The sequence below is a fragment of the Parabacteroides chinchillae genome (genome assembly GCF_900108035.1).
GTDB classification, from domain to species: Bacteria; Bacteroidota; Bacteroidia; order Bacteroidales; family Tannerellaceae; genus Parabacteroides; species Parabacteroides chinchillae.
Genome location: NZ_FNVS01000004.1, coordinates 115,344 through 199,327, shown reverse-complemented (window position 1 = coordinate 199,327; position 83,984 = coordinate 115,344). Strand labels below are relative to the sequence as shown.

68 protein-coding genes, 4 tRNA genes and 1 riboswitch (1 of these 73 only partly in view) are annotated in these 83,984 nt (G+C 39.6%); of the genes, 48 read left to right on the top strand and 24 right to left on the bottom strand.

From position 1 onward, the window contains the following. Positions 1-167 precede the first annotated feature (167 nt). The gene (locus tag C4S38_RS04905; protein ID WP_103982780.1) at positions 168-1,163 is read left to right on the top strand and encodes a winged helix-turn-helix domain-containing protein; all 996 of its coding nucleotides are present in this window, start codon (positions 168-170) and stop codon (positions 1,161-1,163) included. Between the two features lie 874 nt (positions 1,164-2,037). Beyond that, on the top strand, positions 2,038-2,745 hold the full coding sequence (locus tag C4S38_RS04900) for a winged helix-turn-helix domain-containing protein (RefSeq protein WP_160034638.1): 708 nt from the start codon (positions 2,038-2,040) through the stop codon (positions 2,743-2,745). 31 nt (positions 2,746-2,776) lie between these two features. Here C4S38_RS04900 and C4S38_RS04895 read toward each other — a convergent pair whose 3' ends face one another. Both C4S38_RS04895 and C4S38_RS04890 read right to left on the bottom strand, forming a co-directional pair. Then, entirely contained in the window at positions 2,777-3,484 is a 708-nt protein-coding gene (locus C4S38_RS04895) for a DUF4858 domain-containing protein (RefSeq protein ID WP_103982778.1), read from the bottom strand. Positions 3,485-3,627: 143 nt separating this feature from the next. Beyond that, the gene (locus tag C4S38_RS04890; RefSeq protein ID WP_103982777.1) at positions 3,628-6,285 is read right to left on the bottom strand and encodes an ATP-binding protein; all 2,658 of its coding nucleotides are present in this window, start codon (positions 6,283-6,285) and stop codon (positions 3,628-3,630) included. Positions 6,286-6,449: 164 nt separating this feature from the next. Between C4S38_RS04890 and mnmD the strand changes: the two genes are divergently transcribed. Next, on the top strand, positions 6,450-7,112 hold the full coding sequence (gene mnmD / locus C4S38_RS04885; protein ID WP_103982787.1) for a tRNA (5-methylaminomethyl-2-thiouridine)(34)-methyltransferase MnmD: 663 nt from the start codon (positions 6,450-6,452) through the stop codon (positions 7,110-7,112). Between the two features lie 65 nt (positions 7,113-7,177). Here the strand turns inward: mnmD and trxA are convergent, their stop codons facing one another. Next, on the bottom strand, positions 7,178-7,492 hold the full coding sequence (gene trxA / locus C4S38_RS04880; protein ID WP_099464490.1) for a thioredoxin: 315 nt from the start codon (positions 7,490-7,492) through the stop codon (positions 7,178-7,180). Between the two features lie 91 nt (positions 7,493-7,583). Continuing rightward, a complete protein-coding gene (gene dnaE / locus C4S38_RS04875; protein ID WP_103982776.1) occupies positions 7,584-11,384 on the bottom strand; it encodes a DNA polymerase III subunit alpha in 3,801 nt (1,266 codons plus the stop codon). 153 nt (positions 11,385-11,537) lie between these two features. Between dnaE and C4S38_RS04870 the strand changes: the two genes are divergently transcribed. Beyond that, positions 11,538-12,161, top strand: a complete 624-nt coding sequence (locus C4S38_RS04870; protein WP_394340715.1) for a porin family protein — start codon at positions 11,538-11,540, stop codon at positions 12,159-12,161. 3 nt (positions 12,162-12,164) lie between these two features. Here the strand turns inward: C4S38_RS04870 and C4S38_RS04865 are convergent, their stop codons facing one another. Beyond that, positions 12,165-13,025: an alpha/beta hydrolase gene (locus C4S38_RS04865; RefSeq protein ID WP_103982774.1), complete on the bottom strand. Its 861-nt coding sequence runs from the start codon at positions 13,023-13,025 to the stop codon at positions 12,165-12,167. 849 nt (positions 13,026-13,874) lie between these two features. Beyond that, the gene (locus C4S38_RS04855; RefSeq protein ID WP_103982772.1) at positions 13,875-15,053 is read right to left on the bottom strand and encodes a 6-bladed beta-propeller; all 1,179 of its coding nucleotides are present in this window, start codon (positions 15,051-15,053) and stop codon (positions 13,875-13,877) included. 448 nt (positions 15,054-15,501) lie between these two features. Here C4S38_RS04855 and rplM point away from each other — a divergent pair, with 448 nt between their 5' ends. From rplM to tsf, 4 genes are all read left to right on the top strand, one after another. Then, positions 15,502-15,957, top strand: coding sequence for a 50S ribosomal protein L13 (gene rplM, locus C4S38_RS04850; RefSeq protein ID WP_099464485.1), 456 nt, complete (start codon positions 15,502-15,504; stop codon positions 15,955-15,957). A gap of 5 nt (positions 15,958-15,962) precedes the next feature. Beyond that, the gene (rpsI, locus tag C4S38_RS04845; RefSeq protein WP_103982771.1) at positions 15,963-16,349 is read left to right on the top strand and encodes a 30S ribosomal protein S9; all 387 of its coding nucleotides are present in this window, start codon (positions 15,963-15,965) and stop codon (positions 16,347-16,349) included. Positions 16,350-16,486: 137 nt separating this feature from the next. After that, on the top strand, positions 16,487-17,326 hold the full coding sequence (gene rpsB, locus C4S38_RS04840; RefSeq protein ID WP_099464483.1) for a 30S ribosomal protein S2: 840 nt from the start codon (positions 16,487-16,489) through the stop codon (positions 17,324-17,326). Positions 17,327-17,437: 111 nt separating this feature from the next. Continuing rightward, positions 17,438-18,427, top strand: coding sequence for a translation elongation factor Ts (gene tsf, locus C4S38_RS04835; RefSeq protein ID WP_099464482.1), 990 nt, complete (start codon positions 17,438-17,440; stop codon positions 18,425-18,427). A gap of 84 nt (positions 18,428-18,511) precedes the next feature. Here the strand turns inward: tsf and C4S38_RS04830 are convergent, their stop codons facing one another. From C4S38_RS04830 to C4S38_RS04815, 4 genes are all read right to left on the bottom strand, one after another. Then, positions 18,512-19,705, bottom strand: a complete 1,194-nt coding sequence (locus C4S38_RS04830; RefSeq protein ID WP_103982770.1) for a pyridoxal phosphate-dependent aminotransferase — start codon at positions 19,703-19,705, stop codon at positions 18,512-18,514. A gap of 80 nt (positions 19,706-19,785) precedes the next feature. Then, positions 19,786-21,003 carry a bifunctional 3,4-dihydroxy-2-butanone-4-phosphate synthase/GTP cyclohydrolase II gene (locus tag C4S38_RS04825; RefSeq protein ID WP_099464480.1) on the bottom strand — a complete coding sequence of 406 codons (1,218 nt, stop codon included), beginning with the start codon at positions 21,001-21,003 and terminating at the stop codon, positions 19,786-19,788. A gap of 11 nt (positions 21,004-21,014) precedes the next feature. Continuing rightward, positions 21,015-22,907, bottom strand: coding sequence for an LptF/LptG family permease (locus C4S38_RS04820; RefSeq protein WP_103982769.1), 1,893 nt, complete (start codon positions 22,905-22,907; stop codon positions 21,015-21,017). A gap of 103 nt (positions 22,908-23,010) precedes the next feature. Then, positions 23,011-23,394 (bottom strand): START-like domain-containing protein, encoded by a 384-nt coding sequence (locus C4S38_RS04815; RefSeq protein WP_099464479.1) that lies wholly within the window; start codon positions 23,392-23,394, stop codon positions 23,011-23,013. A 189-nt stretch (positions 23,395-23,583) separates the two neighbouring features. Here C4S38_RS04815 and C4S38_RS04810 point away from each other — a divergent pair. Then, positions 23,584-23,657, top strand: a tRNA-Met gene (locus C4S38_RS04810). Between the two features lie 1,070 nt (positions 23,658-24,727). On the opposite strand, the gene C4S38_RS04805 is transcribed toward C4S38_RS04810, so the two are convergent. Beyond that, positions 24,728-25,660, bottom strand: coding sequence for a FimB/Mfa2 family fimbrial subunit (locus C4S38_RS04805; RefSeq protein ID WP_103982786.1), 933 nt, complete (start codon positions 25,658-25,660; stop codon positions 24,728-24,730). Positions 25,661-26,288: 628 nt separating this feature from the next. Between C4S38_RS04805 and C4S38_RS04800 the strand changes: the two genes are divergently transcribed. The 11 genes from C4S38_RS04800 (at position 26,289) to C4S38_RS04750 (ending at position 41,167) form a co-directional block, all read left to right on the top strand. Next, entirely contained in the window at positions 26,289-28,031 is a 1,743-nt protein-coding gene (locus tag C4S38_RS04800; RefSeq protein WP_394340840.1) for a hybrid sensor histidine kinase/response regulator transcription factor, read from the top strand. Between the two features lie 351 nt (positions 28,032-28,382). Next, positions 28,383-29,564 (top strand): fimbrial protein, encoded by a 1,182-nt coding sequence (locus C4S38_RS04795; protein WP_103982767.1) that lies wholly within the window; start codon positions 28,383-28,385, stop codon positions 29,562-29,564. A gap of 121 nt (positions 29,565-29,685) precedes the next feature. Then, the gene (locus tag C4S38_RS04790) at positions 29,686-31,149 is read left to right on the top strand and encodes a fimbrial protein (protein ID WP_103982766.1); all 1,464 of its coding nucleotides are present in this window, start codon (positions 29,686-29,688) and stop codon (positions 31,147-31,149) included. A 33-nt stretch (positions 31,150-31,182) separates the two neighbouring features. After that, positions 31,183-32,145: a FimB/Mfa2 family fimbrial subunit gene (locus C4S38_RS04785; RefSeq protein ID WP_103982765.1), complete on the top strand. Its 963-nt coding sequence runs from the start codon at positions 31,183-31,185 to the stop codon at positions 32,143-32,145. Between the two features lie 32 nt (positions 32,146-32,177). Next, positions 32,178-33,281, top strand: a complete 1,104-nt coding sequence (locus C4S38_RS04780; RefSeq protein ID WP_103982764.1) for a fimbrial protein — start codon at positions 32,178-32,180, stop codon at positions 33,279-33,281. A 47-nt stretch (positions 33,282-33,328) separates the two neighbouring features. Continuing rightward, a complete protein-coding gene (locus C4S38_RS04775) occupies positions 33,329-34,591 on the top strand; it encodes a fimbrial protein (RefSeq protein WP_103982763.1) in 1,263 nt (420 codons plus the stop codon). A 260-nt stretch (positions 34,592-34,851) separates the two neighbouring features. Further along, positions 34,852-35,862 carry a hypothetical protein gene (locus C4S38_RS04770; protein ID WP_103982762.1) on the top strand — a complete coding sequence of 337 codons (1,011 nt, stop codon included), beginning with the start codon at positions 34,852-34,854 and terminating at the stop codon, positions 35,860-35,862. 18 nt (positions 35,863-35,880) lie between these two features. Continuing rightward, on the top strand, positions 35,881-38,631 hold the full coding sequence (locus C4S38_RS04765) for a fimbrial protein (RefSeq protein WP_103982761.1): 2,751 nt from the start codon (positions 35,881-35,883) through the stop codon (positions 38,629-38,631). A 69-nt stretch (positions 38,632-38,700) separates the two neighbouring features. Beyond that, on the top strand, positions 38,701-39,258 hold the full coding sequence (locus C4S38_RS04760; protein WP_103982760.1) for a DUF3575 domain-containing protein: 558 nt from the start codon (positions 38,701-38,703) through the stop codon (positions 39,256-39,258). Between the two features lie 7 nt (positions 39,259-39,265). Further along, positions 39,266-40,738, top strand: coding sequence for a DUF3868 domain-containing protein (locus C4S38_RS04755; protein ID WP_103982759.1), 1,473 nt, complete (start codon positions 39,266-39,268; stop codon positions 40,736-40,738). 84 nt (positions 40,739-40,822) lie between these two features. Beyond that, positions 40,823-41,167: a hypothetical protein gene (locus C4S38_RS04750; protein ID WP_103982758.1), complete on the top strand. Its 345-nt coding sequence runs from the start codon at positions 40,823-40,825 to the stop codon at positions 41,165-41,167. A 95-nt stretch (positions 41,168-41,262) separates the two neighbouring features. On the opposite strand, the gene C4S38_RS04745 is transcribed toward C4S38_RS04750, so the two are convergent. From C4S38_RS04745 to C4S38_RS04735, 3 genes are read right to left on the bottom strand one after another with little or no spacing between them, the layout of a single operon-like run. Further along, a complete protein-coding gene (locus tag C4S38_RS04745; protein ID WP_103982757.1) occupies positions 41,263-41,898 on the bottom strand; it encodes a thiamine diphosphokinase in 636 nt (211 codons plus the stop codon). Next, positions 41,882-42,514 carry a nicotinamide riboside transporter PnuC gene (pnuC, locus tag C4S38_RS04740; RefSeq protein ID WP_103982756.1) on the bottom strand — a complete coding sequence of 211 codons (633 nt, stop codon included), beginning with the start codon at positions 42,512-42,514 and terminating at the stop codon, positions 41,882-41,884. The genes C4S38_RS04745 and pnuC overlap by 17 nt, the downstream gene beginning before the upstream one ends. Positions 42,515-42,522: 8 nt before the next feature. Further along, entirely contained in the window at positions 42,523-44,742 is a 2,220-nt protein-coding gene (locus C4S38_RS04735; RefSeq protein WP_103982755.1) for a TonB-dependent receptor, read from the bottom strand. 46 nt (positions 44,743-44,788) lie between these two features. Beyond that, a riboswitch (TPP riboswitch) is annotated at positions 44,789-44,900 on the bottom strand. Between the two features lie 146 nt (positions 44,901-45,046). On the opposite strand from C4S38_RS04735, the gene rimP reads away from it, so the two are divergent. The 13 genes from rimP to C4S38_RS04670 all read left to right on the top strand — a co-directional run bounded on the left by rimP (position 45,047) and on the right by C4S38_RS04670 (position 60,918). Continuing rightward, positions 45,047-45,514 (top strand): ribosome assembly cofactor RimP, encoded by a 468-nt coding sequence (rimP, locus tag C4S38_RS04730; RefSeq protein WP_103982754.1) that lies wholly within the window; start codon positions 45,047-45,049, stop codon positions 45,512-45,514. A gap of 3 nt (positions 45,515-45,517) precedes the next feature. Beyond that, the gene (gene nusA / locus C4S38_RS04725) at positions 45,518-46,786 is read left to right on the top strand and encodes a transcription termination factor NusA (protein ID WP_099464461.1); all 1,269 of its coding nucleotides are present in this window, start codon (positions 45,518-45,520) and stop codon (positions 46,784-46,786) included. Positions 46,787-46,806: 20 nt separating this feature from the next. Then, entirely contained in the window at positions 46,807-49,746 is a 2,940-nt protein-coding gene (infB, locus tag C4S38_RS04720; RefSeq protein ID WP_103982753.1) for a translation initiation factor IF-2, read from the top strand. A 2-nt stretch (positions 49,747-49,748) separates the two neighbouring features. Further along, the gene (locus C4S38_RS04715; protein WP_103982752.1) at positions 49,749-50,264 is read left to right on the top strand and encodes a CvpA family protein; all 516 of its coding nucleotides are present in this window, start codon (positions 49,749-49,751) and stop codon (positions 50,262-50,264) included. Positions 50,265-50,266: 2 nt separating this feature from the next. After that, a complete protein-coding gene (gene sufB, locus C4S38_RS04710; protein ID WP_103982751.1) occupies positions 50,267-51,712 on the top strand; it encodes a Fe-S cluster assembly protein SufB in 1,446 nt (481 codons plus the stop codon). Positions 51,713-51,727: 15 nt separating this feature from the next. After that, the gene (sufC, locus tag C4S38_RS04705) at positions 51,728-52,483 is read left to right on the top strand and encodes a Fe-S cluster assembly ATPase SufC (protein WP_103982750.1); all 756 of its coding nucleotides are present in this window, start codon (positions 51,728-51,730) and stop codon (positions 52,481-52,483) included. Further along, entirely contained in the window at positions 52,476-53,828 is a 1,353-nt protein-coding gene (gene sufD / locus C4S38_RS04700; protein ID WP_103982749.1) for a Fe-S cluster assembly protein SufD, read from the top strand. The genes sufC and sufD overlap by 8 nt, the downstream gene beginning before the upstream one ends. 92 nt (positions 53,829-53,920) lie before the next feature. Next, positions 53,921-54,304 (top strand): VOC family protein, encoded by a 384-nt coding sequence (locus C4S38_RS04695; RefSeq protein WP_099464455.1) that lies wholly within the window; start codon positions 53,921-53,923, stop codon positions 54,302-54,304. Beyond that, the gene (locus C4S38_RS04690) at positions 54,301-55,722 is read left to right on the top strand and encodes an arylsulfatase (RefSeq protein ID WP_103982748.1); all 1,422 of its coding nucleotides are present in this window, start codon (positions 54,301-54,303) and stop codon (positions 55,720-55,722) included. Before C4S38_RS04695 ends, C4S38_RS04690 begins: the two co-directional genes overlap by 4 nt. Before the next feature lie 36 nt (positions 55,723-55,758). Beyond that, the gene (locus C4S38_RS04685) at positions 55,759-57,360 is read left to right on the top strand and encodes a YfcC family protein (protein WP_103982747.1); all 1,602 of its coding nucleotides are present in this window, start codon (positions 55,759-55,761) and stop codon (positions 57,358-57,360) included. Positions 57,361-57,584: 224 nt separating this feature from the next. Beyond that, positions 57,585-58,799, top strand: coding sequence for a cysteine desulfurase (locus tag C4S38_RS04680; protein ID WP_103982746.1), 1,215 nt, complete (start codon positions 57,585-57,587; stop codon positions 58,797-58,799). Between the two features lie 35 nt (positions 58,800-58,834). Beyond that, the gene (locus tag C4S38_RS04675) at positions 58,835-60,286 is read left to right on the top strand and encodes a PA14 domain-containing protein (RefSeq protein WP_103982745.1); all 1,452 of its coding nucleotides are present in this window, start codon (positions 58,835-58,837) and stop codon (positions 60,284-60,286) included. Positions 60,287-60,318: 32 nt separating this feature from the next. Further along, a complete protein-coding gene (locus C4S38_RS04670) occupies positions 60,319-60,918 on the top strand; it encodes a ribonuclease HII (RefSeq protein WP_103982744.1) in 600 nt (199 codons plus the stop codon). Between the two features lies 1 nt (position 60,919). Here C4S38_RS04670 and C4S38_RS04665 read toward each other — a convergent pair whose 3' ends face one another. The 8 genes from C4S38_RS04665 to C4S38_RS04630 form a co-directional block, all read right to left on the bottom strand. Beyond that, positions 60,920-61,345, bottom strand: coding sequence for a SufE family protein (locus C4S38_RS04665; RefSeq protein WP_099464449.1), 426 nt, complete (start codon positions 61,343-61,345; stop codon positions 60,920-60,922). Positions 61,346-61,358: 13 nt separating this feature from the next. Further along, entirely contained in the window at positions 61,359-62,357 is a 999-nt protein-coding gene (locus C4S38_RS04660; protein ID WP_103982743.1) for a M28 family peptidase, read from the bottom strand. Between the two features lie 30 nt (positions 62,358-62,387). Continuing rightward, positions 62,388-64,160, bottom strand: coding sequence for a gamma-glutamyl-gamma-aminobutyrate hydrolase family protein (locus C4S38_RS04655; protein WP_103982785.1), 1,773 nt, complete (start codon positions 64,158-64,160; stop codon positions 62,388-62,390). Between the two features lie 77 nt (positions 64,161-64,237). Next, a complete protein-coding gene (gyrB, locus tag C4S38_RS04650) occupies positions 64,238-66,193 on the bottom strand; it encodes a DNA topoisomerase (ATP-hydrolyzing) subunit B (RefSeq protein ID WP_099464447.1) in 1,956 nt (651 codons plus the stop codon). A 650-nt stretch (positions 66,194-66,843) separates the two neighbouring features. After that, positions 66,844-66,915 (bottom strand) — tRNA-Glu (locus C4S38_RS04645). A 63-nt stretch (positions 66,916-66,978) separates the two neighbouring features. Continuing rightward, a complete protein-coding gene (rpsT, locus tag C4S38_RS04640) occupies positions 66,979-67,239 on the bottom strand; it encodes a 30S ribosomal protein S20 (protein ID WP_099464445.1) in 261 nt (86 codons plus the stop codon). A gap of 43 nt (positions 67,240-67,282) precedes the next feature. Continuing rightward, positions 67,283-67,354, bottom strand: a tRNA-Glu gene (locus C4S38_RS04635). 132 nt (positions 67,355-67,486) lie between these two features. Beyond that, on the bottom strand, positions 67,487-67,876 hold the full coding sequence (locus tag C4S38_RS04630; RefSeq protein ID WP_099464444.1) for a DUF2721 domain-containing protein: 390 nt from the start codon (positions 67,874-67,876) through the stop codon (positions 67,487-67,489). A gap of 80 nt (positions 67,877-67,956) precedes the next feature. On the opposite strand from C4S38_RS04630, the gene recO reads away from it, so the two are divergent. The 5 genes from recO to C4S38_RS04605 all read left to right on the top strand — a co-directional run bounded on the left by recO (position 67,957) and on the right by C4S38_RS04605 (position 72,372). Beyond that, complete coding sequence (recO, locus tag C4S38_RS04625) at positions 67,957-68,682, top strand: DNA repair protein RecO (RefSeq protein ID WP_103982742.1); 726 nt, start codon at positions 67,957-67,959, stop codon at positions 68,680-68,682. A 68-nt stretch (positions 68,683-68,750) separates the two neighbouring features. Then, positions 68,751-68,822: transfer RNA gene (locus C4S38_RS04620), tRNA-Arg, on the top strand. A 99-nt stretch (positions 68,823-68,921) separates the two neighbouring features. Further along, positions 68,922-69,338: an ATP-binding protein gene (locus C4S38_RS04615; RefSeq protein WP_103982741.1), complete on the top strand. Its 417-nt coding sequence runs from the start codon at positions 68,922-68,924 to the stop codon at positions 69,336-69,338. Between the two features lie 3 nt (positions 69,339-69,341). Beyond that, positions 69,342-69,653 carry an STAS domain-containing protein gene (locus C4S38_RS04610; protein ID WP_103982740.1) on the top strand — a complete coding sequence of 104 codons (312 nt, stop codon included), beginning with the start codon at positions 69,342-69,344 and terminating at the stop codon, positions 69,651-69,653. Positions 69,654-69,924: 271 nt separating this feature from the next. Next, complete coding sequence (locus C4S38_RS04605; protein WP_103982739.1) at positions 69,925-72,372, top strand: ABC transporter permease; 2,448 nt, start codon at positions 69,925-69,927, stop codon at positions 72,370-72,372. A 69-nt stretch (positions 72,373-72,441) separates the two neighbouring features. Here the strand turns inward: C4S38_RS04605 and C4S38_RS04600 are convergent, their stop codons facing one another. Continuing rightward, positions 72,442-73,368, bottom strand: a complete 927-nt coding sequence (locus C4S38_RS04600; RefSeq protein ID WP_103982738.1) for a hypothetical protein — start codon at positions 73,366-73,368, stop codon at positions 72,442-72,444. 150 nt (positions 73,369-73,518) lie between these two features. Between C4S38_RS04600 and C4S38_RS04595 the strand changes: the two genes are divergently transcribed. The 6 genes from C4S38_RS04595 to nagB all read left to right on the top strand — a co-directional run bounded on the left by C4S38_RS04595 (position 73,519) and on the right by nagB (position 79,741). Then, the gene (locus tag C4S38_RS04595; RefSeq protein WP_103982737.1) at positions 73,519-74,673 is read left to right on the top strand and encodes a Gfo/Idh/MocA family protein; all 1,155 of its coding nucleotides are present in this window, start codon (positions 73,519-73,521) and stop codon (positions 74,671-74,673) included. Between the two features lie 32 nt (positions 74,674-74,705). Beyond that, positions 74,706-75,701 (top strand): metallophosphoesterase family protein, encoded by a 996-nt coding sequence (locus C4S38_RS04590; RefSeq protein ID WP_099464438.1) that lies wholly within the window; start codon positions 74,706-74,708, stop codon positions 75,699-75,701. 201 nt (positions 75,702-75,902) lie between these two features. Then, on the top strand, positions 75,903-76,799 hold the full coding sequence (locus tag C4S38_RS04585; RefSeq protein WP_099464437.1) for a diaminopimelate dehydrogenase: 897 nt from the start codon (positions 75,903-75,905) through the stop codon (positions 76,797-76,799). A 2-nt stretch (positions 76,800-76,801) separates the two neighbouring features. Next, a complete protein-coding gene (gene lgt, locus C4S38_RS04580; RefSeq protein WP_103982736.1) occupies positions 76,802-77,626 on the top strand; it encodes a prolipoprotein diacylglyceryl transferase in 825 nt (274 codons plus the stop codon). A gap of 86 nt (positions 77,627-77,712) precedes the next feature. Further along, the gene (locus C4S38_RS04575) at positions 77,713-78,906 is read left to right on the top strand and encodes an FprA family A-type flavoprotein (RefSeq protein WP_099464435.1); all 1,194 of its coding nucleotides are present in this window, start codon (positions 77,713-77,715) and stop codon (positions 78,904-78,906) included. A 22-nt stretch (positions 78,907-78,928) separates the two neighbouring features. Next, complete coding sequence (gene nagB / locus C4S38_RS04570; RefSeq protein ID WP_103982735.1) at positions 78,929-79,741, top strand: glucosamine-6-phosphate deaminase; 813 nt, start codon at positions 78,929-78,931, stop codon at positions 79,739-79,741. Between the two features lie 37 nt (positions 79,742-79,778). Here nagB and C4S38_RS04565 read toward each other — a convergent pair whose 3' ends face one another. Further along, a complete protein-coding gene (locus C4S38_RS04565) occupies positions 79,779-80,834 on the bottom strand; it encodes a winged helix-turn-helix domain-containing protein (protein ID WP_103982734.1) in 1,056 nt (351 codons plus the stop codon). A 182-nt stretch (positions 80,835-81,016) separates the two neighbouring features. Between C4S38_RS04565 and C4S38_RS04560 the strand changes: the two genes are divergently transcribed. The 4 genes from C4S38_RS04560 to C4S38_RS04545 form a co-directional block, all read left to right on the top strand. Continuing rightward, positions 81,017-81,253 carry an NVEALA domain-containing protein gene (locus tag C4S38_RS04560; protein WP_103982733.1) on the top strand — a complete coding sequence of 79 codons (237 nt, stop codon included), beginning with the start codon at positions 81,017-81,019 and terminating at the stop codon, positions 81,251-81,253. A gap of 340 nt (positions 81,254-81,593) precedes the next feature. Next, positions 81,594-81,836 carry an NVEALA domain-containing protein gene (locus C4S38_RS04555; RefSeq protein WP_103982732.1) on the top strand — a complete coding sequence of 81 codons (243 nt, stop codon included), beginning with the start codon at positions 81,594-81,596 and terminating at the stop codon, positions 81,834-81,836. A 168-nt stretch (positions 81,837-82,004) separates the two neighbouring features. Then, entirely contained in the window at positions 82,005-83,009 is a 1,005-nt protein-coding gene (locus tag C4S38_RS04550; protein WP_103982731.1) for a hypothetical protein, read from the top strand. An 84-nt stretch (positions 83,010-83,093) separates the two neighbouring features. Next, on the top strand, positions 83,094-83,984 hold the 5' portion of the coding sequence (locus tag C4S38_RS04545; RefSeq protein WP_234999288.1) for a 6-bladed beta-propeller. 468 nt of this gene lie beyond the right edge of the window; 891 of the gene's 1,359 nt are visible here — the first part of the coding sequence; it begins with the start codon at positions 83,094-83,096; its stop codon lies beyond the right edge, outside the window.

The following is an 83,984-nucleotide window of genomic DNA, read 5'->3' as shown; positions in this document are numbered from 1 at the left end:
CAAATTACTTACATTTGTTTAATGACAGAAAAGTTATATGTATAATATCTTGAATTATAAAAGGTTCTGCTTTTAGGGCTAAAATTGGGCTTACCGACTGGAATTATAGGATATTGATTAATAAATTGTATTTTTGTATTGAAAACGCTAATGAATTATTACATACCATGAAGAAAATAATGAAGACAGTGATACTTGGATTTACTTGTTGTTTTGCTTTGGCAACCGGAATATGGTTATATTCTTACCAAAGAGAATATGTAATTTCAGAAATCAATGATTGTTTTCATAATGCTGTTTCTAATGATCTTACAATACGTTGGAAAAAATTGGATTTGCCTATTTACCATCATGTGTCTGCCAAAAAAACGGATGATTCGATTGTTGTTAGAAATAAAGAAGGAGCTAAAACGATTCCTGCTTTTGAAAAAACAATATCTGAAGATGAAAAGTATAAAAGTATTTTGCAAACTACCCTTAGATATAAAAATCCAGTCAATGCTAATGCGTTGGATAGTATATACCAGGTAGGGTTAAGGGAACAGAATCTACTCGTTAAGACGGCTGTTTGTTATACAGATAAAGTATCGGGAGAGGCCTATAAAAGTAATAATGATACTTTTTTCTATAAAAAAACATACTTATTACCTCCTGTGGTGACAGGAATAGAAAAAGAGATTGTTTTACAGGCTTTTGCGGATGTTACATTTTTTAGTGTTATAAGAAATTCTATCGCCCTTTTTGCCGGATGGGCTATTCTTTGTGTAGTACTCGTTATCTTGGCTGTTTTATTTTTATATAAGAACACTAAACAAGTCGTAACTATAAGTGGGGATGAATTGTTGGAGAAGGAAGATGTTGAAATCCAAATAACGGATGACCTGATATTAAATGCCGAACTGCGTGTTCTGAGATATGGCGAATCGATCATATCATTAACTGACCAATCTATTTCCTTACTTAAATTATTTTTGTCTCATAAAGATTATTTTGTGAGCAATGATGATATTCGCGAACATTTATGGGGGACAATTGATTATTCGGAGTCCTGTCGAAGCCAGGCAATCAAAAGATTACGCGATTCTTTAAAAGGAATCCCTGTCCTGCATATAGAAAATTTACGAGGGGTGGGGTTCTGCTTAAAAATTGACGATGATAAATAGATTCTTTTTGCAAAAGGAGCTACATCTTTTTATTAACTAAAAGACATATTAAAGTCATCCCGATGATTTTTTAATTTCATCGGGATCATTTTATAAAATCATCGGGATGAACCAGAAAGGTAAAATGCTTATTATCCAATCTTATTTTAAATAAGCGCATTCCATGTATGCGGGTTATTGCAGTTTCCTCTGGCCGGAACGAAATCTGTACAAACTGCCATCCCTATAGATGCCAGTAATAAGGAGTTATGCCAGCTTTTTATCTTTGATCTGACTAACAGAGTAATATTGTGGCATATTTTCGATTAAGAAAATAGCTGGTTTTTGTTTAGGCGTGGGGCGTTAAGCTAAAGGAGGCTGGGGTCTCAAATTATTGGAGGGGGAAAAGCTTCCCCCACCAATAAAAATCAACCTTGTATGAGATAGTATTAGATTTGTTTCGAAGTACCGGATTTTATGGTTAAGAGACAAATATTTTGTCTGACAAATGCCTGTCAGCTATGGAATATCTGTGGTTATTAGATGAGATAGGTTTTTTTATTCTTAGAAATGCATTTATATTTGCCCTATGTATAGGCCTATTTATATGAAATCAGTGTTGAGAAAAATAATACTTCTTTCTATTTGCATGGTTGTTTGTCTTCTATGTGCCTGGGTGGTATATAGAAACTTTATTCATTCGGAAAAAGAAATCCGGATGCAGATAGAAAGGTTGTTTAATGAATGTCTTCGCTCTGATAAAGATGCGCGGGAGTTGGAAACTCCTTCTTTTTACTTTTTCACTTTGTTTCCGGACAATGAAAAATCAGGTTTTATTACTATTCAATCCGAAGATTCTACAATTTATATAAAGAAACCGGACGAAATAGAAAAAATGAATTCGGAAGAGAAAAAATATGTGTTGTCTCAGTTATATCTTTTGGATAGAAATCCTATTCGTGTTAGTTCTTTGGATAGTCTTTTATGTAATGAATTATCTCAAAATAATATTCCTGCAAAAATAGCTATTGTTTATGAGGCAAAAGGAGAAAAATATTGTAGTGCTGTTGATACCTCCTTTTATAAATCTGCCTGGAAATTGAAAGAAGTGGTAATTGGATTTCAGCGGGATATAGTTTTGCAGGTATATGCAAAATTGCCTGTATCATATATTATTGCCCAATCTTTGCCCGTTTATACACTTGTTCTTTTGATTTTAGTATTGAGTGTAGTAGGGGGAATTCTGTTTTTGAGAGGAAATAAAAAGATAGCAGTTTTGCTTGCCCCAAAAGTACAGAGGGACGGTATACTATTGAGGAGTGATGTGTTGTATGATAAAGAAAATGGTGTTCTTGTTTATGCAGATCAGGAGATAACGCTAACTAATTATAAGCTGGAGTTATTTAATTTATTGTTGGAAAATAACGGACAATATGTTGCCTCCGATATTTTGCAGAGCGCTGTATGGCCTGATGGACTTTCTACTAAAGACGCCCTTATGCAAACAGTTAAACGGTTAAGAATGGATTTGAAAGAAATTCCATTTTTAAAAGTTGAAAATTTGCGTGGTAATGGTTATCGTTTATTTATCGAACCGGTTTAAAGATAAAATTTTGGTTACAAATCTATCTGTATTATTTTTTTTGGATCGTGTCTGTTGCCAGTGAATCTTTAATCAATGGTCTTATTTTGGTCGGATCAGTTGATTTAACTAATGGTAAGACGGCTTCAGGATGTTCGGTTCGGAACTTCCGTTGCTTGTTGTGTACTTCGATTGTTGGGATATTATTGTAAGATTTCCATGAAGTGGCATGCTTTTTATTATGTTCCAACTGGCGGTAGTTTTTACTGAACAGATTAGATAGTAGTGCATTGAAGTCCATGCCTCTGCCTACACCCGTATTCTTTTCTTTTCCGAGAGGTACTATGTCCGGATCGAGTTCTATAATTCTGGAGTTCACCATCATGCCTTGTTTGGGCAGTGGTTTATCTAATCCGTAGCGCATAAATACAGCAGGGGGTAAATCTTTCAGGGCTATACGTTTATGTTTTATTGTATCATCTATTTCCAGATATTCCGAAAAGTCTTTTATAATAGTCAGGGGAGTGGTAGACATACGCATTTGGTCGGCTGGTTTATCGAAATTGAGGAATGTTCCGTTCTCAATGGCTTTTTGAACCTCGGGATCCAGTTGTAAAGTTTCTTTTCCAGATAAAATATTTTGTAGACGGGCAGAATCTTTTTTAGTCCATTGGGCATGTGTATATTCTATACTGTATATACATAAGATGGCAACTACCAAAAGTGGTTTGTTAATTGTATATGTACGATGTTCATCCACACCAAATCAATCTATTTTATTATTCAAGGTCAAAAATAGATAAGTAAAGAGACGGTAACAATATAAATTCCTTAAATATATAGTATTGATTTGTAATATTAATCCTTTTTGTACAGCGTTAATATAACGCCGGTTTATTCATGTTAATTAATATTGCCAAAGGTTGTGTTTATTATTCTTTTTAGCTCTACGGGTTTAACAGGCTTTGCCAGGTATGCATTAAAGCCGCTCTTTTTTACTCTTTCCTCATCTTCTGCAAATGCGAAAGCGGTAACAGCAATAATGGGTATATGGGAATCTTCTTTTCGGATTTCCGCTGTTGCTTCGTAACCATTCATAACCGGCATTTTTAAATCCATCAGAATCATATCCGGATGATGTTTATGATATAACTCTATGGCTTCCTGCCCATTCCATGCATGCAGGATGTTGTATTCTTTTAGCATGACATTGAACAGTGTAAAATTGCTTTCGTTGTCTTCTGCTATTAGTAAAGTCATTTTTTGAGAAGGTTTGGTAATTGGTGCGGCATTTGTTTTCGATACTGGTATTTCCTGCTTATCTATCTTTAAAGAACTTTCCGGAAGAGTAAACCAGAAAGTAGAACCTTTCCCTAATTGAGATTTTGCACCGATATCTCCTCCCAATTTTTTTATGATCATTTGGCAGATAGAAAGCCCTAAACCTGTTCCCTGAGCAAAACTGTTTAGTTTTACAAAACGGTTGAATACACTGTTTACTTCATTTTCTGCAATACCACATCCTGTATCTGTGACATAGAAATAAATAGTATGGTCTTGTCTGTGGTATCCGAATTGTATACTTCCTTCGGAGGTGAACTTAATTGCATTGTTTATAAAGTTCGTTATAACCTGAGACAGCCGGTTACGGTCTGTAATGATTGTGGCATGAGGGATTTTTTCGACAAAAGAGACTTGAACATCTTCAGATGCTTTCAGGCGTGAAGTTTGTTCTATATCTGAAAATAATAGGTTTACGTCTACTTCAGAATCAACAAATTCTAATGTGCCTGCTTCAATTTTAGCCAAATCCAGGATGTCATTGATTAGTTGTAAAAGCAAATCGTTATTACCGTTGATAATGTTGAGATATTCTTCTTTCTCTTCCGGATTTTCCGCATTCATTAACAAACCGGAGAAACCTACGATTGCGTTTAAAGGAGTCCTGATTTCATGGCTCATATTTGCAAGGAAGGCCGATTTAAGGCGGTCCGACTGCTCTGCTTTTTCCTTGGCCAGACGTAATTCGTTTTCTGCTTCTTTTTGCTTAGTGACGTCCTCTTTTTTGAGTACTACGCCAATGATATTGTTTTCTTCGTCCATTACCGGATTTGCCAGAGTATGGATATATTTACCGGGTTTGCATTCTTTTATAGTCTCAACTGGTACTTTGGTCGTCATTGCTCGAACTACACAACAATCATCGCAAAAAGGGCTTTTCCCATTTTTCCTGAGAAAACAATTATCCGGGCCATATTGTGGCTGACAACTATACTGTACTTGGTTTTCCCATTTAATAGTGTAATCCGGATTAATAAACCGGATGGATACTTGCATATTATTAAGGATGATAATATTGTCTTTTTGTAAGTCAAGCAGTTTGTCTTTAAGGCGTTTAGTGCGTAAAAAGAAATAAAGGATTGTGATAAGAAATATGAATAGTATGCTGATGACGAGCAATAATATTTCATATTTATATTTTACTAATATATTCTCGTCTTCATTGATTAATATGGAGCTTTTAGGTAACAAGCTCCTGTTTATATTAAGAGATTTTAGTTTCAGAACATCAAAAGTATAATAATTGGGGATTACTTCTGCATGGATTCCTTTTTGGTTTATTTCTTTTTTTAATATAGCTACTGCTTGTTTGGCTAAATCTTTCCCTATACCCCGGTATTGAGGAATATAACCCCCTATTGCCCAATGGCCTAAACCTATTGATGTGATTGTGAATGCCGGTAGATTAGGGCTTGCGGACATCATTGTATAAGTTGCATTGCCGACGTAATATCCGTCATTTACATCGACACGCCATGTACCTAATAAAATAACTGTTTTTTCCGGCAGGCATTTTATTTGTTCAATGATGGTGTATAAATTATTTTTTCTGCCATCAAGGGGTATTAAATCTAATTCGGGGAAGCTTTTCATCTCTTTCTTTACAAAAGATTGTAAGGCCAATCCCCCATAACTATTATCTGTAACTAATGCGATATGTTGAGTTTCCGGATATAATTTTTGGATTAGCTTAATATTTTTTTGAACATCATAATTGTAGACGAAACCGGAAACGTTTATTCCCTTATTAATATAATCCTGTATGTCGATACTTTGAGGATCCCATTCTGATAAGTTTACCGATGAATCAGGAAGTAAAATCGCATTACGACTTACCATTCCGCATAATACCGGAATATCTTTGGTGATCAGGCTATCTTGCGAAATATAGGCCGACCATCCTTCTTGGCCTAAAATAATTATAATCTGTGGTTTCTGATCTCCTTGATATTTATTCAGTAATTTGTTCATTCTGTCTTTCCATTGGGGAGATTCGAGAAGACTTTTAAAATTCAGGTTTTCTATAATAACAGGTGAAGTACCTCCAAGTTGTTTGTACTCTTCCATGAATTCGGAAATGTTTTGTGTTGTATTTCTTGTATCCGGATTATAGGAACTGATTATTAAAATGGGGTGCATTTCGGTTGCATAGCTCTGTATCTTGATAAAGAAGCAGCAGAATATAAGCATTGCAATTTGTGTATACCGCCTTAAACCCATGTTTAGTTGAGCCAGATTATTATTATGCCACAAATTTATATATTATTTGGTTGTGTTGTTATAAAAAACAAGGAAAAATCAAAGATTATTCAATTGATAAATTGTGGGTTGCGTTTGTAGGATGCTTATATTTTTAGTTCTTTTGCGAAAAGAAAAGATATATGATGAAAAAAATATTGCAACTTACTGCAGATGGAAGTCACACTTTGTTTATCCCATCTATGGACGAACACTACCATTCGGTAAACGGTGCAATTCAGGAAGCGATGCATGTTTTTATTGAAGCAGGGCTACATTCCATACAAAAAGAGTTTGTTAGAATATTGGAAATCGGTTTTGGTACCGGGCTAAATGCGTTTCTTACTTTGCGGGATGTTGAAGAAAATTCCAGGCTTAAGGTTGAATACCATTCCATAGAATTATATCCGTTAAACATGGAACTGATAAGTTCTTTAAACTATGGCAAGATTATTTGGCCGGACAGAAAAGATTTATTTGAAAAACTGCATTTTGCCAAATGGAATATGCCAGAAAAAATTTCTGATAATTTTACTTTGTGTAAAATTGAAGGAGACAGTAATGTCTGTGACTTACCTGTGGATATCGATTTAATTTATTTTGATGCTTTTGCACCGGATAAACAGCCGGAGATGTGGACACAAGCCATTTTTGACCGTTTATATTCTTACACTGCACCGGGTGGTATAATCGTAACGTATTGTGCTAAAGGAGAGGTGCGCCGTATGATGCAGAAAGCGGGTTATGCTATGAGCCGTCTTCCGGGACCTCCGGGAAAACGTCATATGTTGTACGGAAAGAAGATATAAAGGATCAGGCTACCAAAATTCGTTTTTAGAATTTTTGGCAGCCTGATCCTTTATTCTGTTTTCTTTTAAAGAAGAGATTCTATTTTTGCTATGAATTTGTCTTTTGTAGTTGCACCTACAATTTTATCGACAACATTTCCGTCTTTGAAAAATAATACAGTGGGGATATTCCTGATGCCATATTCACCAACGACTTCGTTATTGTTGTCTACATCCATTTTTCCAATTGTTACACGTCCTTCATATTCTGTTGCCAGCTCATCAATGATAGGAGCTACCATACGGCAAGGACCACACCACTCTGCCCAAAAATCAAGGACCATAGGTTTTCCAGAGTCTATCAACTCTTTGAAATTTTCATCTGTAACTTGTAAAGCCATACTATATTTGTTTTATGTTTCTTTTGTTAACTGATTAATTATTTATCAGATAGCGAGTCAAAAGTACGAATTCTTTCTTCACCAAACAATATCAACCATTAATTTTGAAATCAATATTTTCGTTCTCCTGCAGAAAGTCTACTAACTCGCGTGTTACGTTTAATCGTACATTCTGAGAGAATAGATTTAGGGAAATATTGTGTTCGCCATCCACTACTTTAAAAAATAACAGACTATGACCCGGATTGTTCTTTATCAGAACCGATAATTCATTGATGGTCGGTTCATCCAAATCATGGATAGGGACGGTGATATTTATTTTTTCGATTAATTTGTCTTTTTCATCTTGTAGTAAACGAATAGAGCTGATACGGAAGTCAAGTTCATCTTCTTTCCAGCGCCGCGGCTCTACGCGTGCTGTAATAAGTAGATACATTCCCATTTTTCCGTATTTGCTATACTCTATATAATCGTTGCCGAATAGCGCAATTTCGCCACTTCCGGTAAAATCTTCTATTTTAAGTATACCGTACGGTTTACCCATTTTAGTGGTACCTTCGCGGAATCCAGTAACGATACCTCCTAATAACAGTTCCCGCCCTTTCAGGCTTTCCCGGTCGTTTATTTCGGCCATACCGGTATTGCATACATATGTTAATATGATACGATATTCATCCAGCGGGTGTGCAGATAGGTAAATACCAACTAATTCCTTCTCTTTATTCAATTTTTCGAGGTCGCTCCATCGTTCACATTGAGGAACTTCGGGTTTGGCGATAGCTACAAAGTTATCGTCTCCGAATAATGAATTGGATGCCGTGTTTTTGTCTGTCTGAAATTTGTTACCATAACGTACCAGTGTTTCGAGGAAGGTTTCTCCCTTGATGCTTTCTGCAAAGAATTGTTCGCGTTGAATGCCAAAGTTGTCGAATGCTCCAGCCAATGCCATAGATTCGATATTCTTCTTGTTACATGCCGTTAGATTTACACGTTCCACAAAATCAAAGATATTTTTGAACGGACCATTTTTTTTCCGCTCTTCTATAATATTCTGTACGGCAGCTTCGCCAACCCCTTTCACAGCTCCAAGACCAAAACGGATATTTTTGTTTTTATCGACACTGAATTTCAATATAGATTCGTTTACGTCGGGTCCTAAAACCTGGATACCCATGGCTTTGCATTCGTCCATGAATTTAGTGATATCCACAATGTTGGATAAACTTCGGCTTAGTACGGCAGCCATATATTCCGAAGGATAGTTTGCTTTCAGGTAGGCTGTCTGGTAAGCTACCCACGAATAGCATGTAGCATGACTCTTATTGAATGCATAAGAAGCAAATTTTTCCCAGTCTGCCCATATTTTGTTTAGTGTTTCTTCTTTGTACCCATTCGCTTTGCCGCCACTCAGGAATTTTGATTTCAGATGATTCATCTTTTCAATCAACTTCTTACCCATTGCTTTACGTAAGGCGTCACTTTCTCCACGGGTGAAGTTCGCCAGCAAGCGGGATAGAAGCATGACCTGTTCCTGGTACACGGTAATGCCATAAGTATCTTCCAGATAACGTTCCATGACCGGAATATCGTATTTGATTTCTTCCTTTCCATGTTTACGTGCTATGAAAGAAGGAATGTAATCCATAGGTCCCGGACGGTACAGGGCATTCATGGCAATAAGGTCTTCGAACTTGGATGGTTGAAGCTCTTTTAAATATTTTTGCATACCTGCCGATTCAAACTGGAATGTTCCAGTTGTTTTTCCACAACAATAGAGTTCGAATGTCTTCGGGTCTTCCAGGCTTACGTGGTCTATATCTAAAACATGGCCGGTTGTCAGTTCAATGTTTTCAATGGCTTCTTTTATGATTGAAAGGGTTTTTAAACCCAAGAAGTCCATTTTGATAAGTCCGGTCTCTTCAATAACCGAACCTTCGTATTGGGTAACGAGCATTTCTTCGCCGGTGTCTTTATCTTTGGCAGTACTAACCGGTACGACATCCGAAATATCATAACGCCCTATGATTACACCGCAAGCGTGTACACCGGTGTTACGAACGTTGCCTTCCAACATTTGGGCGTATTTCAAAGTATCCCGGGCCAATGGGTCATTACCTGTTGCTGCATCTTTTAATTCGGCAACGTATTCAATGGCATCTTTCAGGTTGAACTTCTTCATATCCGGTATTTTATCCGGTACGAGTTTGGCCAGACGGTTAGATTCGGATAGCGGAAGTTTCTGTACGCGTGCAACGTCTTTAATTGCAGATTTGGTTGCCATTGTGCCATAAGTGATAATGTGGGCTACCCTGTTAGCTCCATATTTATCGGTAACCCAGCGTAGTACTTCACCACGTCCGTCATCATCGAAATCCGTATCAATATCAGGCAGAGAGATACGGTCGGGATTTAAGAAGCGTTCAAACAGTAAGTCGTATTTGATAGGGTCGATCTTTGTAATTCCAAGGCAGTATGCTACGGCAGAACCTGCTGCGGAACCACGTCCCGGGCCAACCGAAACGCCTAATTCCTCGCGCGCTGCTTTGATGAAGTCTTGCACGATCAGGAAGTAACCGGGGAAGCCCATCGTTTTCATGATATGTAACTCAAAATTCAAACGTTCTTTTACTTCATCTGATAAGTTTTCACCGTAACAGGTACGGGCTCCTTCATACGCCAGCTTCTGTAAGTAGTCTGCCTCCAGTTTGATACGATATAGTTTTTCGTATCCTCCTAATTTTTTTATTTTGGACTTTGCATCTTCTTCACTCAATACAACCTGGCCGTTTTCGTCCTGTGTAAACTCATCAAATAAATCTTTTTCGGTATATTTTTGCTTGTATGATTCTTCTGTTCCGAAATCTTCGGGTATGGCAAAGGTTGGCATGATAGGACCGCTGTCTATAGAATAGAATTCCACTTTGTCTGCAATTTCGAGCGTATTGCTTAAAGCTTCCGGGATATCGGCAAAGATAGCATTCATTTCGGCAGTCGTTTTCATCCATTCCTGCTTTGTGTATCGCATACGGTTAGGATCGTCCAAATCTTTGCCGGTACTTAAACAGATCAGCCGATCGTGAGCCTCAGCATCATCTTCATTTACAAAATGGACGTCGTTGGTGGCAATAAGCTTTATGTTGTGTTTATGGGCTAATTCAACCAGAACTTTATTTACCTCCTGTTGCTTGGGAAAAGTTGTACAGTCTGCATTCGGATTATGTGTCTCGTGTCTTTGCATTTCGAGATAATAATCATCGCCAAACAGATTTTTGAACCATAAAATGGACTCTTCAGCCTTATCTATCCTGTCGTGCATGATGTGTTGGGGAATTTCCCCTCCTAAACAGGCAGAACATATTATTAAATCTTCGTGGTATTTTTCCAGCAACTCTTTGTCTATACGCGGGCGTCCGTAAAAACCGTCAGTCCACGATAGAGAAACCATTTTTATAAGATTCTTGTAACCATTCAGGTTCTTGGCAAGTACAATAAGATGCCAGCCACTGCGGTCTTCTTTCTCGTTTTTAATTTTACGGCCGTTACGTGCGCAATAACACTCGCATCCGATGATAGGTTTGAAAATTGAAGCTTTTGCATCGGCTATTTGTTTCTGCAGCTCCGTTACTTTTTGCTTATCATCTTCGTTAAGTTCTTCTTTCTCCTGGAGTTTCTTTAGTTCTTTTTCGCAATCCTTGATTATCCCTTGCGGTTTACTGTTCTTTTTATTTACTTTATTGAAGAATTCTTTTATACCAAACATCACGCCGTGGTCCGTCACGGCTATTGCCCGCATACCATCATTGTATGCTTTGTTAATTAATGCGTCAATGGATGCTTGTCCGTCAAGTAAAGAATACTGGGTATGTACGTGTAGATGTATGAATGGTTCCATTTTGTTTGTGTAGCTATCAAATTTGGCTAGTAAAGGTACGCGAAAAAAGCAAAAATCTCATCTTCTAATATTAAAATATGATTAAAACATATTGCTCCCTGTGGAAATATGTATATTTGCCTTAGCTAAAGAACTACAATTATGAAGTTATTTATACATAAAATAGGACTGGTATTGCTTATGGCGGTATTAGTTATGCCGGTAGCAGCCAAAGTTACTTATGGTGTACGTTTTGGTGGAGCTTATTCGTCTTTGATCCAGAAAGTGGATGGCGAATTTAATTCGGGAGCCCGTTTTGGCTTTAGTGTGGCGGGATTGGCTGATATACCTTTGTATAAAAGATTTTCGCTTCGTCCGGAGCTGTCTTTTGTTAATCAGGGCGGATCCTATTATTCGGCCCCCCAAATGGAGGGTATGGGATATTTGAATAAATGTTCTTATTACTCCATTGTAGTTCCTGTAAATTTGGCATATACATTCCTTTTTACGGATGTCCGGTTCAGTATTTTTGCCGGTCCTGCATTTGATTATTCCTTATTTGGCAAAATGAAAAATAAGGAAACGGACACGGATATTTTGTTTGGACAAACCAAAGATAAAGATTTGAAATCGTTTGATTTAGGTGTTAACCTCGGTTTGGGGGTAGAGTATAGTAATTTTTTCTTCTCTATTGCCGCTTTTTGCGGGACATTGGATAGACGGGCTGCCAAAAATGAAGGTGAAACATCTGTTTATCAGAATAATGTCACCTTTTCTTTAGGCTACTTTTTTCGTTAGCCCTCAGCTTCTTGTAAAAGATTGGCTTACAAACTTTAATACTTCAGGCAAAGCTGTTCTCCAATAAGTCCAGCTATGTCCTCCGTCACGTACTCTAAACTCATGCCTTATCCCTTTTTCTTGCATTATTTTATGGGCCAGGTAGTTGCCTTCCAATAAATAATCGTCATCGCCACAATCGATATAATAGCGTACCTGAGGTAAATTATCTTTGTTTAGTCCAGATAAAATTTCCAGAACACTGTTCTTGTGCCAATAATCCAACCCGGGACCATATAGACGGGAGAATAGTTCCTTGTGTGAATATTCTTGTCTTTGTTTCATTACATTATCGTCAAAGATGGCTGCACTGAGTGGTGCACAAGCTGAGAAGTATTCCGGATGATGTAACGAATAGAGTAATGAACCGTAGCCTCCCATTGATAATCCTGCAATGGCACGATAATCTTTCTGAGGACGGGCGCGGTAGGTTTTTTCTATAAAAGGAATCAATTCTTCAAAAAACATATCTTCGTATGGAAATTTGCCATCGTATTGATTAATGTAAAAAGTATCCCATGCATTTGGCATAACAATAATCATCTGGGTAGCATTGCCTGTTGCAATGGCTTGGTCTGCAATTGCTTTTACTTCACCCGACTGTAGCCACATTGTTTCATCGTCTGTATATCCGTGTAATAAATAAAGTACGGGGTAATTGCGCTCGGATGTTTTATAATCGGAAGGGAGATAGATAGAGTAGGAAACCTCTTTCCCCAGTTTTTTGCTTTGAAACTTCAACGACTCGAATGTGCTGCTCTGACAATATCCGGTAAAACAGAAACAGAAACAAAAAATGACGGCAAGTATCAGTTTGCTTTTCATATATTATGTAGATTTAAGTAAATATGATTTATTATATGAATGCTGTAAAAGTAGTGATAAAAATCAGATTTGAGCATATTTATCTATACTGTTTTGTTTTTTTATACCGGCGAAACTTTAGTTTCATCCTAATGAAACTTTTTTTTCTTTAGGATAAAACTTTTATATGGCACAGGTTCGGCCTATCCAAAACTATTTCGTAATTGGATGGGGAAGGGTACAACCATTGATAAATACAGTCATTGCATGGAATTTGGGTCCTTAGTCTAAACCAAGATTGTCCATCAGTATACAATTGAATATGTCGAATCGTCGATAGTGCCCAATGACGGTGCATTTACATTTGCGTAAACCTTTCCGTCAGGCATTATCGTCAACTTTTCAAAATCTTCGGTATTTATCGCCTGCCGTATAAAAATTTCATTTTTTCGGCCAAAAAATCAATATGTTTATCCAGTAGCATGGCATTGGTGGTCATTGAATAGTAGATTTTTCGACTGACGATATTCGATTCTTCGATATAAATTGATGATTCTTTGCTATCAGAGGCATATTTAGTAATGGTTCACCTCCATAAAAACTCACAATAAGTGGTGAATTTGTCTCTGCTACATAGTTTTCTTTCCATAAATTAAGGAGATAGTCTATCATCAACCGGACTTTCTCGAATGGTAAGTTCCGGTGTTTTCTTACATCGTATTTTTCGTATAGTCGTTCTGATAATCCGCAGTATTTGCATTTCAGATTACACTTTTCAGTAACCTCGAAAACTATATTTTTGAGGTTAATCAAGTTATGTTTTATTACTTTTTCGTCAATTAAGCCAATTGTTTTCATTATGCCTGTTTTTTATTGCTTGAATTTAAGAATCCTGACTACCGGATTATCATCTTCCAGAAGTTTCTTCGCAACTTTCTCGCCATTACCTTTCAATCGTTTGCCTTTGTAAGCATCTATGACTGATGATGCCTGAATCAGTTCGGCAGCCATATTTTTTGCAATGGCTGGTGTTCCATTTGGAGTCCATTTCCCTTGTCTCCAAGACTTGGTTTCATATTCTGTATCCCAAATCGGTACTCTGTTTATTTCCCCGGTTTTAAAATCAAGCATAAACGAAGGAATCGGGCCTCCTCCTTTCGGATTAAAATCTAAAAGAAATGTACCTATCAGCATAAATTTGTCGGTTGTTAAAAAAGGTGTCCATATATTTCGAGGCTCATGGGCATGGGTCGATGGAGTACGGGTTAATAGAGGGATTAGTCCCTTATTTGGAGATAGTTGATATAATGTGTCGGACGATATATCCGCGATTATGATATCTGAACCATAATGCATGTTTTGGGGATAAATAAATGTAATGGGTCTCCACATATTACCCTCATGTTTGACGATTTTATTTGAATATCTTTTCGAGAACTCTAAGTTCAATATGGAAATCAAACTGCCGTCCTTTTTGGACATAAGTCGGTAAGGGGCTTTTTTAGTCTTGTTCTCATGTCCGGGCTCTATAATTACTTCGTCATAGATAAGTAAAGATGTGTCATCATAGTTTAGAATTTGTATGTTATTTCCAAATCCTTTTATTTTCAACGTTCGCTTATAATTGCCTTTTAGTGAATAAATCTGGATAAATTGGGAGCACACATAGATTTCATCCTTTTTATCATCTAAAATTGTATTGTTAATCCATAGATATTCCTGACCACTTTGTCCTTTGTGGTTAAAATGAGAATATAGTTTTCCTGTATTGCGGTTGAAAACAAAAATATCACCTAATTGAGGTTCATGTATGAGGATGTATTTATCGGTAACAGCAGAAAGAGTTGCCATTCTACCCAATAAAATATCATCGGTAGTTTCCAATGGTACATACTCAATATCTGCCATATCCTGCAGGCGCATCTTTTTTTGAGGGTAATTTTTTGAAAAATCAAATACAGGCAAGTTACTCACCTTTGATTGGGAATTTACTACTTGGCTTCCCAATAAAAAAAAGGATATTAGTAAGCTGAAATGTCTTGTTTTCATAAGTATTTTATTAAGTAATGTATAGAATGAGGCTATTATTTTACCGATAATAAGAATGAAGGTAAATGAAGGTCATGTAATGAAAAAGAAAAATAATTGATCTGACTTGCGAGTCATTCATCCTTGTTACAAACATAGTAAGAATAAATGAATCATTTTAATTTGTTGAAAATAAATATAGAGTATTTTACCAATACCGTTCATTCTGTTTCGGATAGATTTAGCTACAAAATAGGTGTAACCAATAAATATTGTTCCAACTTTCAGTCACATAGATAATAAAAGATGTGGAAAAGTTTTGTATTTAGAAGAAAAGCCGTACCTTTGCAAGCCGATTATTATCAAATTGTACTAAGAGTTTAGTTCTTAGCACATTGTTACTTCATGTGTCCGTAGTGGCAATGTTGCTGAGGCGTTTTTGAGTTATTAATTAAATTATTTTTAAGCAGTGGATACTTTAAGTTTTAAGACCATTTCTGCAAACAAAGCAACTGTAAACAAAGAATGGGTTGTTGTAGATGCAACAGGCCAGACATTGGGTCGCCTTTGTGCAAAAGTAGCAAAACTTTTGCGCGGTAAGTACAAACCAAATTTTACTCCGCACGTTGATTGTGGTGATAACGTAATTATCATCAATGCAGAGAAAATCGTTCTGACAGGAAATAAATGGAACGATCGTGTTTATGTGAGATATACCGGATATCCCGGCGGACAGATCGAGTTTACTCCGGCTGACCTTTTGGATAAAGGCGCAGACCGTCTGTACCGTAAAGTAGTTAAAGGTATGTTGCCTAAGAATCGTCTGGGTGCTAAGTTACTGAAGAATCTGTATGTATATACAGGAACAGAGCACGTACACGAAGCTCAGCAACCTAAGTCAATCGATATAAACTCATATAAATAATAACTATGGAAGTAGTAAATGCAATAGGAAGACGTAAAGCAGCAGTTGCTCGCGTATTCGTAAGCGAAGGTACGGGAAAGATTACTATCAACAAGCGTGATCTGGCTAATTACTTTCCTTCTACAATCCTTCAGTTCATTGTAAAGCAACCGTTGTCAAAATTGAACGTTGCAGAACAATATGATATTAAGATCAATCTTGATGGCGGAGGTTTCAAAGGTCAGTCTGAAGCTGCTCGTTTGGCAATTGCCCGTGCACTGGTAAAGATTAACCCTGAAGACAAACCTGCTTTGAGAGCAGAAGGCTTTGTTACTCGCGACCCGCGTTCTGTTGAACGTAAGAAACCGGGACAACCGAAAGCTCGTAAGAGATTCCAGTTCAGCAAACGTTAATGTTATTTGTGAGTTTCTTACAACGACTAAGCGTTTAGTATCTAAATTATCGGGATTTCTTTTGCATGCAGATGTGCCGGAGGACTACCTGACGATTGAGTTAAACAAAGAATGTAAACGATTTTAAAAAGAAAACAATGTCAAGAGTTAATTTTGATCAGTTATTAGAAGCCGGAGTTCACTTCGGACACTTAAAAAGAAAGTGGAACCCCGCAATGGCTCCTTATATTTTTATGGAGCGCAATGGTATTCATATCATTGATTTATATAAAACAGTTGCTAAAGTAGATGAAGCAGCAGAAGTAATGAAAAACCTGGCTAAACAAGGTAAGAAAGTACTTTTCGTTGCTACTAAAAAACAAGCTAAACAAGTTGTCGCTGATAAGGCTGCTTCTATAGGCATGCCTTACGTTATCGAACGCTGGCCGGGTGGTATGTTGACAAACTTCCCGACTATCCGTAAAGCTATCAAGAAGATGGCTACTATCGATAAGATGACAAAGGATGGTACATTTGATAATCTGTCTAAGAGAGAAAAACTTCAGATTACTCGTCAACGTGCTAAGTTGGAAAAGACATTGGGTTCTATCGTAGACCTTACCCGTCTTCCGTCAGCTTTGTTTGTTGTAGACGTGATGAAAGAACATATTGCAGTTCGTGAAGCTAATCGTTTAGGTATACCTGTATTCGGTATGGTTGATACAAACTCGGATCCGAATAACATTGATTTCGTAATTCCAGCTAATGATGACGCTACAAAATCTGTAGAAGTTATTTTAGGTGCTATCTGCGAAGCAATGAATGAAGGTTTGCAAGAACGTAAGGCTGAAAAGATCGATACTGAAGCTGCTGGTGAAGATTCTAAAAAAGAACGTAAAGCAAAAGCTGCGGTAAAGAAAGAACGTACGAAGAAAGAAGACGACGATGCGTTAAACGCTAAGGTTGCCGATAAGTACGCTAAAGATATAGAAGAATAACTCATTCTTAAATATTACGGTGTGTCTACTTTGCGGTTAACATTTAGTTATGCTGCTGGTTGGCACACCGTTTTTTTATTAACTACTAATTAAAAAAAAGATAAAAAGATTATGGCTGTAACTATGGCTGATATTACCAAGCTGCGCAAAATGAGCGGGGCTGGTATGATGGATTGCAAAAAGGCTTTGACTGAATCTGATGGCGACATCGAAAAGGCAATGGAAATTATCCGTAAAAAAGGACAGGCGATTGCTGCTAAACGTTCTGACCGCGAAGCTGCTGAAGGTTGCGTGTTGGCAAAAAAAGACGGTGGATTTGCTGCTATCATTGCTTTGAAGTGCGAAACAGACTTTGTGGCTAAGAATGAAGATTTCGTAGCGCTGACTCAGGCTATCCTGGATGCTGCTGTGGCTAATAAATGTCAGACTTTGGATGAAGTAAAGGCTTTGCCTATGGGTAAGGGTACTATCCAGGAAGCTATCACTGACCGTAGCGGTATCACTGGCGAGAAAATGGAATTGGATGGTTATAGCGTAGTTGAAGGTGCTTACACTACTGTATACAATCATATGGGCAAGAACCAGCTTTGTACGATCGTTGCTTTTAACAAAGAATCAGAAGAAGCTGCTCACAACGTCGCTATGCAGATCGCTGCCATGAACCCTATTGCTATTGATGAAGCTGGCGTTCCTGAATCAGTAAAAGAAGCTGAAATACAGGTGGCAATTGAAAAGACAAAGGCTGAACAGGTGCAAAAGGCTGTAGAAGCTGCTTTGAAGAAAGCAGGTATTAATCCTTCACACGTAGATAGCGAAGACCACATGGAAAGCAATATGGCTAAGGGGTGGATTACTGCTGAAGACGTTGCTAAGGCAAAGGAAATTATCGCTACAGTTTCTGCTGAAAAGGCTGCTAATTTACCGGAGCAAATGATTCAGAATATCGCTAATGGTCGTCTGAGCAAGTTCTTGAAGGAAGTTTGCTTATTGAACCAGGAAGATATTATGGATGGTAAGAAGACAGTGAAGGAAACTATGAAGGAAATTGATCCTGAATTGCAAATACTATCATTTAAACGCTTCACTTTGCGTGCCGAATAATTTGCGTTAGCAAAGAATGAAATAAAAAGGGAGACTCCGAAATTAATCAGAGTCTCCCTTTTCTTATTAAGAACTTAATTTTTCTTATTTCAAGGCGGCTAAAGCCTTTTTGATACGCTTGATTGCTTCCGTGATATTTTCATCACTGGTTGCATAACTCATGCGAATACAGTCAGGTGCTCCGAAAGATGTACCACCAACACAAGCTACGTGAGCTACTTCCAAAAGATACATAGCTAAATCATCAGAATCATTGATTGTATGAGTGCCATCTGTCTTTCCAAAATAATAGCTGCATTTAGGGAACAGGTAGAAAGCTCCTTCCGGATTGTTTACTTCAAAACCTGGAACTTCTTTGGCCTGCTTAACGATTAGGTCACGACGACGTTCGAATGCTTTACGCATTTCTTCAACGGGTTTTTGTGTACCGGTATAAGCTGCTTCCGCTGCTTTCTGAGATACGGAACAAGGACCGGAAGTGTATTGCCCTTGTAGTTTATTAACTGCTTTAACGATCCATTCCGGACCGGCAATGAAGCCGATACGCCATCCAGTCATTGCGTATGCTTTGGAAACACCATTTACGATCACTGTGCGATCTTTCATTCCTTCTACAGAAGCAATGCTATTGTGTTTACCTATATAATTGATATGTTCGTAAATTTCATCAGCTATTACGATGATATTCGGATATTTCTTTAATACGTTAGCTAAGCCTGACAATTCTTCTGCGCTATATACGGAACCAGTCGGATTAGATGGGGAGCATAGAATTAATGCTTTTGTTTTTGGAGTAATTGCTGCTTCTAGCTGTGCTGGAGTAATTTTGAAATCTTGCTCGATGCCCGCTGTAACGATTACAGGCTTCCCTTCTGCCAATTTTACCATTTCTGGATAACTAACCCAGAAAGGAGCAGGGATGATAACTTCGTCGCCCGGATTAACCAATACCATGATTGTGTTGCAAACGGATTGTTTAGCACCATTCGCACAAGAGATTTGATTGGCTGTATATTCCAGATCGTTCTCTTTTTTCAGCTTGGCAACAATTGCATTTCGTAATGCAGGGTAACCCGGTACAGGAGAATAACGTGAAAAGTTATCGTCAATCGCTTGTTTGGCTGCTTTCTTGATGTAATCGGGAGTATTAAAGTCTGGCTCTCCCACACTTAAGTTAATAACATCGATACCTTGAGCTTTTAGTTCATTGCTCTTTTGAGACATCGCCAATGTTGCGGAAGGCGAAAGACTTGCTAAACGGTCTGAAACTTGTGTCATGACATTGCTTTTGTATAGGTTGTTTTATATTGATGCAACAAAATTAGTCAATAATTGGGATTGTTACAACATTTTGTTAATTATTTGATGTTGTGCAGCACGTGTCCCATACGTTCTTTTTTAGTCTTCATGTAAAATTCATTATATGGGTTTGGCGAAACCTCTATAGGGACATTTTCCACCACTTCCAGACCATATGCTTCCAAGCCTACGCGTTTTACCGGATTATTAGTCATTAAGCGCATTTTATGTACACCTATATGGCGTAGTATTTGAGCTCCAACTCCATAATCACGTTCGTCGGCTTTATGTCCGAGGTGTAAGTTGGCGTCAACAGTGTCCAGTCCGTTTTCTTGTAATTTGTAGGCTTTCATTTTATCCATTAAACCGATTCCGCGCCCTTCTTGGTTTAAGTATACAATGACACCCTTCTCTGCTTTTTCAATCATGCGCATAGCTTTATGCAATTGCTCTCCGCATTCGCACCTCATAGAACCGAAAATATCACCCGTTGCACAAGAAGAATGTACACGAACTAATAATGGTTCGTCTTTTTTAATATCTCCTTTTATTAGAGCGATATGTTCTAATCCGTTACTTTTCTGGCGGAAAGGGATCAGGCGGAAATGTCCGTATTGCGTAGGCATATCTACTTCTACTCCTTTTTCAACAATCGATTCGGTTTGAAGGCGGTAAGCAATCAAATCTTTGATGCAAATAATTTTGATGCCGAATTTTTTGGAAACTTCCATAAGTTCGGGAAGGCGTGCCATAGTACCGTCTTCATTAATTATCTCTATTAGCGCACCGGCCGGATATAGTCCGGCCAAACGAGCCAGATCGACAGCGGCTTCAGTATGTCCTGAACGACGTAATACACCTCTGGAACGGGCACGTAACGGATTAATGTGCCCCGGACGTCCTAAATCGGAAGGTTTTGTGTCTGGGTTTGCCAATGCTAGTATTGTTTCAGCCCGGTCGTACATTGAAACCCCTGTTGTGCAGTTTCCTCCTAATTTGTCCACTGTAACAGTAAATGGTGTCTCCAATAAAGAGGTATTGTTGGCAACTTGCATTTCAAGTTCAAGTTCTTCACATCGTTCTTCCGTAATTGGAGCACATAATACGCCACGACCGTTTGTGAGCATAAAATTCACTTTTTCAGGAGTTATTTTTTCTGCTGCTACAATAAAGTCACCTTCATTTTCACGATCTTCGTCATCTACTACTATTAAGAATTTCCCTTCGCGAAAATCCTCTATTGCTTCTTCAATAGTGTTTAATTTGATTTCACTCATATCGTTTGTTTTTAATCTTTGCAATAATTATTAATCATAGGTAATAAATCAAGGCTTGTCTTTTGTATCACCTGTATATCATGGCACAGTAATTTGCGTTGATATGTTGCTAATAAATATACAGGTAGACCTATTGGTATGAAAAGACCAATGGCCAATCCTACTTTGCCTGTCATTTTATCGTTTAACTTAGCATAACTTCCTATTATGGGATAATCCATTAGTTTGTTTAGAATCAGATTTTGATCGGAATTACTTAGTTCTTCGACTATAGCTTCCATCTCTTCGGCTAATTTCCGGGCTGTATGATCTTTGCCTCCTTGCTTCCAGAATTTGATGTAGTTTAACCATCGTTTATGGGTGGCTATGTAAATTTTGCTGTCTTCCGCCAGTTTTTCTATACGTGGAATAAGATTCTGATAATCCGGGTTGTATATAATAACTTCTTTCTTTTCAACTTTGCGTCCAGAACGTTTTCCTATCAGATTTTTGATTGCGTTTAAGTAAGTGTCTGCATTTAATATTACAGAATCATTTACGGCTTTATAGGTGAGGAAAATACCTAGTGGGGCAAGTATGGCAGAACTTAGCCACATACCTTCTAGTGCAGTCCACACACCGTCACGGGCCATCTTAAAGCCAATGTTATCAATAATATAATAGAAAATGAACAAAATTACGGAAATGATAACAGGCATACCTAATCCTCCTTTACGGATGATAGCTCCTAAGGGAGCTCCAATAAAGAAGAATACCAGGCAGGCAAAAGATAGAGTGAATTTTTTGTGCCATTCTATTATATGACGTCGGAGTTTATAAGCTTCGTCGCCTATTGTCATAGCTTTAAAATAATTTTCGCTTTTTGTGCTTTCAACAGTAGCTTTGGCTCTTGTTAGCAGTCCCGATTTACTACCTGGTGTTTGTGCCAGATAAAGACTGTCAAAGTTCATGACAATAATAGGTTCTTCTTTTTTTTCTATTGTTGTTTCGTTGCTTTCTTTCCTGGTTTTGTTTGATTTTAAGGACTTTTTGTAAGAGTTTTCGACAATAGATTTGGCATTTATTTTCTTTATACTGTCCAATCGCATAGTCATAGAGTCGATGGACGTTTGTAAATCATCCAATTTTTTGCCCATGTATTGGTTCTGCATGAATGATTCATCAGTACGGGTAAAGTTGGCATCAAATTCAATCAGAATATCTTTGGTTTTAAAGCTTTCTCTACGATAAGGAACGGCCGATTTGTTTTGCAAGTTAGTGCCTTGGCTTTTCAAATTTTCAAAAGATTCGCCATTGAATAATGATAATATAAGGTATAGTTTGTTGGTTGATGTTTTCAGACGGCCTGAGTCGGCAACAATAATACGGGCATTATTAAACCCTTCCGAATAGTCGTATATCATCATGTCTTTTAATAATCCTGATGAATTGTCTTTATGGCGTACATATACATTAAATCCGGTGATTTCTTTATAGAATACACCTTCCGGTATATCCAGCTCGGGAGATTTTTGTCTCATGGAATATAATAATGTATAGAGCTTGACCTGTGCGATAGGCATGATGTTATTCTGAAAGTAAAAAGCACCTACGCAGACAAAACTGATTGTTATTATAAGCGGTTTCATGATGCGTATAAGTGATACGCCTGCAGATTTCATAGCTAACAATTCCAACCGCTCTCCTAAATTTCCGAAAGTCATCAGTGAAGCGAGAAGTATGGCAAGTGGAAGTGCCATAGGTACTAAAAACAAAGCTGCATATAGAAACATTTCCGCTAGTACGGGAATTCCTAACCCTTTTCCAACCATGTCATCTATATACCTCCAAAGAAACTGCATCAATACAATGAACAGACAGATGCCGAATGTCATTAAAAACAGCGGCAGGAAAGTCTGTAGCATAAATGTATATAATCGTTTTATTTTCAACATTGCCTTTATTCCATTGGAGTGACAAAAGTAGCGTAAAAAACGATATGAACCTTACTATTTCTCTAAAACTACCCTAAATCCCTAGGGTTCTCTTCAATTCTTCTACTTGCGAGTCCCATAATTCAATAGAATCTGCTTTTTCATGAGGTTCTGCAAAATCAGTAATTTCTAAAGAAGTGGCACCGGTGAGCTCCACTGTATGTATAATGAATTCGAAATAGGCGTTTTCGTCTTCTTCTTCCATCCAGCGATAGCGGATGCTGGCTTCTGCTTTCATAGATAACACTTTTGCTTTTTCCTGATCTTTGTTCCAAATAAAGGTGTATATATTATCATTTACGATTACATTGTCTGCAAACCATGCAGACAATCCGGGTGGGGTAGTGAGGTGATTCCACAAACTTCTTCTGGAGACTTTTTCAAAAACGTATTCGATATGAAATTTTTCTTTTTTCATCGGTAACACTGTTTATTGCGCACTAAGATACACAAAAGATTTGAAAACAGACAATAGTTTGTTTGAAAAAAAACTTCTCACAGTTAATAATTTAGTTTGGAATGCTTGAAAATTGCTGATTTTTTTCGCTTAAATGTTGCATAATATAAAAATAACTTCTACTTTTGCAGCGTCAATCAAAGAAAAGATGGCGAGATAGCTCAGCTGGTTAGAGCGCATGATTCATAATCATGAGGTCCCCGGTTCAATCCCGGGTCTCGCTACAAATAAAAAGGCTTTTGAAATATTCAGAGGCCTTTTTTTTTGGTATAACTTAAGATTCTACCGTAAAAAGTAAACCCCAGATTGTTTAGCAATCTGGGGTTTATAATTATGTAACCTCACGGTTATATTAATTAGGTTTGCTTGTACAAATTAAGGGATTTATACAAACAGAGTATAGGGTAAAATTTCACAAATTGTATTGTGTCTTCTGTTTGCAAAAATAGTTTATCGGATAATTCCCCGGAAGGTGTATTTGTATCATAAGAACGAGGTGTTTGTGTCGAATGCAAAAAAAAAGAGCGCACACGCGGAACAATCCGAATGTGCGCCAATATGCATATAAAAAATTGAGGGTCAATATTTGTTTAGTAAATTAAAGACATCTGGTAAAGTTGTCTGTAATTACTTTGCAAACTTGTTCTACATTAAAACTTCCGTAAAATAAAAATTATATGAATATTCTTATTTTACAGCAGATAATTTCTTTTCTCAAAGCACATTAACTATTGATAAACTCAAATAAGGATTAGGCATATTTTATAACAAAAACAATTTGTGAAAATTTTACCCTTTCCTATTCCTTTATTTATATGCTTAAAATAAACCCTATACTCTGCGAGAAAAATCCATATTGAGTTATAAACCCTTGTTAAAACTCAGAATCTCTCGTAAACATTACAAATATAAATGGAGTTTTTTATATGAAGTATATTGTGATAATTAATAAATGTTAAACATATTATATTGCTATGCAAATGTATTATCAGTGTTTTATTCTGTGTTATTTATATGTGTAAAATAATCACAGGTGATATTTTTGCACTCATTGATAGTATTACCTGTTATAGGGTGGAAATATATATTGGTATGTATTCGTATCAATATGATACATTTGCAATCAGTGTATATGTATGTGTTTTTTTTATTAGCAAATATTTACATATGCGAAAGTATCAAAAACATATGTATTCCTATTGCCAAGATTTGGATATTTGAAAAAAAAGAGTGCGCATTCTGAATAATCCGAATGTGCGCCGATATGCATATGAAAAATTGAATGCTTATTTTTTTAACCTACTGTAACATTTTGAATAATTGTGTTCCAGGGAGTTACTTTAATAGAACAATTATTGAGTGTGATGTTAAAATTTACATTTACCTGTTCTCCTGCGTTTGCTGACGATATTTCGCCATTTTTTGCATTTTTACTCGAAAAAATCATTTCATTGTCTCTATAAAGCTCTATTACGATATTATAGGCAGGCAAAATTGGGGTTGTTTCTGTAACAAGCTCGTTATTGTCGTTAAAATAGGCCGGAATAATATATTCAACTTCATTACCTGTTAATTCTCCGTTGTAATTAAATGAACTTTTGGATTTTTTTACTTTGTAATAATAAGAACCTTCGGTCGTTCCATATTTTTTATTGACTCCTTTTGTATTGATTGCTAAAGAAGATACTTTGCGCTCTATGTTTAATGTTTGAATGTCAGAAGATTTGGTTACAGGACGATTTAATGTAATTTGTCCATAGAATAAATCACCGAGAGCAGCCGTTACAACACCATTGTTCTGTTGTAATTGTATTTTTAAATCGGAAATAATGTTTGCTGAATCCAGGGAGACTACATTTTCACCTTCAGATAAACCACCCCACGCAATGACAGTGATCCGGTCGGAATCCGGACAATCTATAGAAACTGCTTTGCGTTGTAAAAGAATTGATTTGTCAAGGTTGATCTGTTTTACAAATTCATTGTTCTCATTAAACACAAACAAGGTCGCATTTTTAACGGCGCCTTTTGTTGTAATATCTTGACCTTTTGCTAAAGTTTTAATTACTAATGAATATGGATTGGATGTAGGCTCTGATTTTGTATCATTTATACCACTGCTTATAGCATCTTCACTGTCAGAAGAACATGCATTGAATGAAAATATCATAACAAATGATAACGTAATTGCAAAAAAAGTGCTTGCAGAAATGCCGTTTTTTTTCATAACCTTTGAATTTTTTATATGCATTAAATTTTAACTTGTATAAGGAAGAAGAACCCTCATTCTTTTTGTCTTCCTTTGAATTCCGGACCCTCATCCGGTTTTCTTGCCTCGTTATGCTGCAAATGTAGATACTATTTCTATCCTTCCAAATATAAACTGGGGATATTTTAAAAAATACAATATAAAACATGTTAAATGAGTCGTTTAATGGCGTTTTATGTGTTGTGATTGTTTCAAAATAGGTGCTAAACGTGTCTATATGGGTGTATTCATGTCAAAATCATGCGTGTTCGTTTTATTTTGTATCTATAGCATTAGGTGGTGATCCAATTATTTGCAGTTGAATATTTTTGTTATTAAATAAAGATTATTTGATAGCAAAACTTTCTTTTAATTTACTTTCTGATATGAATTTTTATTTAGACCTTTGTATATGTAGTATCTTAAAAATAAGAACGATATTTTGAGATATTGAAAACTGTAATTACAACCAATTTTAACTCTTATGGAAGTTACTCTAATTATTTTGTTGGCTTTATTTTCATTAACCCTGTTTATATATGTATTCAGGCAAAAATCATCTGTCAGTATTTTTATGCAGATGCAGTCTGATTATGAAAAATTGAAAATGAAAGTTGCAGAACAAGAAGGCGATAATGCGAGTTTGAAAACGATCAATAATGAATTACAGGAAAAGCTGAAACAACAGGAAATTTCCATTTCTACTTTGTCGGGTAATAAGCGTGAGTTGGAACAAATGCTTGTTGCCAAGATAAAAGAGAATGATGCCATGTTGCGTGAAGTTACCGAAAAAGAAGAAATAGCAAACCAACTTGTAAAAGATGCCGAAAATATACAAGATACCTTCTTCGTCGAAACGGTTCATGAGATGCGAACTCCGTTATCTTTGGTATTAGGCTCTCTGGCCTTAATTGTCCAAAATAAAAATCCGGGAGAAGAAATGTCTACTCAACTACTTTCTGCTTATCGTAATACGCTGGCTCTGCAAGATTTGGCGGATCAGTTAGTAGGAACGCGTTTTAATAATGATGTAGCTAATTATTTGCGTATTGCCCGATATGATATGGTCGATATGTCTCGTCAGATTTGTGATTTGTTTGTGGATTGGGTTGCTATGAATAATATAGATTTCAGAGTTAATACCCAGACAGATATGCTGTGGCTTTGGCTAGACCGCCGTAAGTTTGAATATGCGTTGCGTACTTTGTTGACAAATGCATTTAAAAATACCTTTAGCTATGGAAAAGTTATTCTGGATATTTCTGTTGTTCGTAAGGATAAGAAAGCTTATTGTGCTTTATCTGTTCAAGATGAAGGTTTGGATGAAAACGAAACTGCTCGTCGTGGTTTGAAACAGATTATTGATATGGTGAATGATATAGGGGGGATTTATAAACGCGAACTTAATAATAATGGAACCTCTTATACATTATATCTACCATTAGGGAAACAACATTTGCTCGAAAGACGGGTGGAATTTGTTGAACCGGAGGCTGATTTGGTTAAATTGAATGAAGATCAAAAAGAAGAGATTGCAAATCTGATCCGGATTATTTCGCAAAAGAAAATTACGATGGGAAAGAAATTGCTGATTATTGATGATAGCGATCAGATACGTTGGTTTCTTAAACACATATTTAATAAAGAATATCAGATACTGGAAGCCCGGAATGGAGAAGAAGGCCTTGAAGTGGCTTTCAGGGAATTACCGGATTTGATTCTTTGTGATGTAATGATGCCTGTAAAAGATGGTATAAAAACTTGCCGCGAACTTAAGAGTGATAGCCGTACTGCTCAGATACCTGTTGTTATGCTGACGGCTAAAGTGGAAAGTGAAGATATTGTTGTTGGTATAGAAGCGGGGGCAGACGATTATATTACAAAGCCTTTTGATATAGAAATACTTCGTACCAAAATAAACGGATTATTGAAACGCCGTGAAGAACTTTGGCAATATTTTGCCGGTTCGGCAGGAGTTAATTCCGGCGAAGAGGATACCGTTGATATATCTTCTTCAAATAGTAAGAATTCCAACCCGTTTATGGATGCAGTAATGAAAAATATAGAACAACACTTGGATGATTCCACCTTTGAGGCAAAGGTGTTGGCAGACTCATTGAATATGAGCCTGCCAACATTATACCGTAAAATAAAACAATATTCGGATTGTAGTATTTTAGAGTTAACCCGGACTGTCCGTCTTAAAAAAGCGGCAGAACTTCTTCTTACCCAACAATATTCTGTGCAAGAGGTGGCAGAGATGGTTGGATTTAATGATACGGCTACTTTCCGTAAGCGTTTTACGGAACAATACGGTGTAACCCCTTCCCAGTATGGTGTGCCTGTATAAATCGGTATCAAATAAAATCATATTTTAAAAACCTCTCCAATTTAAATTGGAGAGGTTTTTTATTTTTAGCCTGCCCTGTAAATAAATCTTGTATTTTCTCTCTTTTTACAGTGTGTTTCTATCAAAGTGCTGATAAAAAACGGGTTGACTTTTTTACCGATATTAATTGATACATTTTTCTATCTGTTGTTTTTTGAGGGGAATATACATTTGCATCGTAAAACTTAAACAACGAACCTGTATAGGGTATACAAAGTTCCGCTAAGGTTCTAAAAGCTGCAGTTATTATTGTACGTAATAATATAGTAAAGGAAAATAAAAATAATATTCACAAAATTAATAATTAAAATTATGAAAATGAGAAATTTGCTTTATGCATCTGTCATTGCATGTATTCTCGCTTCTTGTTCTAAGGAAGATGATGTTATTGGTGTAAATCCGACTCCGGATAAAGGGAATGCTTCTTTGGTAATTGGGATTAGTTCGAGTACTCAAACAAGAGCTATTGCCGAGACCAGTACAGAAGATCAAATCAACTCGTTAGTTGTTGCCGTTTTTAATACAGACGGAAGTCTTGTTGCTGTTAAGGATACAACAGCCAGTAACGGTGCAATCAGACGTACTCCTACTGTTAATAGTTTGATTTCCGGTAATACCTATAAAGTGTTGGCTATTGCAAATAAACGAGCTGCTGATTTCAATGGAAAATCAACAATCGGAGAGTTTCAGACGGTAACTCAGAACCTTGTAGACGGTAGTGATGTTTCTGAAGTTGCAACTAGTGCAGGTTTGACTATGAGTAGCGAAGTTATAACAACCGGCTCTTTAATTACAGGTCCAAACTTGTATGCGGCAAGCTCAATTGGAGGTTATAATAAAGTAGGTTCCGTTGATATTACTTTGTATCGTAATGTAGCGAAGGTGGTAGTAAATACAATTTCATTAAAAATGAAAGATCCTGTTGCATATAAAAATGCTACATTTACATTGGATAGTGTTTATTTGAAAAATGCTCCGAAACAAACTTTATTGATTGGTGCAGGAACGGAGGCTAAAGGTTCTACCTATTATACAACAACCGGATTTTATTCAGGTTCTAAAGGGGATGCAGATCCGTTGGCTTACTATGCTCAACCTTATACTTCAAGCAATGTAATTACGGACATACAGTCTCAAGGCTCTGCTTTTGCTGTGGCAGATTCATTCTATGTATATGCAAATCAGAATACAAATAATAAGACTTGGTTGATTGTTAAAGGTACTGTTAAGTATACAACTGCAAATGGTGTTGAGAAGACTTTAGCTAACAGATGCTATACGATTATTGTGAATGAGACGGGTACATTTTCTTCAGGTTCCGATTCAAGCAAAGGAACTGGTAAAATTGATCGCAATATGCGTTATCAGATCGATTTGACATTATCAGGCACAGGTAGCAACACTCCTGACCCGGATCCGGTAGCAGCTACACTTGATTGCTTCGTAAAAGTAGCTCCTTATGGAATAATCGAACAAACTGCCGAATTTGAATAAGGTAGTATATTAATATAGTGAGAGATCCCCCGGATAGTAAAATTTCCGGGGGATCTTTTTTTGTGGTAAAGCATTGCAAACATTGCATTATGCAGGCAATCCTATCAATCGGAAAAAGTTGATGGATTTACCTATTAATATAGAGAGAGCCACCTATCTGCAACCTCTTGTGGGCATCTTATCTTTGTATCGTAAAAATGAAGTAGATAACATGTATAAAATATATCAAATGAAACTGGATATTTTTCTATTATTCTTATCAATTTGCGGACTGTTTTCCTCTTGTTCGGGCGATGATAAAATACAGGAAGAAGTTAAACATATTCCGGATGCAACACTATCGATAGCCGTAAAGGATGAATCTGCTCAAACAAGAGCTTTCCAAACCCGGGCCGAGATTGATCCGGGATCAAGCTTGGGAGATATTGTTGATGTGAAAAATACAGAGGGATATATAAATTCATTGACAGTTGCAGTGTTTAATGATGGAGCTTATCCGGATATGGTTTCCGGTGAACTGATTGTTTTGAAGCACTCTTTGGATGTGACCTCAGAAAAAGGAGGTGTAACAAGTTTAGGACAGATTCCTGTAAAATCAGGTAAAGTGAAATTGTTGGTATTTGCAAATGTGCCAGTATTAAAATTTGAAGGCCTGAAAACGTTGGATGCTTTTATGGGTGATACTCTCCATTTGGATCGGGAGCTGAATGGAAATATTGTAATGACGAGCGGAGTGATCAGTACTACTCTCCTTGCTGATGTGGAAAATAAAATCGGGGTTGATGGTGATAAAAATGCAGGTATTCCTTTATACCGTGCATTAGCCCGGGTACAATTGTCTAATCTTCGGTTTGAACCTAAAGATGAATATAGCGAAAATGCAACATTAATGCCTTTGTCCCTTTTTCTGGCGAATGTGAAGAATTCGTCTTATATGGAAGCTGAAAATGCGTGTGGAGCTTTGGAAATTAAAACAGAAACAGACAAGAATCAAATCCCTTTGCAGTTTTGGTGTGGTAACCCGGCAGTAAAAGATGAAACCGGAAATATGAAGAAGTTTGCGAATAGTGTGAATGAAAGTCTGCTATGGTATGATTTTATAAATAGCGATCAGACATATAAAGATTTTTTACCGAATGTAGATCTTTGTTTCCGAAATAGATATTTTGCGTTTTTGCCAATCAATGAAGTTCTGGACCCAAGCAAAAAAGATGGCGGTCATATTTCTGTGGGTGGAGGATTTCCGCTTGGACGTATGTTTTATGTTTATGAAAATCAAGATGGAGAAATGCCTACACTTATGGTTGTGAAGGCCAGGCTTTCTTATAAAGATAAAAAGATAGGTATGCAGGTTTCAAATGACTACTACTATACTTTGATTGTGAACAAAACCGGTAAAGTTGAAAACTACTCGGATATAGAACATTCATATATAAAACGAAATAAGTTTTATACAATCAATATGATAATTCGTGGACCAGGCTCGGATAAGCCATTCGATTTGCTGCAAGATGCTTATGCAAGTGTTGCCGTTAAGGTTAGCAATTGGAAAATTGTAGATATGAGTGGTACGGAGGTAGACTAAAGTAATATAAATATAGAAGGAAAATAAATTATTATGAAATATATTTCAGTTATAAACAGGCGGTTGCTTTTTGCATTTTGTATATCGATATTACTGGCCGGTTGTAGTATTTATGATGATCTTGATCCGTGCCCGGGCTATAAATTGACATTGAAGGTTGTCAATGCGGAAGGGGATGACATTACGGAGGCTGTTCCGGGGGACGTGCCTAATGCCTCTCTGTTCATTTTCGATGAAAAAGGCAATTATTTGGAAACGCGCACACTTGACCAGGACTTTATTGCCGGACGCCGGGAGATTGTTCTGAACGGTTATTCTGCCGATGCAAAATTGACGGTTGTTGCTTGGGGAAATATAGATGATGCCGATAAGACAACTGTTACGAAAAGTTTAAAGACTGCCGTTGATCTGAAAGTGACAATAAACCGTACGACAGATCCCGAAGATGCATCTAAAACCGATATGGCAACTTCGGCAGACGACCTTTATTTTGGTTCGCTGGAAGTGATTCGTGCTTCGGTAGGAGATGGTATTACTGTAAATGATACAATTGTGGTCAGACCGCGTACGGGAGAGATTCATATTGAGACAGAAGGTTTGCAATATGCTATTAATGCCCGTACCTTGAAAGCAGATGATCCGATGTGTAATTTCTATTTGAATCGTACCCTGGATTCATATAATTATAAAGGAGAGACTATTGGTGATAGTGTCTATTATAATCCTGCGGGAGATTGGGGTACGAGTACGATTGGTAAAGAATGGTACACGCCTAAAAACCATCGTCTTTGTCCCGGTGAAAAAATGGATGTGACATTGAATCTTAACAAGCAGTTGCTTGGACGTAAAGAGTCTGATCAGATAGATGATCCGATTACTGTCGAACCCGGACAGTTAAAATACGTACTGATTCAGTTTGGTGAAGACGGATTGATTTCCGGTGTTAAAGTTAGTGTACGTCCCTGGGGTGTGGTGAAGGAAGAACATGAGCTCTGATCTTGTTAAATAAATTCGAAAATTATCACGATATGAAATTGAAAAATATAATACTGATATTCTTTGTTTTGCAAGCTTTCGCTTCTTGTTCTAAAAATGACGAAACAGAAATACCGCAAGCAGGAAAAACAGGGCGTATATCGGTCAAAGTAGAAGCGATAGGAGGTTTAGCTACGCGGGCTGCTGATAAGAATGAACTGCCGGGTGAAGCTGCAATTAATAATTTGACTGCTATCATATTTAATGAAAATGGTACTCAAGTGTTAGGCTCTAAGTGGCAGTCTACAGTTGGGGCCGATGGAACTGCTGAAATCACTGATGTTGAGATGCAGACCGGTAATGTACAGATTGCCATTGTTGCAAATGTTCCTCAAGGTTCCTTTGAGGATGTAAATAACTATACTGCATTTGAAAACAAAATAGTAGAATTGTCATCGCAATTGCAAAATAACCTGACAATGAGTAGCCGGCTGATTTCTGTTATACTATCGAATACGGATGATAATTATATTGGGTATGGTACTTCGCAGGCTAATGTCGGCGGCTTGAACGATCCGATCCTGTTGACGCGTGTTGCAGCCCGTATAGATGTGGCGAGTATCCGTACTAATTTCTCCGGTTCGATACTGTCCGGGCGTACGGTTAGGGTGAATAATATTTGGTTGTCAAAAGTAAAAACAGCTTCCCGTTACTTCAGTGCTGCAGATTGGGGAATGGTTGAGATACCTGGTTATTTGTCAGACGAAGTTGCCCGGAATACTCTAAATAGGACAGTAAATGCAGAAACACCTATAACCGATACTTCTTATTATGCTTATGTAATGGAAAACGGAGCAAGTGAAAATGCTACTCAGTTGGTGATAGATGCAACATTGCAGGCCTCAGGCGGTTATCTGTCTGAAAGAAAACAATTTTTCGTTACAATTAATGAGAATGGCAAGGATAGAGGATATAATCATAATTATATAAAGAGAAATTATGTTTACCAGATAGGCATTACATTTGGTAAAAATAGTTTTGACGGCGATCAATATCCTACACCTCCAATACCTTCAACTCCGGTGGATATCACGCTCGACTGTGTCGTATCTATTGCAAATTGGGGGAATATTCGCCAGGAGGCTTCTTATGAATAATTCAATATAAGGGTAAAAAAGAATACAAACATTTTAATCAATAATTTATGAAACTACGATATTTATTTTTCTCGCTTATGGCATTAATTGCTTTTGGCGCTTGCTCTAACGAAGACGATATTATTGATAATAATATACCGAAGGAACCGGTGGATGCATATATATCGTTTGTTGCAAAATCGAATACCCAGACAAGATCCATAACGGATGACAAGGGTGAACAAAATTTGAACAATGAAACGAAAATAACTCGTCTGACAGCCCTTATATTTGACGCTGCTACCAGAAAACGTGTAGCTTATCAAGATGAGACGAACCAGAATGGTATATCCGAGATCAAAGATATACTTATAAAAGTTACCCCGGTAGATGAAAAAGGAGGTGCTACAAATGATAAATTCTATGCTGTATTGGTTGCGAATGCCACAGATAATGTTGCTTCTATCTATAGTATGGACGACTTTAATACGGTTGTTGTTACAAAAAGTTGCGACCAATACCAGATAGGAGACGTTTTGCCTATGGCAAGCGATACAATCCAATTCACAGGCGTGCGTCCTACAGTGAAAAAGACAGAAAATGGAACGACGCAGACTACTAGAAATGAAAACTGGATTAAATCGTCTACATCCGCTTTCGTTTATACGGAAACAACTCAGCAGGCTGCAGGAACAATAGCTTTAAATCGTTTAGTTGCCCGTATTCAGGTAGATAAAATAACCGTAAGTTTTCAAGAAGAAACATATAAGAATGCGGAGTTTAAATTAACAGGACTGTGGTTGGCAAATGCCCGTAGCGTTTCGTCTATAAATTCTATAAACAACCCAAGCTATGTTTATTATAAAGGATATGAATCTGCCATGTTTGACAAACTTAAACCTGGAGACCGGGCTGGTTGGATACAACCCGGCTCTGAAGTGGTTCCTGCTTTGTATAAGAAATATACTACCGGTTATACAAAAGGACTGGTTGGTGATTGGACAGATAATTCTGCTATTGATAAATTTTTCAGATATACGTTTGCTAATCCTGAGAAAGGAGATAATGTAAATGTATGTGAAACAGCATTGGTTATCTCCGGATTTTTTAAAAATGCAGGAATAGAAGAAGAAAGACATTTCCGCGTTCTCCTGAAAGACAATGATGAGCCAATAAAAGTAAAGCCTAATCATGTGTATCGGATAGAAGTTATTATTACGGGTGAAGGTTCCAGAGATGAGGATAATATAGAAATGAATGCTTATGTAAGTGCAGCGGTTGTTGCCTATCTATGGCAAATTGTAGATCAGGCAGAGAATGATGCAAATTGATAATAAAAATTTCTCCCCGATCATTTTATAAAATCATCCCGATGTTTTTGAAAAAACATCGGGATGATTTGTTTTATATATACAGGCCGTACCTAATCTTAAAAACGGTGTTTCTATCGTATCTAAAGGGTGTGCCTATCAATCTGCCGGTATGCTATTTTTACCTATTAATCTTGAAAGTTTCGCCTATAGCCATGCCTATATAATAGCTCTACTTTTGTGACAGAAAAGAAAATGAAATGCATATAAATAATAGGGTTATGAAACTAAAAACAATATTTACTATCTTTTTTATGGCTGTTATCCTGTTTGCTTGTACATCCGAGGATGATGTATTAAACGATATGGATAAAACTGAAACTCCAGGGATAGTAACCGGCGATAAAATGGCTTATGTATCTTTTAATATAGGAGGAGTGCAAGCAAGAGCAGCCCAGGCAGAAATAACAATTAATTCTGTTGTCTACTTTCTATTGGAAGGTAATAATATTATTGGATGGGCAGATAATGATAGTAAGGTTCTTACCAAAGTAAGAAAAAACTTGACTGTACTTGCCATAGCAAATGCTTCTCAGGCAACAACCGCTGCATTGAAAGAACAGTCCACTTTAAGTGGGTTGAGAAGCGTTGAACTAAGCAAGAAAGACTTGGATGCTATGATTAAAGTAAATGGAGAGCCTCAGGCTGTTGAATTTACTGTAGAAGGTGTATCCAGTACTCCGGATAAATATCAAGGTGGTGAATATCCTACAGAGGAGGTAACAATTAAGGTCGACCAGGTTACTTCGTGCGTGGAATTCAGTTCTTTTGAAGCCGTTTATGCGGAAGGCGTTTCTGATGAATTTAAGACACGTGTGAAAAAAGTAGAATTGAAAAGTTGCAGGCTATTGCATGCAAATCAGAGCGGGTATTTGAAAAACATTGCAACTTACAAAGCTTTAGAATATAACCTTTCTATTATTGATAATAAGATTGCTGCAATTGATGGAGGGAATGTCTTGCCAGATAAGGCGTTCCTCACATTTGCAAATAAAGAAACCGGTTTAAATGCAACGGCTTTGGAAATAACTTATAAGATAGATGGTAAAGAGGAAAAAACTTCGACATTCAAAATCAAGCAAGATGGAATAATGGAGCCTTATGGTGTTGTAGCCGGTAAGAAATATGGTTTGCAAGTGAAAGTGACGGTAAGCGATAAAGCAGAGATGAACATAAATTGGAAAGTCAGTAGCTGGCGGCCTTCTGTCAATACAAATATAGAATTTAATTAATAAGAAAAATATTGGTTTATGAAACAATATATATACATAGTACTATTGATTATCGGAGGATATTTTATTGTTTCCTGTAATGAGGATGCTCTGGTGGAAAAGGGCGAGACGTATGAAGAAGGGATTCCTGTTACGTTAAGTTTATCGTTCATGCCGAATACGCCGGAGGTGATAACACGTGCAACGGGGGAAAATCAGGATCAATATGCTGATCGTGTATCTGATATTACGGTATTTGCCTTTAATACTTCAGGCGATCGCATCGGATATCAATCTTTTAGTCTGGATGCTACAGGTGAAGGTGTATTAACAGGATTTAAAACCTTGTCCGGTACAAATTATATTTATGCTGTAGCCAATTTGGAATCTGCAAATTATACCAAATTAGCTGCGAAATTAAAAGACTGTATTACAAAGGAACAGTTTCTGTCGGCTACAGCCGATTTATCACAGCAGGCTATCGACTTGATTGATGGTAAGTTCTTGATGGCCGGTATTTATGATGATTCTGTCGCTTCAGAAGGAAACACCATGGGGAGCGTATCGATTTCTTCGACAGCAAAAACACTCGCCGGTAAGATTTGGTTACATCGTGTAGTAGCCTCTGTTTCTTTTCAAATAGTATCGAAGATTCCTGGTAATGGTTCCTTTACGCCTCAGACATGGCAGGTTGCAGAAATACCGGACAAGTGCTATTTGTTTGAACGTGAAGAGGACTTTAATGGAGATATTTCTTATTTTTCTGCTCAGGAATATCCTTTTGCTGTGGGACAGAAAGGTTTCACGTTTTATATGATGGAAAACCGCAAGACTTTGTCTGAATCTATTTCGTATAAAGAGCGGTATAGTAAAAAGCCGGAGAATGCCACTTATATTATCTTGAAAGGATATTATAAAGGGCCTGCTGATAAATATCAAGATTTTGATCCGGGCAAAAAGCCTTCTACTTCACAAGTTGAGGGAGACGTTACTTATTATATTCCTCTTGGCGAAGCTAGCTATGGCGGTTCTTCTGCTTCAAATTTAGAGGATTACAAAACAATACGTAATACCCGGTATACATATAATGTTAAAGTGAAGGGAATTAATGATATTGTATTGGAAGTTGTTAAGAAGGAACCGACATCGGTAGCGGATGGTAATTTTATTTATACGGAGGCTACTCAGCCGATTCAATTGTGTGATGCTCATTATGAAGCAAGGGTACTGACTTTTACAAAAGCAGATATAATAGGAACTGATGCAAAATGGAAACCTACATACAAAGTTAAGACTCCGGTAAATGATTTTCAGGTGTTAGGGCCGGACGATAATTCTGCAGACTTGGATGATAACTGGATACATTTTGTAGTAAATAATGATAATGATACCCAAAAAGCTAATTATCCGGGAGACGGATCTTCCTCTTTACTTACTATTAAACAATTAGTTGAAAAATTGAAGAATGAAGATTCATATACAAATAATAAACTTGTTGTCACTGCATTTGTTGATGAATATTATTATGATAATTTGAATTGGTGGGAATTTGCGAATAAACCGAATCGTGAGATGTTGATTCTTTGTAAAACAAAGTTTTATTCTGATAGTGTTAATAGTAGTTCGCTTACGGATGCAGCCTATGTTATTTCACAACGTTCTATTCAAACTTATTATTCGACAGATGGTACTTCTGAATATGCAATTGGAATAGAGTGGGTGAATGAGACGGATATGTTTGAAAAATTTGCTGTTAGTAACAATGGTAACGGAAAATATTCTTATGGAAATCCTTATGGTTGGGGGCAAACAACGGATGGGCGTGCTAATATGATAAGGGAATTGACTGTATTATCTCATTCGGAAGTTCGGTGGCCCAACTGGAACAGTGTTCCTTATTTATCAGGAAATTTGAGTAATTATACAAAGGCATATAATGCATGTATGTCTCGTAACAGAAATATGGGAAATATTTCCGATCAGGTTAAGGAAAATGAAATAAAGTGGTTTTTACCATCTTTGTCTCAATACCAGGATTTCGTTATGGGACAAGATGCGTATGACCCGGCGGCTATCCTTTTTCCGGCTAATAGTGAGAATACACTACATTATTATGCAAATAGCAAAGGTGCCGAAGCGGAAAATTTCAGAAATATATTATGGGCGGAAGAAGGCATTTCTACGAGTGACTATGCTGAATATGAGAAACGGCATCGGCATTCTGTCCGTTGTGCACGTTATTTAGGCCGGATTGATAAACCGGACGATAGTAAAATTCAAATTTGGTCTAAGAGTAAAAAGATTTATAATGGAGAAAATTATGATAAGTTGGAATTGAGATATATGGATAAGAAGGCACTTCGCAGTTCTTCTGATGGTGGTAATCAATTGGCTATGCACACTGAACTTTCTGAAAACACAAAGCCATACAAATCCTTTTTGATTTATAATGAAAATAAGACAGGTGGAAAATGGAGTGATGTAAACGGAGTATCACCTAATTATATACCAAAAACAGAAGAACAAGGAGGGTGTCCGAAAGGTTGGCGTATTCCGAATCAGCGGGAACTTACTTTGTTAGTGAGAGCGCTGGATATATCAAAGGGAACAAGCGGGAATTATATGAATTATGTAGCCCGTACAAAATTCTCCGGTAAAAATAATTCAGGTAAAGATTATTTAGGACGTACATGCGAAGGCTTCTTCTTTAGCGAAGGTGGTTTAGGAATTACCCGTACTACCGATACAAGATATGGATTTGTGCGTTGTGTTCGTGATTGTGTTGAATAACGTACGCAATGCTTTAAATAACCTTGTTGTAGTTTTGGTTTTAATCTGGAAAATATAAACAAAAGATATATGAAAAAAGTCCTTTTCCTCTTTCTCCTTCTAGTTGGTATGTCGAGCGCATACGGACAGAAGTTTGCAGTGAAATCGAACTTGCTCTATGACGCTACGGCTACTATAAATTTGGGAGCGGAAATAGGGCTGGGTAAAAAATGGTCTCTTGACATATCCGGCAACTATAATGGCTGGATGATGGGTGACCAGGCCAGGTGGAAGCATTGGATGGTGCAACCTGAAGCACGTTACTGGTTATGTGAGAAATTCAATGGCCATTTCTTTGGTTTACATGCACATTATGCAGATTATAATGTGGGTGGATTTAGCCTTTTGGGTGATCGTCTGAAAAACCGCCGTTATCAGGGATATTTGTATGGTGCAGGTTTGACTTATGGTTATCAATGGGTTTTGAGTAATAGATGGAGCATTGAAGCTGCTTTGGGTCTTGGTTGGGCGCACATGAAAGATAATGAATATCCTTGTGCTACCTGCGGAAATAAGTTGCCTGCTGAAACACGTGATTATTTTGGTGTGACAAAAGCGGCTGTTTCTATTATTTACTTTATTAAATAACGAAGCGATGAAAAAGATAAATATATGTATGCTGGTAATCTTGCTGGCTTTGGGTTCACCGCTGGCTATGGCTCAGACGGTTGGTTCGCCGGTGAAGGTTGTTTGTAACGATTTGGTGGAAAAAGGTGGACGGCTTTATATCGATGCGGTTATTATGATTCCTGCAGATGTGGTAAAGTCTAGGAATTCGCTGACATTAACTCCTGTTCTTGAAAGTTCTACGCAAAAGAATGGTTTACCTTCTGTTTTGATTAATGGCAAAAACCGCCAGAAGGTATATAACCGTGAAATTGCTTTGCATAATTTACAAGATGAACCTCGTTATACGGTGTTGAAGGTTTCTGATGGAATGCAGCAGGTTAATTATAAATTGGATATACCCTTTGAACCTTGGATGAAAAATGCCAAACTGGTTTTGGACCAGGATTTGTGTGGTTGTGGTAAAGAAACACCGGGTACTCCGTTGTTGGTTGCCGATAAAGTTCGTATGCGTCCTGATGAGCGTTATCAGGTGGCTACTACGCTGGTTTATATTTCACCGGTGGCAGAAACTGAAAAACATCGGGCAGAAGTGGGTACAGCTTACTTGGAGTTTGTTGTAAACAAATACCAGATTTTGCCGGACTTTCGTAATAATGCTACAGAATTGTCTAAAATCGATAATTCAATCGGTGTGATTGTGAACGATAAAAATGTAAAATTGAGAGATATTGTCCTTAAAGGATATGCTTCACCGGAAGGTTCTTATAAATCGAATACGGTATTGGCAGAAAATCGTGTAAAAGCTTTGGCCGAATATGTCCGTAAAAAGCATGATTTCCCAAAAGGGATAATCCTGACAGAAAATGGTTCTGAGGATTGGGGCGGTTTCCGTGAAAAGGTACTGGCGGATCAGTCTGTTCCTTCACGGGATAAAGTGCTGGCTATTATCGAAAGCAATATCGATCCTGATAAAAAAGATGCGCAATTGATGGCACTTGATGGTGGCGTTCCTTATCGCTATGTCTTGCAGAATATTTATCCTTCACTTCGTCGCTCGGATTATAAAGTGGATTATACGGTTCGTTTCTTTACTGTGGAAGAAGGACGTGAAGTGATTAAAACGAATCCGAAGCAATTAAGCCTGAGTGAAATGTTTGCAGTGGCTAATAGCTATGAAACCGGTAGTAAAGAGTATAATGAAGTATTTGATATAGCTGTATGTATTTATCCGAATGATCCGGTAGCCAATCTGAATGCTGCAAATATTGCTTTGACAAAAGGAGATTTCGATGTTGCACAAGGCTATTTGAAAAAAGCCGCTAATTCGCCGGAAGCCATTCATTCACGTGGTGTTTTGAACCTGATGCAAGGTAATTTGGATGAGGCCGAAATCCTGTTGAAGCAGGCAAAAGCCGCCGGTGTGAAAGAAGCGGATGCTAATTTGATAGAATTGCAGAAAAAACGGGATGATAATGTACTATTTGATAGTTTTAACTAGAAAATTGATGTAATTACCTACTTTAACTGGCAGACAAAGAAAATATATTTGTAGTACTAATATGCATGTAAAAAATTGTGGGATATGGAAAGCTCGACTACAGTAGAGCGGGTTCTGACATCTGAAATTGATAATTCCGATGGGGTCTATTTGTATCTTGAGGACAATGAATGGTGTGCTTATGAACGTTCTGCTTATTACTTGGCATCATTGGATGTGCCGGTTAAGCTAAAAAGGGAAGTCGTTCGTGACGGATACGATGTCGTATTATTAAAGGCTATGTTGCCGGCGGATAATATGTATTTGCTTTTATCGCCTAATACTGTTTTGAAGCTGGTTGCAGACGACCGGTTGTTGTTTCGGATGAATAAAGTAATCGAAGGATTTTCCGAATGGAAGGAATCTCAGCTGGTAAGATTACCTGCATGAGATAAGGGTTCGTGAGAATCTTATATACTAAGTTGTAAAATTGAGGGTGTATTTGCTCCGGAAGTTGATCTGTTGAAGACGCTTCCGGAGCTTTTTTATTTTCCGGATGCGCAAAAAACAATTATGCGTGCTGTTTCTGTCAAAGTGATGGTGAACGTATCACCTAAAGCTTCGTTTAGTGTTCCTTGCCACCAGGCGGTAAGTTTACGATTATGGATAGGCCAGCGTAATCCTTCCGTACTTATTTCTCCGCAAGGGTACATTGAGAAGATTGATATTTGTTGTCCGGGCCGGCTTGTTAAAGTTGCTGTTTTCGTTAAAGGAATAAATAGGCCGTAATCGGAAAGCATTTCTATCCTGTCGAATAATGGAGCGTGTTCCAGTAATAGAGAAATATTACCGAGTGTATGATCTTCACGTAAACCGGTAGCTCCCAAAATCAGTATATGTTTATATCCGGCTTCATGTGCATAGAAAACAGATTTGGTAAGATCGTTTATTTCCTGGTTTTCTACAATATGGATGCGGTCGGCATATAGTTCTCTCAGAGAAAGAGGAATACTATCCATATCCCCTATAATGGCTGTGGGAGCCAGGCCTCTGTCATAAAGTGCCTGTACAGCACCGTCGCAGGCAATAATGATCGGAGTCTGGTGTAATAATTCCAAAGGACGGGCTGTCGTTGGAAAACTACCGTTTGCTACAATTATGCAATCATAAGGTACTGTCATCTGTTTTTATTCCTTTCTTTTTCCACGTATGCCATCCGGCAATGGCCAGCAAGGCGTAACAAATATAGAGAAACATTGTGGGATATAATCCGCGTATATAAAAAAGATAAACGGAAACGAAATTTACCACGATCCAGAATATCCAATGTTCAATAATGCGTCGTGCCAACATCCAGGTAGCTACGATACCGACTGCAGTGGTGAAGGCATCACCTATCGGGATCGGAGAATCTGTAAAATTATTCAATACATACCAGATCATAATAAAAATGGTTAATAGAGCGATACCGACTCCCACAGCAAGCTTAGGTGTCAGATGACGGTATATTATTCTTTCGGAAGAATTTTTATTTTCTTCCGGAAGAAATTTGTTTTTCTTCCGGGTCCATTGCCAGAAGCCGTAAATACTTATGCCGACATAATACATGTTAAGTCCCATATCAGCATATATTTTTGAGAAGAAAAATACGAACACATAAACCAGCGACGTGAGAAATCCTACCACCCACATGGCCCGGTGTTGTTTTATCTCAAGAATAAGATAAAGCAAACCGGTGATAACGCCGAAATACTCTAAAAAGTTGACAGATGATAGTTGGCAAATGATAGTTGGCATATTATTAATTAGAATTTTAAAGTAAGACGTGCCATGGCATTGATACCGGCTTGTGTGAAATAAGCGGCGGAATCGATGCGTTTGCCATCTACGATAGACGAATATACGTTTCCGTTTGTTTCGTATTCGGTATTAAATAGATTATTGACGGTTACATCCACCCCGATTTCTTTTAAGAACTTGGGCTTTATGATGTAACCAACACGTAAACTGTTGATAAAATAAGGATCGATGGAGCGGGATTTGCTGGATGTATTATCCAAATGCTGACGGCTTACATATTGCGAATTAAAACCGGCAGAAAAGTTTTTCCAGTTAAAATTGAACATACTGTTTGCTATTACATTTGGAGAAAAAGCAATATCTGTAGAACCAAATTGAAATTGAACTTCTTCTTGCCCGGGCACAGGGTCCCAGTTGCTGTCCAGATTACTTACCGTTTCGATGAAGTTTTTTATCTTATTCCGGCTCCAGGTAACGTTCCCGCTCCATAATAACCATTTGGTGATGGTTATGCCGGCCGTCAGTTCAATTCCCATACGGTAGCTTTCTTTTATATTGGATGTGAGAGCTTCTCCTATTTCGCTGATTTTTCCGGTCAGAATAAGCTGGTTGTTGTAATCCATAAAATAGAAATTGGCACCCAGGTGGAATCGTGGATGTGTGAAGCTGTATCCGGCTTCGTAGTCGAACAATCTTTCGGGAACAGGGCGTTCATTAATACCTGCTTCGGTGAAGTTGTCGCGGTTGGGTTCGCGATGGGCAACAGAGAAAGAGGCAAATGCATTATGGAATCCTTTGTTGAAATTGAATCCGACTTTGGGGTTGAAAAAGTTCCAATGACGATTGACATAAAGATTGTCTCCGGCTTTATCGTCGTTCCCTTTAATTGTATAATCTATGCCTCGGTATTGCAGGTCTGCATATCCGTTAAAATAGTCGGTGAAGAGATAATTTACTTTTGCATATGCATTGTAATCTGTTTTATCTCCGGTGTTGCGATAGTATTCGTAATCCGGTTTCGGAAGGCTGTTAACTTGTTTTGCCCATATAACACGGCCAAAATGATTTCCTGCATATTTATTGGCGGCAGCACCCAACGTTATTTGCATGCTTTCGCTGCGATAATTAGCATTGTATACAGCACCGTAGAAATCGTTATCTAACCATTTGCGGCGGACAAGGTCGGTTTTCTTAACCTCTTTACCGGACGGGTCAATATAATTGGGAAGTTTGTATTTTTCATATTTGGCTCCGGCTTTATAATCTTCGTAATAGCCGCTACCATCTGTGTAATGGAGAGTGAGTGCCATATTCCAGAAATCGTTAAGACGTTGGCTTGCCATTAGTTGATAATTGTGCTGCCAATAATTGTCTGTTTGGTTATCGTAGAATTTGGTTACGCCGTCTTCTTCATATGCGCCGCATGAATTATAAGTCCGGTCTGTTTTCAGCTTGTCTGCCGGTACACCGTTCCATGCCTGGTATGTTTTTTCGTTGTTGCCGAAGGTCTGAAATTTGATTAATGTATTGGAAGCATAAAAAGCTGCCGATACATAATAAGAACTCATCCGGGCGAAAGCGCGGTCTATGTAGCCATCGCTACGGATATTTGAATATCGGGCATCAAAAGCAAAATGGTCGTATAATAGCCCGGTTCCGCCTTTTACCGTATTTTTTACAGTACCGAAAGAACCGGCTGAAATAGAATATTCGGCGTATGGTTGTAAGGCCGGCTTTTGCGTCTGCATGGCAACCGTAGCTCCAAAAGAAGCAGCTCCGTTTGTAGATGTACCTGCTCCGCGTTGGATTTGAATACTTTCTACGGAAGAAGCGATGTCTGCCATGTTTGCCCAAAACAAGGTGTGCGATTCGGGGTCATTCATGGGAACCCCGTTTACTGTAATGTTGATACGGTTTGCATCTGTTCCCCGGATACGGAAACCGGAGTAACCAATGCCTGTTCCAGCATCGGAAGTCATAATAACAGACGGAGATTGGGAGATAAGATACGGAATACCTTGTCCGTCGTTTTTACTGTTAAGCTCTTTTCCGGAAATATCCGTGTAAGCAACGGGGGTTCCTTTTACAGCTTTGGTAGCGGTGATCACAACTTCATCCAATGATATGTCTTTGGCGATTTTCAGGGAGTCTACCGTTTCATGGGATTTGCCCTGTACATTAGGAATGACCAGTGAAGCGGCCATTACGATTAAAACACTTTTCATCCTTTTGCCTTTTTATTTAAAACGAAATGGTTGAATAGTGGAGGAGTGAGTATTGATTCAATTTCCCTGCGCCGGCATTACCCGTATCAGGTTCTATGGGTATAATCTCAGCCTGCAACCTTATCAGAACGAATCGGTACAAGCACCCCTTTGTATTCGGTGGCAAAGATAATGAAAAAGAGTATTTGCACAAAAAATACATATTTCTTTGTAAAGTCGTTGACAATTTGTATATTTGCAAGCGATTAAGCGAAGATGAGGAGGGGGCGGGTAGTCCCCTTCTTTTGTTCTCAACTGTTTGTATATGATTGAAAAAAGTGTAGTAAGCCAGTTGGTCGAGGAAAAATTAGCCTCTTCAGACAATTTTTTAGTGGATATAGTTATTAAACCGGGAAATCTTATTATTGTCGAGATTGATAATGATGAGGGTGTTTGTATTGACGACTGTGCAGAATTGAGCCGTTATCTGGAAGAACATCTGGACCGGGATGTGGAAGACTATGAACTGGAAGTTGGATCGGCGGGCATCACATCTGCATTTAAGGTTCTTCGCCAATATGTTAAGAATATTGGCAATGAAGTGGAAATGTTGCTTAAAAACGGAGTCAAGTTGGCAGGTGTGCTGAAATCGGCGGATGAAACCGGTGTGGTTGTTACCGTTGAAAAGCAGATCAAACCGGAAGGTGCAAAGCGAAAAGTAACTGTGCAGGATGATCAGTCGTATACATTTGATGAAATAAAATATACAAAATACTTAATAAGATTCAAGTAAATTATGGCCAGAAAAGAGGAAACAATCAGTATGATTGACACCCTTGCGGAGTTCAAGGAGTTGAAAAATATAGATAAGGAGACAATGATTAGCGTATTGGAAGACTCTTTCCGAAACGTTATAGCTAAGATGTTTGGCACTGATGAAAATTATGATGTAATTATCAACCCCGAAAAAGGTGACTTTGAAATTTGGAGAAACCGTACGGTGGTAGCAGATGATGAATTGGAAGACTCTAACCTGCAACTTACTTTGACCGAGGCCCGTAAGATTGATGCCGACTGTGAAGTGGGTGAAGAAGTAACGGATGAAGTACATTTTGCAGATTTTGGCCGTCGTGCTATCCTGAACCTGCGTCAAACTTTGGCTTCTAAAATACTTGAATTGCAAAAAGATAGTTTATACGCGAAATATAAAGACAGAATCGGATCTATTATTGCGGCTGATGTATATCAGGTATGGAAAAAAGAGATTCTGTTGCTGGATGATGAGGGAAATGAGTTGCTGCTCCCGAAATCGGAACAGATCCCTACCGATTTTTATCGTAAAGGAGAAACCGTTCGTGCTATTGTACAACGAGTGGATAATTATAACAATAATCCGAAAATTATACTTTCGCGTACAGACAAAGTGTTCCTGCAGCGTCTTTTTGAATTGGAAGTGCCGGAAATTAATGATGGTCTGATTACCATTAAGGCTATTGCCCGTATCCCGGGTGAAAGAGCCAAAGTTGCAGTGGAATCATATGATGACCGTATTGACCCGGTGGGCGCTTGTGTTGGAATGAAAGGTTCTCGTATTCACGGAATTGTCCGTGAGTTAAGAAACGAGAATATCGATGTAATTAATTATACATCCAATGTGTCGTTGTTCATACAACGAGCATTAAGCCCGGCAAAGATTTCATCTATACGTGTGAACGAAGAAGAACGTAAGGCAGAGGTTTATCTTCGTCCCGAAGAAGTTTCATTAGCTATCGGTAAAGGCGGTTTGAATATTAAACTCGCTTGTATGTTGACCGAATATACAATTGATGTATTCCGGGATATAGAAGGTGCTGATGAAGAAGATATTTATCTGGATGAATTTGCAGATGAAATAGACAGCTGGGTAATCGATGCGCTTAAGAACATAGGTTGCTATACAGCAAAAGGTGTTCTTGCTATGAATCGCGACGAGATTGTGGAACGTGCTGACCTTGAAGAACAAACAGTCGACGAGGTACTTGCTATTTTATCTGCCGAATTTGAGGATGATGGAGACAACGAATAAGTATTACGACAAAGTTAGATATGCCTATAAAATTAATTCAAGTACAGAGAAAATTAAACGTGGGAATCAACACGGTTGTTGAATTCCTGCACCGAAAAGGGTTCTCGGTTGAGGATAATCCCAATACGAGAATCAGTGATGAACAGTATGCTTTGCTCGTAAAAGAGTTTGGAAAAGATATGCCGGAGAAAGATTATTATAATCGTTTTGCGGCAGAACGCGTCCAAAAAGAGACTCCTTCTGTGAAAGAAGAGAGGCCTTCAGAAATTAAAACGGAAATTCCGGAAGATTTGAAACCTAAGTTTGTGACTAAAGGACGGATAGATCTGGATAACTCCCATAAAAAAACACAGGAAAAGCCTACGGTAAAAGAAGAACCTGTAGTGAAAAAAGAAGAACCGGTTGCTGTAAAAGAGCATACAAAGCCTTTACAGGATGTTCCGGTTGCTAAACCTGTTCCTGTTGTGGAAAAGAAGCCGGTAGAAAAACCAGCTGTTGTACAGGAATTTAAAGCTGAGGAGAAAAAAGAAGAAAAAGTTATAGTTGTGAAAGAAGAAAAAGCCGAAAAGAAGCAGCCCGAGGTTGTAGTTGGTGCTGAAAAAGTAAACTCTGGTAAAGAAGTCGAAATAAAAGACGACACTACTGCCTCTAGTGATGACTCTGACGAGGCTGTTTTCCGACTCAATACTCCGAAGTTTGAATCGAAAATTAAAGTTACCGGAAAGATAGACCTGAATGCTCTGAATCAATCAACCCGTCCTAAAAAGAAGACGAAAGAGGAAAAGAGAAAAGAGCGGGATGAGAAGCAAAAATTTGCCGGAAATAAACCGAATAATCCGAATGGCCCGTTTAAAGGTCCAAAGGATGCAAATGCCGCTCCTAAGCCAGGTACGCCGGTGAAAGCCGGTGAGGAAAATGATGCGAAGAAAAAACGTAAACGCATCAAAAAAGATCGGGTGGATGTAAACAACACTCCGGGGACAAACTTTACCCGTGCTCAGCGTGATGAACGTAAGCCTCGTCTGAAGAAACCTGTAAAGGTCGAAGTTAGCGAAGAGGATGTTCAGAAACAAATTAAAGAAACGTTGGCACGTCTGACGAATAAGGGTAATAAGAACAATAAGGGTGCTAAATATCGCCGTGATAAACGTGATGCTGTTCAAAAACGTGAACACGAATTGCAGGAACAGGAAGAACGTGAAAGCAAAATATTGAAACTTACAGAGTTCGTTACGGCTAATGATTTGGCTAATATGATGGATGTTCCGGTGACACAAGTTATCGGTACTTGTATGAGTATCGGCATGATGGTTTCTATAAACCAGCGTTTGGATGCCGAAACAATCAATATCGTAGCAGAAGAATTTGGTTTCAAAACTGAATATGTGAGTGCTGAAGTAGTAGAAGCCATTAAGGCAGACGCAGATGAAGATAATGAAGATGACTGGGTTTCGCGTCCGCCTATCGTAACAGTGATGGGACACGTAGACCACGGTAAAACATCTTTGCTGGATAATATCCGTAGCGCGAATGTGATTGCCGGTGAAGCCGGAGGTATCACGCAGCATATCGGTGCTTATAATGTGAAGTTGGCAAGTGGCCGACGTATTACATTCCTGGATACTCCGGGTCACGAGGCATTTACTGCCATGCGTGCCCGTGGTGCGAAGGTGACGGATATTGCAATTATTATTGTTGCTGCCGATGATAACGTGATGCCACAGACTATTGAAGCGATTAACCACGCATCGGCTGCAGGTGTTCCTATCGTATTTGCAATTAATAAGATCGATAAGCCACATGCAAATCCTGAGAAAATCAAGGAAGAGCTGGCAAATATGAATTATCTGGTGGAAGACTGGGGTGGTAAATACCAGAGCCAGGAGATCTCAGCCAAAAAAGGTGTTGGTATCGAAGAATTGCTTGAAAAGGTATTGTTGGAAGCCGACTTGTTAGATTTGAAAGCCAATCCGAAGAAGCGTGCTGTCGGTTCAATTATTGAATCATCGCTGGATAAAGGACGTGGTTATGTATCGACAGTGTTGGTAGAAAACGGTACATTAAAGATGGGTGACATTGTATTGGCCGGTACCCATCACGGACGTATCAAAGCGATGTTTAACGAGCGTAACCAGCGCGTTGAAAAAGCAGGTCCGTCAGAACCGGTTATGATTTTAGGTTTGAACGGTGCGCCTCAGGCCGGTGATACATTTAATGTATTGGAAACGGAACAGGAAGCACGTGAGATCGCAACGCGTCGTGAACAGTTGCAGCGTGAATTAGGTATTCGTACTCAGAAGATGCTGACACTGGATGATATAGGCCGCCGTATAGCTGTTGGAAACTTCCAGGAACTGAATGTGATTGTTAAAGGTGACGTGGATGGTTCTGTAGAAGCTTTGTCAGATTCACTGATACGTTTGTCAACCGAAGAAATCCAGGTGAATGTAATTCATAAGGCTGTTGGTCAGATATCCGAATCGGATGTAGTACTTGCTGCTGCGTCAAATGCTATTATTATCGGGTTCCAGGTGCGTCCGTCTGTACAGGCTCGCCGTAATGCGGAAAAAGATGGCGTTGAAATCCGTCTGTACTCAATTATCTACGATGCAATAGAAGAAGTGAAGAGTGCAATGGAAGGTATGCTTTCTCCTGAAATTAAGGAAGAGATTACGGCCAACGTGGAAGTTCAGCAGGTATTCAAGATTACCAAGGTTGGTACGGTTGCTGGATGTATGGTTCGGGAAGGTAAGATCAAGCGCACGAATAAGATTCGTTTGATTCGTGACGGTATCGTAATCTATTCCGGAGAACTGGGATCTTTGAAACGTTTCAAAGATGATGTGAAAGAGGTGGTTTCCGGCTTGGATTGTGGTTTGAATATTACTAATTTCAACGACATTCAGGTGGGTGACATCATCGAGTCATACGAAGAAACAGAAGTAAAAAAGACGTTATAGCTATGAACTGGTTGGACATTACATTACTATGTCTGGCAGGAATAGGATTTGTAAAGGGCCTGTTTGATGGAGTCATCAAACAGGTTGTTTCGCTTATAGCCCTTTTTGTTGCAATCTTTTTTTGTACCCGGGTAGCTTCTTGGCTAAAAGGATATATCATTGCTTTGGATTGGTTTCCGGCGGAAGGTGTAACAATTCTCAGCTATGTGGCAGGATTCTTGTTGATTGTAGGAGTTGTGTTATTGGCCGGGGAAGTAGTAAGCCGTATAGTAGGCGTTACTCCGTTGGGGGTATTGAACCATCTGGCCGGTGGAGTGTTGGGGCTATGTTTTATGATGGGATTTGTAAGTTTAATACTGAACGGTCTGGAAGAGGTAGACAAAGGTTCGGTCCTTATACCGAGACAGGCAAAGGTAGAATCCCGGTTTTATCATACCGTGATAAAGATTATTCCAACCATTTACTTTGATAATTTGTTTTTTAAAGAAGGAGTAAATGGTATAAAATCAAATATATAAATATGCAAGAATCAAATGATATAATTAATGAGGTAACAAGTGGCGACTATAAATACGGTTTTGTTACCGAGATTGATACGGAAACGATTCACCGGGGGCTGGATGAAGAGACGGTACGTATTATTTCTGCTAAAAAGAATGAACCCGAGTGGTTGCTCGAGTTCCGCCTGAAGGCATACCACCACTGGCTTACACTGGAAATGCCTAAATGGCCTCACCTTACGATTCCGGCAATAAATTACCAGGACATTATTTATTATGCAGCTCCAAAAAAGAAAGAAGGCCCGAAGAGCCTGGATGAGGTTGATCCGGAATTGTTGAAAACATTCGATAAATTAGGTATTCCGTTGGAAGAACAGAAGCATTTAAGCGGCATGGCTGTAGATGCCGTCATGGACAGTGTATCTGTTAAAACTACCTTTAAAGAAAACTTGGCGGAGAAGGGGGTTATATTCTGTTCTTTTAGCGAAGCTGTTCAACATCATCCCGACCTGGTACAGGAATATTTGGGAAGTGTGGTTGGTTATCGTGATAATTTCTTTGCAGCTTTGAACTCTGCCGTTTTCTCGGACGGTTCGTTTGTATATATACCGAAAGGTGTCCGTTGTCCGATGGAACTAAGTACTTATTTCCGTATCAATGCAGCCAATACCGGACAGTTTGAACGTACATTGATTGTTGCCGATGATGAGGCTTATGTAAGTTATCTGGAAGGATGTACGGCTCCGATGCGTGACGAGAATCAGTTGCATGCGGCAATTGTAGAAATTGTAGCAAAAGAACATGCAGAGGTGAAATATTCTACGGTACAGAACTGGTATCCAGGCGATAAAGAAGGAAAAGGCGGTATCTATAATTTCGTTACCAAACGTGGTTTATGTAAGGGTGAGGGTAGTAAAATATCCTGGACACAGGTAGAAACCGGATCTGCTATTACCTGGAAATATCCAAGTTGTATTTTAGCAGGAAATAATTCGGTTGGCGAATTTTATTCAGTGGCTGTCACAAATAATTATCAGCAGGCCGATACAGGTACGAAGATGATCCATTTGGGAAAGAATACACGTAGTACGATTGTTTCTAAAGGTATTTCTGCCGGTCATAGTCAGAACAGCTATCGCGGGTTGGTTAAGGTTTCACCCCGTGCGGAGGGTGCACGCAACCATAGCCAGTGTGACAGTTTATTGCTGAGTTCTACTTGTGGTGCCCATACTTTTCCGTATGCCGATATTCAGAATGAGACAGCTGTGGTAGAGCATGAAGCAACTACCAGCAAGATTAGTGAAGAGCAGTTGTTCTATTGTCAGCAACGCGGTATTTCGGTTGAAGAGGCAGTTGGGTTGATTGTAAACGGGTATGCCCGTGAGGTTATGAACAAACTTCCGATGGAATTTGCTGTCGAAGCACAGAAATTGTTGACTATATCGTTGGAAGGTAGTGTAGGATGATAAAAATATAAATGTATGTTAGAGATAAAGAACTTACATGCCAATGTAAATGGCAAAGAGATATTGAAAGGTATAAACTTGTCGGTTAAGGCCGGTGAAATACATGCAATCATGGGACCGAACGGTTCCGGCAAAAGTACGTTAAGCAGTGTATTGGTGGGGAATCCTGCTTTTGAAGTGACCGAAGGGGAAGTCACTTTCAATGGCAAGGATTTGTTGGAGCTTTCGCCCGAAGACCGCAGTAGGGAAGGTATCTTCCTGAGCTTTCAATACCCGGTGGAAATCCCGGGTGTAAGTATGGTGAACTTTATGCGTGCTGCTTTGAACGAACATCGTAAGTATAATGGCCAACCTCCTGTATCGGCTACCGATTTCCTGAAGTTGATGCGTGAAAAGCGTGCAATTGTCGAACTGGATAATAAGCTGGCAAACCGTAGTGTGAATGAAGGTTTCTCTGGTGGTGAAAAGAAACGTAATGAAATATTCCAGATGGCAATGCTCGAACCTAAACTGGCAATTCTGGATGAAACCGATTCCGGTTTGGATATTGATGCCCTGCGTATTGTGGCTAATGGAGTAAACAAGCTGAGAACTCCTGAAAATGCAGCAATTGTAATTACTCACTATCAGCGTTTGCTGGATTATATTAAGCCGGATGTGGTACACGTTCTTTACAAAGGGCGTATTGTGAAGACAGCCGGTCCCGAACTGGCTCTCGAACTTGAAGAAAAGGGTTACGACTGGATCAAGAAAGAGATGGGGGATGAATAATATGAAAGCAGAACAGCAGTATATCGAGCTTTTTGCACAATGTGAAGACCTTGTATGCCGTCATGCCTCGGAGGTGATGAATGCTCCGCGTGCACAGGCATTAGCTGATTTTGAAAGGCTGGGCTTTCCTTCTGTAAAGGGCGAAGATTATAAATATACGGATGTAGCTCTGGCATTTACTCCGGATTACGGGATCAATATCAACCGTTTGGATATTCCTGTAAACCCGTATGATGTATTTCGCTGTGATGTACCGAATATGAGTACCTCCCTTTATTTTGTTGTAAATGATTCTTTTTATGATAAAGAATTGCCCAAAGCAAATTTGCCGGAAGGGGTCTATGTCGGAGGATTGAAAACTTTTACCGAACAACATCCGGAAATAGCAGCCCGTTACTATGGTAAGGCTGCCTCGAGCAGTAAAGATGGCATTATAGCTTTGAACACGATGCTGGCTCAGGACGGTTTTGTTTTGTATATACCAAAGAATGTGGTGGTAGAACGCCCTATCCAGTTGGTTAATATATTTCGCAGCGACGTGGACACGATGGCCAATCGCCGTATTCTGGTGATTATGGAACCTCATTCCGAGGCAAAGTTGCTGGTTTGTGATCATAGTATTGATGATGTCAAATTCCTGTCTACCCAGGTGATTGAGATATTCGCAGGCGAAGGTGCTTATTTTGATTATTACGATCTGGAAGAAAGTAGTGAGTCTACTACTCGCTTCTCTTCACTTCATGTAAAACAGGAGGCCTCCTCAAATGTGCTGGTAAACGGCATTACTTTGAATAACGGCCTTACCCGTAATAATTACTATATCGAATTGAACGGAGAGAATGCCGAGACTAACTTGTGCGGTATGTCTATCTTGGATAAGCAGCAACAAGTGGATACCTATAGCCACATAACGCATGCCGTTTCTCATTGCACCAGCAACGAACTATTCAAGAATGTGTTGAACGATCGTGCCGTAGGTGCTTTCAGCGGACGTATTTTTGTAAAAGAGGGTGCCCAGAAGACGGAAGCTTACCAAACCAACCGGAATCTGTGTGCCACCCGCGAAGCGCGTATGTACAGTAAACCCCAGTTGGAAATCTATGCTGACGATGTAAAGTGCTCGCACGGTATGACGACAGGACAATTGGATGAGAATGCTCTCTTTTATATGCAAAGCCGCGGTATTCCACGTGATGAAGCACGTATGCTGTTGAGCGTTGCTTTCACGGCAGACGTGATAGACCACGTACGCCTGGATGTATTGAAAGACCGTTTGCATAAGTTGGTAGAGAAACGTTTCAGAGGGGAACTTACCAAATGTGCCAGTTGCCGTATTTGCAAATAATAAGATAAACAATACCGAAAACCCGGATAACAGTCGTTATATGTTATCCGGGTTTTTTGTTTACTTTTGTGAATCATTAAAATCTGATTATTATGCAACTCACTCACATTGCTCTCTGGACAAATGATCCGGAACGCCTCCGCGATTTCTATGTACAGTATTTTGACGGGAAAAGCAATGAAAAATATGTGAATCCCAAGAAAGGTTTTTCCTCCTATTTTGTCTCTTTCGAGAGTGGACCCTCCTTGGAGATTATGCAGCGGAATGATATTACGGAATTTTATCTGCCCGAACATATCGGTTTGGCTCACTTGGCTTTCCATGCAGATACGCGCGATCAGGTAGACTGTATGATGGAACGGTTCAGGGAGGATGGTTGTGTTATTGCCGGCGAAACCCGCGTGAGCGGAGACGGATATTATGAAGGTGTGATATTGGATCCGGATGGAAACCGTGTTGAAATTGTAACGAGATGAAAACACAGGCAAAAGCATGTATAATCAGTTCCGCCCTGTTGGCAGGACTGGTCGGTTGTAAAGGAAAACCCGAAGTTCCCCTGAATGTAATCTATATTCTGGCCGATGATTTAGGGTATGGCGATGTGGGCTGTTATGGCCAGCGAATTATTAAAACGCCTAATATTAACCGGATGGCGAAGGAAGGTCTTTTGTTTACCCAACACTATGCTGGTTGTACCGTGAGCGCACCTTCGCGTTGTTCACTAATGACAGGATTGCATACCGGACATTCGCAGGTGCGCGGTAACCGAGAGATTAAACCGGAAGGACAGCAGCCAATGGAGGCCGATACTTATACACTGGGAACGATGATGAAATCGGCTGGGTATGTAACCGGTATTTTCGGTAAATGGGGATTGGGTAATCCCGGCTCTGTTTCTGTGCCGAATAAGATGGGATTCGACGAGTTCTACGGTTATAACTGCCAGCGCCAGTCTCATACTTTTTATCCGGATCATTTGTGGCATAATGAAGATAAGGTGCTTTTGCCGGAGAATAATGACAATGCATGTGTAACCTATTCGCAAGACCTTATTCACCAGCAGGCCCTCCGGTTTATCCGCGACAATAGGGACAGGCCTTTCTTTGCCATGCTTACTTACACTTTGCCACATGCCGAACTCAACTTGCCGCATGATTCCATTTACAGGATGTATGAAAATAAATTCGATGAAACACCTTATATCGGCAAGTTTGATAAAGTGATGGGAGGTTATAATACTTCGGAACAACCCAAAGCCTCTTTTGCCGCTATGGTGTCACGGCTCGATATGTATGTGGGCGAGGTATTGGCTGAACTGAAAGCGCAGGGACTCGATAAAAATACGCTGGTGATCTTTACCAGCGATAACGGCCCTCATCATGAAGGAGGTGCCGACCCGGACTTCTTCCGTAGTTATGGCCCTTTAAGAGGAATTAAGCGTGATATATACGAAGGCGGCATCCGTGTGCCTATGGTGGCCTGGTGTCCCGGAAAGATCAAATCGGGTAAGAAAACAGATCAGGTTTGTGCATTCTGGGATGTGATGCCTACTCTGGCGGAGCTGGTCGGTACAACCCTTCTCCAGCCGGGCGATGGAATCTCTTTTTTGCCCACCTTGTTTGGAAAGGGAGAACAGAAACAGCACGATTACCTATATTGGGAGTTTCATGAACTTAACGGGCGCGAAGCCCTTCGTGCCGGCAACTGGAAACTGATACGCCAGCCGGTTGTAGGTGAAACAATCCTGGAACTTTATGACTTAAGCAAAGATATTCATGAAGACCATAATCTTGCCTCACAGTTTCCGGACAAAGTAGAAGAACTTGCCGCCCTGATGGACGGTGCCCGTACGGAATCTCCTTACTTTAATTTCGGCAGGGAAGGAGACAAGTAAATAAACGCGATACGAACGATAACAGATATAATATACATGCAACTGAATAAAATTCCCCATACCTATACTATTATTTCCGTAGTCATACTAATTTGCGCCGCCTTGTCGTGGGTGATTCCTGCCGGAGAATATGCCCGGGAGACGGTGGAGGTGAACGGTTCCGAACGTACGGTGATCGTTGATCATTCTTTCCATCCTGTCGAAGCCTCCCCACAGAGTTGGCAGGTGTTCGGTGCATTGATGGAGGGATTTGAGAAGCAATCGGGTATTATCGCCTTCCTGTTAATTATAGGTGGGGCATTCCAGATTATGAACAGCAGCCGGGCGATAGATGCCGGTATTCTCTCCTTTCTCCGCAACTCGCGGCGGATTGAACGTTTCGGCCTGTTCCGTCGGCTGGGGGTGAATAATGTGGTGGTAGCTTTCATTATCATTTTGTTCAGCGCTTTCGGGGCGATCTTTGGCATGAGCGAAGAGACGCTGGCTTTTGTCATTATTATTGTGCCACTTGCCATTTCGATGGGATATGATTCCATAACGGGACTCTGTATGGTGTATGTGGCCGCACATGTGGGCTTTTCGGGGGCTGTGCTTAACCCGTTTACTATCGGTATTGCACAGGGTTTGTCGGATTTGCCGTTGTTCTCGGGCTTCGGCTACCGTCTGTTTTGCTGGGTTATATTGACAACTATATTGATTGTGGTTGTTCTTCGGTATGCCCACCGGATATACAAACATCCGGAGCGTTCCCTTATGTATGGAGCCGATGCCTATTGGCGTGAACGGGGGGAAGAGGCATCCGGGGAGACGTTGGAGGTACCCACCACACGTTCTGCCTGGATTGTATATGCCCTTATCATGATTGCCTTGATAGCCTTTTCCGTAAACTACCCGCAGACAACGTTTACTGTGGGAGAGGGAAGCCTCTCTTTTCCGGCGATACCTGTGTTTTCCGCTCTGTTTGCCTTTTCCGGCTTTGTAGCTTTGCGCAAAAGCAACCAGCTTTTTATCTTGAATCTGCTGGGATTTACCATTGTGTTTCTGGTAACCGGCGTGATGGGGTATGGATGGTATCTGGTGGAAATATCCGCCATCTTTCTGGCGATGGGGGTTCTTTCCGGTTTTGCCAATAATGAGAATGCAGATACGTTGATTGGCCAGTTCCTTACGGGAGCCAAAGATATGTTGTCGGCCGCTTTGGTGGTCGGTCTTGCCGGTGGTATTATCCAGATTTTGCAGGAGGGGCGGATTATTGACCCTATTCTGCATGGCCTTGCAGCCTTGATGGGAGAAGCGGGGCGTATTACTTCGCTGGGCGTGATGTACCTGATCCAGACGGCTATCAATATTATCATCCCTTCCGGTTCAGCCAAGGCAGCACTCACGATGCCTATTATGGCACCCTTCTCCGACGTGATTGGCATATCGCGCCAGGCAACCGTACTGGCCTTCCAGTTTGGCGACGGCTTCACGAATATGATTACACCCACCTCTGGCGTGCTGATGGGGGCACTGGGGATGGCACGCATTCCTTATGAAGTGTGGGTGAAGTGGTTCTTCCGCATTCTGTTACTTTTTATTGTCATGGGTATGTTGTTGCTTATCCCTACGGTGTTGGTTCCGCTGGACGGCTTCTGATGTGTTAGTAAAAAAGTATTTGGTTGCTTACCTTTCGGAAAATAGTTGCCTATTCAAATAAGATCGAATGCTGGGATCAACGGAAGGTGGTAATGTGGAATATAAAATGGCCTTTATAGTAGTTAATTTTGATGTGGTTGCCTAGGTATGAATAAATAAATTATCGTTGTTAAAATAAACATCGTATCTTTGGTACGTGTTATACGATTAAATAAAAAATTGTTATGTTAGACATTAATGCAATCCGGTCCGATTTTCCAATCCTGAGGCATCCGGTGTATGATAAACCCCTTATTTACTTCGATAATGCGGCAACTACACAAAAACCGCGTTGTGTTGTAGAGAAGATTGAAAACGGTTACTATAACGTAAATGCCAATATCCACCGTGGAGTTCACTTTCTGAGCCAGGCAGCTACGGAAGCACACGAAGACGCCCGTCGCACGGTACAACATTTCCTGAATGCTCGTTCTTCCAACGAAATAATCTTCACCCGCGGCACAACAGAAGCCATCAATCTGGTTGCTTCAAGCTTTACAGACGAATGTATGTCGGCCAACGATGAGGTGATCGTCTCTGTCATGGAGCATCATTCCAACATTGTGCCCTGGCAGATACAAGCTGCAAAGAAAGGCATCACGTTGAAAGTGATTCCGATGAACGAGAAAGGAGAATTGAAGCTGGATGAGTATCGTAAGCTTTTTTCCGACCGTACCCGCCTCGTGTCGGTAACTCATGTTTCGAATGTGCTGGGTACGATAAATCCGGTAGCCGAAATGATAGAAGAGGCTCATCGCAACGGTGTTCCTGTTTTAGTGGATGGTGCACAGTCCGTTCCGCACATGGCTGTGGATGTACAGGCGTTGGATGCCGAATTTTATGTCTTTTCCGGACATAAGGTGTATGGGCCTACCGGAATAGGCGTCCTGTACGGTAAAGAAGAATGGCTCGAAAAACTACCTCCTTATCAGGGTGGGGGAGAGATGATCGCTACCGTTTCTTTTGAGAAAACAACGTTTAATGAACTTCCGTTTAAGTTTGAAGCCGGAACACCCGACTATATCGGTAGCACAGCCCTGGCCGAAGCTCTGCATTATGTTACCCGCCTGGGGATGGACAATATTGCTGCTTACGAGCATGAACTGCTGACTTATGCAACTGACAAACTGAATGCGATCGAAGGCATGCGCATCTTTGGACAAGCGGTCGATAAAGGGGCTGTTATTTCTTTCCTTGTAGGTAATATCCACCATTACGATATGGGAATGTTGCTGGATCGCCTGGGGATCGCCGTCCGCACCGGCCATCATTGTGCGCAGCCTCTTATGCAGGTGTTAGGTATCGAAGGTACGGTTCGTGCTTCATTTTCCTTTTATAACACAAAGGAAGAAATCGATGCTTTTGTTGCCGGAGTAGAGCGGGTACGGAAAATGTTCTGATGTATTTTTTACTATAATGTATAAAATTAAATGCCATGAAAAAAATCTTATTACTGGCAGTTGTCTGCCTGCTTTGTCTTCCGCTGTCCCTGTCGGCCTATAACGGGCAGTTGTCTTTTAAGAACGGTAAGTTTAAAATCGTTCAGTTTACGGATATACACTGGGACAATAAATCTCCCAATTCTGCAAAAACGGCAGAAACTATCCAGTCCGTGATAAAGGCGGAACAACCGGATGTGGCAATCCTTACGGGTGATGTAGTAACATCGGCTCCGGGTGTTGAAGGTTGGAAAGCTATAATCAATATATTTGACGGAGCTAAAATACCTTATGCCGTTCTTATGGGGAATCATGACGCCGAAGTTGTGGCAAAAGGAGAAATATATGATATGCTGCTCCGGTCGCCCTATTTCGTTGGTGCGAAAGGACCGGAAAATATCCGCGGATGCGGAAATTATATCTTGCCTGTTTATGGCTCGAAGAATAAACAAAAAATAGCTGCACTGCTATATTGTATCGACTCCAACGACTATCCTACACTGAAAGAGTATGGCCATTATGACTGGATTCATTTCGATCAGATTGCCTGGTACCGTGACCAAAGTACAAAATATACGCAGGCTAACGGGGGAAAAACTTACCCTGCCCTGGCTTTCTTCCACATTCCGCTTCCCGAATATTATAAAGTAGGCCGTTCCGATACGAAGCTGGGTGTTATGAACGAAGGCGCCGTTGCTTCGCCGGACATTAACACGGGCATGTTTGCTTCTTTTATCGAAATGGGTGATGTTATGGGTGTCTTTGCCGGACACGACCACGACAACGATTTTATCGGCTTGAACTTTGATATAGCTTTGGCATACGGTCGCGTAACAGGTGCCGATGCCTATGGCGACCTGGTAAGAGGCGGACGTGTTATTGAGTTAAGCGAAGGACAGCGCGGATTCGACACATGGATCACTACCCCTGCCGGCCGCGAATATGTTTACTATTATCCTTCCGGCCTTAATTCAAAAGACGAGGAAACGATGACCTACCTTCCGGCTAAGAATGTAAAACCTAAACAGCATGGCGTTGCTTATACTTATTACGAAGGTAAGTTTAAACAGACCGATCAGATAGCCGCCGGCACTAAGCTGAAAGAGGGAACGATGAAAAATTTCTCTATCAAAGAAGCTCCTGCCAAAGATCATTTTGCTTATGATTTCCGTACGTTGGTCAATATCCCTGAAGATGGCGTTTACCGCTTCTACACCTTCTCCGACGACGGTTCCAAATTGTTTATTGACGGACATATGGTAGTGGATAACGATGGCGGACACAACGACAGGCAGAGGAAGGGAATGGTAGCCCTTAAAGCCGGTTTCCACGAATTGCGTGTTCTGTATTTTGAAGATTATATGGGAGAGATGCTGGAAGTAGGCGTTTCCAGCCGTAAGATAAAAGAATCTGTGTTGCCGGATGATATGTTGTATCTTCCCGAATAAATAACGGACAAAAAGAAAAGAGACAGGTTAGTATGTTATTACCCTATATGGAAGCCGGCCGGATAGAGGCCGGCTGTGATGAAGCAGGACGTGGTTGTCTGGCTGGTGCGGTATTTGCCGCTGCTGTTATTTTGCCACCCGATTTTCAGAATGAAGATATGAACGACAGTAAACAGCTTAGCGAAAAGAAGCGTTATGCCTTGCGCCCTGTTATCGAACAGGAGGCATTGGCTTGGGCGGTGGGTATTGTTTCGCCGGAAGAAATAGACCGTATCAATATACTTAATGCCTCTTTTCTGGCGATGCACCGTGCCATAGGGCAGTTAAAAGTAAAACCCGAACACCTTTTGATAGACGGCAACCGCTTCAATCCATATCCGGATATCCGGCATACGACAGTTATAAAAGGCGACGGCAAATATCTTTCGATTGCCGCCGCCTCTATTCTTGCTAAGACATATCGTGATGATTATATGAATGGCTTGGCTGAAGAATATCCGGGTTACCTCTGGACAGAGAATAAAGGCTATCCTACACGTGCACACCGTGAAGCGATTCGCCGGTTGGGTATTACCCCTTACCATCGTAAGACCTTTACCTTATTGCCCGAACAACTTGAACTGCAGTTCTGATTTATTCCATTTCTTTCGTACGGAAAGCCAGTGCGTACATGCGCATCTGCTTCACCATGGAAACCAGGCCGTTGGAGCGGGTAGGCGATAGGTGTTCTTTCAGGCCTATTTTCTCAATAAAATACAGATCGGCATCCAGTATCTCCTGCGGTGTGTGATCCGATAGTATGTTGATCAGGAGGGAAACGATCCCTTTTACGATAACAGCATCGCTTTCGCCCTGGAAAACGAGCTTTCCATCCACATAATCGGCTTGCAGCCAAACACGGCTCTGGCAGCCTTCAATAAGGTTCGATTCTGTTTTGTACTTGTCTTCCAGCGGAGGAAGGGAGTTGCCCAGGTCTATCAACAACGCATACTTGTCCATCCAGTCATCAAAAGCGGAGAATTCCTCTATTACGTTGTCCTGAAGTTCGTTTATTGTCATTGTCTTCTATCTTTTATCTGTTATATACTACTTCAAGTACTGTTTGGCCTACGGCTTTCAGTACGTTTTTGTCTATATTGCCCATGTTATCGTTCTGTGTATGCCAATGGTCGCTGAAGCCTTTGGCCGATTCCGGATCATAATTGATAATGTCCAGGCAGGGAATACCGGTTTCTTCAATAACAGCTTCATGGTCGTCTGTTACACCTCCGCCGTTTGCATTGATAAAATACTTGCCATATCCCAACTTACGGGCAACTTCCCATACTTCGTCCACATAACGTGCTGCATGGCGCATGGAGATATATTCTTTATAGAATACGGCATCTTTGGCTCCTACCATGTCGAGCAGGATGCCGAACTCTGCCTTGTAGCCCGGTTTATGCGGGTTTTTTCCCCAGAAACGGCTGCCCAGGCACCAGGTATCGCTACTGTCTCCATATTTCTCTTTCGCAAATTCGGGTACTCCGTAATCTTCCGCATCAAAGAAGATGATATCTACTCCCACGTCGGGAGTCCTTATTCCCATCTGGCGGGCTATTTCTAACAGGGCACCTACTCCGCTTGCACCATCGTCGGCACCATCCAGCGGTTTCCGGTAATTGGCAGGGTTGGGATCGTGATCCGAGTAAGGACGTGTGTCCCAATGGGCGAAAAGCAGGATGCGTTTCTCTTTATCGGGATTGAAGGAACCGATTATGTTACGCGATTCCAATGGAGTTCCGTCGTATGCCGTCAGTGTTGCTTCCTGTTCGTATACTTGTGCCCCGAAGCGTTTTAGTTCGGAGACCAGATAATTGCCACAAGCTTTATGAGCCGACGTGTTCGGAATACGGTAGCCGAACGACACTTGCTTTTCAACATAGGCGTATGCACTGTCTGCATCGAAGGAAGGAGTGATAGTTGTCGGGGCTTTCTTCAATTCGGCAACCGGAGCCGTTGTTTCGCCGGTTCCTTTCTGGCCGCATGAAAACAATATGATACTTAGTAAAATAGAAACCACTTTTATCATAAGTTTGGGATTATAACCTGTTAATTATTTTTATTCGTGATCGGGGCCGTATTGTACTTTGTTCATTACACGCAGCAGGTTGCCGCCCCATATTTTAGCTATTTCATTTTCAGTATATCCTTCTTCCAGCAGACGAACTGTGATGTTTATCAACTCGTTGGTTGCACGGCAACCGATTAGCTCGCCGTCGCCGTCAAAGTCAGAACCAATGCCTACGTGGTTTATTCCAATCAGGTTTACGATATGGTTGATATGGCGGATGGCATCACTGAGTGAAGCCTTTTCTGAATCTTTATTGATAAAACCTTTGTAAAGGCAGAGTTGTACCACTCCCTGGTGTTCGGCCAGTGCTTTCAACTGGTCATCCGTCAGATTACGCGGATGATCGCAAAGGGCACGGACAGAAGAGTGGGAAGCGATAATCGGATAACGGCTGGTTTCCAGCGCATCATAGAATGTGCTTTCGGCAGCATGCGAGACGTCTACCATGATACCAAGCCGGTTCATTTCATGTATTACTTCTTTTCCGAAGGGGCTGAGGCCGTTCCATTCTCCATTTCCCCGGGCAGAATCGCAAATATCATTATCACCGTTATGGCAAAGGGTAATATAAGTTACACCCAGTTCTTTGAAGCGTGCAATGTTCGCAATGTCCTTACCTATGGCATATCCGTTTTCCACACCTAGTAAAATGGACTTCTTGCCGGCGGCTTTTAGTACATGTACTTCCTGCGGAGAATGGGCAATGCACATACGTGTACGGTTCAACATGTGCTGGCGGCGGATTTCAAGGAGACGGTTTATTGCCAAGTCGGTGGCTTTCTGTGAAGAAATATCGTCTCTTGGTCCTTGTGGAATATAGGCAACCATAAAGGTCGCATCGATCAACCCTTCCTCCATAAAAGGAAGATTCACCTTTCCGCCTTCTTTCATGCCGATATTGAATTCGCCCGGAAATATCATCGGCGTGTCTGTGTGCGAGTCTATAGTGACGTTACGGTTGTGAATCTCTTTCGCCCGGGCAAATGTACGGGCTGTATCAACATGATATCTGAATAGCTTCAGCATCTGTTCGTCACCATTTGGTGCCATGGCTTCAGGATGCCATTGTACACTGAAAATTGTTTTTTCCGGATGTTCTATCGCTTCGTTGATTCCGTCGGGAGCCGTTGCCGTAGCGATAAACTCAGGAGCAACTTCCTTTATTGCTTGGTGATGGAAAGAGTTTACGAGTATCGGGTCTTCCTTTAATATCTTGCCGAGTTTGCTTTCGCTTTCGTCCAGACTGACGGTATGCGAAGCAAATTCACGTGCCAGACTCTGGCTGTGTTTTAATAATTTATGGTCGCTTTGCGAATGAATATCCTGGTAAATACTGCCTCCGAATGCTACATTGATAAGTTGATGCCCGCGGCATATGCCCATAATAGGCAATTGGCGGTTGATTGCAAGGCGGAGCAGGATCAAGTCGAATTCGTCCCTGTATGTGTCCACATCCTGTAGCTGGGGTATCGGTTCTTCAAGCAAATAAAGCGGGTTGATGTCTCCACCTCCGCTCATTAATAGCCCGTCCAGGTTGGAAATGATAGCTGTTAGTGCTGCCAGATCCGTAATGACCGGAATAAGAACCGGAGCTCCTCCGGCTGCCAGTACGGATTGTACGTATGTTTCGGCTATACAGGAAAGTCCGTCTTTCCGATTAGCCGAAATTCCTATGCGTGGAGGTTGAAGGCTTCCTTTTAACGGTATAAACTGATCAACTTCCCTATATAAGGTTTCTAAATTCGGACGACGGATCTTCATATTCATATTCTTTTTAAGTTGACAATTGACAGTTGACAGTTAAAATACCACTTGCGCACCTGTCACCTGTCAACTGTTTAGGCGTCAATTTTAGCGTATGTTGCATTGTCTTCAATAAATTCGCGGCGCGGGCCAACATCTTCACCCATAAGCATAGAGAATATCTGGTCTGCTTCGGCGGCATTATCGATAGTGATCTGCTTCAGAGTACGGTTATCCGGATTCATTGTTGTATCCCATAATTGGTGGTCGTTCATTTCTCCCAAACCTTTGTAACGTTGGGTGTGGATCTGATTTTCATTACCATTACCGTATCTGTCGATGAAAGCTTGTCGTTGTTGTTCCGTCCAGCAATATTCTTCCACTTTACCCTTCTTACATAAGTAGAGCGGGGGAGTAGCCAGATAAACATATCCGTTCTCTATCAGAGCACGCATACGGCGGAAGAAGAAGGTCAGGATCAATGTTGCAATGTGGCTTCCGTCCACATCGGCATCGGTCATGATAATTACCTTGTGGTAACGTATCTTATCCATATTTAGAGCTTTCGGGTCATCTTCTGTTCCGATGGTAACTCCCATGGCACGGAAAATATTCTGGATTTCTTCACTTTCAAATATTTTATGATCCATTGCCTTTTCGACATTCAGAATCTTACCACGAAGCGGGAGAATAGCCTGGAAGTTACGGTCGCGTCCCTGCTTGGCCGTACCACCAGCAGAATCTCCTTCGACAAGGAATAATTCACAGTCAGCAGCAATTTTAGATGAGCAGTCTGCCAGTTTGCCCGGAAGACCTCCACCTGTCATTGGAGATTTACGTTGTACCAGTTCGCGGGCTTTACGTGCAGCCTGACGAGCTTGTGCTGCCAGAATTACTTTGTCTACAATTATTTTGGCTTCCTTCGGATGTTCTTCCAGATAATATCCCAGTGCTTCACCGATGGCCTGATCTACGGCTCCGGTTACTTCGCTGTTGCCCAGCTTTGTTTTTGTCTGTCCTTCAAACTGGGGTTCTGCTACTTTGATAGAAATGACAGCGGTAAGACCTTCGCGGAAATCGTCTCCCTGGATTTCAACTTTTGCCTTTTCCAGCAATTTTGAATCTTCTGCGTATTTCTTTAGCGTACGGGTCAAACCGCGGCGGAAACCAGCCAGGTGAGTACCTCCTTCTATCGTGTTGATGTCGTTAACGTAAGAAAATACGCTTTCGTTGTAGGACGTATTGTAAGTCATGGCCACTTCTACGGGTATGCCCTGTTTCTCAGTCACGATATGAATAACATCCTGGATCAACTTTTCTTTGGAGCGGTCTATGTAACGGACAAATTCTTTCAAGCCTTCTTCCGAATGGAAAGTTTCGGATTTATAAGTCCCGTCTTCTTTCTTTACGCGTTTATCCGTCAGATGTAGCGTAATACCGGCATTCAGGAAAGCAAGTTCGCGTAAACGTGTTGCCAGAATATCGTACTTGTATTCGGTGACACTGAAAATGCTTCCGTCCGGTTTGAAAGAAATGGTTGTTCCCACTCCATCCGTATCGCCTGCTATTTCTATATCATGTAAAGGTTTACCGCAAGAAAATTCTTGCATGTATAATTTCCCGTTTTTGCGAACTTCTGCTTTCAGATAAGTGGAAAGAGCGTTCACGCAGGACACACCCACCCCGTGCAGACCACCGGAAACTTTGTAAGAACCTTTGTCAAATTTACCTCCGGCATGTAATACGGTTAATACTACTTCCAAAGCTGATTTTCCTTCTTTCTCATGAAAATCTACAGGAATACCGCGGCCGTCGTCGGTAACGCTGATTGAATTATCTTCGTTGATTATTACGTCAATATTAGAGCAATATCCGGCAAGAGCTTCGTCTATCGAGTTGTCTACAACTTCGTATACCAAATGGTGCAACCCTTTTTCGCTGGTGTCACCAATGTACATAGACGGTCTTTTGCGTACGGCTTCTAACCCTTCAAGCACCTGAATACTGTCTGCCGAGTATTCGTTAGCAGTATTCTTAATTTCTTCACTCATGAGTTTATATTGTTTTAATCAGTAATTATCTGCCTATAAAAAGCTAACAAATATAGTGAAAATAATTGACATGGTAGTCCTTTCGGTGTGTGAAAATACTGAAAACCCTTTCGAGGGTATTTTAGGTAGGCAACCCGGTTGAAAAGGATAGGCAACGGGGTAAACTTTCTGTTAGGCAGGTGTTCTTTATTTATTAATTATAGTATCTTTGCTGTTGTTGTCAGGAGGAAGACATCCGGCAGCATTTTTTTTGAACATTTAATTATCAGAAGCGAAAAACTGGAAATTTTTGATCACTGATATTAAATGTTCGTGCCACCCTTATGTACATTTGAACTGTCCGAAAAGCATCTGATTTTACCGTGAAGTAAGATATCTCCACTTCCGCTTCGGAATATCCGTTTGGTCTTGGTAACCAGTACTCATGTTTATATTTTATTTTGTACCGGTATGCTTCATAGTCTTTGCCGGATGGAACAGGAGCATTTGACTACTTATGCCGAAGATGGCAAGCTGGGATTTGAGGAAATTCTCCTTGGTATGTGCCGTCGTTTTTTTAGGCAGTTCGGGATGAAAAAATAACGACAATAATTACAGTAACTATAAATACGTAAAGAGGACAAAATTTAAACTTTGTCCTCTTTATCGGGTAGCCCGTGGGGGAATCGAACCCCCCTTTCAAGAATGAAAATCTTGCGTCCTAACCGATAGACGAACGGGCCGTCAGGTTTAAAAAAGCCGGGCTTAATAGAGTCCGGCTTCACACTTTATATAAAGTATTTACCTTATGCTTGTGCAAGTTTGTTGACATGCTTAGCCAACTTTGACTTCAGATTACCTGCCTTATTCTTATGAATAATGTTTTTCTTGGCAAGTTTATCCAACATTGAGCATACCTTCGGGAACAGAGCCTGAGCTTCATTCTTGTCTTCGGTAGCACGCAAAACTCTCATTGCATTTCTTGCAGTTTTTGCATAGTATCTGTTATGCAAACGTTTTGCATTTGTTTGTCTGATTCTTTTGATTGATGACTTGTGATTTGCCATTTCTTAGATATCCTCTCTATTTATTCTTTAATCTTGTTTATTGTAGCCCGTGGGGGAATCGAACCCCCCTTTCAAGAATGAAAATCTTGCGTCCTAACCGATAGACGAACGGGCCAAACTGTCAAAGCTCTCACTTTTAGCACTCTGAGAATGTTGATTTCTCGATTGCGAGTGCAAAGATAGATCATCTCGTCAAACTACCAAAACATTTCAAAGGAAATTTTAATAGAAGTATTTGTTTTAACTTCTATTTAGAACCTAAATCCTCTAAATGTATTTCCAATGCTTTTACGGAAATATTTATTTCCCAGATGCATACGCATAATGACGCTGCTAATAACAGGAGTGCAACACCAAATATCCATGCTGCAATTATTTGCCATGAAATATAGATAAAGAACATAGCGATGACGCAAAAGAGTAAACTAAGAATACCCAGTATCTGCATGGAACGTGTAAGATAAAGCCTTTTCCTCAGATTAGCTATCTGGGCAAAATCCTTCGGATCGTGTGTCTGTTGATGCTTTTCTTTCAGGTTGCGTACTACACTTGCATACGACAGGAACCGGTTTGTGTACGCCAACAATATGAGCGATATGGCCGAAAACAATAATGATGGAGTGGTAAGATCTAACATAATCTGTTCTTTTTTATGTAACTGATGATACACATAATAGTTTGTTGTTTTGTATCTTTGCTCTACAAAGATATAAATTTATGCTGAGTAAAACACGGGGAATTGTTTTGCATTCTATTCCGTATAACGATAAGTATTCTATTATATATATGTATACGGAGGCTTTTGGACGGGCTTCTTATCTGGTTGCGCGTAACCGGGGAAAGAAAAGCACGGTTTCCAAAGCACTGTTTATGCCTTTGTCCGTCTTGGAAATGGAGGTGGAGCATCTTAATAAGCGGGATTTGCACCGGATTAAAGAAACAAAAATATGTTATCCGCTTACAGCGCTTTTCTGCAATCCCGTGAAAAATGTGCTGGCTCTTTTCTTATCGGAGGTTCTTTTCCGGGTAGTGAAAGATACGGAACCCGATGCCCGCCTGTTTGGATTTCTTTATGAATCCATTCAAATGTTGGAGTATTCGGAAGAAGGAGTTGCCAATTTTCATCTTGTTTTTTTGCTTCGCCTGTTATATTATTTAGGTATTTATCCGAATGCGGATTCCCATAATCAGGGATATTATTTCGATATGTTGAATGGGGTTTTTATAGATTCAATACCAGTGCACCGTCATTATTTGAACAGGGAAGAGAGTCTGGTATTTGCCCGTTTGTTGAAAATCAGCTTTGAAAATATGTCCTTATTCACCTTCTCCCGTAAAGATCGTGTACGTATTATTGAGCGTATATTAGAATATTACCGGTTGCATTTGCCGGAGTTCCCGGAGATAAAATCTTTTTCGGTGTTGCAAAGTCTGTTTGATTAGGTAGTTTGCTCTTTGAATACTTGCCAGTTTGCGGAAAAGATTATACTTTTGCCGCACCAATAAGGAATGGTCTTGTAGTTCAATGGATAGAATAGAAGTTTCCTAAACTTTAGATCCGGGTTCGATTCCCGGCGAGACTACTACATCCGCTAGAAATCATAATTCCTTCCGAAAGAAATTTTATTTTCTCTCGGAAGGAATTATTTTTTTGATACCTTTAGCCCCAAACTCGGGAATATATGCAAAAGACATTGTGTATTGAAAATGATATTAAGGAATTAGACCGGATAAATGATTTTCTGGAGGTCGTGGATGAAGAGTTCCATCTGCCGTCTGCATTCCGGATGAAACTAAATCTGGTTCTGGAAGAAGCAGTATCCAATATTATTTTTTATGCATATAAACCGGGCGAAAAAGGTTGTTCTATAAATATTGTAGTGTCATATGACAAAGGCTGGCTGACCCTGATGTTAACAGATTCGGGTATTGCTTTTGATCCTACCAAACGCGAAAATCCCGATATTACTTTGTCTGCAGAAGAACGTCCTATTGGCGGATTAGGGATCTTTTTAATTAAGCAGATAATGGATGAGGTGAGTTATAGGAGAGAAAAGAAACAGAATGTTTTGATTATGAAGAAAAAAATAAAAGCATAATATATGAATGGTAATATGAAAGTAACAGTTACGGAAGGACCGGAAGTTGTAGTAATTGTTTCCGGTAGATTGGATACGAATAGCAGTGCTGATTTTGAAAAAACAATAGAACCTGTTCTTAACGGAACGGCTTTGAAAGTAAAAGTGGATTGTTCTGATCTTAAATATATAAGTAGTTCCGGATTGAGAGTGTTTCTTTTGTTACAGAAAAAAATTTCCCATCGAAACGGAGTATTGCGTTTATACGGTCTGAATGACGATATCAGAGAGGTGTTTGATGTTACTGGCTTTTCCGCTTTGTTTTTAATTGAATAATAAAAGATTATATAAGAAAAGGGGATGAATTTAAAATCGTCTCCTGGTGTAATCTGCAAAATCTTGCCCAAGTTTAGCGTAATCTTGGGCAAGTTTGTTTAATATCTAAAGTGTCTAATTTCTTTACACAACTATCAAATAATTAGACACCTTTGAATGTGATATGTGATATTAATGTGTTGATAATTAATAGTTTGTTTGTTTTGGCATACTTTTTGATTATTTATGAATAAAGTCATAGCTATTACAGGTAAAACTAAATTAATTAAATATGCAAAGTACATTCAGAAATTTGCTTTACGTTCTAACGCGTTATAAGTTGGCTACAGCCACTAACCTTTTGGGGTTGAGTTTTGCTTTTGTATTATTTATTCTGATTTGGATACATGTAAGTTATGAATATAATTTTGATGTATCTATACCCGATAGAGAGAGAATATTTCAACTAGAGAATATGCGTAATGATGGGATATGGGAAGCTAATTTCTCGCGCCCACAGCTTGAACGTTTTATTGCGGCTTCACCCGGTATAGAAGCAGCTGCTATTACAAATAATCTGGTTTACTCCTCTGTCCGTTTAGGTGTTTCTACCAGCAAAGAAGTTGATGGTAAGAGCTATATGGAACAAGTGGAACGAATAACTATCGGATATACAAAAGTTTTTGGTTTTGAGATGGTTGCCGGTAGTACGGATTGCCTGAACCATCCGGATGGGGTATTGATATCGGAAAGTATGGCCCGGAAATTTTTCGGTGAAGGTAATCCGGTTGGTAAACCTGTTTACTTTTCAGAATTTGAAAGTGCTGAAGGTACAGACATATATGGACTCCATTTTGAGCCGGCATATATAGTCGGCGGGGTTTATCGTGATTTTCCGGGAAATACCCGTTTGAAAAATGCGTTGTATATTCCAATCATGGAAAAAGAAATGATGCATGATTGGAATACCGGTTCATATTATTGTTACCTGTTGATGTCATCTCCTGAAGCAGTTCCTGCAACCATTGATCAATATATGACCAATAACAAGGAGTTTCTTAAAAATTTCGCGATTGAAGATATTCGTCTCAGACCTTTGGCTGAACTTTATTTTGGCCAGCAGGTACGCGCAGATGCGGCTCCTGTCGGCAATAAGTTAAGGACGAATATGTTATTTTTTGTAGCCGTCCTGATTATTGGTATTGCGATGGTTAATTATATAAACCTTTCTATTGCATTGGCTCCGATACGCACTAAGTCGATTACTATTCAAAAAGTATTGGGTAGTTCGGATGCTACGCTTCGGAGATATCTTGTTCTGGAATCTTTAATAATTACCGTACTGGCATTTTTTATAGCTCTGTTTTTTGTTTTTCTTTTAAGTGATGTTCAATGGATTGCAGATATGTTGGGGCATCGGTTAGATTTATTCTCCAACTGGAGGATTTTAGCGATGACGTCATTAATTGTGATAGGATGTGGTATGTGTGCCGGAATATATCCCGCTTTTTATATCACCTCCTTCCCTCCGGTGATGGCTCTGAATAAAACTTTCGCACTTAGTGATAGAGCGAAGAATACTCGGAAATTGCTGATCGGATTTCAGTTTGTTATTTCAATCACATTGGTTGTCGGTTCGTTGTTCGTCTTTTTGCAAAACAAATATATAGGAAATGTTGATTTGGGATTTAATAAGGACCATATCATGGAAGTAAGATTAAGTATGGGAGCGGCATTGAATAAAAGTGAACTGTTCAAAGCCCGCCTTCTGGAGAGCCCGGATATCAGAGATGTGGCCTTTAGTGAGTTTAAATTTGTTTCGGACGAGTCCCGTTCCTTTATAGGATATAGCTATGAGGGGCAACATTCTTATATGAGTTGGTTTGGTGTTTCTTCTCGCTTCCCTGAATTAATGGATATTAAAATGATTGCCGGCCGATATTTCCGTCCGTCGGATGAAGCTCCGGGTAATAGTCAACCTGTCTGTATCTTAAGTGAAACTGCGGCAAAGGATATAGCTTCCCGTTTTACTTCCGGAAGAATAAATGATCTCTCGGATATAGTAGGTACAAACATTTCTGATAATAACATACCGGTGCAGATCGTAGGTATTTTTGAAGATGTTCACTATGAATCTTTGTATAGGCAATTGCGTCCGCTGGGGCTTTGGGTATCGGCTAAGAATCATTATCGCCATACGGTACCGGAAAGATATTCGTATGTGAAAATAGCCGGAGGAGATCCGCGGGCGGCGATCGAACATATCCACAAAGTGACAGAAGAGTTAATGCCTGGATATCCGGTCGATATTCATTTTTTTGATTCGGTATTGGATAAGCTTTACCATAAAAGTCAAAAACAAGGAGCATTGGTTACCATCCTATGTCTTCTGGCGGTGTTTTTATCTTTGGTCGGAGTATTCGGGTTGGTTATTTTTGAATTACAAGACCGGGAAAAAGAAATTGCTGTACGTAAGATATTTGGATCTACAGTTCGACAGATTCTTTGGATGTTAAACTCTTCTTTTCTTCGGGCTACACTCGTTTGTTTCGTTATTTCAATTCCTGTTGCTTATTATGGGGTAAATATATGGTTGCAAAGCTTTGCCTATAAGACACCTGTTTATTTATGGGTATTTATCGTAGCATTATTAATAATCGCTTTGCTTACATCATTAACGGTTACATTCCAGAGTTATCGTGCAGCAACAGCAAATCCGGCTTCTAAACTGGGGCATTAACCGAATGCAAACCTACCCAGGAATGCGTTAAAAATCGTAGGCTTGGGTAGGGTTTTATTGACTTTTTGTTTATTCTAAAGGAATATCATTGTCCGGTTGATCCCATGCCCCATTATTTATAACGCTTAAACTGAATGTTTCGTCCGGACTCTTCAGTGAGTAAAGTTTTCCTCTATATCGAATGATTTTATTGATTACAGGAGTGATGTTGCCGACTTCCCTTTTATGCTGCGATCCATCATTGCCTGTCGCAATTAAGGTTGCGGATATTGTTTGGTTGCCGTAAGGTATGAATGTATAGAAGCTATGTGTAAAATTATTCGTACCTTTTTCTTCATCCGTAAACAGGTGAGGGAAAGTATATGTATTTGTTTGTGTAGCACCTTCTCCTGTAAAAATATTAATCTGGTTAAAATAAGGTTTGACTTCGATGTCGAAACTTTTTAGTGTTGCAGGAACCATTTCTTCCGATACAAATTCTATCCGGCTGACAACACGCTTTAATTCTATGCTTTTATTGATATCGTTAGTTCCTACAGGTATTATTTCGCAAATATGAAATACATCTGAAACTTGATCTGATTTAAACATGTTCCCGGAAAGTTCAACAACTTCGGAAGAGTGGGCGAGAAATGCTATTTTATAATTTCCTGCAGGAAGGGAATCATAAATAATGGTAAAGTCGTCATCTGCCGAAGTGAACTGTTTATGCCGGATAAATTTTTCAGGATTTTCGGAATTGTCATATACGATATATTCGATTTTGTTGAAAAGATTGTCGCCTGCTTCCGGAGATTTATTTGTTTTAATTGGATCAGGAATTGACAAGTCCGGAATGCTTCGTACGGATGGAAATGATACGATTTCTTCTTTTAGCTGGAGTGAAAACCGGATTGGATATTGTTTTTCACCTGTCTTAATGGCATCGGAATCCAAAGCTTGGCAACCAGCCAGATAAAAAATACCGGCCAAAGCCAGTAACGTTCTCTTTTTCATAGTTTGGAATGATTAATATAAATATGCTTACAAAAGAAGCATATATTTCTGTATTTAAAAAATATTAAGCCGGAAAATTAGAGTGGTCTTTTGTTTTTATCTAGTTTTGCTTACCTCGTGAAATTAATCGTAGTGTAAAGTGTTAATACCATGAATCGCAAACTTAGGATGGGAATGATAGGTGGGGGCGAAGGCTCTTTTATTGGAGCTGTTCATCGCATGGCGGCTAACCTGGACGGACAGATAGAATTGGTCTGCGGATGTTTTAGTTCCGATCCCGAAAACTCCAGACGTACAGGTATTTCTTTGTTCTTGCCAGAAAATCGTATTTACAATACATATAAAGAGATGATAGAAAAGGAAGCCTCTCTTCCTGTAGGTGAACGTATGGATTTTATATCGGTTGTTACGCCTAATCATCTTCATTTTGACCCGGCAATGTTGGCATTGGAACATGGTTTCCATGTGGTGTTGGATAAACCGGTGACTTTTACTTTGGAAGAAGCTAAATCGTTGCAACAAAAGGTTAAAGATACAGGCCTGTTGTTTGCCCTGACCCATACTTATACCGGCTATCCGATGGTTAAAGAAGCCCGGTTGCGGGTACGGCGGGGCGATTTAGGTAAAATTCGCCGTATTTATGTCTCTTACATACAGGGGTGGCTTTATGATGATTGTGCCGGAAGCAATAAGCAGGCCTCTTGGCGTGTAGATCCGAAGCGTTCCGGAAAAGCCGGTTGTATGGGTGATATCGGTACGCATGCTTTTAACCTGGCGGAATATATAACCGGATTGAAAGCAATTGAAATATGTGCGGAATTGAATACGTTTGTGCCTGGCCGCCGTCTTGATGATGACGGTGCCGCCTTTATTCATTATGAAGGCGGAGCTGCCGGCGTGTTAACAGCCACCCAGATTGCGGCAGGAGTAGAAAACGATTTGACAATACGGATATATGGTGAAAAAGGCGGTTTGGAATGGCGTCAGGAAGAACCGAATACTATGATTCTTCGTTATCCCGGTCGTCCGGCAGAGATGGTCCGTACATCAAACTTGTATATGTCGGCTATTGCCGCTCATAATTCACGGGTTCCAGGCGGGCATCCCGAAGGTTATTTGGAAGCTTTTGCCAATATATACCGGAATTTTTCTTTGGCATTGCGATCTTTACAAAAAGGAGAAGTCCCAAAGTTGGAATATTCGGATTTCCCTTCAGTGGAGGAAGGCGTACGCGGCATGCAATTTATTGAGACAATGGTTGCTGCAGGTTCGAGTGGGGAGAAATGGGTGAAAATGATAGAGTAACATATTACAAACTTATATAAAATACGTAGGAAATGGATTTAAAGAAAATTGTTGCATTAGGCTTATTGTGCCTGGGCGTTTGTTCTCTGGGATATGCCCAGAAGCCGGAACTGAAATTCAACAAAGATAAAACGTTTAAAATCGTACAATTTACTGATTTGCATGTTGTGTGGCAGGATCAACGTTCCGACATTGCGTTTGAACGTATGAACCAAGTGCTGGATGTCGAAAAACCGGATCTGGTAGTTTTTACCGGTGATATAATTTACAGCAAACCTGCTGACCAGAATTTGCGGAATGTGCTGAAGACCGTGTCCGACCGTAAAATACCTTTTGCTATTACTTTTGGTAATCATGATCATGAACAGGGGATGACGAACGATCAATTGTTTGCTGCTGTTGCGGATATGCCTTATAATATCACTGTAGATGAGGTCCCCGAAATATCCGGCACAGGAAATTGTGCTTTGCCGGTTAAATCTTCGGATGGAAATAAAACGGCTGCAGTTCTGTATTGTTTTGACTCTAATGCTTATAGTGGTCTGGAAGGTGTAGATGGATATGATTATATCAAATTTGATCAGATAAACTGGTATCTGAACCGCAGTGCGGGTTTTACAAAAAACAATGGAGGTGAGGTTCTTCCTGCTTTGGCGTTCTTCCATATAGCATTGCCCGAATATGCCCAGGCTGCTTCGGACATGGCTTCTTGTATGTATGGCATTCGCAAGGAAGTAGTTTGCTGTTCTCCGTTGAATTCAGGTCTTTTTACGGCTATGAAACAAAGTAAGGATGTCATGGGGGTATTTGTAGGCCATGATCATGATGATGATTATGCTGTTTACTGGAAAGGGATTTTGTTGGCTTACGGACGTTTCACAGGAGGTAATACAGAATACAACCATGTGCCGAATGGTGCCCGTGTTATTGAAATGAAAGAAGGCGAACGTTCCTTCCGTTCATGGATTCGTACTAAAGCAGGAGTAGAGCAGGAGACAACTTTCCCAAATGACTTTGTAAGAAAATAAGCGGATATATATTTAACCCTTTTTGAAAAGATCCCGATCATTTTTTCAAATCATCCCGATGGTTTTGTAAAATGATCGGGATCTTTTTTTTAATGGTTGGATTGTTGCCTCTTCCCTTTTTAAACAAAAACAACATCTTGCCTTACTTTTAGTGCTTAATAATGATTAACTTTGCAGCTGATTGAAAAGTAAAAACAAAGTATGAAGAAGATTAGAGCCGCCATTGTTGGATATGGCAACATAGGAAAGTATGTATTAGAGGCCCTGGAAGCTGCTTCCGATTTTGAAGTGGCAGGTGTTGTACGTCGTAACCCCGAAGATATACCTGACGAATTGAAGGCTTATGCCGTTGTAGATAGCATTACGAAGTTAGATAAGGTGGATGTAGCCGTATTAGCTACTCCTACACGTAAGGTGGAAGAGTTTGCCAAAGAAATTTTGTCGCTTGGAATTAATACGGTGGATAGCTATGATATTCATGGTGGGATTGCAGACCTGCGCCGTTCATTGGATGCAGTGGCAAAGGCACATAATACGGTAGCTGTCATTTCAGCCGGCTGGGATCCGGGAAGTGATTCTGTGGTTCGTGCGCTGTTGGAAGCTATGGTTCCGAAAGGAATTACTTACACCAATTTCGGCCCTGGTATGAGTATGGGACATACGGTGGCTGTAAAAGCAATTGATGGCGTAAAAGCTGCTTTGAGTATGACTATACCTTTGGGCACCGGTGTTCATCGTCGTATGGTATATATAGAGGTAAAAGACGGTTATGATTTCAAGCAGGTAGCTGCCGCCATTAAATCAGACGAATATTTTGCCCATGACGAAACACATGTTATGCAGGTAGAGTCTGTAGACAATTTACTGGATATGGGGCACGGAGTCAATCTGGTTCGTAAAGGTGTTTCCGGAAAAACACAGAACCAGTTGATCGAATTTGATATGAAAATTAATAATCCTGCACTGACAGCACAAATCCTTGTGTCTGTAGCTCGTGCAAGCTTCAAACAGAAGCCGGGTGCTTATACCATGATAGAATTGCCGGTAATTGATATGTTATACGGCGAAAGAGAAGACTTAATAAAAAGACTCGTTTAATTATGCTGGATTTTATTACCTGGACGGCTGATCCCGCCATTTTTTCTATTGGATCCCGTGAAATACGCTGGTACGGACTTGCGTTTGCTATTGGTTTCTGGATAGGTTATACGATTGTGAACCGGATGTGGAAGGATGAAAAGTTGCCTCCTGCATGGATCGATTCGTTGCTTATTTATACTGTATTGGGAACAGTGATCGGTGCCCGTTTAGGACATTGTTTATTTTATGCTCCGGGTTATTATCTGGCCAATCCGATTGAAATATTAAAAGTCTGGGAAGGCGGTCTGGCAAGTCATGGCGGTACGTTGGGTATAGTTATTGCTATCTATTTTTATTCAAAACGTGTGACACATAAAAGCATGTTGTGGACGTTCGATAAATTGGTTGTTCCCACCGGTTTGGTTGCTGCTATGATACGTCTGGGAAACCTGATGAACCACGAGGTGTACGGACATCCTACGGATGCGTCGTGGGGATTCCGTTTTATAGAAAACCTGCATGCATGGAGAATGGGAGCCGAGCCGGTCTTCAGTGTCCCGAGCCATCCTACACAACTATATGAAGCTATTTGTTATTTACTTACTTTTGGCATTTGTATGTGGTTGTACTTTAAGAAAGAGGCTTGGAAGAAAGAAGGGCTTATCTTTGGTGTTTTCATGATATGTGTGTTTGGTTCACGTTTTTTTATAGAATTCCTGAAAAATAACCAGGAAGATTTTGAAGCCGATATGATTCTGAATATGGGGCAATTGCTCAGCATTCCGTTTGTATTGGCCGGTTGCTACTTCGTATGGAGGGCGCTTACTAAGAATAAACAAAACTAACTGACAATTGATAATTCACAATCGACAGCAAAATACCGCTTGTCGTATCTGTCACTTGTCAACTGTAATTTGTCAACTGATAAAAGATGTATAAGTTAAAAGAAATAGCTGATAAAGTTTATTATGTTGGAGTAAATGACCGTCAGAAGGCTCTCTTTGAGAATATGTGGCCTTTACCGTACGGTGTTTCTTATAACTCCTATCTGATAGTGGACGAAAAGACTGTATTGATTGATACGGTAGATGTATGTTATTCCGACATTTTTCTGAAAAAAATAGCTGATGCTTTAAACGGACGCGAACTGGACTACCTGATTGTAGATCACATGGAACCCGATCATGCCGGAAGTATCCGCCTGTTACGTCAGCAATATCCGAATGTAAAGATCATAGGAAACAGTAAAACTTTTGGTATGCTTGACGGTTACCATGGCATCAATGAAGGATTACACGAAGTAAAAGAGGGCGATACGTTGAGTCTGGGACACCATAAGCTGACATTCTATATGGCTCCGATGGTACACTGGCCTGAAGTGATGGTTACTTATGATGCTACGGACAAGATTCTGTTTTCTGCCGACGCATTCGGTACATATGGCACTTTGGATGGTGGCGTAATTGATTCTGAAATGAATGTAGAGCACTACTGGGACGAGATGATCCGCTATTATTCTAATATTGTGGGTAAATATGGTAGTCCGGTACAAAAAGCTTTACAGAAGCTCTCGGCTTTGGAAATTAAAACTATTTGCTCGACTCATGGTCCGGTATGGCGTGAACACATTGCGAAAGCAATCGATATTTACGACCGTATGAGCCGTTATGAAGGAGAAGAAGGTGTAGTTATTGTTTATGGCAGCATGTATGGTAATACTGAACAGATGGCTGAAGCAATAGCATCTTCGCTGGCGGCTAATGGAATTCGTAATATAGTAATGCACAATGTTAGCAAGAGCCCGGCTTCATATATTTTGAAAGATATCTTTAAGTATAAAGGAGTCATTATAGGAAGTCCTACTTACTGTAACCAGTTGTTTCCTGAGGTGGAATCGATCTTGAGTAAGATAGAAGCGCGTGAGGTAAAGAACCGTTATTATGCTTATTTCGGCTCATTTACCTGGGCGGGTGCAGCGGTGAAGAAACTGACTGCATTTGGTGAAAAAATGAAATGGGAGACAGTAGCTGCTCCGGTTGAGCAGAAACAGGCTTTGAGTGCCGATAAATACAACGGCTGCATTGCTTTAGGCGAAGCAATGGCATCTAAACTGAAAACTATTTAATAACCGATTTAAATACATCGTTATGAGACTGATTATCGAACCTAATTACGAGCAACTCTCAAAGTGGGCTGCTAATTATGTTGCTGCAAAGATTAAGAAAGCAAATCCTACAGCTGAAAAACCATTTGTACTTGGCCTGCCTACCGGATCTTCTCCGCTGGGTATGTATAAGAACCTGATCGAATTGAACAAACAAGGTGTTATTTCATTTCAGAATGTAATCACTTTCAATATGGATGAATATGTAGGTTTGCCTAAAGACCACCCTGAAAGCTATCATTCTTTTATGTGGAATAACTTCTTCAGCCATATTGACATCAAACCTGAAAATGTAAATATTCTGAATGGTAATGCAGCCAATCTGGAAGCCGAATGTGAAGCTTATGAAGCCAAGATGAAAGCTGTTGGCGGTATAGATTTATTCTTGGGCGGTATCGGACCGGACGGACATATCGCATTTAACGAACCGGGTTCTTCCCTGGCTTCACGTACACGTGTCAAATCGTTGACAACCGATACGATTATTGCCAATTCCCGTTTCTTCGACAACGACGTGAATAAGGTTCCGAAGACTTCTGTAACAGTAGGCGTAGGCACAGTGCTGGATGCAAAGGAAGTGCTTATCATGGTAAACGGGCACAACAAAGCCCGCGCTTTGCAGCAAGCTGTTGAAGGCTCTGTAAACCAGATGTGGACAATCACAGCCTTACAATTACATCCTAAAGGCATTATTGTAGCCGACGAAGCTGCTTGTGCCGAAATAAAAGTAGGTACTTATAACTATTTCAAAGACATTGAAAAAGACAACCTTTGTCCTTGTTCTTTATTGAAATAATTAGTTGCTAATAAATTAGTTGGATATGGAAGGATGCTCATTTACGGGCATCCTTTTTTGTTTTATTTTTAATTTGTAGCCGATAGCCTTTCTCCCTACTGTTTTCTATCTTTAGGTCAGGTATGAACCTCAGGTCTTCCCGCAAGCGTTTAACAGTTTGAGTAAGTGCGACCCTGGTAGACATTCCGTCCGCCCAGACTATATCTTTTATAGTTTCTATAGGAATAAAATGTCCGTTTTCGTTTAGTAAAGAAATGAATAGTTTTAGCTTATAGCCGGATAATACAACATCTTTTCTATCCAAGTATTTTAAAATACCTTCTTTTTCGTTGAAAAGTAGTTTCTCCGAAATTGCAATATAGCCTTTCGGAATAATAATAGCCGGAACTTCTTCTTTTTTCTTTTTTAGTAATAACCAGGTAGCTCCACCTGTTAATAATAACCATATTAAAATTGTCAGGAAATAAAGCGAACGGGATTGTTGTATTATGTGTGTGAATGGTAGCTTTATATAGCCTTGAAGTCTAATTTTATGATCCAGTTCAAGTACAATATCGTCCAGTTTGTAAGCAGAAGCATAGAATGAAGAGTCTGCATTGCTATAATGCTTAATGCCATCGCATTCATAAATGACTGCTGTTTGAGCTAAAATATGATTTTGATGTAGTTCTTCTGCAAAAATACTGTCTAAACGGGCAGGATCAATAGGGTTTTTCTTAACTAAGTACATTTGTTCACAAAGATATTTTTTTTCATTTTTTGTTATCGACCCTGAATCTTCTGTCTTTTGGGTTAGAATAGTATTGTCATTCGTGCGCGTAATGACATGTGATGCATGTTTATTCCAAACCTTCTGTGTCAAACCTGAAGGAGTGGAGTCTTTAGCAATAGGAATGGAAATCCCAAAAAAAGGTGTTTCATTTTCTCTTATATCTTTGTCTAGGTGAATTGCTTTATTGAATAACCGGTTTGTATTGCCTAGAATGTGCTTTTTGTCTATAGAGTAATTCATGCAAGTTAAAAATCCACCAATTAAACTTATACAAATAATGATTGCAATATATTGAATGTTAGTCTTGTTTGGAATTTTCATAGAAATATAAATTAATTATAATGTAAATATAAATAATTTTTAATCAAAGAGATACAAATATAATGACAAGAAAATGACATATTGTTAAAAAGGTTTTTGGTATTTGTCATTTATATGTTTTTGATATTTTTTGCTATTATAAAAGGGAGTTTGTTTATTTATACAATAAATCTAATTTTGATATGAGAACGAATATTGTAAAACACACATTGTTAACTGCGAGTATTATTGGTTTTATTTTAATCTCCTATATTTTTATTCAAAAGTATAGAGTAATTAAAGATATTACTGTAAATAATGTAGAAGCGCTGGCAGCAGGAGAAGGTGGAGGTACGGCATATTGTTTAGGAACCGGTTCTTTGGATTGTTATGGATTTAAAGTTGAAAGGATTGACTATTTTAGTTTGGATTACGAGTAAAATTCAAAAGATAGTTTATTGGTTATTTTAGGAATAAGTTTACTTGCTGATATGCCACCTAAAGCGTTCGGCATGTTCGACGAAACCATTATGATAAAATGTAATACGGAACAACCGACACAGTTGAAAATAAGGGGACAGGCTCTATAATGAGAAAAAGGGAAGAATGCCTGCAGATTTGTGAACGCTAAAGCAAACTTCCCCGATTGTCTCTACCAAAAATAGAAAGGAGGTGATGGAACGAAAGTAATGAAGAATTGGAGAAATATATAACTCTCTCTTTCGAAGAATAGTAGATTTAGAGACGATGAGTAATAAATAAAATATAAATTAATCTGTTATGAGAAAAAAAATAATAGGAATAAGTATTGTAGTGATAGTTGCTGTTGCTGCAGCTTGGAATATAAATGCAAGTAAGAGTAATGTAACGTTGTCTGATATGACTTTGGATAATGTGGAAGCGTTGGCTTCAGGAGAGAGTAGTGGTGATTTTACAGCAACAACAGGTTGTATTGCTGTTTGGTATTCTGCATCTTGTTATGGTAAAGATGGTCAAAACCATTCATATGCAATTCGTCAATAATATGTAAATCAGCGAAGTGATGTGAAGGTTAATTTAAAATCTAGCAAATATCAACGTGTTAGTTATATATATTTACGAAGAGAGCGAATTGCTCTGTAATGATGTAAATTAATAAAAGGGTGGTTCTGAAAAGCTATTTCAAATCACCCTATTAAAACTAAAAACAAAATGAAAATATATAAAGCCTTGCTTCTTGTGTTTATACTTTTAACCGCATGTTCAAAAAATAAAACAACAGAGATAGAACGAAGCACAATAGCAGTAGATATTGTAAGCCGGGATCTTGAATCTGCAATGCCCGGGCAGTTGATACGAACTGAAAACTTTATCTTATGGACAGACCCGTTTAATGCAGAGAACGTAGTACACGTATTGGATCCGGTTAATGGGGATGATATTAAACAATTTGTTTCTGTAGGGGGAGGCCCGTACGAGTTTTCTACACCTCAACTAATGAGTTATCCGGATAACTGTCTTTACGTATATGATCTAAATGCGGATAAACAAATTGTTTTCTCTCTTGATAGCGTTGTGCAAAACAAACCGGGTATATTAAAGGCCACAACGCAATCTTTAAAAAATATCACAAGCATCATTCCGCTGAATGAACAACAGTTCATTTATTTTAATCCGGCACAAAAGCAACCTTTTACTTTTGTATCTAAAGGACAAAACGACGCTTTCGGGAAGCTCCCTTTTCTGGAAGAGGTAGATGATTCTTATGCTTGTTTTCAAGGCCAGGTTATGTATCACCCTAAAAGGGAATGCTTGGTATATACAACATTTATGTTCCCTTATGTCGCAGTATATCAGAAAAAGAAGAACAGATTTGATTTGTATAAAGAGTTGTTGGCTACCGATGAATGTTCAGTGTCGCAGGGGAAACTATCTTATAATAAGAAGGAGAGGGGAGCCGGCGATTTGGCTTTGACTTCCGATTACATTGTAACATTGGAACGGGATAGAAAGGTGGATCAAACGGATGAGCAGACCGTAGGGCGCGATTTTACAAAGCTTCCCCATACCGTATTCTTATATGACTACGACCTCAATTTGGTTAAGATTCTGGATCTGGGTATGCCCATCCTGCGTTTGGCAGCCTCTCCTCAAAACAACCAACTCTATGCGATTGGCCTTAATCCTGATTTTGTACTTATAACCTGCGAGTTGTAATTGCGCTGAATATGAATTTAAAGAAGATAAAAGAGAAGGCTATGTAATAATAATTCATACATTGCAGTATTAAATCTGTTCTAAATGAGAAAATGCGATAACTTTATTTTACTTTTTCAGGTAAGTTGCTCTATGCTTCTGTTACTTTGTTCCGGTTGCAAGCAAGGCTGTGTAACAGAAAAATATCAGGGCAAGCGTGACAATGTCATTGATGCCCGGCAGAAAGTAAAAGAGATAGTAATTAAGGATGTCCTGATCGGAGGCATTTCTCAGCTCAATATTCTCAATGACTATCCATCGATTATGAAAACAGCTATACTAATCATTTTGCTTGTAATATGTCCTCCTCTGTATTCAAAAGGAAGTTCGTCTTGTTTGAATGAAGATATAATCAGGATTGATATAAAAGAAGCAAAAGTGTCTGATTTTAATAGTCTGGTTGACGATATTTCCTGTATCTGTTTAAAATCGGGAAATAGGTCTTCTTTTGATAGTTGTATCAAAATGGCTCGATACAACGATTACCTTTACTTAATGGTTAGGACCATAGCTGGAAATAAAGTCGTTATTTATAAAAATACAGGAGAGTTTGTAAAAGAAATTACATTTTCGGATGCCCTTTTAGTGAGCTCATTGGCGATAGTTCCAAGTCTGCAACAACTATGGGTTGTCAGTCGACTAAAAATACTGAATAAGTTCAAGCTGGATGGTACATTGATAGGCAGATTTAGTTTGCCTTTTCCGATTGTGGATTTAGTAGCTGCCGATAATCAGAATTTTCTGGTCTATGATGGAGGAGGCCCCAATAATATAGAAAATCATCACATTGCTTTGACTGATTTTAAGTCAATACATAATGTGTTTCTAAAGAGTATCAATAAGAAGAAACGGCCTTTTTTTCCACAGAATATGTTTGCTCCCGATGTAAATAACAGTAATCTGTTTATTTTCCCGGATTGTACAGACACGATTTAT

Coding starts and splice junctions, on each gene's coding strand:
- C4S38_RS04905 (WP_103982780.1), top strand. CDS start 168: ATGAAGAAAATAATGAAGACAGTGATACTTGGATTTACTTGTTGTTTT.
- C4S38_RS04900 (WP_160034638.1), top strand. CDS start 2,038: ATGAATTCGGAAGAGAAAAAATATGTGTTGTCTCAGTTATATCTTTTG.
- C4S38_RS04890 (WP_103982777.1), bottom strand. CDS start 6,285: ATGGGTTTAAGGCGGTATACACAAATTGCAATGCTTATATTCTGCTGC.
- mnmD (WP_103982787.1), top strand. CDS start 6,450: ATGAAAAAAATATTGCAACTTACTGCAGATGGAAGTCACACTTTGTTT.
- trxA (WP_099464490.1), bottom strand. CDS start 7,492: ATGGCTTTACAAGTTACAGATGAAAATTTCAAAGAGTTGATAGACTCT.
- dnaE (WP_103982776.1), bottom strand. CDS start 11,384: ATGGAACCATTCATACATCTACACGTACATACCCAGTATTCTTTACTT.
- C4S38_RS04865 (WP_103982774.1), bottom strand. CDS start 13,025: ATGAAAAGCAAACTGATACTTGCCGTCATTTTTTGTTTCTGTTTCTGT.
- C4S38_RS04855 (WP_103982772.1), bottom strand. CDS start 15,053: ATGAAAACAAGACATTTCAGCTTACTAATATCCTTTTTTTTATTGGGA.
- rpsI (WP_103982771.1), top strand. CDS start 15,963: ATGGAAGTAGTAAATGCAATAGGAAGACGTAAAGCAGCAGTTGCTCGC.
- rpsB (WP_099464483.1), top strand. CDS start 16,487: ATGTCAAGAGTTAATTTTGATCAGTTATTAGAAGCCGGAGTTCACTTC.
- tsf (WP_099464482.1), top strand. CDS start 17,438: ATGGCTGTAACTATGGCTGATATTACCAAGCTGCGCAAAATGAGCGGG.
- C4S38_RS04830 (WP_103982770.1), bottom strand. CDS start 19,705: ATGACACAAGTTTCAGACCGTTTAGCAAGTCTTTCGCCTTCCGCAACA.
- C4S38_RS04825 (WP_099464480.1), bottom strand. CDS start 21,003: ATGAGTGAAATCAAATTAAACACTATTGAAGAAGCAATAGAGGATTTT.
- C4S38_RS04820 (WP_103982769.1), bottom strand. CDS start 22,907: ATGCTACAGACTTTCCTGCCGCTGTTTTTAATGACATTCGGCATCTGT.
- C4S38_RS04815 (WP_099464479.1), bottom strand. CDS start 23,394: ATGAAAAAAGAAAAATTTCATATCGAATACGTTTTTGAAAAAGTCTCC.
- C4S38_RS04805 (WP_103982786.1), bottom strand. CDS start 25,660: ATGAAAAAAAACGGCATTTCTGCAAGCACTTTTTTTGCAATTACGTTA.
- C4S38_RS04800 (WP_394340840.1), top strand. CDS start 26,289: ATGAAAGTTGCAGAACAAGAAGGCGATAATGCGAGTTTGAAAACGATC.
- C4S38_RS04795 (WP_103982767.1), top strand. CDS start 28,383: ATGAAAATGAGAAATTTGCTTTATGCATCTGTCATTGCATGTATTCTC.
- C4S38_RS04790 (WP_103982766.1), top strand. CDS start 29,686: ATGGATTTACCTATTAATATAGAGAGAGCCACCTATCTGCAACCTCTT.
- C4S38_RS04785 (WP_103982765.1), top strand. CDS start 31,183: ATGAAATATATTTCAGTTATAAACAGGCGGTTGCTTTTTGCATTTTGT.
- C4S38_RS04780 (WP_103982764.1), top strand. CDS start 32,178: ATGAAATTGAAAAATATAATACTGATATTCTTTGTTTTGCAAGCTTTC.
- C4S38_RS04775 (WP_103982763.1), top strand. CDS start 33,329: ATGAAACTACGATATTTATTTTTCTCGCTTATGGCATTAATTGCTTTT.
- C4S38_RS04770 (WP_103982762.1), top strand. CDS start 34,852: ATGAAACTAAAAACAATATTTACTATCTTTTTTATGGCTGTTATCCTG.
- C4S38_RS04765 (WP_103982761.1), top strand. CDS start 35,881: ATGAAACAATATATATACATAGTACTATTGATTATCGGAGGATATTTT.
- C4S38_RS04760 (WP_103982760.1), top strand. CDS start 38,701: ATGAAAAAAGTCCTTTTCCTCTTTCTCCTTCTAGTTGGTATGTCGAGC.
- C4S38_RS04755 (WP_103982759.1), top strand. CDS start 39,266: ATGAAAAAGATAAATATATGTATGCTGGTAATCTTGCTGGCTTTGGGT.
- C4S38_RS04750 (WP_103982758.1), top strand. CDS start 40,823: ATGGAAAGCTCGACTACAGTAGAGCGGGTTCTGACATCTGAAATTGAT.
- C4S38_RS04745 (WP_103982757.1), bottom strand. CDS start 41,898: ATGACAGTACCTTATGATTGCATAATTGTAGCAAACGGTAGTTTTCCA.
- pnuC (WP_103982756.1), bottom strand. CDS start 42,514: ATGCCAACTATCATTTGCCAACTATCATCTGTCAACTTTTTAGAGTAT.
- C4S38_RS04735 (WP_103982755.1), bottom strand. CDS start 44,742: ATGAAAAGTGTTTTAATCGTAATGGCCGCTTCACTGGTCATTCCTAAT.
- rimP (WP_103982754.1), top strand. CDS start 45,047: ATGATTGAAAAAAGTGTAGTAAGCCAGTTGGTCGAGGAAAAATTAGCC.
- nusA (WP_099464461.1), top strand. CDS start 45,518: ATGGCCAGAAAAGAGGAAACAATCAGTATGATTGACACCCTTGCGGAG.
- infB (WP_103982753.1), top strand. CDS start 46,807: ATGCCTATAAAATTAATTCAAGTACAGAGAAAATTAAACGTGGGAATC.
- C4S38_RS04715 (WP_103982752.1), top strand. CDS start 49,749: ATGAACTGGTTGGACATTACATTACTATGTCTGGCAGGAATAGGATTT.
- sufB (WP_103982751.1), top strand. CDS start 50,267: ATGCAAGAATCAAATGATATAATTAATGAGGTAACAAGTGGCGACTAT.
- sufC (WP_103982750.1), top strand. CDS start 51,728: ATGTTAGAGATAAAGAACTTACATGCCAATGTAAATGGCAAAGAGATA.
- sufD (WP_103982749.1), top strand. CDS start 52,476: ATGAATAATATGAAAGCAGAACAGCAGTATATCGAGCTTTTTGCACAA.
- C4S38_RS04695 (WP_099464455.1), top strand. CDS start 53,921: ATGCAACTCACTCACATTGCTCTCTGGACAAATGATCCGGAACGCCTC.
- C4S38_RS04690 (WP_103982748.1), top strand. CDS start 54,301: ATGAAAACACAGGCAAAAGCATGTATAATCAGTTCCGCCCTGTTGGCA.
- C4S38_RS04685 (WP_103982747.1), top strand. CDS start 55,759: ATGCAACTGAATAAAATTCCCCATACCTATACTATTATTTCCGTAGTC.
- C4S38_RS04680 (WP_103982746.1), top strand. CDS start 57,585: ATGTTAGACATTAATGCAATCCGGTCCGATTTTCCAATCCTGAGGCAT.
- C4S38_RS04675 (WP_103982745.1), top strand. CDS start 58,835: ATGAAAAAAATCTTATTACTGGCAGTTGTCTGCCTGCTTTGTCTTCCG.
- C4S38_RS04670 (WP_103982744.1), top strand. CDS start 60,319: ATGTTATTACCCTATATGGAAGCCGGCCGGATAGAGGCCGGCTGTGAT.
- C4S38_RS04665 (WP_099464449.1), bottom strand. CDS start 61,345: ATGACAATAAACGAACTTCAGGACAACGTAATAGAGGAATTCTCCGCT.
- C4S38_RS04660 (WP_103982743.1), bottom strand. CDS start 62,357: ATGATAAAAGTGGTTTCTATTTTACTAAGTATCATATTGTTTTCATGC.
- C4S38_RS04655 (WP_103982785.1), bottom strand. CDS start 64,160: ATGAAGATCCGTCGTCCGAATTTAGAAACCTTATATAGGGAAGTTGAT.
- gyrB (WP_099464447.1), bottom strand. CDS start 66,193: ATGAGTGAAGAAATTAAGAATACTGCTAACGAATACTCGGCAGACAGT.
- rpsT (WP_099464445.1), bottom strand. CDS start 67,239: ATGGCAAATCACAAGTCATCAATCAAAAGAATCAGACAAACAAATGCA.
- C4S38_RS04630 (WP_099464444.1), bottom strand. CDS start 67,876: ATGTTAGATCTTACCACTCCATCATTATTGTTTTCGGCCATATCGCTC.
- recO (WP_103982742.1), top strand. CDS start 67,957: ATGCTGAGTAAAACACGGGGAATTGTTTTGCATTCTATTCCGTATAAC.
- C4S38_RS04615 (WP_103982741.1), top strand. CDS start 68,922: ATGCAAAAGACATTGTGTATTGAAAATGATATTAAGGAATTAGACCGG.
- C4S38_RS04610 (WP_103982740.1), top strand. CDS start 69,342: ATGAATGGTAATATGAAAGTAACAGTTACGGAAGGACCGGAAGTTGTA.
- C4S38_RS04605 (WP_103982739.1), top strand. CDS start 69,925: ATGCAAAGTACATTCAGAAATTTGCTTTACGTTCTAACGCGTTATAAG.
- C4S38_RS04600 (WP_103982738.1), bottom strand. CDS start 73,368: ATGAAAAAGAGAACGTTACTGGCTTTGGCCGGTATTTTTTATCTGGCT.
- C4S38_RS04595 (WP_103982737.1), top strand. CDS start 73,519: ATGAATCGCAAACTTAGGATGGGAATGATAGGTGGGGGCGAAGGCTCT.
- C4S38_RS04590 (WP_099464438.1), top strand. CDS start 74,706: ATGGATTTAAAGAAAATTGTTGCATTAGGCTTATTGTGCCTGGGCGTT.
- C4S38_RS04585 (WP_099464437.1), top strand. CDS start 75,903: ATGAAGAAGATTAGAGCCGCCATTGTTGGATATGGCAACATAGGAAAG.
- lgt (WP_103982736.1), top strand. CDS start 76,802: ATGCTGGATTTTATTACCTGGACGGCTGATCCCGCCATTTTTTCTATT.
- C4S38_RS04575 (WP_099464435.1), top strand. CDS start 77,713: ATGTATAAGTTAAAAGAAATAGCTGATAAAGTTTATTATGTTGGAGTA.
- nagB (WP_103982735.1), top strand. CDS start 78,929: ATGAGACTGATTATCGAACCTAATTACGAGCAACTCTCAAAGTGGGCT.
- C4S38_RS04565 (WP_103982734.1), bottom strand. CDS start 80,834: ATGAAAATTCCAAACAAGACTAACATTCAATATATTGCAATCATTATT.
- C4S38_RS04560 (WP_103982733.1), top strand. CDS start 81,017: ATGAGAACGAATATTGTAAAACACACATTGTTAACTGCGAGTATTATT.
- C4S38_RS04555 (WP_103982732.1), top strand. CDS start 81,594: ATGAGAAAAAAAATAATAGGAATAAGTATTGTAGTGATAGTTGCTGTT.
- C4S38_RS04550 (WP_103982731.1), top strand. CDS start 82,005: ATGAAAATATATAAAGCCTTGCTTCTTGTGTTTATACTTTTAACCGCA.